Raw genomic sequence first — 113211 nt, forward strand, 5'->3', positions numbered from 1 at the left:
GCAGATCTTGTCCATGCCCTGGACGGCCTTGTCGTAGGCCGCCTTGTTGCCGGCCGCCGCCGCGCCCAGCGCGGTGGTCAGCTTGTCGAGGCAGTTGGCGATGACCTTCTTCTGCCGGGCCTGCTCGTCCCGGTCGTTGCGGGTGCCGGTGAGGTCCTGCTCGGTGTCGTCCAGCTTGTCCTTCACCGACTGGAGGTCGGCCTTGAGCTTCTCGATCTCCTTGCCGTTGGCCGCGATGGTGCCGTCGCGCTGGCTGACCTCGCTGGCCATCTTCTTCTCGGTGCGGTCCAGCTCACTGCTCGTGCTGACGAACAGGCCGGTCATCACCCCGCCGAGGACGAAGAGCAGCCCGGCCACCACGGCCAGGACCAGCACCTTGCGGCTCTTGCCGGCACCCGGCGCGGGGGCGCCGAAGGGCGGGGTGGAGCCGGGCGGGCCGGACATCGGCTGCCCGTACGCCGGCCCGGACGCGGGGGGCACGGACATCGGCTGTCCGAAGGCGGGCGGGACGGAGACCTGGCCGGCCTGGGGCGCGGCAGCCGGCGTGCCGGCCGGGGCGTAGCCGGACCCGGCCGGCGGCGCGGACTGCGGGTAACCGGAGGACCCGGCGGGCGGCGCGGACTGCGGATAACCGGCGGACCCGGCCGGCGGCGCGGACTGCGGGTAACCGGCGGACCCGGCGGGCGGCGCGGACTGCGGGTAGCCGGCGGACCCGGCGGGCTGGGTGCCGTACTGCTGCGGCACGGCCTGCTCGGGAGTGTGCTGGCGGGGGGTGCCGTAGGTGGTGCCGTGCGGGGCGCCGCCCGACGGCGGCTGCCCGGGCGCGGCCGGCGGCTGCGGCGGGTACGGCGGGTAGCCGCCCGGCCCGGTCGGTGGCTGGGACATGTCGTTCTTCCTCCACGTGAGCTGGTCCGGGTGGCATGGTCGCCGGACCGGGTGGGTACGGGTCGGGTGCTGACCGGGTCAGCAGATCTTGAAACCGTCGCAGGCGACCTTGATCGGCACGGCGAGGCCGATCCCCTCGGCGTCGCGGGCCTTGGCGGTGGCGATGCCGACCACCTGCTTGCTGCCGTTGATCACCGGGCCGCCGGAGTTGCCGGGGTTGATCGGGGCGTCGAACTGGATGACGGGACCCTGGCCGCCGCCCGCGTCGCGGAAGGCGCTCACCACGCCGGTGGTGACGCTGTCCTCGAGGCCGAGCGGCGCGCCGACGACGACGATCTGCTGCCCGGACTTCACGGCGGCCGGCGCGGCGACCAGGCCGGTGAACTTGCCGGTGGTCCGCAGGTGGGCGACGTCGTTCGCCTCGTCGACCCTGACGATGGTCGCCGGGAAACGCTGGTCGGTGCGCTCCAGGAAGACCTCCCGCTCGCCGGCCTCCCAGACCGACTCCACCACGTGGTAGTTCGTGAACAGGTTGGTGCCCCCGCCGGCGGCCGGCTTGCCGATGGCGAACGCCGTGCCGGTGGAGTTGCCGGCCCGGACCCGGAACACGCTGGGCAGCACCGCGCTGGCGACGGCCTCCGGGTTGAACGCGGCGCCCGCCTGCTTCTCCAGCGCCTCGGCCCGGCTCTCCAGCCCGTCGAGCCGGGTCCCGTCGGCCGCCTGCGCCGCGTCCAGCCGGCGGTCGGTGTCGCCGAGCCGGTCCGAGAGCCGGTGGATCTGGTACGCCTGCACGCCCGTCACCACAGCCAGCAGGCCGGCGAGCACGAGCGCGGTGACGGTCAGCCAGCGGCCCCGGGAGGCCGGCGCGGCGCCCACCTGGACGGGGCCGGCAGGATACGGCTGGGCCGGCCCGGCGGCCGGCGGCTGCCCGGGCACGGGCGGTTGCCCGGCGGCGCCCGGGGACGCCTGCCCGGCGGCGGGAGGCCAGCCGGCGCCCGGGGCGGCTCCGGCGGACGTCGGGCCGCCGGGGGCTGTCGGGGCGGCGGACGGCGCGCCACCCTGCCCCCAGCCGGCGGGGGCGACCGGGGCGGCGCCCCACTGGCCCTGTTGCTGCGGCGGTGACCAGGTCGTCCGCGGCGGCGCGGCGGGGGCCTGCCCCGGGACGTTCGGCGGGTACGCCGGCGCGGGCGGCTCGATCCGGGGCGGCAGCGGCCCCGGCCGGTAGCTCCCGTCGCCCGGCCCCGCCGGACCCGTGTCCGCCGACCCGTAGCCAGCAGTCATGATCGCCTTGCCCTCCCCGTAGCCGCCCCGCGGTGTCCCGGGGCCTGATGATGCCGTACCGGCGCAAACGGCTCGATGGACCGTACCTGCGCGAAAAGGGTTTGTCTTCCCCGATGTCCGGCTGGGGGGAGGACCCGGCCGACCGTCCGATCGACACGCACCGGACCGGCTGCACCCGCCGGATCGCGTCGCGCACTAGGGTTGTCAGGTGACCGACGAACCACCCCTGCGCCGTCGGGCCGCCGAAAGCCGTACGGGAAACGAAGCGCACCACCCGCCGTCGGCCCGGCCGGAGCCGGAGGACGCGGGGACCGAACCGAACGCCGACGGGCCCGTTCCGCTGACCGCCCCGCGCGAGGGCACACCCCAGCCGGCGGCCACGCCGGACGAGCTCGCCGAGGTCGTGGCCCGCTTCGCCGCCGGCACCGGCCCGGTCGCCCTGGACGCCGAGCGGGCCTCGGGCTACCGCTACAGCCAGCGGGCATACCTGGTGCAGCTGCGCCGGGCCGGCTCCGGCACGGCGTTGATCGACCCGCTGCCGCTGCCCGACCTGACCGCCCTCGACGAGGTGATCGGCGAGGCCGAGTGGGTGCTCCACGCGGCCAGCCAGGACCTGCCCTGCCTGGCCGAGGTGGGGCTGCGCCCGCGCCGGCTCTTCGACACCGAACTGGCCGCCCGGCTGGCCGGGTTCGAGCGGGTCGGCCTGGCCGCGCTGACCGAGCAGCTACTCGGCTACAGCCTGGAGAAGCACCACTCGGCCGCCGACTGGTCGAGCCGCCCACTCCCGGAGTCCTGGCTCACCTACGCCGCGCTGGACGTGGAGATGCTGGTCGACCTGCGCGACGCGCTCGACGAGGAGCTGACCCGGCAGGGCAAGTCCGCCTGGGCGGCGGAGGAGTTCGCCGCGCTGGTGCGCACCGGCGCCCGGCCGCCCCGGGTCCGCGCCGAGCCGTGGCGCCGCACCTCCGGCATCCACCGGGTGCGCGGGGCGCGCGCGCAGGCGCGCGTGCGCTCCCTCTGGTACGCCCGGGACCAGATCGCGGCCCGACGGGACGCCGCCCCGGGGCGGGTGCTGCCGGACTCGGCCATCGTCGCGGCGGCCGAGCTGGACCCGAAGGACGAGAAGACGCTGCTCACCCTTCCCGGATTCGGCGGCCGCTCGGTGCGGCGGCTGGCCCGTACCTGGCTGGCGGCGCTGGACGACGCCCGGCAACTGCCGGAGGACGCGCTGCCGGTCGCCCCGACGGTCGAGGGCCCCCCGCCGCCGCACCGCTGGGCCGAGCGGGACCCGGTGGCGGCGGCCCGGCTGGCCCGGTGCCGGGAGGTGGTGGTCCGGATCGCCGGGGCGCACCGCCTGCCCCCGGAGAACCTGATCACCCCCGACACGATCCGCCGCCTGGCCTGGGTCCCCCCGGAGGAGGTCACCGAGGAGACCGTGGCGGAGACGCTGCGCGGCTTCAACGCCCGCGAGTGGCAGATCGGCCTCCTCCTCACCGACCTCACCGAGGCCCTCACCGACCCACCCCCACCCGCCTGACCCTCCCCTCCCTCCCCCGGTTGCCCCTCGCCGTTGATCATGAAGTTGTTGTCGCCGCCCCCGGCGTGTCGAAACAACTCATGATCAACGCGCGCACCGGAGGGGGTGGGGGGCCCGGGAGGTGGGGGTGTGGGGTTGGCCACATGGGGGTGGGTGTCGACTATGGTTACTGGCGAGTAGCATCCGGGGGAACACGCCCGTGCCGGCGACCTTCATTCGGTCCGTCGTGCCGCCTGTCGGCGCGGAGGCCGAATCATGGTCGAAAAGGAGGCTCCAGTGCCCCGTGAAGTCCGGGATGTCGTCTTCGTCGACGGCGTCCGCACCCCCTTCGGCAAGGCGGGTGGCATGTACGCCAACACCCGCGCCGACGACCTGGTGATCCGCTGCATCCGCGAACTGCTGCGCCGCAACCCGCAGCTGCCGCCGGAGCGGGTCGAGGAGGTCGCCATCGCCGCCACCACCCAGATCGGCGACCAGGGCCTGACCATCGGCCGGACGGCCGCCCTGCTGGCCGGCCTGCCCAAGACCGTCCCCGGTTTCGCGATCGACCGGATGTGTGCCGGCGCGATGACCGCGGTGACCACCGTCGCCAGCGGCATCGCCATGGGCGCGTACGACGTCGCCATCGCCGGGGGCGTCGAGCACATGGGCCGCCACCCGATGGGCGAGGGCGTCGACCCCAACCCGCGGATCGTCGCCGAGAAGCTGGTCGACCCGTCCGCGCTGGTCATGGGTGCGACCGCGGAGAACCTGCACGACCGCGTCCCGCACGTCACCAAGGAGCGCACCGACGCCTTCGCGCTCGCCTCGCAGCAGAAGACCGCGAAGGCGTACGCCAACGGCAAGCTCCAGGACGACCTGGTGCCGATGGCGATCCGCGACGCCGACGGCGGCTGGGGCCTGGCCACGGTGGACGAGGCGCCCCGGGACACCTCGCTGGAGAAACTCGCCACCCTGAAGACCCCGTTCCGCCCGCACGGCAAGGTCACCGCGGGCAACGCGGCCGGCCTGAACGACGGCGCCACCGCCAGCCTGCTCGCCTCCGAGGACGTCGCCCGCGAGCTGGGCCTGCCGGTCGCCATGCGGCTGGTCTCGTTCGGCTTCGTCGGCGTCGAGCCCGAGGTGATGGGCGTCGGCCCGATCCCGTCGACCGAGAAGGCGCTGCGCCTCGCCGGCCTGACCATCGACGACATCGGCCTGTTCGAGCTGAACGAGGCGTTCGCCGTGCAGGTGCTCGCCTTCCTCGACCACTTCGGCATCGCCGACGACGACCCCCGGGTCAACCCGTGGGGCGGCGCGATCGCCATCGGTCACCCGCTCGCCTCCTCGGGCGTGCGGCTGATGACGCAGCTCGCCCGGCAGTTCGCCGAGCACCCTGAGGTCCGCTACGGCCTCACCGCCATGTGCATCGGCATCGGCATGGGCGGCACCGTGATCTGGGAGAACCCGCACTGGGAGGGTGGAGACAAGTGAGCCTCGCCGCACCGAACGAGGTTGTCACCAAGGCGCTGCTGCGCTCGGTGAACGTACCGGGGCTGGACCGGCCGGCCGCCCTGATCACCCTGGACAACGGCTTCGACCACACCAAGCCGAACAGCTTCGGCCCGGGCGGCCTGACCAGCCTGGACGAGGCGATCACCGCCGCCGTGGCGGCGAACCCGGCGTTCATCGCGGTCACCGGCAAGCCGTACGTCTTCTGCGTGGGCGCGGACCTCACCAGCCTCCCGCAGCTCGCCGACCGCGAGCAGGCCCTGGAGATCGGCCGGCTCGGCCACCGGGTCTTCGCCCGGCTCCGGGACAGCCAGATCCCGACCTTCGCCTTCGTCAACGGCGCGGCGATGGGCGGCGGCCTGGAGCTGGCCCTGCACTGCCACTACCGGACGCTCTCCGGCGGCGCCGCGGCGCTGGCCCTGCCCGAGGTCTCCCTCGGCCTGGTCCCCGGCTGGGGCGGCACCCAGCTGCTGCCGAACCTGATCGGCATCCCGGCGGCGACCCAGGTGGTCATCCAGAACCCGCTGATGCAGAACAAGATGCTCAAGCCGAAGCAGGCCGCCGAGATGGGCATCGCGGACGTGCTGCTGGAGCCGGCGGACTTCCTGGAGCGGTCCCTGGAGTGGGCCGCCGGCGTGGTCCGGGGCGAGGTCACCGTGACTCGGCCCGAGGTCGACAAGGACATGTGGGCGGGCGTGCTCTACTTCGCCCGGTCGACGCTGGACCAGCGGCTGCACGGCGCGGTCCCGGCCGCGTACAAGGCGCTGGACCTGCTGGAGACGGCGAAGGACGCCGACTTCGCGACCGGCACCGCCGCCGAGGACGAGGCCCTGGCGGACCTGGTCTTCTCGGAGGAGCTGCGCAGCGGCCTGTACGCCTTCGACCTGGTGCAGCGGCGGGCCAAGCGGCCGGCCGGCGCGCCGGACAAGGGCCTGGCCCGCCCGGTCACCAAGGTGGGCATCGTCGGCGCCGGCCTGATGGCCAGCCAGCTCGCCCTGCTCTTCGCCCGCCGCCTCCAGGTGCCGGTCGTGCTGACCGACCTGGACCAGGCCCGGGTCGACAAGGGCGTCGGCTACGTACACACCCAGATCGAGAAGGCCGTCAGCAAGGGCCGGATGGACAAGGGCACCGCCGCCAAGCTCTACGGCCTGGTCAGCGGATCGGTCGACAAGGGCGTCTTCGCGGACGCCGACTTCGTCATCGAGGCGGTCTTCGAGGACCTGAACGTCAAGAAGCAGGTCTGGGCCGAGCTGGAGAAGATCGTCAAGCCGGAGGCCGTGCTGGCGACGAACACCTCGTCGCTGTCGGTCACCGCGATGGCGGCCGAACTGGAGCACCCGGAGCGGGTGGTCGGCTTCCACTTCTTCAACCCGGTCGCCATGATGCCGCTGCTGGAGATCGTCCGGGGCGAGCGGACGGACGACGCCACCCTCGCCACCGCCTTCGCGGTCGGCAAGCAGCTCAAGAAGTCCTCGGTGCTGGTGAAGGACGCGCCGGCGTTCGTGGTCAACCGGCTGCTCACCCGCTTCCTGGGCACCGTCTTCGCGGCCGTCGACGCCGGCACCCCGCTGGACGTGGCGAACAGCGCGCTGGACCCGCTGGGCCTGCCGATGCGCCCGCTCGCCCTGCTCCAGCTCGTCGGGCCGGCCGTCGCGTACCACGTGGGCGGCACCCTGCACGCCGCGTTCCCGGACCGGTTCGGGGTCAGCGAGAACCTCAAGCGGATCGCCGACTCCGGTCAGCCGATCGTCGTCGACGACCAGGTCAACGACGAGGTGGCGAAGCTGCTGGTGGTCGGCGACCAGCCGCTCACCGCCGAGCAGGTGCGCCAGAACGCGCTCGACGCGCTGGCCCAGGAGATCCGGCTCATGCTCGACGAGGGCGTCGTCGCCGAGGCGCAGGACATCGACCTGTGCATGATCCTCGGCGCCGGCTGGCCGTTCCACCTGGGCGGCGTCACGCCGTACCTGGACCGGACCGGCACCTCGGAGCAGGTGACGGGCCAGCGGTTCCTGCCGCGCGGAGTCGCCAGCCTGCCCGCCTGAGTCCACCCGCTCTCCCGCGTTCGCGGTGGTCGCCCCGTCCAGCTTTGATGGTGGCGGCCACCGCGATCGTCATTGCGGCCCGCCCGGCCGGGAAGGAGACTGCGGGGCGGACCGGTGGCTGGCTACCGAGGTGCGGGCCAGTGCTCCGCCCTTCAGCCTCCAGGTCGGGGGTGAAGGCTCGCGCGGGGGCCGAGCGTGTCCGATGCCGGTCTGTTCTGCCGCTGGATGTACCGGTGCAGGATGGTCAGGGGTGCGCCGTCGACGGACCCGGCGAAGTACGAGGCTGACAAGAGTCGGTTGGTCTGGTAGTAGTGGGGCGCGAGGTCGGGGAATTCCTGGCGCATACGCCGCGACGATACGCCCTGAGGCTGTTGACCAGCTTTGACAGGGCGACTTTTGGTGGGAAGTTGACCAGTAGGTACACGTGCTCACTGTCGCCGTTGAACTCGACCAGTTCGCACTCGAAGTCGGCGCACACCGCCCGCATGATCTCTTCCAGGCGGGTCAGGTGCCGGTCGCTGAACACCGTGTGGTGGAACTGCGTCACGAAGACCGAGTGGGCGTGCAGTGCGAGACGCAGGGCCGGCCGGTTCTCTCGCTGTCCATGTTGGTCACAGGCCAGCGGTAGGTTGTCCCATGTGCAGCTCCGGTACAACTACCGCGTCTACCCGACGCCCAGCCAGCAGGAAGCGTTGGCTCGGGCGTTCGGGTGCGCGCGGGTGGTGTTCAACGACGGGCTGCACGCACGGCGGGCGGCGCGGGAGCAGGGACTGCCCTACCTGTCGGACGGGGACCTGTCCAAGCAGGTCATCACCGCAGCCAAACGAACCCCACAGCGGCAGTGGCTTGCCGAGGTGTCAGCGGTGGTGCTTCAGCAGGCCCTGGCCGACCTGAACACGGCGTACCGCAACTTCTTCTCCTCACTGTCTGGCAAGCGCACGGGCCGCAAGGTCGCCCCGCCGCGTTTCCGCTCACGCAAGGACAACCGGCAGACGATCCGGTTCACCGCCAATGCCCGATTCAAGGTCCTGGACAACGGCCAACTTCGCCTGCCGAAGATCGGCGACGTGCAGGTGCGCTGGTCGCGGCAACTGCCGGCCGAGCCCAGCTCGGTCACGGTGATCCGGGACGCGGCGGGCCGGTACTTCGCCTCGTTCGTGGTGGCCACCACCGACGAAGCATTGCCGTGCGCCGAGTCGGAGGTGGGCATCGATCTGGGCTTGACCCACTTCGCGGTGCTATCGGATGGCACGAAGGTGACCGCGCCGAGGTTCCTGCGCCGGGCGGCCCGCAAGCTGCGCCGGTTGCAGCAGGACGTGTCCCGCAAGCAGCGGGGCAGCCAGAACCGTAAGAAGGCCGTCGTCAAGGTCGCCAGGGCGCACGCTCGGGTGGCCGACATCCGCAGGGACTGGCAGCACAAGCTCTCGACACGAATCATCCGTGAGAATCAAGCGGTGTACGTCGAGGACCTGTGCGTCGCCGGTCTCGGCCGCACCCGACTGGCGAAGTCCGTCCACGACGCCGGGTGGGCCAGTTTTACCGCGATGTTGGAGTACAAGGCCGCCCGGTACGGACGAACCTTCGTCAAAATCGACCGGTTCGCGCCCACGTCGCAGACCTGCTCCACGTGCGGCCGGCTCGACGGCCCGAAGCCGCTGTCGGTCCGGTCGTGGACCTGCCCCTGCGGGACGATCCACGACCGGGACGTCAACGCGGCCAAGAACGTGTTGGCCCAGGGACGCTGGGACAACTCAAACGCCTGTGGAGCGCAGGTAAGACCGGCACCCGTGCCGGCACCACGCCGAGAAGCAGGAGTCCACCCGGACGCGGCGCGTTCCACGCGCAGCGTGGAGGGAATCCCCGTCCTCTAGGGCGGGGAGAACGTCAAGATCACGCGTTCGTAACGTCGCCTGGAGCTGATCCATGTCCTCACCGCCGGTCGATCCCTGGTCCGGGCAGCATGAGCACGACATCCACTACGACTTCCACCCGCCGCAGCCGGACAGCTATCCCGTGCCGCCGGCGGAGGGCTGGCCGCCGGCGGGCGGGCAGCCGCCGTACCACGGCGGCTGGTCCGCCGCGCCGGCCTCCGGCTCCCCCGCGGCCCCGTACCCCACCCAGCCGTACGGCGGATATCCCGTCACGCCGCAGGAGGGCTTCCCACCCGCCCCGCACGCCGGCTACCCGCCGCAGTACGCTGGCGCGCCCCAGCAGGGTGGCGGGCCCGCACGGTCGCATGTCAACCTGGTCCTGACCCTGGGCATCGTCGGCCTGCTGGTGCTCTGCCTCGGCGGGGGCGCCGTGGGCTACGTCGCCCTCTCCGACAACGACACCCCGGTCGTGAACCCGACGCCGACGGCGACCCCGGCGTCGAGCGCCACGCCGAGCGCCGCGCCGTCGTCGGAGGCCGCCCCGTCCCCGGAGACCAGTTCCACCACCCGGATCCGGGTCGTCACGCCGGAGACCCTCGCGGGCCGCCCGCAGAGCACCGAGCCGACGCTGAAGAAGCTGGCCGACGACATGGTGCGGGAACTGAAGACCTCGGTGCCCCAGGCGACGGGCGTGGCCGGCGCCTTCTACGGCAGCGCCGACGAGCGCGACATGGTCATGGTGGTCGCCGCCTCCACCTTCGTGCTCAACCCCGAGCGGGAACTCGACGACGCGGTCAAGGGGATCTCCAAGGAGCTGGAGGTCAAGAGGCTGACCAGCATCGCCCCGGGCCCGAACGGCGGCGAGGCCAGGTGCGGCGACGGTGAGTCCGCCGACGTGCCGCTGGGCGTCTGCGCGTGGGCCGACCACGGCAGCGTCGGGATCATCGTGATGTTCTTCTCGTCCTCGGCCGCCGCGGCGGCGGAGTTCGTCGAGATCCGCGGCCAGATCGAGCAGAAGTACTGACCGCCGGGCACGGAGGGCCCGTCACCACCGGTGACGGGCCCCTGCCGCGTCAGCCCGCCGCGGCCGCCCGCTCGGCGGCGCTGCGCAGCACGCAGAACTCGTTGCCCTCCGGGTCGGCGAGCACCACCCAGCCCGAACCGTCGGGGCGGCGGCAGTCGGCGACCTGGGTGGCGCCGATGCCCAGCAGCCGCGCCACCTCCTCGTCCCGGGTCCGGTCCGCGGGCTCCAGGTCGAGGTGCAGGCGGTTCTTCACCGCCTTGCCCTCGGGCACGGCCAGGAAGAGCACCTCCGGGCCACCCGGGGGCAGCAGCATGGCCTCCGGGTCACCGGGGAGGTCGTCCGGCTGCCGGGGGCAGTCGAAGACCTGCGCCCAGAAGCCGGCCAGGGCGTACGTGTCGCGGCAGTCGATGCCGATGTTGTGGATGGTCGCGCTCACTGGTGTTCCTCCTCTGTCGACGCACCCGCCCGCTCCGCCGCGCCGCGCAGGACGCAGAACTCGTTGCCCTCCGGGTCGGCGAGCACCACCCAGCCCGTACCGTCGGCGCGTCGCTGGTCGTCCACCAGGACCGCGCCGAGCCCGAGCACCCGCTCGACCTCCTGGTCGCGGGTCCGACCGGCCGGTTGCAGGCAGACGTGCACCCGGTTCTTGACCGTCTTGGCCTCGGGCACCTGCTGGAAGAACACGGTCGGGGTGGTGTCGCCGCCCGGCGGCAGCAGGACCGCCTCCGGGTCGCCCGGCGCGTCGTCGGCGTGCCGGGCGTAGCCGAGCACCGCCGACCAGAAGCCGGACAGGGCGTAGGTGTCGTGACAATCGAAACTGATGTTGTGGATCCGTGGATACACGGGTTCCTCCGCTAGGGATGGAGGCGCCCCGGATGCGTGAGGGTCAGCCGGCGAGACGGGGCGCGGAGACCATGACGGTGAACATTCGACGCACCCCCCTCCGGATGTCGGGCTGACACCATGATCCTTTCATCGAGCCGGCCCGCCCCGCAACCCCCGGTGCCGCGTCACCGCCCGGCGGCCGGTTCCTCGGCGGTCACCGCCGGGGCGGCCTCCGCTGCCGGCAGGGTCACCGTGACCTCCAGCCCGCCGCCGGGCTGGGCGATCACCCGGACCGTGCCGCCGTGCGCGTCGCAGACCGCCCGGACGATGGAGAGCCCGAGGCCCGAGCCGCGCGCGCCGGTGCGCTCCCGGCCGCCGCGCCGGAACGGCTCGAACAGGCCCGGCACGTCGGCCTGGTCCACCTCGAAGCCGGTGTTGCCCACCACCAGCCAGGACCGGCACCCGTCCGAGCCCGTACGCACCCAGAGCCGGCCGTGCAGGTGGTTGTAACGCACCGCGTTCTCGATCAGGTTGCCGGCCAGCCGGTCCAGCAGCCCGGGGTCGCCGACCACCGGCGCGGACTCCAGCGAGGTCTGCACCCGCAGCCCGATCCGCTCCACCTCCCGGCGTACGGCCGACAGGGCGTTGGCGGTCCCGGCGGCGAGGTCGCACTCGGTGCGGCGGCCGAGCCGGCGGCCCGCCTGCGCCTCGCTGCGGGCCAGCACCAGCAGGGCGTCGACCAGCCCGTTGGCCCGCTCGGAGGCGTCCCGCACGACGGTGGCCATCCGGCGGTACTCGGCGGCGTCCGCCTCGTCGTCGCTGAGCGTCACGTCGATCTCGGTACGCATCACGGCGAGGGGGGTACGCAGCTCGTGCGAGGCGTTGGCGACGAAGCGCTTCTGCGCCTCGAACGCGGCGGCGATCCGGTCCAGCATCGCGTCGAACGTCTTCGCCAGCTCGGCCACCTCGTCGTCGGCGCCGGAGTAGCCGATCCGCTGGTCCAGGGTGGTCTCGCCGAGCCGCCGGGCGGTGGCGGTGACCTGGTGCAGCGGGCGCAGCGCCCGCCCGGCCACCGCGTACGCCCCGGCCACCCCGACGACGCTGATCGCCAGCAGCGCCACCAGGCCCTTGACCAGCAGCTCCGTGCTGGCGGCGTCGACCAGTTGCCGCTGCCACTGCGCGGCGTCCAGCGACCGGCCGTCGGCCAGCACCACGGTCGTGCCGGGGAGCAACTCGTCGGTCGGGCGCAGCGCGTCGCGGACCAGCAGCCAGGCCAGCAGCACCAGGATCGCCCCGGCGCCGACCAGCAGCACGCCGTTGAGCAGGGTCAGCCGCAGCCGCAGGGTGGGCCGCAGGCGCCTCCGCACGGCCGGGTCCCTCGGTTTGGACCGCCGGGCTCGCAGAACCGGCTCACTCCTCGCGCTCACCGTGCCACCTCCGCTCGCGACTGCGGGGCTCGCAGAACCGGCTCACTCCTCGCGCTCACCGTGCCACCTTCGTTCGCGACTGCGGGGCTCGCAGAACCGGCTCACTCCTCGCGCTCACCGTGCCACCTCCGCCGTGCGGTAGCCGGCCCCGACCACCGTCTCGATCAGCGGGGGGTCGCCCAGCTTCTTTCGCAGCGTCATCACGGTGACCCGGACGATGGTGGTGAACGGGTCGGTGTTGGCGTCCCAGACCCGCTCCAACAGTTCCTCGCTGGAGACCACCGCGCCGCGCGCCTTGAGCAGCTCGCAGAGCACGCCGAACTCCTTGTTGGTCAGGTCGACCGGCTGCCCGCCCCGGGTGGCGACCCGGCGGGCCGGGTCGAGCACCAGATCGGCGAGTTCCAGCACCGGCGGCGCGGCCGGGGTGGCCCGCCGGCCGAGCGCCTGCACCCGGGCGACCAGCTCGTCGAAGGCGAACGGCTTGGGCAGGTAGTCGTCGGCGCCGAGCTGCAACCCCTCGACGCGGTCGGCGACGGTGCCGCTGGCGGTCAGCATCAACACGCGGGTGAGCGCGCCGGAGGCCGCCAGGTCCGCGCAGATCTGGTCGCCGTGCACGCCGGGCAGGTCCCGGTCCAGCACCACCACGTCGTAACGGGTGACGAACGCCATCTCGTGGCCGCTGTCACCGTCGTAGGCGACGTCCACCGCCATGCCCCGCTTGCGCAGCCCCCGCACGATCGCGTCGGCGAGGTTGCGCTCGTCCTCGACCACCAGTACCCGCATCCCGGCCTCCTCGCGCCCTGACCACCCGACAACCTAGTGCGGGCCGCCAACCCGGGCCGCACCCGCCGTCCGGACCGGCCACCGTTGCAGAAAACCTTCGTCGTACGCGATGCTTCCGGCATCAACCTTCGCGACGGACGGGGAGACGCATGACCGACGCGGCGCCGACGCCCGGGCGGGACGTCGCCTACCGGGGCTTCCGTCTGCCGGACGACGCGGACCGGGGCGTCCTGGCCGGGCTGCGCGCCGTCCCCGGGGGGCTCGAACTGGCCGACCCGGTCGACCGGCTCGACCACACCGACGCCGACGGCCGCACCCGCCGGTACGTCGCGGGCAGCTGGACCTCGCCGCCGGTGCCGGCCGGCTTCGCCGTCCGCGACGTGGTGCCCTCGTGGACCGGGCAGACCCCGGGCGGCTGCTGGCTGCGGGTGGAGCTGCGGGGCTGGCACGACGACGCCCCGGCCACCGGCTGGTACGTCCTCGCCGACTGGGCCGCCGACGACGGGACGTTCCGCCGCACCTCCGTCCCCGGGCAGCGCGACGCCGACGCCCGGGTGGACACGGACACCCTGCTGGTCACGGGCGCGACGGTCACCGGCTGGCAGGCCCGGGTGACCCTGCTCCGGCCGGCGGACGGCGAGACCGGCGGCACGCCGGTGCTGCGCACGGTCGGGGCCGTCGCCTCCGCACCGCGCGCGGAGGCCGCGGCGACCCGGCCGGCGGCCGAGGGCCCACCGTCCGCGGCGGCCCCGCCCGGCGCGGGCGCCCGACCCGCCGGAGTCGCCCCGGCCCCGGCCGCCGCACCCGGTGCCGCCCGGACGACGCCGGCCGCCTGGGGCACCGTGCTGGACGTGCCGCGCTACTCGCAGCGGCTGCACGCCGGCGCGCACCCGCAGTGGGGCGGCGGCGGGGACTCCTGGTGCAGCCCCACCTGCACGTCGATGGTGCTCGCCTTCTGGGACGCCGCCCCCGCCCCGGACCGGTACGCCTGGGTGACCCCGGCCGGCCCCCGCCCGGTGGTGGTGCACGCCGCCCGGCACTGCTACGACCACGCCTACGCCGGGGCCGGCAACTGGCCGTTCAACACCGCGTACGCCGGGCTGCACGGGGTGGACGCCTTCGTCACCCGGCTGCGATCGCTGGCCGAGGCGGAGGCGTTCGTGGCGGCCGGCATCCCGCTGATCGTCTCCGCCGCGTTCACCGCCGGCCAGGTGCCCGGCCTGGACTACGACACCGCCGGGCACCTGTTGGTGCTGGTGGGCTTCACGGACACCGGCGCGCCGGTGCTCAACGACCCGTACGCCCCGGACGACGACGGGGTGCGCCGGACCGTCGACCGGGACCGGTTCGAGGCCGCCTGGCAGGCCGGCAGCGGCGGGGTGGCGTACGTGCTCCGGCCGCCCGGCGTGCCGCTGCCCCCGGCGCCGGAGCAGCCCAACTGGTGACCCGGCACCCGGAGCAGCCCGACGGGTGACCCGGCGGCGCGGGCCGGACGACCATCCGGCGCGCCCGGGCTCAGCCCTCGAACCGCCAGACGCCGTACTCGCCGGTGCGCAGCCGGCACAGCACGGCCTCCGTGCCGCCCCGGCAGTCCCCGGAGGCGTCCCTGAGCAGGTCGACCACCCGGGACCGGCCGGCCACCACGTCCAGCTCGCCGACCACCAGTCCGCCGCCGGATGCGGCCGGCCGCACGGCGAGGAGCCGGTCGCCGTCCTGCCACGGCATCAGCTGCCACGTGCCCAGGTCGGCGACCTGCCGACCGGTCGCCGCGTCGAGCACGCTGAACCGCTCCCCGGTCGACCCCGGCGCGAGCGCCAGGAGCCGCCCGTCCCGCCCGGACAGCACCCCCAGCCACCCCTCCGCGGTCCAGCGGAGCGCGCCGGTGGCCGGGTCGAGCGCACGGAACCCCCCGGTCTGCCCGGCGGCGCAGAGCAACTCGCCGCAGTCGATGACGTGCTCGACCAGCGGCACGCGCGCTGCCCACCGCGGTCGCAGCCCGTCCAGCCCGTACGCGGTCACCACGCCGGCCCGAGCGACCAGCAACAGGTCGTCGATGACCGTCGGCTGACCGAACGAGGGCTGCCCGTCGAGGCGCAGGTCCGCCGCGTGCAGCAGGTCGCCCGAGCGGGGGTCGCGCACCTCCGCCCGCCCGTCGGCCGTGACCAGCACGAACCGCTCGACCAGCCCGTCGCGGACGCCGAAGCGCACCCCCTCGGGCGGCGTCGGCACCGACCAGAGCGCCCGCCCGGAGGCCGGGTCCACGGACCGCAGGGCGGCGGCGTCCTGCATCAGCAGCGTCCCGGCGACGTCCGCCCAGTGGTAGCCGGCCTGCCGCCAGCGCTCCCGGCCGCTGGCGGGGTCGAGGGCGATCGTCTGGCCGAGGCTCTGGTCCCCGGTGACCGAGAACAGCACCACCCCGGGCCCGGTCTGCACCTGCCAGAACCGGCCCGGCGCGAGGAGGCGGGCGCGCCACAGGGGAGCCGGCGCCCGCCCGTCGGCGGGGGTCCGGGCGGGCAGGGCGTAGGCGCGCACCTCGACGGTCCCCCCGGGCTCCCCCTCGGCCGGTTCGACCACGTAGAACCGGTCGCCGTCGAGGAACGCCTCGGACCCGACGCGGGCCGGCACGACGACCGAGACCCGCTCCGGAGCCGGCGCGGCGCCCGCCAGGGTGGCCACGAGCACCGCGAGCACCAGCGCGATCCGCAGCGGCCGCCCGACGGCGCGGGGCGGGCGGGGCAGCGGCGCCTCGCCGTCCGGCTCGTCGCGCAGCTCGCCGAGGTCGATCAGGGTCATGCCCGCCCCTCCCCGCCGGTCATCCGGGCAGCTCCCAGACCCCGTACGCGCCGCCCTCCCGGCGGCAGAGGACGAGCGGCCCGTACGCGCCGCACGCCCCGACCACACCGTGCAGGGCCGCCAGCACCCGGATGCCGTCCCCCCGCTCGTCGAGCCGGGCGACCAGGACCCGCCCGTCCCGCTGCCGACGGTGCAGGATCGCGCGGTCCTCCCACGGCGCCAGGTCACCCAACTGCCAGCGACCCAGCTCCCGCACCGGGCGACCGGTCGCCGCGTCGAGCAGCACGTGTTCCGCCGCACCGCCGCGCGGATAGCCAGCCGCCAGCAGCCGATCGCCCACGGGAGTCAGCAGCGGCCAGTCGTCGGCGCGCCAGCGGGCGCTGCCGGTGGCGGGGTCGAGCAGCCGCAAGCGCCCGCCGTCCCCGACGCAGATCACCACGCCGCAGCCGAAGGCGTACGGCCGGGCGGACGGGCCGCGCGGCACGCTCCACCGTCGACGCAGCGCGGCGGTGTCGTAGGCGGAGAGCACACCGGGCCCCTCGGACACCAGGACCAGGTCGTCGGTGACCCCGAGCACCTCGGGCGGCCCGGCCGCGGCGGGCAGGGCCGCCGCGTGCAGGACGTCGCCCGAGTCCGGGTCGCGCAGCTCCAGCCGCCCACCGTCGAGCACCGTCAGCAGCGTCACCCGGCCGTCCCGGGTCGACCAGCGCAGGGCCCCCGGGGGCAGCCGCCGCGTCCAGCGGACCGCACCGCTGGCGGCGTCGACCGACCGCAGCACCGGCGCCCCCGGCCCGGCGCCGGCGGACCCCCACACGAGCAGGTTTCCAGCCGGCGTGGCGCCGTCCAACTGCCCGTCGACGCGCCAGCGCACCGCGCCGTCGGCGGCGGCGAGCCCGACGACCTGCGGCCCCGCCGGCTCCTCCGGCATGCCGAGCACCACCACGTCGCCGACGCGCACGACGGGGAAGGGACTCACCAACCCGGTCAGCGGCAGCTGCCACAGTGGACGGCCCAAGGGCAGCTGATGAGCGGCCACCCGGGGCGCCGGGCCGGGGCCGGGCGCCACGCCGGGCCCGGTGCGGTCCACCACCAACAGCAGGTCGCCCGCGACGACGACGTCGGCGTCCGGGCGGGCCGGGATGACGGCGCCGGGCGGCGGCGCGGCCCGTGGCGCGGCGGCGGTCAGCACGGCCAGGCAGAGCAGGGCGAACAGGGCGGGAACCCAGCGGCGGACCGCCCGGCCCGGCCCGGGGTCGACCGGCGGCGGGACGTCCCGCCGCTCACCGAGGTCGATGACCGTCACGCGCCGTCCTCCCCGTCACACCCCCGCGCGGGCCGGCAAACCGGCCGGGGAGGCACCGGCCCGGCAAAAGCGACGCATCCGCGCCTGTACGATGGCGCGTCGTGGCTGTGCCGGTGATAGACCCCTCGCTGAACTCCGTCTCCGCGCCCGTCGCGGCCGAGCCGTCGCGGCGGCCCCGGCGGTGGCCGGCCCGCGCCGACGTACTGGCCATCGGAGCCTATGTCCTGCTCGGCGTTCTCGTGTGCCTGAACTACTGGGTGGACGTGCAGAACCGGGTGTCGTCGCACCTGCCCACCGACCACAGTTGGTTCGAGTGGCTCTTCTCGCACGGCGCGTACTCGGTGCGGCACCTGGAGAACCCGCTGTTCACCGCCCGCCAGAACGCCCCGGACGGGGTGAACATGATGGCGAACACCTCGCTGCTCGGGGTGACGCTCCCGCTGGCGCCGCTGACCATGCTCCTCGGCCCCCAGGTCATGTACGCGCTCTACCTGGGCGCCGCGCTGGCCGCGACGGCCGGCACGTCGTACTGGGTGCTGTCGCGGCACCTGGTGCGCTCCCGCGCGGCGGCCTTCGTCGGCGGCGCGTTCCTCGGCTTCGCGCCCGGCATCGTGCACCACGCCAACGGCCAGCCCAACTTCGTCTCGAACTTCCTGCTGCCGCTGATCGTGCTGCGGGTGTTCCGGCTCGGCGAGCCCGGCCGGTGGCGGCGCAACGGCGTCGTGCTCGGGCTGCTGGTGGCGTACCAGATCTTCATCAACGAGGAGATGCTGCTGCTGACCGCGCTGGCCTGCCTGGTCGCCGTGGTCGCGTACGCCGTGATGCGGCCGGCGCGGACGCGGGCGGTGGCCGGCACCTTCGCCGCCGCGCTCGGCGTGGGCGGCGGGTTGGCCCTGGTGCTGACGGCCTACCCGATCTGGTTCCAGTTCAACGGCCCGCAGTCCTACCGGGGCCTGCAGGGCGGGGTGTTCCACAACTGGGGCGAGGACCTGGCGGCCTTCGTCACCTTCGCCCGGGACACCGTCGCCGGGGACGAGGCGGTGGAGAAGACCATCGGGCTGACCGAGCAGAACACCTGGTTCGGCTGGCCGCTGGTGCTGCTGTCGCTGGTGGCGCTGGTGCTGCTGGTCCGCCGCTCGCTCGCGGCCCGGATCGTGGCGGTGCTGGTGGTGGTCTTCACCGTGGCCTCGATCGGCCCGAAGGTGCGCCTGAACGGGGTGGAGACCGAGACGGACGGCCCGTGGTCGTACATCCCCGACGACCTGCCGCTGGTCGAGATGATGATGCCGACCCGGCTGGCCCTGGTGGTGGGGGCGGCGGTCGGCGTGCTGCTCGCGCTGGCCTGGGACGCGGTGGCCCGCGACGGCCGCCCGCCGGTGCCGGCCCCCCGCGTCGGCGACGACACCACCGGTGGCGTCGGGCCGCGCCGCCGGTGGCTCCGGCCGGTCGGGTACGCGGCCGTCGCGCTCGCCGTGCTGCCGCTCGTCCCCCGCCCGCTGCCGGCGCAGCCCGTCGAGCCCCCGCCGCACTTCATCACCGCCGGCGGTTGGCGCCCGTACGTGCCGGCGGGCCGGACGCTGGTGCCGGTGCCGATCCCGAGCAACGTGCACGGCCTGCCCACGCTGCGCTGGAGCGCCCTGACGCAGCACGCGTTCCCCATCCCCGGCGGCTACTTCATCGGGCCGAACGAGCTGGGCGAGGGCGTCTTCGGCGCGCCGAACCGGCCGACCAGCACCCTGGTCTACACCACCATGGACTCCGGCGAGGTGCCCCCGCTCACCGACGAGAACCGCCGCCAGGCGGTCGAGGACCTGCGCTTCTGGAAGGCGTCCGTGGTCGTCCTCGGCGCACACCCGCGCGAGACGGTCCTCCGGGAGCTGATGACTGCGCTGATCGGCCCGCCGCAGCGCGTCGACGACGTCTGGCTGTGGGACGTGCGCCCGCTGGTCGGCTAACCCGTCACCCCACCAGCGGGCGCACGTCCCAGACGTAGGCGCCCGCGACCTCGCGGCCGGGGCCGAGGAGCGCCTCGACCGTACGCCGGACCGGGTCGCCGTGGTGCAGTCCACCCTGGACCACCACGGCGGCGCGCCAGTGGCGCAGGTCCTCCACCGCGCGCCGGCGGTCGGCGTCGGTGACCGCCGGCACCTCGCCGGTCTCCGCCGCCCGGCGCAGCAGCACGGCCGTGGGACGATCCGGCGCGCCCCAGCGGGCGGCCGGGTCGTCGGCGGCCCGGGGGCCGATGAAGTAGCCGCCCGGCGTCGGGAAGGCCAGCCCGGTGCGGGCCGACCAGAGCATCGCCGGGCTGATCCCGGCGCCGGTCACCGGCGGCACCGGCACCAGGGTCCGGCCCGGCGGCACGTACGCGCGCCAGCCGCCCTCGGCCACGAAGGCCGGCACCGGCCAGGCCGGCACGGTCCGGATCGGGGTGGGGAACAGCGGCAGCAGCGCCGCGGCCACCGCCCCGCCCCAGAGCAGCCGCACCGGCACCCCGCCCGCCCGCGGTTCGGCCCCTGCGGCGGCGCGGAGGCGGTCCAGGGAGAGGGCGAGCAGGATGCCCAGCACCGGGATGCAGACCAGCGGGAAGCGCGCCGGCACCGCGAGGTCGAGCAGCGGCAGCTCCGCGACCAGCCGGTACGGGCCGGGGATGCCGGTGGCCGTGCCGTCCAGGCGCACCTGCGCGCCGAGGGAGAGCAGCGCGAACAGCACCCCGCAGACGGCCAGCGCGCGGACCGACGGCCGGCGCCACAGCCAGATCACGATCACCACGGCGAGCACCAGCAGACCCGGCCCGAAGAAGGAGTTCTCCTCGGTCGGGTTCGGCGCGAGCAGGCCCGGCAGGTGGTCGTCGCCGAACACGGTCTGCCGGGCGGAGGCGGTGAACGACGCGGCGTCGAGCTGGTAGCCGTACGCGTGGAAGGGCATCCCCCGGTAGTGGCCCGGGCCGAAGAACTGGAACCACAGCGGGTACGCCAGCAGCGGCAGCGAGACCGCCACGCCGACCCCCAGCCGCACGAGCAGCGCGGGCGCCAGCCGGCGGGCCGCCGACCGGTCGGCCGCCGCGTACGCGAGCGCGAACGTCCCGGCCGCCAGCACCAGGAAGACCAGCACCTCCTCGCCGAGGAAGACCTGGTACGCCACCAGCAGCCCCAGCAGCGCCCCGTGCCGCACCGCCCGGCGCGGGTCGGGGTGGAACACCAGCGCCAGGATCGCCGGCACCAGGAACTGCGCGGCCATGTGCAGGTGCGCCCCGGCCTGCGCGACCATGCCCGGGGCGAAGCCGCAGAACAGGCCGCCGACGGCCGCGGCCACCCGGGAGTCGACCAACCGGCGGCGCAGCAGGACGTGCCAGGCGGTCGCGGTGCCGGCGAGGCAGCCGACCACCGCCACCAGGAACGCCGCCTGCGAGCCGAACAGCAGGGTGACCGGAGTCAGCGGCACGCCCAGGCCGAGCACCGACGTGTTGGCCATCAGGTTCACGCCGTCCGGCGCGTTCAGCGCCGAGCTGTACAGCGGGTTCTCCAGGCCCGTCACGGCCCGGGCCGCGCGGGCCAGCATCCACTCGAAGAGGATCTGGTCCCCCGCCTGGTGGAACAGCCGCCCCGGCCGCCCCCACTGGCCGACGGTCAGCAGCACCGCCAGGGCGAGGTAGCCGGCGACGACCAGCGCGTCGGCGGCGCGGGCCGGCAGCCGGCGCGGGCGCCGGGCCGGTGCCGCGTCGACGGTGCCGGCCGCCGCCGGGGCGGCCATCAGGCCGGTTGGTCGGTCAGCGCCCGGACGTCCCACACCCAGACGTCCAGCTCCCGACGGCCGGGGCCGACCAGCTGCTCGACGGTGCGCCGCAGCGGCTCGGCGTGGTGCTGGTCGACCGGGAGCACCAGGATGGCCGCCCGCCAGTGCCGCAGCTCGTCGAGCGACCGGCGGCGCTGCCGGTCGTCCAGTTCGGGGGTACGGCCGGTCGACGCGACCTCCTCCAGCAACTGCCCCACCCCGCTGGGCCGGCCACCGAAGCGGCCGGGGTCGCCGGTGTTGCCGTTGCGCGGGGCCAGGAAGTAGCCGCCGGGGATCTTGAAGTCGAGGTTGGTGGACGCGGCCCAGCGCATCCCGTGGGTGTGGCCCATGTTCGGCACCGGGATCGGCACCAGGGTCTGGTCCGGCCCGACGTAGCCGCGCCACCGGTCGGCGGTGATGAAGTCCGGCACCGGCGGGCGCGAGGTGACCTTCAGCGGCATCGGCGCGATCGGCAGCAGCGCGAGGACGAGCCCGGCGACGGTGAGCGTACGCAGCGTCCGCGGCTCGACCGGCAGCGCCCGGGAGCGCTCGACGGCCAGCGCCAGCAGGATGCCGACCACCACGCCGGTGATGAGGCCGAACCGGGTCGGCACCACCGCGTCGAGCAGCGGCAGCCGGACCAGCCACTCCCACGGCCCGGTGACCAGCTCGCGGTCCCACCAGGACACCCGCTCACCGAGCGAGAGCACGGCGAAGAAGACCCCGGTCACGGCGAGCGCCCGGACCAGCAGCTCCCGCCGCAGCCAGGCCACGATGCCGACGGCGATCAGGGAGAGGCTCCAGCCGAAGAAGGCGTTCTCCTCGGAGTAGTTCGGGGCGAGGTTGACGTTCGCGCGCTCGTTGCCGCCGAGCGTCGGCGAGCCGGGGGCGAAGAACGCGGCGATGTCGTTGCCGTAGTCGCGGACCGCGTCACTGAGCCCGTGGTACGCCATCGGCCCGGCGAACTGGATGTAGAGCGGGTACGCCAGCAGCGTCCCGGCGACGACGGCGCAGGTCGCCAGGGCCTTCGCCAGCGGTCGCCAGGCCGCCGACCAGAGCGCCGGACGCTGGGCGAGCACGGCGAGCAGGAACACCCCGCAGGCCAACGCCGTGAAGAGCAGGATCTCCTCGTTGATGAACGCCTGGACGGTGACCAGCAGGGCGAGCACCAGACCGTCGCGCCACGGCCGCCGGGACCGGGTGATGACCAGCACCCGCCAGACGATGAACGGCAGCAGGAACTGGGAGATGATGTTGGGGTGCCAGTTGGCGTGCGACAGCATCGCCGGCGAGAACCCGCAGAACCAGCCGCCGACCGCCGCCGCCAGCGGGCTGCGCACGACGTGCCGGGAGAGCACGAAGTACCAGGCCGAGGCGGTGCCGGCGAGGGCGAGGGTGACCAGCACCACGAACGTCACGGCCGGGCCGAAGAGCAGGGTCACCGGCACCATCGGGATGCCCAGCGCGAGGATGGCCGTGTTGGCCATCAGGTTGACCCCGTCGGGATAGTTGAACTGCTCGGTGAAGAACGGGAACTCGCCGTGCAGCACCACGCGTACCGAGTGGGCGAGGAAGAACTGCACCTGGGCCGGGTCGCTGCTGTAGAGCGAGGCCACCCGGCCGGCCGGGTCCACCCAGATCTGGCTGGTCACCCAGACCGCGGCGAGCAGGAACAGGCCGAAGACCACGAGGTCCTGCCGGCGTCGGGCCCAGCGCCGCGGCCGGGCGGGGGCCGCCCCGCCGTCCGCCGCCGGCGCCCCGGCCCCGCCGTCCGCCGCCGGCGCCCCGGCCCCGCCGTCCGCCGCCGGCGCCCCGGCCCCGCCGTCCGCCGCCGGCGAGGTGCCGGCGACGGTCTTCGACGGCGTTCCGGCGGCGGCGGCGACCTCGGCAGCGGCGCCCGACGGCCCGGTGGCCTCGGCCGGGGCGCGGGTGGCGGGGACGGGTGCGCCGCCGTTCGACGTACGGTCACCGGCGTCGCCGCCGTCGGGCCGGGCGGCGGGGTCGGACGCGGAGGCCGCGGCGGCGTCGGACGCGGAGGCCGCGGCGGCGTCGGATTCCGGCGAGGATTCGGCGCGGGTCTCGGCAGGCGTCACAGTCGGCGGAGTCTACCCGAGCGGGACATTCGCCCTGAAACCACGTCAGCGTCCGCTGTGGCGTGTGTCGGGCCGGCCGTGCGACCTGCGGCCGGTCGGCGGACGAGGCGCCGCGTCCGGGTGATCGGACATCTCGTACTATGGCGCTTTCCGTAGACCACGGCTGAGGCGATCGAGGGGGCGTACAGGTGGCTCCAGTCCGCCGGCGCGGCATCACGGCCACCGCACTGCTGACGCTGCTGCTCACCGCGACAGCCTGCGGTCCGGTCGCCGACCGGCAGCCGGGCGACCTGCGGGTCGGGTACGACAGCCTCGACGGCGACCTGGCGGTGTGGCCGCCGCGCGGCGCGCTCGCGGGCGACGCCACCGTGACCGCGGCGGTGACCGGGGCGGTCCGCGACTGGCGGTCGCCGGCCGAGGACCGGGTGCACCTGCCCACCTCCGGGATCCTCTGGTCCGGCGAGGTGGACGGCGCGCCGCTGGTGCTGGTGGCCGCCGACGTGCCCGGCGAGAGCGCGTCCTGGCTGCTCCAGGTCACCGCCGACGGCGGCCGGTACGCGGTCACCCGCGCCGCCGAGTACACCGACCCGGGCTACCTCGTCTACTCCGACGTGCTGCCCGTGCACACCGTCGCCGGCCGGCGCTACCTGACGTCGAGCCGGGTCGAGCGGCTACTCGGGCCGGACGGCCGCGCGCTGCGCAACGTCGACGGCCTCACCGAGCCGGTGGACGTGCCGGCCTGCCGGGCCGTCGGGGTGACCGCCACGCTGAAGGCGACCGAGTCGCTGCCCCGGGGCCGCTCCGCCGACCGGCTGCTCGACCTGGGCACCGGCACCACCGACCCGCGCTATCCGCTCGTGCGGGACGAGAGCGGCTCCGGCAAGCGGGCCCTCAAGGGCCTCGACACCTGCGTGCTCGCCGGCGAGGAGGGGCCGTTCGGCAGCGTCCCCCGCCGCATCGGCGACCGGGACGCCCCGCGCTCCACGCCGTCGTCCTGGCCGATGTCCAAGCTGGCGGTCCGCACCCTGGGCGAGGTCGCCCTCGGCGGCGGCGAGCCGGCGGAGCTGGAGCAGCTCAGCTGGGAGACCGCGGACGGGACGATGACCGCCGTGGTCTACCGCCCGTCCGACGGGGGCCCGCCGGTGCTCTCCCCCGCCGACCGGTCCAGCCCGCTGCAGGCGTACGCGCTGCCGGTGCCGGGGCAGCCGCTGGCGGTGCTGAGCTGGCGGTCCACCCGGGACAGTTCGCTGTCGACGCCGCCGGAGACCCCGCGCCTCGTGGACCGGCCCGGCCTGGTCGTCGTGCCGATGCCGGCCCGCTCGGAGACGTTCAGCCTGGCCAGCGCCGAGAAGACCCACTACCGCTCCCTCGGCGGGCGCTGACCCACCCTGCCCCACCCTGTCCGGGCATAACGGGCCATTGACGGCGCTCGGGAGGCTGGCGGGCGGGGTGTGCTGGTGCGTGGGGTGGGGTGGGGTGACGCGACGGCGGCGGGTGGCCCGGGAGGGCCGCCCGCCGCCGTCGTTCGGTACGTCAGTTCTGCGCGGTCGCGTCGTCGGCGGTGATGACCGGCTCGACCGGCTCGACGTCCAGCCGGGAGATCCAGCCGGTGACGTCGCGGGCCACGTCCTGGGCGGTCAGGCCGAGGTCGGCGAGGATCTGCGCGCGGGTGCCGTGCGGGTGCCAGTCCGCCGGCACGCCGAGGTCGCGCAGCGGCACCCGGATGTCGGCGTCCCGCATCGCCTGGGCGAGGGCGTCGCCGACGCCGCCGACCCGCACGCCGTCCTCGACGGTGACCACGAGGCGGTGCCCGGCGGCCAGCTCGACCAGCTCCGCCGGGACCGGCCGGACCCAGCGCGGGTCGACCACGGTGACGCCGTAGCCCTGCTCGGCGACGCGGGCGGCCACCTCCATGCCGAGGTGCCCGAAGGAGCCGACCGCGACCAGCAGCACGTCCGTACGCGCCGACTCGGCCAGCACGTCGACGGTGCCGACCCGGCGCACGGCCGGCAGGTCGGCGGCGACGGTGCCGGTCGGGAACCGGACGATGGTGGGGCCGTCGTCGACGGCCACCGCCTCGCGCAGCTCCTCGCGCAGGGTGGCGGCGTCGCGGGGCGCGGCGATCCGCAGGCCCGGCACGACCCCGAAGACGGACATGTCCCACATGCCGTAGTGGCTCGGCCCGTCGGGGCCGGTGATCCCGGCCCGGTCCAGCACGAAGGTCACCGGCAGCTTGTGCATCGCCACGTCCAGCAGGACCTGGTCGAAGGCGCGGTTGAGGAAGGTCGCGTAGACCGCCACCACCGGGTGCAGCCCGCCGAGCGCCAGGCCGGCGGCCGAGGTGGCCGCGTGCTGCTCGGCGATGCCCACGTCGTACACCCGGTTCGGGTGCTTGCGGGCCAGCTTGGCGATGCCGGTCGGCTCGGCCATCGCGGCGGTGATGCCCACCACGTCGGGCCGCTCGTCGGCGATCGCGACCAGCTCGTCGGCGAAGACGTGGGTCCACTTCACCGAGGGCCCGGCGAGCGACTTGCCGGTCTCGGCGTCGAAAGCTCCCGGGCCGTGCAGGCAGTCCGCCTCGTCCTCCTCGGCCGGGCGGTAGCCGTAGCCCTTGCGGGTGACGGCGTGCACGATCACCGGGCCGCCGAAGTGCTTCGCCGCGCGCAGCGCCGACTCGACCGCCACCACGTCGTGGCCGTCGACCGGGCCGACGTACTTGATGCCGAGGTCCTCGAACATCGCCTGCGGGGCGACCGCGTCCTTGATGCCCTTCTTGACCGCGTGCAGCACCTCGTACATCGGCTTGCCGACCAGCGGCGTCGAGCCGAGCGCGTCCTTCACGGTGTCGAGGACCTTCTCGTAGCCGGGGTTGAGCCGCAGCGAGGAGAGATGGTCGGCGAGCCCGCCGATGGTCGGCGCGTACGACCGGCCGTTGTCGTTGACCACGATCACGAGCGGGTTGCCGGCGGTCGCGATGTTGTTCAGCGCCTCCCAGCACATGCCGCCGGTGAGCGCGCCGTCGCCGACCACCGCGACGACGCTGCGCTGCTCGCCCCGCAGGGCGTACGCCTTGGCCAGCCCGTCGGCGTAGGACAGGGCGGTGGAGGCGTGCGAGTTCTCGACCAGGTCGTGCTCGCTCTCGGCCTGGCTCGGGTAGCCGGAGAGGCCGCCGCGCTGGCGCAGCTTGTCGAAGCCGACCTGCCGCCCGGTGAGGATCTTGTGCACGTACGCCTGGTGGCCGGTGTCGAACAGGAGCCGGTCGCGCGGCGAGTCGAAGACGCGGTGCATGGCCAGCGTCAGCTCGACCACGCCCAGGTTGGGGCCGACGTGCCCGCCGGTGCGGGAGACCTTGGCGATCAGGAAGTCACGGATCTCGGCGGCGAGGATGTCCAGCTCCTCGGCGGACATCCGCTTGACGTCCTGCGGACCCCGGACGGTGGCCAGCAGCCCGGCGTGGTGGACCGTGCCCTCTTCAACACTCATGACGGAAGAGTCTATCGGCCGCCGCACAGTCCGCAGCCTGGCCGGGATCATCGCCGCCCGGTCGGGGTGCTGAGCGCCCGGTCAGCCGCGGATCCGCCCGGCCCGCTCCACCCGGCCGGGCGGAGCCCCCGGTCCGCCCGCCGTCGTCAGGGGCGGATCCGCAGCCGGCGGGGCGCGGCGGCCGGCGTGTGCCGGCCCGCCGGCCCGGACGGGGTCCAGGAGCCGAGCACGGCTGCCCGGGTGGCGCCGGTCACCGAGGGCAGCGCCCCGGGCAGCCCGTGCCAGGAGAGCCAGCCCAGCAGCGCGAAGGCGTACGCCTCCTTGGCCTGCGCCGGGACGCCCAGTTCGTCGGTGGTGCGCAGCCGCCACCGCCCGGCCCCGAGCGCGGCCAGCCGGGCCATCAGGGTGGGGTTGCGCACCCCGCCGCCGGCCGCCACCACCTCCGCGACGCCGTGCCGGTCGCACTCGGCGGCCACCACCCGGGCGGTCAGCTCGGTCAGGGTGGCCAGCACGTCGTCGGCGGGCACCGGCTCGCCGAGGGCGGCCAGCCGCGCGTCCAGGTAGCCGGCGTGGAACAGCTCCTTGCCGGTCGACTTGGGCGGCGGCGCCGCGTAGTACGGCTCGGCGAGCAGCGCGTCGAGCAGGCCGGGGTGCACCCGGCCGGCCGCCGCCCGGGCGCCGTCGAGGTCGCAGGGCCGGCCCAGGAGGCGCCGGGCCGCCGCGTCGAGCAGCGCGTTGGCGGGCCCGACGTCGTACCCGAGCACCGGCGCGCCCGGCACGACCACGGTGAGGTTGGCGATGCCGCCCAGGTTGAGCGCGGCGCGCGGGGCCGCGCCGTCGGCAGGGTCGAGCAACAGCGCGTCGAACGCCGGGACCAGCGGCGCGCCCTGCCCGCCGGCCGCGACGTCCGCCGAGCGCAGGTCACTCAGCACGGGTACGCCGACCCGGGCGGCCACCCGCGCCACCGTGCCCAGTTGCAGGGTGCCCCGGGCCCGCCCGCCGTCGACCCAGTGGAAGACCGTCTGCCCGGGCGAGACCACGGCGTCGACCGCGCCGCCGGCCAGCTCGACGCCGATTGCCGCCGCCTCGGCGAAGACCTCGCCGAGGCGGTTGTCCAGCCGGCAGACCGCCTCGATCGTGGTGGCCTGCGGCGGCAGCAGCGCCCCGATCTCGGCGCGCAGCGCGTCGTCGTAGTCGAGGCCCCGGTGCCCGAGGGGGCGCAGCCACAGCGTGTCGCCCTCGACGGTGAACTCGGCGGCGGCCACGTCCACCCCGTCGTACGAGGTACCCGACATCAACCCGACGATCTTCATCGGGTCAGGCTAGCGGGCGGCTCAGCCGGGCGGCAGGAGCAGACCCACCAGCTCGACGTGCTGGGTCATCGGGAACAGGTCGAAGCCGCGCAGCGCGGCGAGCCGCCAGCCCGACCCGGCGAAGGTGCGCACGTCGCGGGCGAAGGCGGCCGGATCGCAGGCCACGTACGCGACCGCGCGCGGACCCGCGGCGACGACGTCCCGCACCACCCGGGCGCCCGCGCCGGAACGCGGCGGGTCCAGCACCACCACGTCGACCGGGCCGGTGATCCGGCGGCGCGCGAGCGCGGCCTCCACCCGGGCCGGCACGATCTCGACCCGGGGCAGGTCGCGCAGGTTCTCCCGGGCTGCGGCGACGCCCTGCTCGGCCGACTCCACGAGGGTGACCCGGCCGGCGTCGCCGACCCGGCCGGCCAGCGCGGCGGCGAAGAGGCCCGCCCCGCCGTAGAGGTCCCAGGCGGTCTCCCCCGGCCGGGGGTCGGCCAGCTCCAGCACGGCGTCGACCAGGGTGTCGGCGGCGGCCGGATGGACCTGCCAGAACGACGACGCGGGCAGGACCCACTCCCGGCCGGCGGCGACCTCCCGGACCCGCTCCGGGCCGCGCACCGGGCGCGGCGCCCCCTCGGCGACGGCGGTCACCGCCACGTCCCCGCCGGTGGAGGCCACCGTCTCGACCCCGTCCGCCGCCGGCCAGCGCGCTCCGCTCGGGGCCAGCACGGGCAGCTCCTGGATCGCCGGGTGCGCGATCAGGCAGCGGTCGATCGGCACCACCTCGTGCGAGCGGTGCTTGAGCAGCCCGGCCCGGCCGGCCCCGTCAACGGCGTAGCGGACGCGGGAGCGCCAGCCGAGCGGCCCGCCGGGCAGCGCCTCGACCCGGACGCCCAGGGCGTCCACCTCCGCGTCGGTCAGCCCGCCCAGGCGGGTGAGCTGCTCGCGCACCACCGCGGCCTTCCAGCCGAGCTGGGCGGCCGGGGCGACGTGCTGCAGGTCGCAGCCGCCGCACCGACCCGGCTTCGCGTACGGGCAGGGCGGCTCGACCCGGTCCGGGGCGGCCTCGAGCACGGTCACCGCGTCGGCCCGGACGAACCCCTTGTGCACCTCGGTGACCTCGGCGACCACCCGCTCGCCGGGCAGCGCGTGCCGGACGAAGACCACCTGGCCGTCCACCCGCGCCACGCAGTGCCCGCCCGGGGCGACCGCCCCGACGGTCAACTCGACCCGCTCGGCCTCCTCCAGCCCCCGGCCCTCCCGCGCCCCGGTCACCGCTCACCCCCACCGCTCGGGCCGCCCTCGCCGGGCGGCGCGGACACGACCGGCGGGACGCTCGGCGGCAGGGTGCCACGCGGCGCCACCCGGGGCCCGCGGGCCGGTCCCCGGCTCAGCGTGGCGTCCAGCCGGTCCAGGTCCTTGCTCGCCGTCGAGGCGAGCTGCCACGGCACACTGGTCACCATCACGCCCGGCTCGAACAGCAGCCGGCCCTTGAGGCGCAGCGCGCTCTGGTTGTGCAGCAGGTTCTCCCACCAGCGCCCGACCACGTACTCCGGGATGAAGACCGTGACCACGTCGCGGGGCGACTCGCGGCGGACGCCGGCCACGAAGTCCAGGATCGGGCGGGTGATCTCCCGGTACGGCGAGTCGACCACGGTCAGCGGGACGGGCAGGTCCCGCCGCTCCCACTCCGCCTGCAGTTCCCGGGTGTCCTTGTCGTCGACGTTGACGGTCACCGCGGTCAGCGTGTCCGGCCGGGTGGCCCGGGCGTACGCGATCGCCCGCAGCGTCGGCTTGTGCAGCTTGCTGACCAGCACGACGGCGTGGTTGCGGGCGGGCAGCACGGCGCGGCCCTCGTCCGGCGGGGTCAGCTCCGTGGCGACCCGGTCGTAGTGCCGGCGGATGGCCAGCATCAGCACGTAGATCATCGCCATGGCGGCGATGGCGATCCACGCGCCGAGCAGGAACTTCGTGACCAGCACGATGACCAGCACGGTGCCGGTCATCGCCATGCCGAAGGCGTTGATCGCCCGGGACCGGAGCATCCGCCGGCGCGCCTGCGGGTCCCGCACGGTCCGCAGGTGCCGGTTCCAGTGCCGGATCATGCCGGCCTGGGAGAGGGTGAAGGAGACGAACACGCCGACGATGTAGAGCTGGATGAGCCGGGTCACCTCGGCCTGGAAGCCGACGATCAGCACGATCGCGGCGACGGCCAGGAAGAGGATGCCGTTGGAGAAGGCCAGCCGGTCGCCGCGGGTGTGCAGCTGCCGGGGCAGGTAGCGGTCCTGGGCGAGGATCGAGCCGAGCACCGGGAAGCCGTTGAACGCGGTGTTCGCGGCCAGGAAGAGGATCAGCGCGGTGACCCCGGCGACCACGAAGAGCAGCACCGAGCCGGAGCCGAAGACCGTCTCCCCGAGCTGGGCGGTGACGGTCTTCTGCACGTACCCCTCGGGGCCGGAGACGATCTGCAGCTCCGGGTCCTCGACGAACTGCAGGCCGGTGAGCTTGGACAGCCAGATGATGCCGACCAGCATCGCCACCGAGATGGTGCCGAGCAGCAGCAGCGTGGTGGCCGCGTTGCGGCTCTTGGGCGCCTTGAACGCCGGCACCCCGTTGGAGATCGCCTCCACGCCGGTCAGCGCCGCGCAGCCCGAGGAGAAGGTGCGCAGCAGCAGGAAGACCAGGGCGAAGCCGGTGACGCTGTGCTCGGCCTGGATCTCCAGGCCGGCGCTGGGCGCCCGCAGGTCGTCACCGAGCACGAAGACCCGGACCAGCCCGGTGAGCAGCATCCCGACCATCACGATGATGAAGCCGTAGGTGGGGATCGCGAAGGCCGTGCCGGACTCCCGTAGGCCGCGCAGGTTGACCGCGGTGAGCAGCACCACCGCGGTGACCGCGATCAGCACCTTGTGGGTGGCCACGAACGGCACCACCGAGCCCAGGTTGGCCACCCCGGAGGAGACCGAGACGGCGACCGTGAGCACGTAGTCGACCAGCAGCGCGCTGGCCACCGCGACGCCCGCCCGGGGGCCGAGGTTCACCGTGGCCACCTCGTAGTCGCCGCCGCCGGAGGGGTAGGCGTGCACGTTCTGCCGGTAGCTGGCGACGACGGTGAGCATCACCACCACGACGGCCAGGGCGATCCACGGCGAGAAGAGGTACGCCGAGGCGCCGGCGATGGAGAGGGTCAGCAGGATCTCGTCCGGCGCGTACGCGACGCTGGAGAGCGCGTCGGACGCGAAGACGGGCAGCGCGATGCGCTTGGGCAGCAGCGTGTGCTTGAGCCGGTCGGACCGGAACGGTCGACCGAGGAGCAACCGCTTCAGCAGCGAGGTGGGTCTGGCCACAACCGCCAAGAGTACGACGACCCGGGCGGGCGGCGCGGGGTGGCCGAGCACGGGGCGGTGAACCGGCGGAGTACCGTCGGTCCCCGCCCCCGCCGGGAACGTGGCAGGCTCGCAGACGACACGCTCACCGGTCGGGCGGTTGCGCACCTTGAGGAGGGACGCGGTGCATGTCGTGATCATGGGTTGTGGCCGGGTCGGCTCGACCCTCGCCCACAGCCTGGAGTCCCGGGGCCACTCGGTCGCGGTCATCGACCAGGACTCCGACGCCTTCCGCCGGCTCGGCCCCGAGTTCGCCGGGATCACCGTCACCGGCGCCGGTTTCGACGGCGAGGTGCTCCGGCAGGCCGGCATCGAGCGCGCGGACGCCTTCGCGGCGGTCTCCAGCGGCGACAACTCCAACATCATCTCGGCCCGGCTGGCCCGCGAGACGTTCGGCGTCTCCCGGGTCGCGGCCCGGATCTACGACCAGCGCCGGGCGCAGGTCTACGAGCGGCTCGGCATCCCCACCGTGGCCACGGTCCGGTGGACCGCCGACCGGATGCTGCGGCACCTGGTGCCCGAGGGGAACGTGGAGATCTTCCGCGACCCGACGAGCACGGTGTCGATCGTCGAGGTGCCCGTGCACAAGGACTGGATCGGCCGGTCGGTGCTCGCCCTGGAGGAGGCGACGGGGGCCCGGGTGGCGTACCTGATCCGCTTCGGCATCGGCACGCTGCCGACCGTGTCCACCGTCGTCCAGGAGGGTGACCAGCTCTTCATGCTCGTCACCGACGACATCGCCGGGACGGTCACGTCGGTGGCGGCGGCGCCGCCGGAAGGAGGGCTCTGAGCCATGCGCATCGCCATCGCCGGCGCCGGCAACGTGGGCCGCTCGATCGCCCAGGAGCTGATCGACAACGGCCACCAGGTGATGTTGATCGAGCGCCAGCCCAAGATGCTCCGGCCCGACCGGGTGCCCGCCGCCGAGTGGGTGCTGGCCGACGCGTGCGAGCTGACCAGCCTGGAGGAGGCCAACGTCGCGGGCTGCGACGTGGTGGTCGCGGCCACCGGGGACGACAAGGTCAACCTGGTGGTCTCGCTGCTGGCCAAGACCGAGTTCGCGGTGCCCCGGGTGGTGGCCCGGGTGAACCGGGCCGAGAACGAGTGGCTCTTCACCGAGCAGTGGGGCGTCGACGTCGCGGTGAGCAAGCCGCGGGTGATGGCCGCCCTGGTCGAGGAGGCGGTCACCGTCGGCGACCTGGTCCGGCTGATGACCTTCCGGCAGGGCGAGGCGAACCTCGTCGAGATCACCCTGCCGCCGACCGCGCCGTACGTCGGGCAGCCGCTGCACGCGGTGCCGCTGCCGCGCGACTCCGCGCTGGTGGCGATCCTGCGCGGCAAGCGCGTGCTGGTGCCCAGCCCGGACGACCCGCTGGAGGCCGGCGACGAGCTGATCTTCGTCTGCACCGCCGAGGTCGAGGACGCGGTCCGCGCGGTGGTGCTCGGGCCGGACAGCGTGGAGCGGACCCGCGAGCAGCGCTGACGGCGCGGCGGCGAGCACCCGCTCGCGGGGCTCCTCCACCCGGGCCACCGTGCCGCACCGGGCCGTCGGCCACCGCACTCGGCCGCCGCGCCGCCGCGCCGCCTGGCGGGGGTGCGGGTGCGGACCGAGTGGGCGCGCCCGTCAGCCGGGCAGCGGGGCGGGCCGGGGCTCCCGGGTCACCCGGCGGACCGTCCAGACCGTGATGAGCAGCAGCAACGCGTACGGCGGGTAGCCGAGCGCCAGCCGGGCGACGCCGAGCGCCGTCTCCATGTTGGCCGCGGCGGCCTCGTTGCCGGCGTCGTCGAAGTGGCGGGCGGCGAGGTAGAGCGCCGCCTGCACGCCGACCTTGGCCAGCCAGACGACGCCCCAGAGCACGGTCAGCCCGGTGAACGTCCGCACCAGGCGCGGGTCGTCGCGCCACTCGGAGCGCCCCTTGGCCACCAGCACCGACCAGATCCACCCCACCAGGGGCTGCCGGACGGCCGCCGAGACCAGCAGGGCCAGCCCGTAGCCGATGCCGTAGAGGATGCCGGGGAGGTAGAAGTCGCGTTCGTCGCCGGTGCGCCAGGCGATCGCGGCGCCGATGGCGACGCCGAACAAGCCGTTGACCGCGTGCCGGACGGGCCGCCGCTGGGCCAGCCGGAGCCCGGCGATCACCAGCGCCACCGCCACCGAGGCGATCACGGCGGGCCGCAGCTCACCGATGACGTTGGCCACCACGAAGACGACCACCGGGATGCTGGACTCGACCAGGCCCCGCCAGCCGCCGAGTTGGTCGGCCATCTGCTCGGCGAGGGTCGGCAGCTGCTCCTCGTCCTCCGGACCGCTCTCCGGCTGCGCCGCCCGGTGCTGTCCCGTCGTCATCGCACGCCTTCCGTCCGCCGCCGCCACCGGGTCACTTCGGCGGTTCCAGCTCGTAGTACGGGTTGTAGATCACCTTGCGGTCGTCACGCACCGCCACCCGCCCACGGGCGGTCAGGTGCCGGCCCGGCTCGATGCCGGCGATGTGCCGCCGGCCCAGCCACACCAGGGTCACCACGTCGCTGCCGTCGTAGAGGTCCGCCTCCAGCGTGGGCAGGTTGGTCCGCGGGGTGTAGACCACCGTGCGGAGCCGGCCGGCGACCGACACCACCTGGCCACGCAGGCACTCCCCGACCGGCACACCGCCGTGCTCGGCGCACTCCCGGCGCAGCTCCTGCGCCTCGATCTCCGCCTCGCTCGCGGTGAGCCGTCGCAGCATGCGGCGCAGCGAGCCCCGGTCCTCGTCGGTCGACATGACCTCCGCGTCACCCTCTCCACGCTGGCCGGCGCTGCCGGCACGGGCCCGGCACCCGGCGACGCCGGGACCGTGCCGCCAGCGTACGCCGACGGGGCCCGGTCCTGGCGGCGCCGGTGACGGGCGGTCAGGCCTCGCGCGGCCCGGGAGCGGGGTTGCCGCCGGCCGGCGCCCCGGCACCGGCCTGGTCGGCGACGTCGCGGGGCAGCCGCAGCGGCAGCGGCTCGCGCACCGGCTTCGCCTCCTGCCCCCGGTCGACCACCAGGCCGTCGAGGCACTCGGCGAGCGGGCCGGCGGCGGCCGGGTTGGTCGCCGCCTCACCCTGGTAGACGCCGCGGACCATCCAGCGCGGCCCGTCGATGCCGACGAACCGCAGGTCGGTGATCCCGTCCTGGGTGCGCACCCGGGCGTGCAGCTCGGTGCCGAACTCGCCCTCGACCTCCTGAGCCGCCGCGCCGTCGTTGAACAGCGACTGGCGGATCTCCTCGCGCACCTCGTCCCAGATGCCCTCGGAGCGCGGCGCGGCGAAGACGCCGAGCTGGAGCGCGTTCTGGCCGTGCACCAGCACGACCTGCTGGATCACGCCCTCCGGGTCCGCCTGCACCCGCACCTCGACGTCGCGCACCGCGGGGATCTGCAGGCTGCCCAGGTCGAGCCGCTGCACCCCGGCGGGCGCCTCCGAGACGTCGTACGGGCCGCGTGCCAGGGCCGCCGGGGCCGACTCGGTGGAGTCGAGGACCTCGGTCGTCCGCTCGTCACGGGCGTTCCGTCGGGCATCGTCCCGTTTACGGGAGAAGATCACTGCGCCAACCCTCCGCTGTTCGCACTCACCCTGCCACCTCTTCCGTCCGTCCGCCTGCCCGGTCCCGCTCGTCCGGCCGCCCGGCCGGCCCGCCCGGCGCCCGGAGGGCCGCCGGGGACGGCACCAGGCCGGCGTGTCCGCCGGTGGAGCCGTGCCCGCCGGTCCCGCGCCGGGACGTGGGCAGCTCGGCCACCGGCTGGAAATCGGCCCGCGCCACCCGCTGGACAACGAGCTGGGCGATCCGATCGCCACGGGAGATCTTCGCCGGCGCCTCCCGATCATGATTGATCAGGTTGACCAGGATCTCACCCCGATAGCCGGCGTCGACCGTACCGGGCGCGTTGAGCACCGTCACGCCGAGTCTGGCCGCGAGCCCCGATCGGGGGTGGACCAGGCCCACGTACCCCTCGGGCAACGCGATCGCCATCCCGGTCGGGACCAGGGCCCGACCGCCGGGTGGCAGCTCGACGTCCGCGGCCGCCACCAGGTCGGCCCCGGCGTCACCGGGATGGGCGTACGCCGGCAGCGGCAGCTCCGGGTCGAGCTGCCGTACGGGCACGGGTACGACGTCGGTCACGGTTCCCCTCTTCCGTCCGGTTCGTGGGGTGACCCTGACATCCTGCCGGGTCCGCCGGCTGCCGTGCGCCGTACCCTGGCAGGAGTGAGCCTGTCGCCATCCTCGCCGTCCCCGGCGTCGCCCGCCGCGGCGCCCCCGGAACACACCGAGCGGCTCGGCCTGCCCTGGTGGCTGTGGCTGGGCGGGCTGGCCGCGGCCACGCTGCTGGCCGTGGAGCTGTGGATGGGCGCCCCCGGCGTGCGTGCGTGGCTGCCGTTCGCGGTGCTGCTGCCGGCGACCGCCGCCGGCCTGGCCTGGCTGGGCCGGATCCGGATCGCGGTACGCGACGGCGAGCTGCGGGTGGACGACGCCCGGCTGCCCGTCCGGTTCGTCGCCGACGTCGTCCCGCTGGACGCCGCCGGACGGCGTGAGGTGCTCGGGGTCGGGGCCGACCCGCTGGCGTTCGTGGTGCAGCGGCCGTGGGTCCCGGGCGCCGTCCAGGTGGTCCTCGACGACCCGGCCGACCCCACCCCGTTCTGGGTGGTCAGCACCCGCCACCCGGTCGAGCTGGCCGAGGCGGTCCTCGCCGCCCGCGACGCCGCTCGTTCCTGAGCCACCCGTCCCGCCGCCCGGCTGTCCCGCGCCCGTCTCCCGGCCTGGCCTTCGGCCCCCGGTCCTGGCCCTCCCACGTCCTTCCCCGCCCTGGCAGGGCGTCAGGCGGGGCCGGGCAGGGCCGACGGGCCGCCGGGGAGGGCGGGGCTCCTGCGGCGCAGGTCCCTGCGGAGCTCGTCGGCCATCGTCCGCGTGGCCCGGCGGTTGAGGTAGCTCGCCACCACCGCCCCGGTGAGGAAGGGGCCGAGCGTGGTCAGGTTGCGGCCGAAGCGCTTGAGCAGCATGTCCCGCAGCTCCTTGCGGGCGGCGGTGCCGAGCACCGCGCCCACCCCGACGCCGGGCATCATCGGGTTGATCCCGCGCTGGCCGGCCCAGGACTGCACCAGCGCGACCGCCCGCTGGGTGCCGCCGGGCGCCAGCGGCACCCCGTAGACCTCGTGCAGCTCGCCGATCAGCTTGAGCTCGACGGCCACCACGGCGACCGTCTCGGCGGCGAGCAGGACCGGCGCGGAGAGCAGGGTCGGGGTGACGGCCCACTCGACCGCGGCGACTCCGCCGCCGGCGGCGCCGATCCCCGCCGTCGTCCGCGCGGCGTTGCGCACCAGCCGCTCGGCCAGCGCCTCGCCGTCCAGGCCGTCGAAGTGGCGACGCAGGGTCGCCAGGTCCCGCACGGGCACGTGCGGGGCGATCTCGGCGACCGTGTCGACCATCCACCGGACGGCGGTCTTCGGCTTGAACAGGTCGCCCAGCCCGCGCGCCCGCGCCTGCCCGACGAGCCGGCCGAGCAGTTGCCGCCGGCGGGCCGGTGCGACGTCGTCGGCGGTCAGGGCCGCGACGGTCGCGCCCAGCTCGTCGTCCGAGCCGGGCAGGGTGTCCGCGCCGGGCAGGGCGTCCGAGCCGGGCAGGGCGTCCGCGCCGGGCACGGCGTCGCCCCGGCTCCCGTCCGGGTCGCCGTCGCGTGCGCCCTCGGCACGGGTCCGGTCCGCGCCGCGCGTGCCGCGGGGCTCGCTCCGCTCGCTCATGGGTCCGACCTCCCGAATGGACTGTCGCCGGCGTGGCGGCACCCGTCACGAGTGAAGCAGGTCCCCCGCCGCGTCGCACGGCAACTCGGGCAGCGGCGGCCCCACGAGGGAGCCGCCGCTGGTGGAGGCGCGTCGTGTCAGACGCACTCGCGGCAGATCAGCTCGCCGTTGCGCTCGACCGCCAACTGGCTGCGGTGGTGCACGAGGAAGCAGCGGGCGCAGCGGAACTCGTCCTGCTGCATCGGAAGCACCTTGACCGTGAGTTCCTCGTCGGCCAGGTCGGCGCCGGGCAGCTCGAAGCTCTCGGCCACCTCGGCCTCGTCGACGTCCACGGCGCCCGACTGTGAGTCGACGCGTCGGGCCTTGAGCTCTTCCAGGCTGTCCTCGCCGAGGTCGACCTCGTCGCGACGCGGAGCGTCGTAGTCGGTGGCCATCGGTTTCACTCTCCCATATCGATGTTGTCGCTTCCGGTTGTAACGCCGGACGACGCTGTTTCGGTTCCGCTGGCCGGCCACCACTTGTGTCGGTCACCCGACCCGAAGACAGCACGGGCGGAGACCTCCGGAGGAACCCCCAGCGAGCGCGGAACCTTACCCCCCCTTTGGGCGAGGCATGTATACCGCCCTCGTGGCTGAGATGTACGCCCCCGCACGCGAAGTTGTTCCCAATGTGACTCAGGCGACACGAAGATAGGGGTAGTAGTACCCGGTTCCCGGATGGCGCGCCGGCATGTCGGACTGTTTCCACGCGACGGCCGGACAACCGTTAACCTCAGCGGCGTACTCGACGGCCGGCGGGGCGGCCCGACCGCCGGCGGCCGCCGCCACCCACCTCTGTCCGGGGAGCGCCCTGATGAGCTTTGCGCGAGTGCGAGCACTCGTTGTCGTCGGCCTGCTGGCGGTGCTGGCCCTGGTCTTCGTGGTGGTCGCCATGGTCCGCGACACCCAGGGCGACGGCGGCCTCGCCGGCGGCTGCCCGGAGGGCTGGCCGATGGCCGACGTGACCCTGCGCGAGCCCAAGGATGTCAAGATCAACGTGCTGAACGGCACGGACCGGATCGGCCTGGCCAGCGCCATCGCCGACGACTTCCGCAACCGGAAGTTCCAGGTCAAGAAGACCGGCGACGAGAAGAAGCAGATCGACGACATCGCGGTGCTGCGCTACGGCCCGAAGGGCGTCGGCTCGGCGCACCTGCTGCGGGCGTACTTCCTCGACAACGCCGAGTACGAGTACGACGCCACGCGCACCGACGACGTCGTCGACGTGGTGCTGGGCAGCGGCTTCCAGCAGCTCGCCACCACCACCGAGGTCAACCAGTCCCTGGGCGACCTCGGCGCGCCGGTCGCCCCGGCGGGCTCCTGCCCGACGCGCGAGGACGACTGACGCACGGTGCCGCGCCCCGGCCCGGCCGGGGCGCTCACCACGCCCACACGACGCGGGAGCCGTACCGGCCACGTGAGGGCCGCACCCGGCCGTGTGAGGGCCGTACCCGGCACGTGGGGGCCATGCCGGCCAGCGTTGCCGCCGGAGCCGTGCCCGGCAAGCCGGAGGCGCGAGATTCGCAGGCGGGGATCCGACCGGCCCACGACGCGGATCGCCGGTCCCGGGCCGCCGGAGGCGTCCGTCACGGGCCGCCGGAGGCGTCCAGGTCGGCGAGGCGGTCGTGCAGGGGCTTGAACAGGGCCGACGGGGCGGCGATCACCAGGTCCGGACCGGCCGGCAGCCCGCCCAGTCCGGCCACCAGCAGCCCCGCCTCGGTGGCCACGAGGGCCCCGGCGGCCTGGTCCCAGGCGGCCAACCCCTTCTCGTAGTAGGCGTCCACCCGCCCCTCCGCCGCCAGGCAGAGGTCCAGCGCGGCGGCACCGAGCCGGCGGATGTCGCGGACGTGCGGGATCAGCTCGGCGACCACCCGGGCCTGGTGCGCCCGGCGCGCCGGGTCGTAGCCGAACCCCGTGGCGACCAGCGCCTGGCCGAGGTCGGTCTCGGTGGAGCAGCGCAGCCGCTCGCCGTCGCGCCAGGCGCCACCGCCGGCGGTGGCGGTCCACTCCTCGCCGGTGTTGACGTTGCGCACCACCCCGGCCACCACCTCGCCGTCGACCTCGGCGGCGAGCGAGACCGCGCAGTGCGGGATCCCGTACAGGTAGTTGACCGTGCCGTCGATCGGGTCGATGATCCAGCGCACCCCGCCGGGGCCGGTCGGGCCGGTCTCCCCCGCCCCGTACTCCTCGCCGAGCACGGCGTCACCCGGGCGCAGCCGGCGCAGCGCGTCGACCACCTGCCGCTCGACCGCCCGGTCGGCGGCGGTCACCACGTCGGTGACCGTGCTCTTGGTCGCGGCCACCGAGACGCCCTCGACCCGCATCCGGTACGCGGTCGCCGCCGCCTCGCGGGCCACCTCGATCGCGATCTCCAGCAGCTCCGCAGGCGCCGAGCGGTCCATCGTTTCGTCCCCTTCCCGCACGGCCGGGGTGTTCCGGGTCACGCGCGGTACCATCCTTACAAAGTCCACATCTGCGTCGAATCGGCGGTCCCCGCCGCCGGTCCACCGTGCGGCGACGGATGATCGCCGCAGACGGCGTTACAATTCACCCCTGCCCACGCTGCGACGGACCGCCAACGACCGGCCGGCCCGGGACACGGGGGTCCTTCAACCACATCGCCCGGCAAGGTGCACCGCTCTGCGTCGGACGACCCGGCCGTGCTCGCTCTTCGCCTCCGGAAGGTCATTCGTGACAGAACCCCGCCAGACCGGCGCCGACGTTCGCTCGCTCACCGACACCCTGATCGCCCACGCGCAGAGCGCCGGCGGCCAGCTCACGTCGGCCCAGCTCGCGCGCACCGTCGAGTCCGCCGAGGTGACTCCGGCCCAGGCCAAGAAGATCCTGCGGGCGCTCTCCGAGGCGGGAGTGACCGTGGTGGTCGACGGCTCGGCGAGCACCCGCCGCCGCGTCGCCGCCGCCCGCTCGGCCACCCCGGCGTCCCGGGCCACCACCGCCAAGACGACCAAGAAGGCCGCGGCGCCCGCCCCCAAGCAGGCGCCCGCCGCCGACGAGGCCCCCGCGCCCGCCCCGCGCAAGGTCGCCGCCCGCAAGGCCGCCGGCACCACCGCCGAGGTGGCCGCCAAGGCCGCGGCGCCCGCGAAGGCGACCCGGTCCACCCGGGCCACCAAGGCCACCGTCGCCGCGGCGGCCGGCGCCAAGCCGGCCAAGGCCGGCGGCAAGGCCAAGGGCGAGGGCGCCGATGGCGACATCGACCCGGAGGAGCTGGCCGCCGAGATCGAGGACGTGGTGGTCGAGGAGCCGGCCGAGCTGACCCAGGCCGCCGAGACCGACGCCGCCAACTCGGCCAGCGACAACGACTTCGAGTGGGACGACGAGGAGTCCGAGGCGCTCAAGCAGGCGCGCCGCGACGCCGAGCTGACCGCCTCGGCCGACTCGGTCCGGGCCTACCTGAAGCAGATCGGCAAGGTCCCGCTGCTCAACGCCGAGCAGGAGGTGGAGCTGGCCAAGCGGATCGAGGCCGGGCTCTACGCCGCCGAGCGGCTGCGCGCGGCCGAGGAGGGCGAGGAGAAGCTCACCCGCGACATGCAGCGGGACCTGCTCTGGATCTCCCGCGACGGCGAGCGCGCCAAGAACCACCTGCTGGAGGCCAACCTCCGGCTGGTCGTCTCGCTGGCCAAGCGCTACACGGGTCGCGGCATGGCCTTCCTCGACCTCATCCAGGAGGGCAACCTCGGCCTGATCCGCGCGGTCGAGAAGTTCGACTACACCAAGGGCTACAAGTTCTCCACCTACGCCACCTGGTGGATCCGGCAGGCGATCACCCGCGCTATGGCCGACCAGGCCCGCACCATCCGCATCCCGGTGCACATGGTCGAAGTGATCAACAAGCTCGGCCGCATCCAGCGCGAGCTGCTCCAGGACCTGGGCCGCGAGCCCACCCCGGAGGAGCTGGCCAAGGAGATGGACATCACACCGGAGAAGGTGCTGGAGATCCAGCAGTACGCCCGGGAGCCCATCTCGCTGGACCAGACGATCGGCGACGAGGGCGACAGCCAGCTCGGTGACTTCATCGAGGACTCCGAGGCCGTGGTCGCGGTCGACGCGGTGTCGTTCTCGCTGCTGCAGGATCAGCTCCAGCAGGTGCTGCAGACGTTGTCCGAGCGTGAGGCGGGTGTGGTACGCCTGCGCTTCGGCCTGACCGACGGCCAGCCGCGCACGCTCGACGAGATCGGCCAGGTCTACGGCGTGACCCGGGAGCGCATCCGGCAGATCGAGTCCAAGACCATGTCCAAGCTGCGTCACCCGTCGCGTTCGCAGGTACTGCGGGATTACCTGGACTGATCGCGATCGTCAACCGAACGTGTCGTTTTGATCACCTGGCGTGCAACGTCGGAAGGTGATCGTTCGGTTGCACGATTGTGATCGTTGACGTGGCACCCTTGGTGCACGGCACACTGTCCCTGCCATGTGTGACCTCGGTCCCCCGCGGGCACACAGGGAAGGCAGCGCCGGGACAGGGTGTTGCACGATAGGTGAGCAACGACCGAAGAGATTGTTCATCGGTGACGACCAGAGGAGGAAGGCGATGACCCCGACCCTCACGCCGCCGCCCGAGACGGTGGCTCCCCCAGCCGCCGATGAACGGTGCGACCGCTGCAATGCTGCCGGCAAGCTCCGGATCACTCTGGCGGGTGGGAGCGAGCTGGTGTTCTGTGGGCACCACGCGAACAAGTACGCGGAGGATCTCGTGAAGATCACCGTGCGGTACGCGACGGACCCGGAGTTCAGCTGGCGTGGCGCCGATCTGATGGCGAACTGAATCCGCAAACCCACGACATAGCCGGCCGGAGGCCCCCCACGGGGAGCCTCCGGCCGGCTTTTGCGTACCCCCACCCTGTCTGACCCACGGCCGCAACGGGCCGCGGCGGAACGGAACGCTCGGCCGGGCCACCGGGCCACCTGACGGGTGCGGCGGGGCGCGGAGCGCGCGGCCAGCCCACGAGCGCCCCGACGGGGGTCCAGGGGGCACGGGCGGGCGATCCCACAGCCGGCCCACGGACGGCCTGACGGGGCACAGCGGGCGCGGGCGGAGCCGCCCGCACACCGCCCGGCCCACGGGCGGCCTGACGGGCGCAGCGGGCGCGAACCGCGCGCCGGGTCCACGGGCCACCGCACGGGGCGTGAACGGCATCGTCTGACGTAGGGCCCGAGACCGGCCCGCACCGCGCTGTCGAGCTGCCCGTCGGGTGGGGCGCGGGTGGGGGGGTGCGGGGCCGTCCGCCGTCAGAGGGTCTGGACGGTGGCGATGCGCTCCTCGAGCTGCTCGATCGTGGCCTGGGCGCTCGGCGGGCCGCCGCAGAGGCGGCGCAGCTCGGCGTGGATCTTGCCGTGCGGCTGCCCCGTCCGGTGGTGCCGGGCGGCCACCAGAGCGTTGAGCTGCCGACGCAGGGCGACCCGGCGCTGGGCGGCACTCATCGGTGCCGGCGGCGCCGCGGACGGCTCAGCGGCCGGCTCAGCGGGCCGCGCGGCCCTCCGGCGCTGGGCGGCGAGCTGCTCCTGCTGCCGCTTGGTCAGCAGCATGGCGACCTGGTCGGCGGTCAGCAGCCCGGGCAGGCCCAGGTACTCCTCCTCCTCGGGGGTGCCGGCCTGGGCGGCGGTGCCGAACGAGGCGCCGTCGAAGATCACCTGGTCCAGCTCGGCTGTCGCGGAGAGTGCGGCGAAGCGCTTCTCCAGCTCGCCGCTGGCCTGGTCGTCGCGCTGGGCGCGTTCCAGCAGGTCGTCGTCGAAACCCTCGCGGTCCTTCGGCTTGCCGAGCACGTGGTCCCGCTCGGCCTCCATCTCGCTGGCCAGCCCGAGCAGGTGCGGCACGCTGGGCAGGAAGACCGAGGCGGTCTCTCCCTCGCGGCGGGCGCGGACGAACCGGCCGATCGCCTGCGCGAAGTAGAGCGGGGTGCTGGCGCTGGTCGCGTACACCCCGACCGCCAGGCGGGGGATGTCGACGCCCTCGGAGACCATCCGGACCGCCACCAGCCACCGCTGCTCGGACGCCGCGAACGTCGCGATCCGCGCGGAGGCCCCCACGTCGTCGGAGAGCACCACCGCCGCCCGTTCGCCGGTCAACTGCTCGATGAGCTTGGCGTACGAGCGGGCGGTCTGCTGGTCGCTGGCGATCACCAGCCCGCCGGCGTCGGGCATCCCCGCGTTGCGCAGCACGGTCAGCCGGGCGTCGGCGGCCCGCAGCACCTGCGGCATCCAGTCGCCCGCCGGATCCAGGGCGGTACGCCACGCCTGCGCGACGAGGTCCTGGGTCATCGGCTCGCCGAGCCGCGCCGCCAGCTCCTCCCCGGCGTTGGTGCGCCACCGGGTCTCCCCCGAGTACGCCAGGAAGAGCACCGGGCGGACCACGCCGTCGCGCAGCGCGTCGGCGTAGCCGTACACCGAGTCGGCGCGGGAGCGGAGCAGGCCGTCCCCGCCCCGCTCGTACGTGACGAACGGGATCGGGTTGTCGTCGGAGCGGAACGGGGTGCCGGTGAGCATCAACCGGCGCTCGGCGCCCTCGAAGGCCGCCTTCACCCCGTCGCCCCAGGAGCGGCTGTCCCCCGCGTGGTGGATCTCGTCGAGGATGACCAGCGTGCGCCGGGTCAGGGTGCGCCGCTTGTGCACCTGGGGTGCCACCCCCACCTGCGCGTACGTCACGACGGCGCCGTGGAAGTCGGCGGCGGAGTGCAGGTCGGCGTTGCGGAAGGCGGCGTCGAGCTGGATGCCGACCCGGGCCGCCGCCTGCGCCCACTGGGTCTTCAGGTGCTCGGTCGGGGCCACCACGGTGACCGCCTCGACGGTGCCGTCGGTGAGCAGCTCGGCCGCGATCCGCAGGGCGAAGGTGGTCTTGCCGGCGCCCGGGGTGGCGACCGCGGTGAAGTCGGGGTCGCGCCGGCGCAGGTACTCCACCAGTGCCTTGCGCTGCCACGCGCGCAGTGCCGGAAACGTCTCGATCGCCGGCAACCGGGCCGCCACGCGAAGCTCCTCTCCGACCGCCTGAAGGCGGACCCCGGCCGAGGGCCACGGGTGCCGCCGCCCATGAAAACGCCTCCGCGCCGATGGTGCCGCGAAGGCCGACTCAGCATAACCAGCGGGGCCCGCCCGACCCAGCCGACACCACGCGGCTCACACCCGCCGCACCCGCGACCCGACGGCATCGCCTCGGTGGACGACCCCCGCGATCTTGCACCTTCGGCCCCCGCTTCGCACCCTGAGCGCCGTTTGACCGGGCAGAAAGTGCAACGGAGGCGAGGGGGCCGGGGTCAGGGGTCAGGGGTGGGGGCCGGGGGCGTGGGTACGTGGGGGCCGGAGGGTGGCGATCGGAGCCGACCAGCGCCGGCGCAGGGCGACCAGGCGGAACAGGAAGACGAACACCGCCGCCGCGGTCAGCCAGGCGGCGTTGGCGTGCCCGAGCGCGTCCAGCAGCGCCACGGCGATCGAGCCGGCGAGCGCGGCGACCGCGTAGATCTCGCGCCGCAGCACCACCGGGATCTCGGCGGTGAGCAGGTCCCGCCCGAGGCCGCCGCCGATCGCGGTGAGCATGCCGATAACGCACGCCCCCACCGCCGGCACCTGGGCGTCGAGGGCCTTGACCGTGCCGGTGACGGTGAACAGCCCCAGCCCGGCCGCGTCCAGCACGAGCACGGTGGTGCGCAGCTTGGCGAGCTGGGGGTGCAGCCAGAAGATGGCGGCGGCGGTGACGGCGGCCGTGGCGGCGTACCGCCAGTCGGCGAAGGCCAGCGGCGGCACCTCGTCGATCGCCAGGTCCCGGAAGATCCCGCCGCCGAGCGCGGCGACGAAGCCGACGAAGACGACGCCGAAGAGGTCGAGCCGCTTGGCCACCGCCGCGGAGGCCCCGGAGGCGGCGAAGACCGCCACCCCGGTGAGGTCGGCGAGGAGCAGGGCGGTGGAGGTGGTCACCGCCGCAGGTTACGTGGGCGGCCGTCCCGGCCGCCCTGGTTCACTCGGCGTACGAGTCGTAGATCTCCTTGCACTTCGGGCAGACCGGCGAGCCGGGCTTGGCGGCCTTGGTCACCGGGAAGGTCTCCCCGCAGAGCGCGACGACGAAGGTGCCCATGACGGCACTCTCGGCGATCTTCTCTTTGCGCACGTAGTGGAACATCTCGGGACCGGTGTCGGCGTCCTTCAGCTCCGGACGCTCGAGAACCTGTGTGCTCACTTCTACACCTCCGACCGTCAAGTCTGGCAGGTCACCACGGCCCGGTCCACTTCAGGCCACCCCCGGCGGAGGCCGTACGGTGGTGACGTGACCGACTTTCACATCCACTACGGCACCGAGGTGGCCGAGGCGCTGCGCGCCGGACGCCCCGTCGTCGCCCTGGAGAGCACCATCGTCTCGCACGGCCTGCCCCGGCCGGACAACCTCCGGGTGGCCCGGGAGATCGAGCAGGCGGTCCGGGACGCGGGCGCGGTCCCGGCGACCATCGGCATGGTCGGCGGCCGGCTCGTGGCGGGCCTGGACGACGCGGAGCTGACCCGGCTCGCCACCGCCGACGGGGTCGCCAAGCTCTCCGTACGCGATCTGGCCGTGGCGGCGGCCACCGGCGCGGACGGCGCCACGACCGTGGCCGCGACCAGCGCGGTGGCGGCCGCCGCCGGCATCGGGGTGTTCGCCACCGGCGGCCTCGGCGGGGTGCACCGGGAGGCCGCGCAGACCTTCGACGAGTCCGCCGACCTGGTCACCCTGGCCCGGACCCCGATCGCGGTGGTCTGCGCCGGCGTCAAGTCGATCCTCGACGTGAGCGCCACCCTGGAGCGACTGGAGACCCTCGGCGTCGGCGTGGTGGGCTACCGGACCCGGCGGTTCCCCGGCTTCTTCATCACTGACGGCGGCTTCGACCTGGACTGGTCGCTGGACTCCGCGGAGCAGGTCGCCGACGCGCTGGCCGCCCGGGAGCAGCACGGCGTGCACCACGGCGGCCTGATCGTGGCCAACCCGCTGCCGGCCGACGAGCAGCTCGACCCGGAGCTGCACGACCGGACGCTCGCCGACGGGCTGGCGCTGCTGGAGCGCGACGGGGTGACCGGCAAGGCGGTGACGCCCTACCTGCTCGCCCACTTCCACTCGGCGACCGAGGGGGCGAGCCTGGCGGTGAACGTCCGGATCATCCTGCGCAACGCCGACCTCGCCGCCCGGATCGCGGTCGCCGCGGCCGCCCGTCGCGCCGACGCATGACCGCAGGCCGCGTCCTCGTCGTCGGTGACCTGATCACCGACGTGGTGGCGGTGCTGGACGGGCCGCCGGCCACCGGGTCCGACACGGCGGCGGCCATCCGGTTCAGCGGCGGCGGACAGGCCGCCAACACCGCGGCCTGGCTCGCCGCCCAGGGCGTGCCGGTGACGCTGGTGGGCGCGGTCGGCGACGACGGCCAGGGGCGGGAGCGGGTGGCCGAGCTGGAGCGGGCCGGGGTCGACTGCGCGGTGACGCGGCACCCGGAGCACGCCACCGGCACGGTCATCGTGCTGGCCACCGCAGGGGAACGGACGATGATCACCGAGCGGGGCGCCAACCTGCGGCTGGCCCCGGCGGACGTCGACGCGGCGCTGGCCGCCGCGCCGGACGCGCGGCACCTGCACCTGTCCGCGTACACCCTGCTGGACGCCGGGTCCCGCCCGGCCGGGCTGCGCGCGCTGGCCGCCGCCCGCGAGCGCGGGCTCACCACCAGCGTCGACGCGGCCTCCGCGGCGCCGCTGCGGCGGGTCGGCGCGGCGGCCTTCCTGTCCTGGGTACGCGGGGTCGACCTGCTCCTGGTCAACGCCGACGAGGCGACGGTGCTGGCCGGCGGACTCGACCCGGCGGCGCAGGGGCGGGCGCTGTCGGCCTCCGCCCGGCGGATCGTCGTCAAGCAGGGCGCGGCGGGAGCGGTCTGGGTGGACCGGGACGCCACGGTCGCCGTGGCGCCGGCCCGCCGCGTGGCGGTGGTGGACGTCACCGGGGCCGGGGACGCCTTCGCGGCCGGGCTGCTGGCCGCCTGGCTCGCCGGCGCGGATCCGGCGGTGGCGCTGCGCCGCGCGGGCGACCTAGGCGCCATGGCGGTCTCGCAGGTGGGCGCCCGCCCCACTCCCTGACCCGAACCCGCGCCCCGCCCCGCGGGGAACGGGTCGGTCAGGGCTCGGCGTCGATCACCTTGTGCGGCCGCTCCTCGGCGGTCAGGCTCATCGGCGGGGTCTCGTCGCGGTGCCGCGGCTGGAACCGGGACGCCAGCCGGTGCTGCTCCTTCGGCGGCCGGTCGTTCGCCAGCAGCACCGCCAGCCAGGGGATGAGCACCATGCCGAGGGCCACCAACGGCAGCCAGAGCCAGAGCAGCGGGGCCTGCACGCCGACCAGGACGGCACCGACGATCACGCACGCCACCCGGATCCCCATCATCAGCACGTAGCGCCGCTGACGGCTGGTGAGCTGGTCGTCCTGGCTGCGCGAGGCGTCGGTGATCAGGATCGGCTGGTACGCCTGACGCTTCACCACGGACCTCCTCGAGGGGGTTACGCCCCATCCTGTCACCTCGAACGCGTGATCAGCGAAAATCGGCACAGCCGGGTTCGTGTTACATCCGTGGTACGCTCGCGCCGTGGGCAGCAGGTTCAGCTTCACCGACGAGGCGTTGGCCAACCTGAGGGTCTACGACGTCACGCCCGGGGAAGTCTGGGAGGCGCTGCACAGCACCCGCCGGGTGATCCGTCACCTGGGCGACGACGTGATGGTCGTCTACGCCGCCGCCCGCCGGGGGCGCCGGCTGGCCGTGCTGCTCGCCGAGGCCGACGGCACCGACAACGACTGGGACATCCTCTCCGCCCGCGAGCTCAGCGACGCCGAGGCGAAGCGCTACGACGAGGCCGTGCGGAGATCTCGCCGATGAGGAGGCGGTGACGATGAACCGTAACGACGCGACCAAGCAGTTCCACAGCGGCGGTGACCGGCTCGCGGAGCTGATCGACGAGACTCAGCCGGTGGAGCTGCCCACCCCCGACACCGACACCCCCATGGTCAGCCGCTCGGTGCGCCTGCCCCTGGAGACGTACGAGCGGGTCCGCGCGGCCGCCGACGCCCGCGGCATCGGGGTCACCACTCTGATGCGGCAGTGGATCGAGGCCGGCCTGGCCGACCTGGACGACTCGGCGACGGTCTCCCTCGCCGACGTCCGGCGGGCGCTGGCCGCCCTGTCCCGCCCGACGGCCGCCTGACGTCGCGGCGCGCCGAGGCACACCCACGACCGCCGCCTGACGTCACGGCGCGCGGAGGCACACCCACGACCGCCGTCTGACCTCGGCCCGCACGGGGCCGCCCCGGAACTCCCGTCCAACCGGCCTCGCCGCGCGGCAGCGGCGTCAGCCCTGGGCGGCCTTCGCCTTCGCCGCCGCCTTCACCTGCTGCTTGTAGTCACGCACCCGGCGCAGCGATTCCGTGTCGACGACGTCCGCCACCGACCGGTGGGCGTCCAGGTCGCCGTACCCGCCGGCCGCCTCCCGCCAGCCCTCCGGCGTGACCCCGAACCGCTTGCCGAGCAGGGCGAGGAAGATCTGCGCCTTCTGCCTGCCGAAGCCGGGCAGCTCGGCGATGCGGCGGAACAGTTCCCGGCCGTCGGCGACGTCGGACCAGAGCCGGGCGGCGTCGCCGTCGTACCGGTCGACGAGGACCCGGCACACCTCCTGCACCCGGGCCGCCATCGCCTTCGGGAACCGGTGCAGTGCCGGCGGCTGGGCGAACAGGGCCACCAGTGCCTCGGGATCGTGGTCGGCGATCTCCCGGGCGTCCAGGTCCCGTCCGAGGCGCTGGGTCAGCACGTACGGCGAGGAGAAGGCCTTCTCCATCGTCACCTGTTGGTCGAGGACCATCCCCAGCAGCAGGGCCAGCGGGCTGCGCTCCAGCAGCCGGCTGGCCTCGGGGTCGATGGGCAGCGCGAGCGTCATGGGACCATCCTGCCCAATGGCGGAGCCCGGGCGGAGGGGCCACGCCGATCCGTCCGGGCCTTCCCCGCCGGCAGCCACCGACGCCGGGCAGGGCGTCGCCGCCCCGACCCCGGGGTGTGCCCGGCCGGCGGCCCTACGCGGGTGACCGCCGGGTGCCGGGCCGGACGAGCCCGAGGTCGTAGGCGCGGATCGTCGCCTGCACCCGGTCCCGCGCACCCAGCTTGCCCAGCAGGGCGTTGACGTGCGCCTTCACCGTGCCGGTCGCGACGCCCAACTGGGCGCCGATCTCCGCGTTGGTCAGCCCGGCCGCGAGCCGGACGAAGACCTCGCGCTCCCGTGCGGTGAGCGCGGCCAGCTCGGCGGGCTCCGCCGGCGGGGTGAGTGCCCCGGTGGCGAAGGCGTCGATCAGCCGGCGGGTGACGGTGGGTGCGAGCAGCCCGTCGCCGGCGGCCACCACCCGGATCGCGTGCAGCAGGTCGACCGGTTGGGCGTCCTTGAGCAGGAAGCCCGAGGCGCCCACCCGTAGCGCCTCGAACACGTGGGCGTCCAGGTCGAAGGTGGTCAGGACCAGCACCCGGGGGCCGGCCGGGTCGGCGGTCAGCCGGGCGGTGGCGGTGAGGCCGTCCATCCCCGGCATCCGGATGTCCATCAACACCACGTCCGGTCGGCTCCGGGCGGCCTGGTCGAGCGCGTCGGCGCCGTCGGCGGCCTCCCCGACCACCGTCAGGTCCGGTTCGGCGTCGACGATCGCCGCGAACCCGGCCCGGACCACCGGCTGGTCGTCCACCACCAGCACCCTGATCATCGCGCCCCCTCCGGAACTCGTTCTCCCCGCTGCCCGGGCCCGGCGGCGACCACGGGGACCGGCGGCAGCGGCAGCCGCGCCCGCAGCTCGCCGCGGCGCAGCGCGAGCCGGCCGCCGAGCGCGTCGACCCGGGCCCGCAGCCCGGCGACGACCAGCGGGTCCGACGCGGTGGGCAGGCCCGTGACCGACACCCGCAGCTCACCGCCGGCCAGCCGCAGCACCACCCGGGCCGGCCCGACGCCCGCGTCCAACGCGGCCTCCACCAGCCGGTACGCCGACACGTCCACGTCGGTCGGCAGGGCCGGCACGGTCGCCGGCGCGTCCAGCAGGACGTCACGGCCGTGCGCCTGCCGCGACGCGCAGAGCCCGCCCACGTCGGCGAGGGTCGGTTGCGGACCGTGCGGCACCGGCCGGTCGTCGGCGCGCAGGTCGTCCAGCAGGCCGCGCATCGCGGCCAACGTGGCCCGTGCCTCGACCAGGATCTCGGCGAGCCGGCCCTGGTCGGCGACGACCACCAGGCGGCCGGCCCGGTCCAGCACCGCCGAGCGCAGTCCGACACCGACCCGCTCCCGCTCGGCCTGGGCCGCCGCCACGGCCCGGGCGGTCGCCGCGGCCAGCGCGTCGCCCTCCCGGCTGAGCACCCGCCGCCGCCGGCCCCGGACCAGCGCGCCGCCGCCCCAGGTCAGCAGCATCGGCGCCAGCAGCAGCCCGGCGACGAAGACGGCCATGAAGACGGTCACGGGCACGTGCACGGGCTCCCCGGCGATCGAGCCGTCCGCCGCCGCCGTACCGACCAGGCCCACGGCGAGCACCGTGGCCGCCACCGGCGCGGCCAGCCACGTCGGGCCGGCCCGTCGGGCGTACGCGGCCACGGCCCAGACGGCGGCCAGGTCGGCGAAGCCGGCGGTCAGCAGCACGAACTCCGCACCCCGGGGCAGCCCGACCAGCAGCGCGGTGACCGGCCAGAGCAGCACGGTCCCGGCGACGCCCGCGAACGCGGCCCACGGCCGGCGGCACCGCCACGCCAGCGGCGCGGCGTGCGCCACGGAGAGCAGCAGGAGTTGGAGCAGGACGATCGGGTCGCGCAGCCCCGCCAGTTCGGCGTCGGTCTCCACCGAGACGAGGGCCGCGGCCACCGGAAGCACCAGCGCGTTGCCGACCAGCGCGGCGGTCACCAGGGACCGGCCGTTCTCCGACCGGACCGGCGACGGCAGGCTGCCGGGATCCGCCCCGACGGGCAGGCGTGCCTCGACCCGCCAGCCGTCGCCGTCCGGGCCGGCTCGCAGGGTGCCGCCCCGGGCGGCGACGCGCTCCCGCAGGCCGCTGATCCCCCGCCCGGCGCCCAGCGTGAAGGCGGCCGCCGGCCCCGGTACGCCGGTGTCGGCGACCGTGACCGTGACGGTCCCGGCGTCGACCGCGACCCGGACCGAGACGTCGGCTCCGGCGGCGTGCCGCACCACGTTGGTCAGGGACTCGCGGACGACGGCGTGGACGACCCCGGCCAGGGCGGCCGGCGGTTCCGGACCGGTGCGGTCGAGGCGCACCGGCTGGCCGAGCCGGTGGAAGCCGGCGACCAGGTCGTCGAGCCGCCGCCGCAGCGGCCGGTGCGCCTCGGTGTCGTCGCTCATCACCGCGACCAGGCGGCGCAGCGCGACCAGGGTCTCCCGCCCCGTACGCGCCGCGAACCCCACCGCCTCCGCGACCAGCTCCGGACGCCGGGCCGCGAGGCGCTCGGCCGCTCCCACCGTCACCACGATGGAGGTGAGGTGGTGGGCGCTGACGTCGTGCAGCTCCCGGGCGAGCCGATGGCGTTCGGTCTCCGCCGCCTGACGGGCCTCCGCCTCGACGGCGACGAGCCGGCCGGCCACCGCCGCCCGCCCGGTCATCCAGTGCCGGCGGCTGCGCCCGAGGCCCGCGGCCAGCAGGTAGCCGAGCACGGCGACGACGACCTCCCCCAGGTAGGCCGCGGCGGTGTCGAAGCGGGGGAGGTTGACCGACGCCACCCACAGGGCGCTCACGGTCAGTGCCACGCGCACCACCCGTCCGGGCGCCCGGACGGCCACGGACCAGATGGCGACCAGCTCGGCGAGGCTGAGCACCAGCAGGTCGTCGGGAGAGGCGCCCAGCCGGCCGACGGTCTGCGCGGCCAGGACCACGGCCAGCGCCGGGAGCGGCCGATGCTGCCGCCAGCCCAGCGCCAGGAGGGTGACCACCGCGGCGACCAGACCCGCCGAGGTCACCGTGACGTCCGGTGCGTCGCCCCGCAGCAGCGGCAGGCCGGGCCAGAGCAGGAGCTGGGCGCCGACCAGCGCCGACGGCAGCAACCAGGTCCGCAGGAGAGTCATGATGAGGCAACCCTACGGAGGCCCGCCGACCGGTCACGTCGCCCGCGGGCACGAGGTGGCCTATACCCCAGGGTGGGTGCCGAATTCGGTCCGCACGTCGACCCGCCGGCCCGTCGGCGGCGGCAGGCTTGCTCCCATGATCAGTAGTACTCCCCCGGGCGCCCCGTACCACCGGCTGGCCCGGACCGGCCGGCAGCGATGGTGGCGGTCGCTCGTCGGCGTCCTCGCCCTGCTCGGCGGCGCGCTGCTCGTCGGCTGCGCGCTCTTCGGCGTCGCCACCGTCGTGGCGGAGATCACCGGTACGCCGACGGACGCCGACGGGCTGCCCGTCTTCGGTCCCGTCGTGGACACCGCCCTCCTGGTGCTGTCGGTGGCGGTGGCCCTGCCGGTGACGATGGCCGTCACCCGCGGGGTGGAACGCCGGCCGGCCGGCAGCCTCTCCTCCGTGCTCGGCCGGGTCCGGTGGCGCTGGCTGGGCACCTGCCTGCTCACGGCCACCCCGGCGATCACGGTCATGCTGCTCGGCACCCACCTGCTCCTGCGGGCCACCGGGGACGAGATGGTCCTCCTCGGCCCGCTCGACGCCTGGGTCGGCTGGCCCGCTTTCGTCGCCGCCCTGCTGATGGTCGTCGCGCTGGTCCCGTTCCAGGCCGCCGCCGAGGAGTACCTGTTCCGCGGCTGGCTGCTCCAGGCCTTCGGGACGTGGCTGCGCTCACCCTGGCCGGGAATGGTGGTGCAGGCGGTGCTCTTCGCCGCGGCGCACGGCTGGGGCACCGTCTGGGGCTTCGCCGACCTGGTCGTGATGGGCCTGCTCTGCGGTTGGCTCACGGTGCGTACCGGCGGCCTGGAGGCGGCCGTCGCGTTGCACGTGGTCAACAACGTGGGCGCGTTCGGTCTGGCCGCGGCGTTCGGCGGGCTGGCCGTGGACGAGACGATGGCCGACGCGCCGTGGCAGCTGGTGCTGGTCGACGTGCTCGTGCTGCTGGCGTACACCTGGCTGGTGGCACGGGCGGCCGACCGGCGCGCGCTGGCGACGGTGGCGCCGATCTCCCGGGTGGTCGAACACCGGCACGCGGCGCCAGGCAGGATGACGGCGTGGACGGACACGACATGTTGCTCTCCCCCGCCGGCGTCGAGGCGCTGCGGACCGCGCTGACCAGGGCCGGGTTCACCTCGAACGGCATCGCCACCCGGCTCGGCCCGCAGGCCACCGGCGGGGTGGCCCGCAACGACTTCCGGGCCGCGCTGCGCGCCACCGAGGACCGCGACCCGCTCGGCACGCTGATCCGGGTGTTCGTCTGCGAGCAGACCGAGCCGGAGGCCGCCGTGGCCGCCGCGCTCGCGCCGTTGTCGCTGGACGAGGCGCTCGCCGGGGGCCTGGTCGAACGGCACGGCGACGGGCTGCGGATGGGCCTGGACCTGGAGCCGTACGGGGACGACTGGTGGGTGCTGGCCGACGTGCCCGCCAGCGCCCGCCCGGGCCGCCCGTTGCACGCCCACCACGTCCTCGGCATCGGCGGGGCGACCCAGACGCTGATCGGCGCGACCGTCCGCCGGCCGGTGGAGACCGCGCTGGACCTGGGCACCGGTTCCGGCGTGCAGGCGCTGCACCTGGCCACCCACGCCCGGCGGGTGACCGCCACCGACGTCTCCGAGCGGGCGCTGCGCTTCGCCGCCACCACCGCCGCGCTCAACGGCCAGGACTGGGAGCTGCTCCGCGGCGACATGGTCGCCCCCGTCGCCGGGCGCCGCTTCGACCTGGTGGTGAGCAACCCGCCGTTCGTGGTCGGGCCGGGCACCACCACGCACGTCTACCGCGACTCCGGCCGGGTCGGCGACGCGATCGGCGCGGAGCTGGCCGCCGCCGCGCCCGGTCTGCTCACCGAGGGCGGCACCATGCAGTACCTGGCCAACTGGGTGCACGTCGCGGGCGAGGACTGGGCCGAGCGGGTGACCGGCTGGTTCGCCGGCACCGGGCTGGACGCCTGGGTCGTCCAGCGCGAGGTGGCGGACCCGATGGCGTACGTCAACCTGTGGCTCACCGACGTCGGCGAGGCCGCCGACCCGCAGCGGATGGCGGACTGGCTGGACTGGTTCGACGCGCACAAGGTGGAGGCGGTCGGCTTCGGCATCGTCTCGCTGCGCCGCTCCGGCCACGACGACCCGGTGATCCGGGTGGAGGAACTGCGGCAGCGGGTGGAGGCGCCGCTGGGTGACCGGATCGGCGCCTGGTTCGACCGCCAGGACTGGCTGCGCGCCCACGACGCCGACGGGTTGCTCGCCGCGCGCTACCGGGCGGCTGACGGCCTCCAGCTCCGGCAGGAGGCCACGATGGGCGACGAGGGCTGGGCGGTGGACCGGCAGGTGCTGGCCATGCCGCACGGGCTGCGCTGGACGGAGGAGATCGACCCCCTGGTGCTCGCCCTGGTGGGCGGGGCCGACGGGCGGCTGCCGCTGCGCGACCAGCTCGCCCTGCTCGCGGCCGCGCACGACGTCGCCCCCGAGGAGCTGGCCGACGCCGCCGGCCCGATCGTGGCGCACCTCGTCGAGCGCGGCTTCATCGAGCCGGTGACCGGCTGATGCGGGCCGTGGTGCAGACCGTCGGCCGGGCGGGCGTGACGGTCGACGGCGAGGTGGTCGGCGCGATCGACGACGGGCTGCTGGTGCTGCTCGGGGTGACCCACACCGACACCGTCGAGACCGCCCGCACGATGGCCCGCAAGGTGCACGAGCTGCGCATCCTCGACGACGAGCGGTCCGCCGCCGACACCGGCGCGCCGATCCTGGTGGTCAGCCAGTTCACGCTCTACGGCGACGCCCGCAAGGGGCGCCGTCCGACCTGGACGGCGGCGGCCCCGGCCGAGGTGGCGGAGCCGCTGGTGGCGGCGGTCGTGGAGGCGCTGCGTGCCCGGGGCGCGAAGGTCGAGACCGGCCGCTTCCGCGCCCACATGCTGGTCGAGAGCGTCAACGTCGGTCCGTGTACGGTCCTGCTCGACCTGTAGGCCCTGGCCTGTCCGTCGACCGTGAGGTCGGCGGCGTCGTCGGTCTCCTCTGACGCCGCCGACCTCGTGATCCACCCGTCGTCGCCCCGGCGGGTGGGCGGGTCAGGAGAAGAGCCCGCGGCGCTGGAGCGACTGGCGGATCCAGGCGTCCAGCTGGGCCGTCCAGTCGGTGCGCTCGGCGGTGGCGTGGTCGATGGTGAAGCGGCCGAAGGCGTCCCGGCCCTCGGTGAACAGGCCGCCGCGCTTGTCGAGCTCCAGCACCACCTGGATCTGCTGCGGGTCGGTGACGAAGGTGACCTCGAGCTGGTTGATCGCGCCGGCGTACTGCGGGGCGGGGCCGAACTCGATCTCCTGGTAGAAGGGCAGGCTCTGCCGCACGCCGTAGATATGGCCGCGCTCCACGTCGGCCCGGGCGAACCGGAAGCCCAGCCGCAGGAACGCCTCCAGGATCCGCTGCTGGGACGGCAGCGGGTGCACCGCCACCGCGTCCAGGTCGCCCTTGTCGACGGCGCGGGCCACCTCCAGCTCCGTACGCAGCCCCATCGTCATCCCGTGCAGGTGCTGCCCGTACAGCTCGGTGAGCGGCGTCTCCCACGGCACGGCGAAGCGGAACGGGATGTCGTGGCGCTGGCCGGGCTCCAGCCGGAACGCGCCGGTCGCCGCCTGCCGGTGGAACTCCTGCGTGGTCTCGTAGTCGTTGTCGCCGCTCTCCACCTCGACCCGGGTGACCAGGCCCAGGGACACGTAGGAGATGTCGACGGGGTGCTCGCCGCCGGCCACGTGGACGACGCCCTCCAACTGGCCGCCGGGGCGGCAGTTCGGGTTCGCCAGGACCGTTTCCACCGACGGGCCACCCACGCCCATCGCCTGCATGAGCCGCTTGAAGACCACGACACCCTCCAAAACCCGTTCCGGTGCGCCGACGTCGCCGGCGGCGCCGGCCCCACTGGCCGACCGCTGGCACGGTAACCGCACGCCACAAGGAACCGTCGGCGACGACACGCGCACGGTGCGCAGGACCGGGACCGGATTCGTGTCGGGTCCCCGATCGCCTCACTCCCGTTTCACGCCCCGCCCGCCAAGCTGTGTGTCACACCGGCACCACTGGGCCGGAACGAGCGGCACAGACGTGGACACGGGGAGAAGACGAGATGGCCCTGCAGATGATGGAGCACCGGATGCGCCCGGCCGGCACCACCGAGGCCGACCACGCCACCGACACCCTGACCGACCTCGACGCCATGGACGAGCGCGGCGTCTCCACGGACCTGGTCCGGGCATACCTGAACGGGATCGGGCGGACGAAGCTGCTGACCGCCGCGCAGGAGGTCGACCTGGCCAAGCGGATCGAGGCCGGGCTGTTCGCCGAGGAGAAGCTGGCGACCTGCACCCCGGTCTCCGTCGAGCTGCGGGCCGACCTGGAGCTGATCGTCGCGCAGGGCCGGGCGGCGAAGAACCACCTGCTGGAGGCGAATCTCCGCCTTGTGGTCAGCATCGCCAAGCGCTACACCGGTCGCGGCATGCCGTTCCTCGACCTCATCCAGGAGGGCAACCTCGGCCTGATCCGCGCGGTCGAGAAGTTCGACTACGCCAAGGGCTACAAGTTCTCCACCTACGCCACCTGGTGGATCCGGCAGGCGATCACCCGCGCGATGGCCGACCAGGCCCGCACCATCCGCATCCCGGTGCACATGGTCGAGCAGGTCAACCGCATGGTCCGGGCCCGCCGCGAGCTGTCCGTCTTGCTGGGCCGCGAGCCCACGGTCGCCGAGGTCGCCCGGGCCATGGACATCCCGGAGTTCCAGGTGATCGAGCTGATCTCGTACGACCGGGAGCCGGTGAGCCTGGACCAGGCGGTCGGCGAGGACGGCGAGAGCGCGCTCGGTGACTTCGTGGCCGCGGTGGACCCGAGCGCCGAGCCGGGCGACGCCGCCGCGCAGGGCGAGCTGCGCAACGAGGTGAGCATCGTGCTGGCCACCCTCTCCCAGCGGGAGCAGGCGGTGATCCGGCTGCGGTTCGGTCTCGACGACGGCCGGCAGCGCACGCTCGACGAGGTCGGCCGGGAGTTCGGCCTGTCCCGGGAGCGGATCCGGCAAATCGAGAAGGTGACCCTGCTGAAGCTGCGCGACCCGGAGCGGGCGCAGCGCCTGGAGGCGTACGCCTGCTGACGTTCCCTGAGCCACGCGAGGCCCCGGCGGTTCGCCGGGGCCTCGCGTACGTCCGGGCCGGGGTCCTTGACGTGGCCCGTCGGACGGGCTACCAACGGGTGTGAACTGGACTTTGGAAGTGGTGGTCGTACCGGTCTCCGACGTGGACCGGGCCAAGGCGTTCTACGCCGACCAGCTCGGCTTCGCCGTGGACCACGACACGGTGGTCGGTGCCGGCGCGCGGGTCGTGCAGCTCACCCCGCCCGGCTCCGGCTGCTCGATCGTGATCGGCGAGGGCGTGCTGCCGGACATGCCGCCGGGCTCCCTGAAGGGCCTCCAACTGGTCGTGCCCGACCTGCGCAGGGCCCGGGCCCAGCTGGTCGAACGCGGCGTGGCGGTCAGCGAGATCCAGGTGGTGGGCGAGAACCCCCGCCCCGTGCCGGACCCGCTGGACAACGTCGGCTTCGTCTTCTTCACCGACCCGGACGGCAACGCCTGGGCGGTGCAGCAGATCTCCTCCCGGGCCTGACGCCCTTTACAGGCGGCGGGGGCCGGTGTCGGGGCGGGCGACGGCGGAGCCGATGCGTACGGTGGCGTGCAGCACCGAGATGCCGTCGGGGCGGGCGAGCACCGGGTTGAGGGTGAGCGCGCGCACCCGGGGCTGCTCGTCGGCGAGCCGGCCGACGCGCAGCAGCAGGTCGGCCAGGGCCGCCCGGTCCACCGGCGCCGCGCCCCGGTGCCCGCGCAGCAGCGGCGCCGCCCGTGGCTCGTCGACCAGCTCGGCCGCGTCCAGGTCGGTCAGCGGCACCGCGCGCCAGGCCCGGTCGCCGAGCAGCTCGGTGGCGACGCCGCCCAGCCCGAAGCCGACCACCGGGCCGAACGCCGGGTCCTCGACCAGCTCGACCACGCAGGCCACGCCGGGCGGCACCATCGGCTGCACCAGGACGTCCGCGCCGAAGACCGCCGACATCTCCGCGTACGCGCGGTGGACCGTGGCGGCGTCGGGCAGGTCGAGCCGGACCGCGCCGAGGTCGAGCCGGTGCCGCAGGCCCGGGGCGGCGGCCTTGAGGGCCACCGGGAACCCGAGCCGGGTCGCCGCGTCGACGGCCTCCCCGGCGGACCGCACCGGCGCCGACTCGACCACGTCGATCCCGTACGCGGCGAGCAGCCCCACCGGGTCGAGGGCCTCGGGTCGCAGGGCCGCGTGCGCCGCCACCCGGTCGACCCGGGGCAGCTCCGGCAGCAGGCCGGCCGGGCGGCGCAGCCAGTCGGCGTACGTGGCGACCCGGGCGAGGGCGCGAACGGCCTCCTCCACGCTCGGGTACGCGGGCACCCCGGCCGGCGCCCGGCCGACCAGGAACGTCGCCACGGTCGGCTTGCCGGCGGCGAGCGCGGCCGGCAGGGCGGCGGTGAAGTCCGCCTCGGTGTCGGTGAGCTGGCCGGGCAGCGGCGGGGCGAAGACCACCACCAGCGCGTCCACGTCCTCGTCGGCGGCGGTGTCGGCGAGCGCGGCGGCGAACTCGGCCGCGCCGGCCCGGGGCCCGACGTCGTGGGGGTAGCCGCGGGCGACGGTGAGCCCCTGCGCGGCGCAGGCGGTGGCCGCGAGCCCGGTCAGCGCCGAGGAGTTGCCGACCACGCCGACCCGCGGCCCGGCGGGCAGCGGCTGGTTGGCCAGCAGCACCCCGACGTCGAGCAGCTCGGCGACGGTGTCCACCCGGATCACCCCGGAGTGGGCGAACAGCGCGCCGACGGCGACCTCGTCCGGCCCGGCGGAGTCGCCCACACCCGGCGGGCGGGCCGGGGAGGCGAGCGCCACGACCGGCTTGTCCCGGCCGATCCGGCGGGCCAGCCGGGCGAACTTGCGCGGGTTGCCGAAGGTCTCCAGGTACAACATGATCACGTCGGTGCCGGGGTCGTCCTGCCAGTACTGGAGCAGGTCGTTGCCGGAGACGTCGGCCCGGTTGCCGGCCGAGACGAAGCTGGACAGGCCCAGCCCGCGCCGGTCCGCCTCGGCCAGCAGCGCCACCCCGAAGGCGCCGGACTGGCTGAAGATGCCCACCCGGCCGGGCACCGGCAGCCGCGGGGCGAGGGTGGCGTTGAGGCGTATGGTCGGGTCGGTGTTGGCCACCCCCAGGCAGTTCGGGCCGACGACGCGCATGCCCGCCGCGTGCGCCGCGCGGACCAGCGCGCGCTGCGCGGCCGCGCCGTCCGGGCCGGCCTCGGCGAAGCCCGCGGAGATCACCACCAGGGCGTGCGCGCCCGCGGCGGCGGCGTCGTCGACCGCCTCCCGCGCCGTCTCCGGCGGCACCGCCACCACGGCCAGGTCGACCGGCACGCCCGCGTCGGCCGCCGACGGGTACGCGGGCAGCCCGGCGACCGTCGCCGCGCTCGGGTGCACCGGCACCACCGAGCCGGTGTAGCCGCCGTCCCGCAGGTGCCCGAGCACCGCCGCGCCGACGCCCTGCCCGGTGGCGCTGGCGCCGTAGACGGCGACGCCGCGCGGGGCGAGCAGCCGGGCGACGGAGCGGGCCTCGGTGCGGTGCTCGCGGCCGCGCTGCACCTCGAGCGTGGCGTCGGTGGGCGCGATCGGGAAGGTCAGGTGCACCACGCCGTCGGCGAACTGGCGCTGAAGCTGGTAGCCGAAGTCGGAGAAGACCCGCAGCATCGCGCCGTTGGCCGGAAGCACCTCGGCCACGAAATTCGCGATGCCGGTCCGGCGGGCCGCGTCGGCCAGGTGCTCCAGCAGCACCGAGCCGATGCCCCGGCCCTGGTAGGCGTCCTCGACCACGAACGCCACCTCGGCCTCGGGCGCGTCGGGGCCGAGCCGCTCGTAGCGACCGACGGCGACGATCCGGTCGCCGGCCAACACCACGAACGCCTCCCGGTCGCGGTGGTCGACGTTGACGAAGCGGCGCAGGTCCCGCTCTGGGATGCGCGGGTACGGCGAGAAGTACCGCAGGTAGCGGGTGCGCTCGGAGAAGCGCGAGTGCATCGCCACGATCCCCGGCCCGTCCGACGGGCGGATCGGTCGCAACTGGACGGTGGTGCCGTCGCTGAGCAGCACGTCCACCGGTTGTTCCACCGCGGTCACCTGTTCGGCCCTCCCCGGCCGGCTCAGTCGCGCGGGTCGTGCGGGTCGAGCCCGAACAGCGGGAAGGCCGTCTTGCGGGCCGCCGCGATCGCCCGATCCACCGCGTTCGGCTCGCCGGTCGGCTGCCACGGCTCGTACGACGGGTCGACGTCGTCGGTCATCCGCAGCGGGATCTCCCGGCCCGGCCGGCGCGCGGCGGCCAGCTCCCGCCAGGCCGGCGGGGTCAGCGTGGCCGGCGCGATCGGCTCGCCCGTGGCCACGGCGAGCAGGTGCGTCCAGGCCCGCGGCACCACCTCGACCAGCGCGTACCCGCCGCCGCCGGTGGCCACCCAGCGGCCCTCGCACAGCTCGTCGGCGAGCGCCCGCAGGGCCAGGTAGGTGGCGCGCTGACCGTCGACGGAGAGGTGCAGGTCGGCGAGCGGGTCGAGCCGGTGCCCGTCGGCCCCGCACTGGGTCACCAGCACCTGCGGCCGGAACGCGCGCAGCACCGACGGCACGACCGCGTGGAAGGCGCGCTGCCAGCCGGCGTCGTCCACGCCGGGCGGCAGCGGGACGTTGACGGCGCTGCCCACCGCGCCCGGCCCGCCGGTCTCGTCGGGGAAGCCGGTGCCCGGGAAGAGCGCCAGCGGCGTCTCGTGCAGGCTCACCGTCAGCACCCGGGGATCGTTCCAGAAGATCTGCTGCACCCCGTCGCCGTGGTGCACGTCCACGTCCACGTACGCGACCCGCTCGGCGCCGAGGTCGAGCAGGCGGGCGATGGCCACCGCCGGGTCGTTGTAGACGCAGAAGCCGGCGGCCCGGGCGGGCATCGCGTGGTGCAGCCCGCCCGCCACGTTGACCGCCCGCCGGGCCTCGCCCCGCCAGACCGCCTCGGCCGCGGCCACACTCGCCCCGGCGACCAGCGCGCTCGACTCGTGCATCCCCGCGAAGACCGGGTTGTCCGAGGTGCCCAGCCCGAAGCCGGCGAAGAGCGGGTCACGCGGGGCGACCCGCACCGCGTCGAGGTAGCGCGGGTCGTGCACCCGGGTCAGCAGCGCGTCGTCGGCCGGCTCGGGCTTGACCAGCCGCACCCCGGGACGCTCCAGCACGCCGAGCTCGCGGGCCAGCGCGACGGTCAGCTCCACCCGCACCGGGTCGAGGGGGTGATCCCCCATGTCGTAGGCGAGCAGGGACTCGTCCCACACCACCACCGTGTCCTCGGACATGGCCTCATCGTCGCACGCGCGCCCGCACGCCCCGAGCGCAGGCGCTGGGGGCGTTCCCCGGTCTCGGCCTGCCCACGTGCCCTCGTGTCGCCCGGCGCACGGGCCGCTCGGCCGGCCGGCGTCGCCGGGGCGGGCGTGCCCCTCAGCCCTCCCCGGTGGCGACCGGTCGGGACGGGTCGGCGACCCAGTTGCTCCACGACCCGACGTAGAGCGCCGCGTCGGGCCGACCCGCCAGGTGCAGGGCGAGCACGGCCTGCGCGGCGGTCACCCCCGACCCGCAGTACGCCCCGACGGCGGCGCCCCCGACCACCCCGGCGGCGGCGAACCGCGCGCGCAGCGCGTCGGCGGCCGGGAACCGGCCCTCGGCGACGTACTCACCGGCGGGCAGGTTCACCGCGCCCGGGACGTGCCCGGCGACCGGGTCGATCGGCTCGGTCTCGCCCCGGTAGCGGGGCGCGGCGCGCAGGTCCAGCAGGACGCCCTCGTCGGCGGCGGCCAGCCGGGCGGCGTCGCCCGCGTCGAGCACCGGCAGCGCGCCGGGGCGCACGTCGACGTCGCCCGGCGCCGGGGTCGGCTCCGCCGTGCTGGTGGGCAGTCCGGCGGCCCGCCACGCCGGGAAGCCGCCGTGCAGCAGGCGTACCGGCCGGTGGCCCGCCCAGCGCAGCGTCCACCAGGCGCGGGCGGCGGCCATGCCGTCGCCGCCGTCGTACACCACCACGGGGTGACCGGCGCGGACGCCGGCGGCCCGCAGCGCGGCCTGGAGCGCGGCCGGGTCGGGCAGCGGGTGTCGGCCGGCCGGGCCGGGCGGGCCGCAGAGCGCGGTGTCGAGGTCGACGAAGACCGCGCCGGGCAGGTGACCGGCGGCATAGTCGTCCCGGCCGGGCGGGCCCGTCAGGCGCCAGCGGACGTCGAGCAGGGTGGGCGGGTCGGCGTGGTCGAGCTCGGTCGCGAGCCGGTCGGCCTCGACCAGCAGCTCCTCGGTTCCGGACATGAGGTCAAGTCAACACCATGCGGGCCCGTGCCTCGCGGTTCGTCAAGGGTCGTTCGGCCTGCGTCGGGGTACCATCGTGGGCCGGAGGGCCGCTGATGTGAGGCATGATCTGGTCGGCACGACCGAGCCTGAAGTTACCTCCGCGGCAGGGAGGGATGAAGGTGTCTAAAACGGATCTGGTCGACACGACCGAGATGTACCTCAAGACCATCCTCGAACTGGAGGAGGAGGGCGTGCCGCCCCTGCGCGCCCGGATCGCCGAGCGGCTGGGGCAGAGCGGGCCCACCGTCAGTCAGACCGTCGCCCGGATGGAGCGCGACGGCCTGCTCACCGTGGAGGGCGACCGGCACCTGGCGCTCACCCCGCACGGTCGCAGCACCGCCGTGTCGGTGATGCGCAAGCACCGGCTCGCCGAGCTGCTGCTGGTCAACGTGATCGGGATGCCCTACGAGGAGGCCCACGAGGAGGCCTGCCGGTGGGAGCACGTGATGAGCGACGCCGTCGAGAAGCGGGTCTACGACCTGCTCAACCGGCCGACCCGCTCGCCCTACGGCAACCCGATCCCGGGGCTGGAGGCGCTGGGCACCCCCGGGCCGGAGACCCCCGACGCCGTCGAGGGTGAGCGCAACCTGGCGTTCCCCGGCCTCTCCGGGCCGGTCGTGGTCCGGCGGATCTGCGAGAGCGTGCAGACCGACGCGGACGTGCTGCGGCAGTTGCACGCGGCCGGCGTCGACCCGGGCGCGACGGTGATGGTGGCGCAGGAGCGCGACGGGGTGTCGATCGACCGCTCCGGCGACCGCGTCCGCCTCCCCCGCGAGGTCGCCTCCCGCGTCTTCGTCGCCGCCCACTGACCCACCCCACCCCCACACCCTCCGCGCGAAGGGTGTGGGGTCAGATGGCGCCGGTGTCGAGTTGCTTGGCCAGGGCGATGAGCGCGTCCGTGAGCTTGTCGGCGTCCGCCTTGGCCGTGTCGGCCGGGGTGGTGTAGCGGAGGGTGGCGAGGCGGCCCTCGGTGGCCAGCCAGCCCACCTCCGCGACCGGGCCGAAGGCACCCTTGGCCGAAAGGGTGCGCCGGTACGCCTTCTGGCCCAGCCCGGTGACCTTGCCCGCCTTCTCCGGCACCACGTCCGCGGTGAAGGTGGCCGCGTCGATCGACGCCTCGGTGACGATCAGCGTCAACTCCGGCAGGGTAGCCTGCTCGGCGCGGACCACGCAGGTGTGGCTGTCGCCCGTCTCGCTGGCGGCGGCGATGTCGAAGCGGACCCCCGCGTGCTGCTCGATCACGCCGAAGTCCAGCAGCCGGCACGCCCCGCCCGACGAGGCGGCCGCCACGTCGACCGCGATCGGTGCGGGAGGCGGCACCGCCACCGGTTCGGCCGCCTCCGCGCCGCAGCCCGTCGTCAGCAGTACGGCCACCCCGGCGCCCACGATCCGCCCCCGCACGACCACTCCTCCACAGTCCACCCCGACGTGTCCGCCGGACACCGTACGGCCTGCCCCGCCCCTCGCGGTAGCCCTCGATCAGCCGGTCGCCGTCAGTCGTCGACGTACGGGCAGTGCCGACAGCCGCGACCGCAGCAGGTGCCGCGCCGGGCCAGGAACCCCGCGCTCAGCACGAACAGGCCGGTGGCCGGGTCGAGGTAGCCGGCCTCACCGGCAGCCAGCGCGGCGGCGTGTGCGGCCAGGATCCGCTCCCGATCCGGATGCTCCGGCGGCAGCCGGGACGGGTGTGGCTCGGTCAGCGGCCGGTCCGCCAGCGGTCGTCGCTCTCCGGTCACCGGCGCAGTCTAGAGAGCGGTCAGCCGTGCCGGGCCAGGGCGGCGGCGACCTCCTCGCGGCCCGCGCCGCCCGCGAGCAGCAGCCGCAGCAGCACCTTCGCCTTGTACGGGTCGAGCAGCCCACCGTCCAGCAGGCCCCGGCGGCGCAGGTCCGTCTCGGAGCCGACCGCGCCATAGGTGTGCCGCAGCACCGAGCCGGCACCGGTGCGGGAGGTGAGCACCACTGGGATCCGTTCGGCCAGCGCGCCGAGCACCGGGGCCAGGACGGCCGGGACGTGCCCGACCCCGAAGGCGGCGACGACGAGCCCGTGGTGGGTGTCGGCGACCCGGTCGAGCAGCCCGCCGTCGTCGTCGAGCGTCACGGTGTGCAGCGCGACCCGGGTGGCGTCGAGCCGCGCCGGGTCGACCGGCGGCAGCGGCTCCCGCCGGGACGGGCGGGCCAGCACGCGTACGCGCCCCTCGACCACGTGCCCGACCGGGCCGGCGTTCGGCGAGGCGAACGTGCCGGTGCTGGTGCTGTGCGTCTTGCGTACCCAGCGGGCGGCGTGGATCTCGTCGGCGAACGCGACCAGCGCCCCCAGGTCGCGGGCGGCGGGGGCGGCGGCCACGCGGGCCGCCGCGAGCAGGTTCGCCGGGCCGTCCGGGCCGGCGAGGGTCGGGTTGCGCATCGCGCCGGTGAGGACCAGTGGCGCGGCGTGCGGCCAGACCAGGTCGGCCAGGAACGCCGACTCCTCCAGCGTGTCCGTGCCCTGGGTGACCACCACACCGGTCGCCCCGTCGGTCACCGCCCGCGAGGCGGCGTCGACCACGTCGAGCAGTTGGCGGTACGTCAGGTGCGCGCTCGGCACCGCGTGGGTGTCGCGGACCTCCAGCGGCAGGCCCAGCTCGTCGAGGCCCGGCACGGCGGCGGTGAGGTCGGCGCCGGTCAGCCGGGTGACCACCCCGGCCCGGCCGGGGTCCACCCCGCCCATCGCGATCGTGCCGCCGAGGGTGAACAGGGCGATGGACACGCCGGGGCCTCCCGTCCGCCGCCATGGCAAGGCGGCCCGCAAGAACGTACCCTCCGGGTCGGATAACCGGTGGCGTCGGTCTGCGGGCGGCCCCGCCGGCGCTGGTGGTTCCGACGGCGGCGGGGGCGTCCTGCTCCGCCACCAGCGCGTCCACCACTGGCGGGCCGCCCGGTCGGGTGAGGCCGGATTCCGGGCGGACGGAAGCACGTTGGTTTTCCGTTCCGCCCGGCCTATGGTGGCTCCATGTGTTCGTTCGGTCAGCAGAGGAGCACCGCCGTCGTGGTGACGGCGGCGTCGGCTGCTGCCCGTCGGCGTGCCCTGTCGGTGACCGTCGAGACCCGGGTGGTGCGATCCGCGGTCGCGCCGTCGCCTGCCGGCGCGGTGGCCTCCGGACTGCCGAGCCCCGTCCCCGCCGGACGTAGCCCTCCGTGAACCGCTTGCAACTGTGCGAACGGCCACCAGGGCGAAGCTTCTCAGCTTCGGCCCTTTTCTTTTTTCAGAGGGAGCTACGCCATGACCACGCACACCCAGCCGGACCAGCAGTGGCTCGATGAGCTGCGGGCGACACTGACGACCGACTTCGAGGCGCAGACTGTCCGGCTCACGCAGCTGACGGCCGACACCGGCGACCCGGGCGAGGCGCACACCCAGAGCGCGATGATCGCCGCGACCCGGCAGAGCCTGGACCAGATCACCGGGGCGCTGCGGCGCATCGCCGACGGCCGCTACGGCATCTGCGAGAAGTGCGAGGCGCCGATCCCGCGGGAACGCCTGGAGGTGCTGCCGCACGCCCGCTTCTGCGTGCCTTGCCAGCAGAAGCAGTACTGACGGACGGGGCCAGGGCTGCCTCGTCGGCGGAGGCAGCCCTGGCAGCCGGGGTCAACCCCACCAGGTCATCGCCTGGCCGTGCGTGCGGGTCCAGGCGAGGGGCACGCCGTCGAGCGACAGCACGTTGTGCAGCGCCTCGCCCGGTTCCTCGGGCAGCGCGTCGTGGGGCAGCACGCCCGGCGTCTCGTTCGCGATCCAGTGGCCGGGCAGTCCGCGTACCACCTCCGCGAACGCCGCCCGGCGCGGCGCCGGCACCTGGTAGAGCACGGAGGTGTGGAACACCACCAGCGTCGCGCCGGGCGGCGCCTGCGCGGCCAGTGCGGGCAGGTCGTCCACCAGGTCGCCGCGCGCGAGCAGCGGCGGGTCGGTCGCGGCGACGGCCGCGGCGGCCCGCAGCCGGGCGCGGCGGTGCGCCTGCTCCGGCCAGACGAGGGCGTCGAGCCAGGCCACGTCCGCGGGGTCGGTCACCCGCAGCGGGTTCAGGTCCAGGCCGGCCCGCCACACCACCGCGGGTAGCCGGTCCGGCGGCGCGGTGCCGGTGAGCGCGCATTCGAGGACCGGCTGGCCCGCACCGAGCAGGTGTTCGCCGTAGCGGTAGGCGTACCGGTCGGGGTAGAGGCAGAGCCCGGCGGACGCGCCGACCTCCAGCAGCGCCAGCGGCTGCGGCAGCGCGGCGAGCACCGGCAGCAGGACGGCACACCGCCCCGGCTCGTTCGTCTGGACGGCCCGGGCGCGCAGTTCGGCCTCGATCGTCGGCCAGTTCGCCAGCGTGAAGTCATGGAACGCGGCCGGGTCGTCGACGGGCCCGCCGAGCAGTCGTACGACACCGAACAGCAGGTTCGGCTGCCGCTTGGCCGGCGGGAGCATTTCGACCAGCGCGAGAAGTTCCTCGTCACGGGAGGCCGCGAGAGAGAGGCGCTCGTACGTCGGCGACACGCCGCGCGCCTCACGGGTGCCGAACTCGACGTAGCTCTCGGCGGTTGTCATGTCGATGATCGCCAACTAGGTCACCGGCTCCCGCTTGACCCACTGATCCAGGGCCCGCGTGAATTCGATCACCGCAGCCTTGGCGGAGGGCGGCATCGACGTCCGGGACGCTTGGCGGTACTTCAGGCACACCGCGAGGTTGTTGACGCGAAAGTAGACACGCACGTCGCGGTCGTGCCAGCCGTGCTCGTCGAGGTCCCCCTCTTCGGAGATGTACGCCTCCTCGCCGATGCCGGGAAGCCGCTCGCCCTCGGTAGGACAGCCACCCAGGTTGGCGGGGAGTAGGGGGGCCTCCACGTCGAGCTGGGTGAGTTCCCCGTCGTCGGGATCCTGGCCGGGCTCCCATTTGCAGCTGTTCGTGGCCTGGTGTGCGGACCAGAGCTTGGCCTTGGGAATCAACGGCGCAATGACCTCGGGGTGGTCGGCCAGGTACAGGCACACGCTCGGTGGAGTCGTGAACCGTCTGGCCGACGGCGATGCGGACGAGGCTGCGGGCGTGGTGGCCGACGGGCTGCCGGACTGTTGGTCCCCACCCCGGCCGGTCTCCCGATTCGGCGTCCCGTCCGGCGCGAGCGCGTAGCCGGTCGCCAGTGCGCCGGCCGTCAGGGCTATGGCGAAGATGATTGCGGCAATGCGCGTGGGCGCGACACGCCGGGCACGCGGGCCGTTCCCCTCGGACAGCAGCGGCTCGGTCAGCTTCTTGGTCGCCCCTGCGGCCTGCTCATTGGCTGGCATGGTGACGCGAACCGTCGGGTGGTCGCCGGCCGGGACGCCGACGGCGACCTCCCGCAGACGCTCCGCGGCCACATCGGCAGACAGCCGTTCGTCCGGGCGACGCGCCATCAGGCCGAGCAGCGTCGGACTCAGCAGACCAGCACGTTCAGCCGGCCCGGGGTCGCGGCTCAACACGGCAGCGACCAGTTCTGCTGGATCGTCCGAGTCGTACGCGGGCCGACCTTCGACTGCGAAGTACAGCGTCGCACCGAGCGACCACAGATCGGATGCCGGATCGGCACCCTGCCCGGTCAGCCGCTCGGGCGCCACATAGCCCAGCGTGCCCATGACCGAGCCAGTCCCGGTGAGACCCCGGGTGGCGCCGATGACCGCGGCGATCCCGAAGTCCGTGAGTACGGCGCGCCCGTCCCGGCCCAACAGGACGTTCTGCGGCTTGACGTCGCGATGCAGGATGCCGGCAGCGTGAGCGACCCGCAGTGCCGCAAGCAGTTCCTCGCCGATCTCCGCGGTCCGCCGCGGACTCAGCGGTCCGTCCTCGCGCACCACCGAGTAGAGAGACGACCCCTCGACCACGCCCATCACGATCCACGGGTGGCCATCCTCGATCAGAACATCGTGAATGGTCACGATGCCGGGGTGGTTCAACCGCCCGGCCGCCCGTGCCTCGGTTATCGCGCGCTCTCGGAGCGCCTCATGTTCAGATTCGCTCAGGCCCTCGGGCAGTCGTAACTCCTTCACTGCCACGTCGCGGTCCAGCAGGGTGTCTACAGCTCGCCAGACCACCCCCATGCCCCCGCTGCCGATCGGCTTGGCCTGCAAGACATACCGGCCCCCGGCCAGGGTCCGCCGCTCCTCCGCCATGTTCGGAAGGATAGCCAGCGTCAGCCGGCGAGAAAGCCATCGAGGGTTGTTGCTCCCGCAGCCCCAACTCGACACCTACCTGCTGCCCGGTGCGGTCGGAGATGCCCGGCGGCGACGCCTCATATTGTCCGCTTCTGGTGACGCGGCTCCCTGCGCCGCGAGATCTCCGCCAGGTGCTGGCGCTGATGCTGCCGCACCATCTCGTCCCAGACCTCCTGGTCGTAGTCGGGGTCGGGCGGGATCCACTTGTGGGAGCCGTCGCTGTAGTGGAAGCGCTCGTCGCCCCGCCGGATCACGCTCACCGCACCCACCCGAGGAAGCGCCGGTGCAGCAGCCCGGCCGGCACCCAGGTCAGGTCCTCGGCCGCCCAGACCAGGTAGGACCCCATGTAGAGGGCGAGCAACACCGGCGCGCCCTCGAACTCGGCGTGCAGTTCCCTGCGCCGGGTCTGACACGGCCAGGGCGCGTCGCAGCCGCCGCAGGTCCACAACGGAAGGACCGGGCCGTGGGCGGTCACGACAAGCCGTCCAGGAACAGCCGGGTGGCGACGCGGGCACGCCAGCGGGCGGCCCATTCCGCCTGATAGCAGGGGTACGGCGCCAGCCGCGCCCACCACCAACGGCACCCGGCGCACAGGCCGTCGACGCCGGGCAGATGCACCGACAGGATCTGCCCGACCTGATCCTCCGTCACTGCTGCTCCTCCCCCGGCCAGTGACCTCGACGTATCGGCGTGCGGTGGCGGACTCGGCAGGGCAACTCCGACCCGCACCGGCAGACCCGACGCCACCGCCGCCAAGACCAGACCGGCCGGTGCCGACGGGCCAGAGTGAGCGCCACCGCCAGCAGGTAGTCGTCGTACGACACACGCCTTGGCATCCGAACTCCTGGCGACCTGTCCCGCCGTCAAAGGCGAGCCCTGCTTGCCCACACGTGAGCTCGTATGAGTTGTCAATCTGTAAGTGACAATAGCAAAGACGGGACCACACTTACCTTCAGGCCGTGAAGCGACCGCGCTTGTACGGGCCCGGCGAGTTGGCCGCCCTGTTCGGCGTGTCACGACAGCGGGTCCTACAGATCACCCGCAGGCCCGGCTTTCCTGAGCCTGTCGCCCGCCTGATCGGGACGACCATCTGGGACGCGGACGAGGTGGACGAGTGGGCCAGGCACAATCGCCCGCCCCGCCCGACCGAGGGCGACGAGGACCGTTGATAACGCGCTGCCGCTGAGTCTGGCTCGCCGATGGCGGCCTTCAATCGCGCCCGGGCGCACAGACCAGATCGAGACATCAGCTCGTCCGTGCTGATGTCCCACGCCTGCGCAGACAGCCGGCCTAGCGGAGATCGACCTCGATCCCGTCCTCGGCGAACCACCGGAGAAGCTGGTCGAAAGTGGGGGCAGATGCTGCTCTCCGCCCAGAGTCAGGGGCCAGATGGGTTCGCGCCACTTCGGCGTCATGCCAGATCAGGCGGAACGGCCACTCGGCGCCCCATCCTCCGGTCGTGCAGTCATGCAGGGCGTCGGCGTTCCAACCGAAGTAGCCACCCGGGCCATTGATCGCCTCGCCGACGGCGCAGTAGAAACCCTCCAGGTCGGTGATGTGGCGTCCATCTAGGTGGTACGTCGCTCCGGCCGGCTTGTCGGCTCCTTCCGGCCGGTGATGGGCCAGTGCCGCGCCCGCCCACTGGTGCCGCAGTACGGAGTCGTAGCGCGCCCACAGGCCGACCTCTGCCGGGCGACCGGCATGCCAGAGATCCCAGATCTGCCGGGCCCCGGTGGGCATGGGGTCGGCGATGGCGCTGTCGAGCGTGACGTCGAACAGTCCGTTCCCAAGAATCGAGGGCCGGACGCCAGTCACTTCGGCGTTGATCCAGGCCCCGAGCACGCGAGCCGCGACGCCGTCTGCGGCGACGCCGTAGAACGAGGCGCTGATCCGGCGGCGGCGGAGAGCACCACCAGGGTTGCCGGCCCCTCGGGACAGCGCGTCCAGAGCGGCTCGCAATGTCGGCTGCGGCTGGCATCCGACCAGCGTCGCTCCCGGCCAGCCGGACGGCGTTTCCACGAAGAGTCCGTCGATGTCGGCACAGACCGCGAGTGCCGGTTCCCCTTCGGTGGATTCGTCCACCAACAGCCATCGAAGCGGAACTGCCCTGTTCCAGCGCCATCGCACGACCAACGGATCCGCCTGCTCATCGGTCACGCCGCGACTGTACCGTCCCCTCGGTGACGCGCCGCCACATTGCTGCTGTGCCCCCGTCGACGACTCCAGGCGAGCGCCACCGGCTGCCCGTACACCCGCGCGACGCACGCCGCCCCACGACGCGGATGCCTCCCACCCAGGTCGGGTGGGAGGCATCCGTTCTAGTTGCTCACTCGATCCGTCGACTGCCTGCGTCTCACGGGATTGACGGAGACGAGCGTCAACTCATCGACGTCAGCTGCAGCCGCTGGTGGAGCCGCAGCCCTCGCAGACGTAGCAGCTACCGGCCGGGCGCATCTTCGTACCGCAGGTGAAGCAGAGCGGCGCGTCGGCGGCCTTGCCGATCACGGCCTCCAGCAGCTCCGTGCTGGAACCCACGGACGGTGCCGGCTTGACGGCGGCGACGTCCGCGACCTCCTGCGCCGGCTGCGCGATCGGCCCGGTCTTGGGCTCGGTCGGCGCTTCGACCGGGGCGGAGGCGGCCATCGCGGTGAGGTCCGCACCGTTCGCCTCCGCCTCCGCCTCGGCCGCGAGCTGGGCGGCCCGCTCCTTGGCGGTGAAGATGCCCAGCTCCGCGCGGCGCTCGTACGGCAGGAAGTCCAGCGCCAGGCGACGGAAGATGTAGTCCATCACCGAGGCGGCCATCCGCACGTCCGGGTCGTCGGTCATGCCGGCCGGCTCGAAGCGCATGTTGGTGAACTTGCTGACGTACGTCTCCAGCGGGACGCCGTACTGGAGACCGATGGAGATGGCCACCGAGAAGGCGTCCATCACGCCGGCCAGGGTCGAGCCCTGCTTCGACATCTTGAGGAAGACCTCGCCGAGGCCGTCGTCCGGGTAGGACGACGCGGTGAGGTAGCCCTCGGCGCCGCCGACCGAGAAGGAGATCGTCTCCGACGGGCGCTTCTTCGGCAGCCGCTTGCGCACCGGGCGGTACTCGACGACCTTCTCGACGACCTTCTCCACCTCGGCGGGGGCGGCCTCGGTGGCCTTGTTGGACTTCGCCACCGAGAGCGGCTGGCCGACCTTGCAGTTGTCCCGGTAGATCGCCAGCGCCTTGAGGCCGAGCTTCCAGCCCTCGAAGTAGATCTTCTCGACGTCCTCGACGGTGGCCGCCTCCGGCATGTTGACCGTCTTGGAGATGGCGCCGGAGACGAACGGCTGGATGGCCGCCATCATCCGCACGTGACCCATCGGGGCGATGGACCGCTCGCCCATCGCGCAGTCGAAGACCGGGTAGTGCTCCGGCTTGAGGCCGGGGGCGTCCACCACGTGGCCGTGGTCGGCGATGTGCTCGATGATCGCCTCGACCTGCTCCTCCGGGTAGCCGAGGCTGCGCAGGGCGCGCGGCACGGTCTGGTTGACGATCTGCATCGAGCCGCCGCCGACCAGCTTCTTGAACTTGACCAGCGCCAGGTCCGGCTCCACACCGGTCGTGTCGCAGTCCATCATGAAGCCGATGGTGCCGGTCGGCGCGAGGACGCTGGCCTGCGAGTTGCGCCAGCCGTTCTTGTCACCGATCTTGTTGCCCTGGGTCCACTGCTTCGTGGCCTCCCGCTGGATCGCGGTGGCAACAGTGCCGGCCGGCTTGATCGCGTCGTTGGCGGCGGCGTGCTTGCGCATGACCCGCTTGTGCGGCTCGGCGTTGCGGGCGTAGCCGTCGTACGGGCCGACGACACCGGCCAGCTCGGCCGAGCGGCGGTAGGCGGTGCCCGTCATCAGCGAGGTGATCGCCGCGGCGACCGAGCGGCCCTGCTCCGAGTCGTACGGCAGGCCCGACGCCATCAGCAGGGCGCCGAGGTTGGCGTAGCCGATGCCGAGCTGCCGGTAGGCGCGGGACGTCTCGCCGATCTTCTCGGTCGGGAAGTCGGCGAAGCAGATCGAGATGTCCATCGCGGTGATGACGAACTCGACCGACTTGACGAACTTCTCCACCTCGAAGCCGCCGTCGGCGCGGAGGAACTTCATCAGGTTCAGCGAGGCCAGGTTGCACGAGGAGTTGTCCAGGTGCAGGTACTCCGAGCACGGGTTCGACGCGGTGATCCGCCCGGTCTCCGGGCAGGTGTGCCAGTCGTTGATGGTGTCGTCGTACTGGAGGCCGGGGTCGGCGCACTCCCAGGCGGCCTGGGAGATGGAGCGGAACAGGTTCTTGGCGTCGATGGTCTCGATCACCGCGCCGTCGAGCCGGCCGCGCAGGTCGAAGCCGCCGCCGTTCTCCACGGCGGTCATGAACTCGTCGGAGACGCGGACCGAGTTGTTGGCGTTCTGGTACTGCACGCTGACGATGTCGGCGCCGCCCAGGTCCATGTCGAACCCGGCGTCGCGCAGCGCGCGGATCTTGTCCTCCTCGCGCGCCTTGGTGACCACGAACTCCTGGATGTCCGGGTGGTCCACGTCGAGGATGACCATCTTCGCCGCGCGCCGCGTGGCGCCGCCGGACTTGATGGTGCCGGCGGAGGCGTCCGCGCCGCGCATGAAGCTGACCGGGCCGGAGGCGTTGCCGCCGGAGGAGAGCAGCTCGCGGGAGGAGCGGATCCGGGACAGGTTGACGCCGGAGCCGGAGCCGCCCTTGAAGATCAGCCCCTCCTCCTTGTACCAGTCGAGGATGGAGTCCATCGAGTCGTCGACGGCCAGGATGAAGCAGGCGCTGACCTGCTGCGGCGAGGGCGTGCCGACGTTGAACCAGACCGGCGAGTTGAAGCTGAACACCTGGTGCAGCAGCATCCAGGTCAGCTCGTGGGCGAAGACCTCGGCGTCGGCCTGGCTGGCGAAGTAGCCGTACTCCTCACCGGCGGTGCGGTAGGTGGTGACCACCCGGTCGATCAGCTGCTTGAGCGACCACTCCCGCTCCGGGGTGCCCACCGCGCCCCGGAAGTACTTGGTGGTCACGATGTTCGCCGCGTTGACGCTCCACGACTCCGGGAACTCGACCCCGCGCTGCTCGAAGTTGACCGAGCCGTCGCGCCAGTTCGTCATCACGACGTCGCGGCGCTCCCAGGCGACCTCGTCGTAGGGGTGCACCCCCTCGGTTGTCCAGACCCGCTCGACCTTGAGCCCCGCGCCGGCCTTGCTCCGTGCCCTGCTCGTCGTCACACCATCCCCCGACATCTCATCCGCCCCCTCGTCCGCGCGGCCAACTCGCCACGCGATCCGACTGTCATCAACTGCGAAAACTTCAACTGGTACGGCCGGCGGCCTCGGCCGCGTCGGCCCCGGCGCCCTCCCGGGCGCGTGCGGCGGCCCGCAGCGTCTCGATCTCCCGCTCGAAGTCGGCGAGCGAGTCGAACGACCGGTAGACGCTGGCGAACCGCATGTAGGCGACCTCGTCCAGGTCCCGCAGCGGGCCCAGGATGGCCAGCCCCACCTCGTGGCTGGGGATCTCGGCGGCCCCCTTGGCCCGGACGGTCTCCTCGACCTTCTGCGCGAGCAGCGCGATCGAGTCGTCGTCCACCGGCCGGCCCTGGCACGCCTTGCGCACCCCGCCGATGATCTTCGTGCGGCTGAACGGCTCGGTGACCCCGCTGCGCTTGACGACCGCGAGGACCGCCTCCTCCACCGTGGTGAACCGCTTCCCGCACTCCGGGCAGGACCGCCGCCGGCGGATCAACTGGCCGTCGTCGGCCTCCCGCGAGTCGACCACCCGGGAGTCCGCGTGCCGGCAGTACGGACACCGCATCGGCCCGACCTCCTTCATCGACTGCGGGCACGCCGACCGCTCTCCGGGCACGCGTCAGCGCGACGGAGCCATCTGTCGATGGTCTTCGCCGTGTCGACGGTACGGGAGTGCGGTCGGTAGTCGGACCCAACCTGTAGGCGACTTACGCCCGTGTGACTACTACATCTAGGGGTCGACCGTATGCCGCCGACGATCCGCGGTCAAGTTGAGCGGCGTGTCCGGCGCGTCACCGCCATCCGGAGTCGACCGGCCGGCGTCGCCCGCCGCAGAACCAACTGTCCGGCGCCCCCCGGGGTTATTCGTCCGGTCGCGGCGAAACGCCGCCGATCGGGCAGGCGTCGAACACCCGTTCGACCCGACGTACCATTTATCAGAACGCGAGCACGAGCAGGGGCGCTTTTCACCCCGACACGCCGAGGTGATGTCGTACAGACGTTTGAAAATGACCGATCTCACCTATACGGTCATGAACAACCGGGCGCGGATCGTTCCGCCACCGGTCACCACGCACCGCCGCACGCACCACGAGCCGCCAAGGCACCCAGCGCCGACCAGGGAGGACGGACGTGACCGAGGACCGGGCCAGCCGGCCGAAGAGCCCGCAGCAGATCACCGAGGCGGGCCCGCCGGCCACCCGACCCCGGAGCGCCGCGCGCAGCCGGGCCGGGCAGCCCGCCGTGCGCCCGGTCACCCCGGTGGTGAGCGCCTTCCCCGACCCGGCGACGGTGGATCTCACCGCCCGGCAGCGGCGGATCCTGGAGTTCATCCGCACCTGGGTGGACCGGCACGGCTATCCGCCGAGCGTGCGCGAGATCGGCGAGGCGGTCGGCCTGGTGTCGCCGTCCAGCGTCGCCTACCAGCTCAAGGAGCTGGAGAAGAAGGGCTTCCTGCGCCGCGACCCCAACCGGCCGCGCGCCGTGGACGTCCGGGCCCCCAACGACGTCGACGACGAGCTGACCCGCTCGCAGCGCCCCGCCCCGGCGTACGTGCCGATGCTGGGCCGGATCGCGGCCGGTGGCCCGATCCTGGCCGAGCAGGCCGTGGAGGACATCTTCCCCCTTCCCCGCGAGCTGGTGGGTGAGGGCGAGGTCTTCATGCTCCAGGTCAAGGGCGACTCGATGCTCGACGCGGCGATCTGCGACGGCGACTGGGTCGTGGTCCGGCAGCAGCCGACCGCCGAGTCCGGCGACATCGTCGCCGCGATGCTCGACGGCGAGGCGACGGTCAAGACCTACCGCCGCCGTGACGGGCACGTCTGGCTGATGCCGCAGAACCCGGCCTTCGACCCGATTCCCGGCGACGACGCGACCATCATGGGCCGGGTCGTCGCGGTGCTGCGCCGCATCTGACCCCGTGACGCCTCCGGAGCGGTCGCCGACGGCGGCCGCCCGGGGACGTCAGTAGCGGTCGCCCCGGTAGCCGCGGCCGCCGCCCGGCGCGTGGCCGTTGGGGCCGCCGCGGCCGTCGTCGTAGCCCTGGTCGCGCCGGCGGGCCGGCCGCTGGCCGCGAGGATCCTGCTCGCCGCCGCGACGGGGCGGCTCCGCCCGGCCACCGCCGCCGTAGACGCCGGGGCCCGGTTGGCCCCCGCCGCCGTAGACGCCACCACCGGGACGGCCGCCGCCACCCTGCCGGCCACCGCCGCCACCGCCTGCCGGACCACCGGGGCCCGGCGGCCGGCCGCCACCGTAGGCGCCACCACCGCCACCGGCCGGGCGGCCGCCACCGTAGACCGGGCCGCCGGCCGGGCGGCCACCGCCGTAGACCCCGCCGCCGGCCGGCGCGGCCCCGCCGCGACCACCGCCGGCCGGGACCGCCCCGCCCCGCCCGCCACCGGGCGCACCGCCGTAGACGCCACCGGAGGGCGCGCCACCGTAGACGCCGCCCCGCGCCCGGTCGCCCGGCGGCAGGAAGTCGTCGTCCGCCGGGCCCCGCGGGCCGTCGGCGAGGTCGTCGCGGTCCGGCTCGTCGGCGTCCCGGCGCGGGGTGGCCGGTCTGCGCCGGGCCCGCAGGATGCCGAATACGCCGGCGGCCACCATCAGCGCGCCGATCACGCCGACCGCGGCGATGATGTACGTGATGTCGCTCAGGCTCAGGCCGTCGAGCCACGACTGCCCGGCCGCCTTCTTCGGCCCGTCGCCCTCGCCGGCGATCGGCTTCGCGCCCTCGGCGGACGGGGTGTAGCTGAGGATCTCCACCGGCTCGGCCTCGTCGAGCTGGCCGCCGTCGGAGACGGTGAGGAACGTCTTGCCGTCCGGGGTGTAGGCGATCGCCTCACCGAACGGATCGGTCAGCGCCGTCACCCGGGGTTTGGTGGAGGTCAGGGCCGCCACGATGTCGCCGCCGGACACGTCGTACTCGAAGGCGTCGGCGTAGGTGCGCACCACCACCCGGGACCCGTCGGGGGAACGGGCGGCTCCGGTGATCGCCACGCGGCCCGGAGCGCCGAGCCGGTTGTCCGTGTCCGTCCTCGGCAGGGCGATCTCGCCGACCTTCTTCATCGGCACCGCCTCGGTGTCCCCGCTCTTCATCTTCGCGGCGGGGGTGAAGATCTGCGCCTTGCCCGACATCACCTTGGTGATGATCAGCGGGTTGCCGTCGTCGCCGATGAGCAACGCCTCGGCGTCGTGCGGCTTGCCCTCGGGGTAGGAGAGCCGGTGCAGCACCGGCCGCTTGGACCCGTTGACCGGCATGCTCCACAGCGCCACCCGCTCGCGGCGCTCGCGGCTGGTGACGTTGTCACCGGTGTCGGCGATCCACAGGGTCTGACCGTTCGGCGAGAGCGCCAGGTCCTCCGTGTCGAACGGCCCCTGCCCCGAATAGCGGACCGGCTCCTTCGAGATCTCGCACTTGGCGTCGAGGAAGAAGACCCGCTTGCGGCTCTCCACCTCGGTGCCGTCGTTGATCACGATGTAGCCGCTCTTGGTGGCCACCAGGCCGGACAGCTCGCGCAGCCGCTCGTCGGTCACCGTGCACCGCTTCTTGCCGGCGGCGGCCGTGAGCGGGGAGGAGGCCGAGGCGGGCGCCGCCAGGGCGACCCCCGCACACGCCACGGTCGCCCCCAGCAAGCCGAGGGCGACCGTGACCGAAGAAACAGTGCGGCGCATTGAATCAGTGTCGCATGCCGCAGGTTTCCGCCGGGTGACGCCGGAACGCCGTTACCGTGCGGACGCGACCGCCTGGCTCTCCGCCGCCGCTCGGAACGGGGCCAGCTCGGCGGCGAGCGCGTCGCCCACCCGGACGTGCACCAGCGTCCCCTCGGGCAGGTGGGCGGTGCTCAGCACCTCACCCTGCCGGTGCACCCGCGCCACCAGGTCGCCCCGGTCGTACGGGAGCACCGCGCGGACCTCCACCGCCGGGCGGGGCAGCCGCTCCTCGACGGCCTCGCGCAGCCCGTCGATTCCGCGCCCGGTGTGCGCGGAGGCGAAGACCGCCTCCGGCCAGAGCCGCTTGAGCCGCAGCAGCGTCTCCTCGTCGGCCGCGTCGGTCTTGTTGACCACCAGCAGCTCGGGCAGCCGGTCGGCGCCCACCTCGGCGAGCACCTCACGGACCGCGCGGACCTGCTCCTCCGGATCCGGGTGGGTGCCGTCGACGACGTGCACCACCAGGTCGGCCTCGGCCACCTCCTCCAGCGTCGAGCGGAACGCCTCGACGATCTGGTGCGGCAGGTGCCGGACGAAGCCGACGGTGTCGGAGAGGGTGTAGAGCCGCCCGTCGGAGGTAGTGGCCTTGCGGGTGGTCGGGTCGAGGGTGGCGAAGAGCGCGTTCTCGACCAGCACACCCGCGCCGGTCAACCGGTTGAGCAGGCTGGACTTGCCGGCGTTGGTGTAGCCGGCGATGGCGACGGCGGGAACGGCGTTGCGGGACCGGCGGGCGCGCTTGGTCTGGCGTACGGTCCGCATGGCCTTGATCTCCCGGCGCAGCCGGGCGATGCGGTGGCGGATCCGGCGCCGGTCGGTCTCCAGCTTGGTCTCACCGGGACCACGCAGTCCCACGCCGCCGCCGGCGCCCCCGCCGCGACCGCTACCACCGGTCTGCCGGGAGAGCGTCTCACCCCAACCGCGCAGGCGGGGCAGCAGGTATTCGAGCTGGGCCAGCTCGACCTGCGCCTTGCCCTCCTTGCTCTTGGCGTGCTGGGCGAAGATGTCGAGGATCAGCGCGGTGCGGTCCACCACCTTGACCTTGATGCGCTGCTCCAGGTTGCGCAGCTGGGACGGCGACAGCTCGCCGTCGCAGATCACCGTGTCGGCGCCGCTGGAGAGCACGACCGAGCCGAGGTCGTCGACCTTTCCCCGGCCGATGTAGGTGGCCGGGTCGGGGCGGTTGCGCCGCTGGATCAGCCCTTCGAGCACCTGCGAGCCGGCGGTCTCCGCCAGCGCGGCCAGCTCGGTGAGGCTGTTCTCGGCGTCGTTCTGGGTGCCCTCGGTCCAGACCCCCACCAGGACCACGCGCTCCAGGCGCAGCTGGCGGTATTCGACCTCGGTGATGTCGGCGAGCTCGGTGGAGAGGCCAGGGACCCGCCGCAGCGCCTGCCGCTCGGACAGCTCGAACTCGCCGGTGGTGGCGTCGAGCTCGTCGTCGGTGTAGGGGAGGTAGGTCTCCTGGTTGGTCAAGCCGGTCTCCTGTCCGTTCTGTCACGTACCGAGCAATCCTGACATGTGTCAACGCCGGACGCACCCGCTATATGCCCGCGTGAAACGCCACAAAAGCGGGGGCGGCCGGTGGGCCGGCCCGGGTGGGCGAGTAGAAATGCGGTGCGAGCCGCTCAGCGTCGACGGAGGGATCCTGTGTCAATCACCCGACTTCCGAGTGCCGGATTCTCGATCACCATCCGGATCGCCGTGCCCGCGGACGCGTCCTCCATCGGCCGGCTGACCACCTCCGTCGGCGAGGCCGGCGCGATCGTCACCGCGCTCGACGTGGTCGACTCCGACCCGACGCACGTGATCGTCGACCTGACCTGCGACACCGCCGACGCCGCCCACGCCGACCAGGTGGTCGACGCGCTGACCGCGCTCGACGGCGTGGACGTGCGCAAGGTCTCCGACCGGACGTTCCTGCTGCACCTCGGCGGCAAGATCGAGGTCAGCTCGAAGGTGGCGCTGCGCACCCGCGACGAGCTGTCCCGCGCGTACACCCCGGGGGTGGCGCGGGTCTGCCAGGCGATCGCGGAGAACCCGGCCGACGCCCGACGGCTCACCATCAAGCGCAACACCGTGGCCGTGGTCAGCGACGGCTCGGCCGTGCTTGGCCTGGGCAACCTCGGGCCGGCGGCGTCCCTGCCGGTGATGGAGGGCAAGGCGGCGCTGTTCAAGCGCTTCGGCGGGGTGGACGCCTGGCCGGTGGTCCTGGACACCCAGGACACCGACGAGATCGTGCAGATCGTCAAGGCCATCGCGCCCGCGTACGGCGGGATCAACCTGGAGGACATCGCCGCGCCGCGCTGCTTCGAGATCGAGGCCCGGCTGCGCGAGGCGCTGGACATCCCGGTCTTCCACGACGACCAGCATGGCACCGCGATCTGCGTGCTGGCCGCGCTGACCAACGCGCTGCGCGTCGTGGGCAAGCAGCTCGCGGACGTCCGGGTCGTGGTCTCCGGCGCCGGCGCGGCCGGCACCGCGATCATGAAGCTGCTGCTGCGCCAGGGCGTGGGCGACATCATCGCGTACGACCGGCAGGGTGCCCTGCACCGCGGCCTGACCGGGCTCAACCCGGCCTGGCAGTGGCTGGCCGACCACACCAACAAGGACAACTACGCCGGTGACCTGCCCGGGGCGGTACGCGACGCGGACGTCTTCATCGGCGTCAGCGCGCCGAACCTGCTCACCGGCGACGACATCGCCATGATGGCCAAGGACTCCATCGTCTTCGCGCTGGCGAACCCGGACCCGGAGGTCGACCCGCGCGAGGCGCGCAAGCACGCCGCCGTGGTCGCCACCGGCCGTTCCGACCAGCCGAACCAGATCAACAACGTGCTCGCCTTCCCGGGTGTCTTCCGCGGCATGCTCGACGCGCACGCCGAGGAGTTCACCGAGGAGATGGCGATCGCCGCCGCCCGGGCCATCGCGGACGTGGTCGGCGAGGACAAGATCAACCCGACGGTGATCGTGCCCAGCGTCTTCGACTCCCGGGTGGCCCCGGCGGTCGCCGCGGCGGTGCGCGCCGCCGCCCAGAACCCGGCCCCGGCCCCGGCCGCGGACCCCGGCCCGGCCGACCTCCCCGAGATCGCCGCCGAGGCCAGCGCCACCCCCTGACGCCCCACACCCCGCCCTGCCCCGTCCCGCCCCGGCGATCTCGCACCGCGTGGGGCGGGAGGGCAGGAGGGGCTGGGGTCAGGCGGGCGTGGTCAGGGCGGCGGGGTCGACCTCGCCGACCGCGACCAGGACGGCGGGGCCGGCCAGCCAGCAGGAGTCCTCGGTGACCGTGACCGTGAGGCGGCCGCCGGGGACGTCCACGGCGATCACCCCGGTGTCCCGGCCGGCGTCGCGCAGGGCCACGGCGGCCACCGCGCACGCGCCCGTGCCGCAGGAGAGCGTCTCGGCGGAGCCGCGCTCGTACACCCGCATCAGCACGTGCCCGTCGGCGCCGTCGACCGGCTCGCCGGGCGCGGTGAACTCGACGTTCACTCCGGCCGGGAAGGCAGCCGGGTCGAACTCCGGCGCGCGGGTGAGGTCGAGGCCGGTCAGGTCCAGCCCGGTCGGGAGCGCGCAGACCAGATGCGGGTTGCCGACGTCCACCGCCGCACCCGGCAGGGTCAAACCGCCCAGGGTGGCGGTCGAGGCGTCGTACACCCGGGGGCGGCGCATCTCGACGGCGACGGCGTCCCCCTCGACGCGCGCGCGCACGAGGCCGGCCCGGGTGGCCACCGGCACCGCCGCGCCGACCGGCGTGGCCAGCCCGGACGTGACCAGGTAGCGGACGAAGACCCGAGCACCGTTGCCGCACATCTCGGCGAACGAGCCGTCGGAGTTCCAGTAGTCCATGAACCACTCGGCCTCGCCGGCCAGGGCGACGCCCTCGGGGTGTTTCGCCGCCCGCACCACCCGCAGCACGCCGTCGCCGCCGAGGCCGCGCCGCCGGTCGCAGATCGCGGCGACCAGCCCGGGTGTCAGGTCGAGCGCCCCGTCCGGGTCGGGCAGGATGACGAAGTCGTTGCCGGTGCCGTGGCCCTTGGTGAACTCCACGCCCCCATCATCGCGCAGCGGCCGGCAGCAGGCGCAGGGCGGCCGGGATCAGGTCCGGCGCGGCCGAGTCCAGCCAGTGGATCCGCTGGTCACGGCGGAACCAGGAGCGCTGCCGGCGGACGAACCGCCGGGTGGCCCGGACCGTCTCGTCGTGCGCCTCGCCCTCGGTGATCTCCCCGGCCAGGAAGCGCAGCACCTGCTGGTACCCGAGCGCCCGGCTGGCCGTCCGCCCCTGCGGCAGGCCGTGACCGACCAGCTCGCGGGTCTCGGCGACCAGGCCCTCGGCCCACATCCGGTCCACCCGCAGCGCGATCCGCTCGTCCAGCAGCGCCGTGTCCAGGTCCACCCCGAGCTGCACGGACGGGTAGTACGGCGTCGGGCCGGGCAGCGACGCGGTGAACGGCGCCCCGGTCAGCTCGATGACCTCCAGCGCCCGGACGATCCGCCGGCCGTTGGTGGGCAGGATCCCCGCCGCGGCGGCCGGGTCGGCCTCCCGCAGCCGGGCGTACAGCGGGGCCGGGCCAGTCTCGGCCAGCTCCCGTTCGAGCCGCTCGCGGGCCGCCGGGTCGGTGCCGGGGAACTCGAACCGCTCCAGCACCGCCCGCACGTAGAGGCCGGAGCCGCCGACCAGCAGCGGCACCCGGCCCCGGGCCAGGATGTCGTCGACCGCCGCGCGGGCGAGCCGCTGGTATTCCGCCACGCTCGCCGGCTCGGTGACGTCCCAGATGTCCAGCAGGTGGTGCGGCACCCCCTCGCGCTCGGCCGGGGTGAGCTTCGCGGTGCCGATGTCCATGCCCCGGTAGAGCTGCATCGAGTCGGCGTTGACCACCTCGCCGTCGAGGGCGTGCGCGAGCGCGATGCTCAGTGCGGACTTCCCGGCCGCCGTCGGCCCGACCACCGCGACCACCGTCCCGACCGGCGGGTGGCCGCCGCCGGCGTCGGCCGGCCCGGTCACGCCGGCTCCCAGGTGGCCACGAAGTAGGCCACGCCGTAGGGCGCCGCGTCGTAGGTCAGTTCACCGTGCCAGCGTCCGCCCGCCACGCCCGCCGCGCCGGCGAGCACCTGCCAGGCCGCCCGACCGGCGACCTTCAGCTCGGCCGACAGCACCGGGTCCAGGCCGTGCAGGGCGGCGGCGTCCGCGTCGGCCAGGGCCCGGGCGACCCCCTCGTCGTACGCCTGCGCGCGCGGGTCGTCGTAGCCGGGCGCCTTCTCGCCCCGGCAGGCGGACCCGTCCCCCGTCACCAGCAGCGCGACCCTGCCCTCGGCGCGGCGCACCAACTCCGCCCCGAGCGCGGCGCACTCGCCGGGGGCGGCGTCGGCGGCGACCGACGTGGCGAACCGGGGCAGGTCGGTCCCCGCCCTGCCGAGCAGCCACGCGCCGACGGTCAGGCTCAGCGGCAGCCGCTCCCCGCCGCCGCAGTTGGTCTTCCACAGCCGGACGTGGCGGTCGACACCGTAGGCGCGCAGGGAGCCGTAGTCGGCGGCTCGGAAGCGGACGGTCTCCGGCCCGGCGCCGACCAGCACGATCTGGTCGGGCGAGGCGGAGAGCAGCCGGCCGACGGCCGCGTCGCAGGCCGTGCGGAGTTCGTCCAGCTCAGCGGCGGCGGCACCGGCCACCTCGGGCACGAGCAGGGGCGGATGCGGGCAGACTGCGGCGGCGACCAGGGGCACCCGTTCACCGTAGCGGGACCCCCCGGTGCGTCCCCGCGCCGATCCGGTCATTCGGGGGCTAGGACACCGTATGGTCACGGTCGGCGATAGGCGCTCGACGCGGACGGGGTCGGACCTGTGACAATGCCGGGAGTAACTTTGCTGCGCCGTGGCGGCGATCGTGGGACCGGTCCCCGACGCCGGGAGAACGAGGATGGGCACATGAGCGACTGGACGGCCTTCGGACGGGTGGACGCGGACGGCACCGTGTACGTCAAGACCGCCGACGGCGAGCGGGTGGTCGGATCCTGGCAGGCGGGAGCGCCCGAGGAGGGGCTTGCCCACTTCGCCCGCCGCTTCGACGACCTGGTGACCGAGGTCAACCTGACGGAGGCGCGGCTCAACTCGGGTGCGGCGGACGCCGGCCACTCGCTGACGACGATCCGCCGGATCCGCGCCTCGCTCGCCGAGGCGCACGTCGTCGGCGACATCGACGCGTTGGCCGCACGGCTGGACCGGCTCGCCGCCGTCGCCGAGGAGAAGGCCGGCGAGGCCAAGGCCGCCCGGGACGCCGCCCGGGGCGAGGCGCTCGCCCGCAAGCAGGCGCTGGTGGAGGAGGCGGAGAAGCTGGCCGCCGAGTCGACCGGCTGGAAGACCGCCGGCGACCGGCTCAAGGAGATCCTCGAGGAGTGGAAGACCATCCGCGGGGTCGACAAGAAGACCGACGGTGAGCTGTGGAAGCGGTTCGCCGCGGCCCGGGACGGCTTCACCCGCCGCCGGGGCGCCCACTTCGCCTCCCTGGACTCCCAGCGCAAGCAGGCGCAGTCGGTCAAGGAGGAGCTGGTCGCCGAGGCCGAGAAGCTGAAGGACTCCACGGACTGGGCGGCGACCGCCAACCAGCTCAAGGACCTGATGAACCAGTGGAAGGCCGCCCCGCGCGCCTCCAAGGAGGCGGAGCAGAAGCTCTGGGAGAGGTTCCGGGCCGCGCAGGACGAGTTCTTCACCCGGCGCAGCGAGGTCTTCTCGGCCCGCGACAACGAGCAGCGGGCCAACCTGGAGCGCAAGCAGGCGCTGCTCGCCGAGGCCGAGGCGCTGGACGTCGACGGCGACCCGAAGGGCGCGCAGGCCAAGCTGCGGGAGATCCAGGCGCAGTGGCACGAGGCCGGCCGGGTGCCCCGCGAGGCGGCGGCCGGGCTGGAGCGCCGGCTGCGGGCGATCGACGACAAGGTCCGCGAGGTGATGGACTCCGCGTGGCGACGCACCACCAAGGAGGACAACCCGCTGCTGGCCCAGATGCGGACGCAGGTCGCCGAGGCCGAGGAGCGGCTGGCCCGGGCCCAGGCGGCCGGGGACGCCCGGCGGATCAAGGAGGCCGAGCAGGCGCTCGCCTCGAAGCGGCAGTTCCTCCAGCTCGCCGAGCAGGCCGGCTGAGCTGAGCCACGCGAAAGCCCCCGGTCCGCACGGACCGGGGGCTTTCGCGTGTCCGGGTGTCCGGGCTGCCGCCGACGACGGTGGGATCGGCCGGCCCGTCGTGGGTCAGTGGGCGGCGCAGCCCGTCGTCGGCGCGGGCGCCGCGGCCGGCGCGCCGATCGTGGGCAGCCCGAGCAGCACCCCGGGCGTACGCGGGGAGCGCCCCGCCTCGGCCGCGTCGCCGGCCCGGGTGCGCCGGTGCGACAGCGGCTCACCGTCGGCGTTGAGGTGGTGCGGGGCCGCGTACGTGACGGTGGTGTGCACGATGTCGCCGGGGCGGATCTGCCCGGCGAGGGAACCCGCGTCGAAGTGGACGAGGCGGCCGTCACGGGCGCGGCCGGACATCCGGCCGGTGCGCTCGTCCTTGCGCCCCTCGCCGACGGCGACCAGCACCTCGGCGGTCTCCCCCACGAGCCGCTTGTTCTCCGCCCACGTGATCTCCTCCACGCAGGCGACCAGCCGCTCGTAGCGTTCCTGGACGACCTGCTTGGGGAGCTGGCCCTCCATCGTGGCGGCGGGGGTGCCGGGGCGCTTCGAGTACTGGAAGGTGAACGCGGAGGAGAACCGGGCCTCGCGGACCACGTCGAGGGTGCGCTCGAAGTCGGCGTCGGTCTCGCCGGGGAAGCCGACGATGATGTCCGTGGTGATCGCCGCGTCCGGCATCGCCGCCCGGACCTTCTCGATGATGCCGAGGTAGCGGTCGGCCCGGTACGAGCGGCGCATGGCGCGCAGCACGTCGTCCGAGCCGGACTGCAGCGGCATGTGCAGCGAGTGGCAGACGTTCGGCGTCTCGGCCATCGCGGCGATCACGTCGTCGGTGAAGTCCTTCGGGTGCGGGCTGGTGAACCGGACCCGCTCCAGCCCGTCGACGTCGCCGCAGGCGCGCAGCAGCTTGCCGAAGGCGAGCCGGTCGCCGAACTCCACGCCGTAGGAGTTGACGTTCTGCCCGAGCAGGGTCACCTCCAGCACGCCCTCGTCGACCAGGGCGCGCACCTCGGAGAGGATGTCGCCGGGGCGGCGGTCCTTCTCCTTGCCGCGCAGGGAGGGCACGATGCAGAACGTGCAGGTGTTGTTGCAGCCGACGGAGATCGACACCCAGCCGGCGTACGTGGACTCGCGCCGGGTGGGCAGCGTCGAGGGGAAGACGTCGAGGGACTCGATGATCTCCACCTCGGCGGCGGCGTTGTGCCGGGCCCGCTCCAGCAGCACCGGCAACGACCCGATGTTGTGCGTGCCGAAGACCACGTCCACCCAGGGCGCCTTGCGGACGATCTCGCCGCGGTCCTTCTGGGCGAGGCAGCCGCCGACGGCGATCTGCATCCCCGGGTGCCTGTCCTTGACGGGGCGCAGGTGACCGAGGTTGCCGTAGAGCCGGTTGTCGGCGTTCTCCCGGACCGCGCAGGTGTTGAACACCACCACGTCCGGGTTGTCGTCGGCCTCGGCGGCGCGCACGTAGCCCGCCTGCTCCAGCAGCCCGGAGATGCGCTCGGAGTCGTGCACGTTCATCTGGCAGCCGTACGTGCGCACCTGGTAGGTGCGCGGGCTGCTCGCCGCTGCGGTAGTCATGACCCGGACAGCGTATCCGGGCGAGAATCCCGAACCGAACGAGGAGGAGCCGTGTGCCGGAGCATCAAGACCCTTCGTGAGCCGTACGTCGCCGAGGTGAGCCCGGCCGACGTCGAGGCCGCCGCCCTGCAGTACGTCCGGAAGATCTCGGGCTTCCGCAGGCCCGCCGCGCACAACGCCGCGGCCTTCGACGCGGCGGTCGCCGCGGTCGCCGCGGCCACCGCGACCCTGCTGAGCGAGTTGGAGGTACGCGGCGGCCGCTCCGCCCGCCCGGCGAGCTGACCTCGCCGCCCGCCGGGCCGACGCGGGGAGGCCCCGCGTGCTGGCGCGGCGGGCCTCAGGCGGCGGCGAGCGCGGGCAGCACGGAGTCGGGGGCCCAGCGTGAGCGGTGGCACTGCGACCAGCCGCGGCAGCGGGGATCGGCCTCGGTGCAGAGCCGCTGGTTGCCGAGCACCTCGCCGTCGTCGGTCTCGCGGACGTCGAAGTGCACCGGCCGGATCGTGCCGTCGGGGGCCACGAGCAGGTGCCGGCCGGCGTCGAGGGTGTCGTCGCGCAGCAGGCAGTTGCGGTCCAGCAGCCGCGCCAGCGCGGCGATGCTGGCGTGCTCGGGGAGCCCGTCGGGCACGCCGTAGCAGTCAACGATGGTGGCGAACTCCCCCGGCGCCTGCCATACGTCGCAGATCACCGCGTGCGCCGGCAGCCGGGCCGGGTCGGCCGCCGCCAGGGGCATCACCACCCGGCCGAGTGCCTCGGCCAGTGCCGGGTAGACCTCCACCGGCCGCACCTGGTCGATTCTCCAGTTCCACAGCTCGGTCATGCCGCCTCCTCGCTGTGCTCGTCCCACCGGCCTCCGGATCGGGCCTTACTGACGATGGTGGGGGGCATATGACCTCAGCCGGGGGCAAGTTACCGGTCTGTGACCATTCCGGGCAAAATTTCCTCGGGCGTCATTGCTCCGAGTGGCCGGAAGGTGACAGTTTATCGGGTACGGTGCCCCGCCCGGAACTTCCCCGCTCCGTAGCGCGCCCGTTTCGACCGGGTCGGTCAGCGCACGACGACCCGGTGCTCGCCGGGGGGCAGCAGCTCGCCGACCACGGTGGCGCCCGGCAGTTCGCCGGCGACCAGCAGGCCGCCCGACGTCTGCGCGTCGGCCAGCAGCAGCCGTTCGTCCTCGGCGGTCCCGCCGAAGTCCGTCCACCCGGCGACCCACTCCAGGTTGCGGCGGCTGCCGCCGCTGACGTACCCGTCGCGCACCGCCTCCCGGGCGCCGGCCAGGTAGGGCACCCGGGCCGCGTCGATCGCCACCGTCAGCCGGCTCGCCCGGGCCAGCTTGGACGCGTGCCCGAGCAGACCGAAGCCGGTCACGTCGGTGCCGCAGCGCACACCGGCCGCCACCGCGGCCCGCGCGGCGTCCCGGTTGAGGGTGGTCATGGCGGCGACCGCCTCGGGGAAGCTCTCGCCGGTGGCCTTGTGCCTGGTGTTGAGCACCCCGACGCCCAGCGGCTTGGTCAGCGACAGCGGCAGCCCCGCCCGGCCCGCGTCCAGGGTGATCAGCTCCTCGGGCCGGACCACCCCGGTGACGGCCAGCCCGTACTTGGGGCCCTCGTCGTCGACGCTGTGCCCGCCGGCGAGGTGGCACCCCGCGTCCCGGGCCACGTCCTGCCCGCCGCGCAGCACCTCCCGGGCCAGTTCCAGCGGCAGCACGTCGCGCGGCCAGCAGAGCAGGTTGAGCGCGACGAGCGGGGTGCCACCCATCGCGTACACGTCGGAGAGCGCGTTGGTCGCGGCGATCCGCCCCCAGTCGTACGCGTCGTCGACGACGGGGGTGAAGAAGTCGGCGGTGGTGACCAGGCCGGTCCGCTCGTCGAGCCGGACCACCGCGGCGTCGTCGCCGTGGTCGAGGCCGACGAGCAGGTCCGCGGCGCCGGTGGCCGGGCCGAGGCCGGCGACCATGGCCTCCAGCTCGCCCGGCGGGATCTTGCAGGCGCAGCCGCCGCCGCGGGCGTACTCGGTCAGCCGCACCCGTTCCGTCACCCCCACATGATCTTCCACGCGTCCCGATGCCGCCACCGGGTGGACCGGTTTCGGAGTCAAAATCCGACTCCCGGGCCCGAGCGGAAATGGTGTTACCGCTCCGTGACCAACTGACTTGCGTTCCGCCACATCCCCCCGCCTACAGTTGCCCAACCGGGGGTCAACGGACCCCGCGCGCGACGACAGGGACGGTGGACGACGTGGCGACGGGCGAACCGCTCATCGTGCTGGATTCGGTCAACAAGTGGTTCGGGCCGCTGCACGTGCTGGACGACGTCTCGCTGTCGGTCGGGCGCGGCGAGGTGGTCGTGGTCATCGGGCCGTCCGGCTCCGGCAAGTCGACGCTCTGCCGCACCATCAACCGACTCGAGCCGATCACCTCCGGCACCATCACCTTCGACGGGCAGCCGCTGCCGGCCGAGGGCAAGGCGCTGGCGAAGCTGCGCAGCGAGGTCGGCATGGTGTTCCAGTCGTTCAACCTCTTCGCGCACAAGACGATCCTCGAGAACGTCACCCTCGGGCCGGTCAAGGTCCGCAAGGAGAAGCCGGCGGCGGCCCGCGAGCGCGGCCTGGCCCTGCTGGACCGGGTCGGCATCGCCAACCAGGCCGACAAGTTCCCCGCCCAGCTCTCCGGCGGCCAGCAGCAGCGCGCCGCGATCGCGCGGGCGCTGGCCATGCAGCCCAAGGCGATGCTCTTCGACGAGCCGACCAGCGCGCTCGACCCGGAGATGGTCGGCGAGGTGCTGGACGTGATGACGTCGCTGGCCCGCGAGGGCATGACGATGGTCGTGGTCACCCACGAGATGGGCTTCGCCCGGCACGCGGCGAACCGCGTCATCTTCATGGCCGACGGGCAGTTGGTCGAGGACGCCCCGCCCACCGAGTTCTTCGCCAACCCGCGCAGCGAGCGGGCCAAGGACTTCCTCTCCAAGATCCTCACGCACTAGGCGTCCGTACCTGGAGCGCGCCGTCCCCCGGCGGTTCCGTCGAAGAAGGAGATGAGTATGCGTATCACGCGCGTAGCGGCGCTCGCCGCGGCCGCCACCCTGGCGCTCGGCATGACCGCCTGCGGTGGCGACGACGCCGAGGAGGGCACCGGCGCCGGCAGCAAGTCCTTCGCCGCCGGCAGCACGATGGAGCGCCTGAACAAGGCCCAGTCCATCAAGATCGGCACGAAGTTCGACCAGCCCGGCTTCGGCCAGAAGGGCCTGTCGGGCAAGCCGGAGGGCTTCGACGTCGAGGTCGCGAAGATCATCGTCAAGGAGCTCGGCATCCCCGAGGACAAGATCGAGTGGGTCGAGGCCCCCTCGAAGGTCCGCGAGGACGTCATCGTGAACGGCACGGTCGACCTGGTCGCCGCGACCTACACGATCAACCCCAAGCGCAAGGAGCGCATCGCGTTCGCCGGGCCGTACTACGAGGCCGGCCAGAACATCATGGTGAAGAAGGACGACGCCACGATCACCGGGCCGGACTCCTTTAAGGACGGCACCAAGAAGGTCTGCTCGGTCACCGGCTCCACCCCGGCCGAGGAGATCAAGAAGCACGTCAAGGACGTCGCCACCCAGCTGGTGCTGTTCGACACCTACGACAAGTGCCGCGACGCCCTGAAGGGCGGCCAGGTCGACGCCGTCACCACGGACAACGTGATCCTGCTCGGCTACATCGCCAAGGACGAGGCGTCCTTCAAGCTGGCCGGCGACAACTTCACCAAGGAGCCGTACGGCATCGGGGTGAAGAAGGAGGACACCGACTTCCGCAACTTCATCAACGACACGCTGGAGAAGGCGTTCGCCGACGGTAGCTGGCAGAAGGCCTGGGACGGCACCGCCGGCAAGTTCGGCGCCCAGCTGGGCTCCGCCCCGACCGTCGACCGCTACTGATCTAATTCCTTCGATCTGGAGGGTGGGGAGGAAGACCGACCCGTGAGTGTGCTCATCGACAAGTTCGACGTCTTCGCGGGTGGTTTCTGGCTCACCCTCCAGATCTGCGTACTCGCCGCGATCGGTGCCCTGATCCTGGGCGCCGTCGTGGCGGTACTGCGGATCTCCCCGGTGCCGCCGCTGCGGGCGGTCGGCACCGCGTACGTCAACATCTTCCGGAACATGCCGCTGACCGTGGTGATGTTCTTCGCCGCGTTCGGCCTGCCGGCGCTCGGCTCCAACGCGGACTTCCTGCGCATCCCCGGCCTGGACGCGGTGTTCAGCCGGCTCGACACGGACCTGCCGTACTTCCGATTCGCGCTGATCGCGCTGGTGCTCTACACCGCCGCGTTCGTCTGCGAGGCGCTGCGGTCCGGCGTGAACGCGGTCCCCGCCGGCCAGGCGGAGGCCGCCCGGTCGCTCGGCCTCACCTTCGGCCAGAACCTGCGGTACGTGGTGCTGCCGCAATCCTGGAAGGCCTCGGTGGTGCCCCTCGGTTCGGTCATCATCGCGATGATCAAGAACTCGGCCCTGATCGGCTTCTTCGGCGTCGTCGGCGACCTCTCGCAGACCGCCGACCAGCTCACCTCGGCCGAGGGCTACGCCTTCGTCCCCGTCGCCATCGGCATCTCGATCGGATACCTGATCATGACCGTCCCCCTCGGCGCGCTCCTCGACCGGATCGAGAAGCGGCAGGCGGTGGCCCGATGAGCCAGCAGAACGCCGTCCTCTACGACGTCCCCGGCCCCCGGCAGCGCCGGATCACCCTCGTCAGCAGTCTGGTGGCGACGGTGCTGCTGCTCGCGGGCGCGTACTTCCTGATCTACAAGCCGCTGGACGCCAAGGGCCAGTTCTCGATGGAACTCTGGGGGCCCCTGCTCGACCCCTCCAACGAGAACTTCTCGCAGGTGTGGGAGCGGATCGGCCTCGGCTTCAAGAACACGCTGACCGCCGCCGCCCTGGCGATCGTCGCCTCGCTGGTGGTCGGCACCCTGCTCGCGGTGCTGCGGATCCAGCTCAAGAGCCTGACCCGCCGCCGGTTCACCGGGCTCGCCGCGCCGCTGGCCTACCTGCTGCGCGGGCTGAGCGTGCTGCTGTCGGCGGTCACCCGGGTCTGCGTCGAGGTGTTCCGGGGCCTGCCCGTGGTCATCACGATCTTCTTCGTGGCGCGCGGCTTCCCCGAGTTCGGCGTCTCGTTCGAGACGCTGTGGTACCTGGTCATCGGCCTGACCATCTACAACTCGGTGGTCATCGCCGAGATCCTCCGCTCCGGCATGGAGGGCCTGCCCGGCGGGCAGGCGGAGGCGGCGGCCGCGATCGGGCTCTCCCCGATGCAGACCACCCGGATGATCCTGCTGCCGCAGGCCTTCCGGATCATGCTGCCGGCGCTGATCAGCCAGCTCGTCGTGGTGCTCAAGGACACCTCGCTGGGCTTCATCATCAGCTACGAGGAGACCCTGAACATCGGCAAGCAGCTCATCGGCGTGCTGGACAACCCGATCCAGGTCTACGTCGTGATCGCGGTGATGTTCATCCTGGTGAACTACTCGCTGTCGAAGCTGGCCCAGTACGTCCAGCGGCGGCTCTCCCGGGGCCGCAAGACCGCCGGCACCCCGGCGCAGCAGCCTCCGGCCACCGCCCTCATCTCGCAGGCCGAGGGCGGCGGCGGGGGCGGCGGCGCGGGCGGCAACTGACCCGAACCCACGACACCGAAAGGGCCGGCCCGGTTTCCCGGGCCGGCCCTTTCGCAGTCCCTCGGCCTGGTGGCCGCCTCCCCCGGGTGCCCGGGGGCCGATGGTCAGCGGGCGATCTCGGTGACCCTGGACTCGCGGACCACGGTCACCCGGATCTGCCCCGGGTACGTCAACTCCTCCTCGATCTGCTTCGCCACGTCCCGGGCCAACACGGCGGCGCCGATGTCGTCCACGTCGTCCGGCTTGACCATCACCCGGATCTCGCGGCCGGCCTGCATGGCGAAGACCTTCTCCACGCCGAGCTTGCCGGCCGCGATCTCCTCGATCCGCTCCAGCCGCTTGACGTACGCCTCCAGGCTCTCCCGCCGCGCCCCGGGCCGCCCGCCGGAGCAGGCGTCGGACGCCTGGGTGAGGACGGCCTCGATGGTCTGCGGCGGCACCTCGTTGTGGTGCGCCTCGATGGCGTGGACGACGTCCTCGCTCTCGCCGTATTTGCGGGCGAGATCTGCGCCGATGATGGCGTGGCTGCCCTCCACCTCGTGGGTGAGCGCCTTGCCGATGTCGTGCAGGAACGCCGAGCGCTTGATGGTCGGCACGTCGAGCCGCAGCTCGGCCGCCATGATCCCGGCGATGTGCGCGGTCTCCACCAGGTGCTTGAGCACGTTCTGCCCGTACGACGTCCGGTAGCGCAGCCGGCCGAGCAGGGTCACCAGCTCCGGGTGGATCTCGGTGATGCCGACCTCGACCAGGGCGTCCTCGGCGGCCCGCTGGCACAGCTCCTCCACCTCGTGCCGGGCCAGGTCGTAGACCTCCTCGATCCGGTGCGGGTGGATCCGCCCGTCCAGGACCAGCTTCTCCAGGGTGAGCCGGCCGACCTCCCGGCGCACCGGGTCGAAGCAGGAGAGCAGCACCGCCTCGGGGGTGTCGTCGATGATCAGGTTGACCCCGGTGACCGACTCGAAGGCGCGGATGTTACGGCCCTCCCGGCCGATGATCCGTCCCTTCATCTCGTCGCCGGGCAGGTGCAGGACGCTGACCACGCTCTCCGCGGTCTGCTCGCTGGCGACCCGCTGGATCGCGTCGACGACGATGTGCCGGGCGCGCTGCTCGGCGGTGTTGCGCGCGTCGGATTCGATGTCCCGGACCAGCAGCGCGGCCTCCCGCTTGGCCTGGCCCTCGATCGCCTCGATCAGCTCCGCCCGGGCCGTGTCGGCGGTGAGCCCGGCGACCCGCTCCAACTCCCGGCGCCGCTGCTCCTCCGCCTCGGCCAGTTCCGCCTCCCGCTGGTCGAGCGCGGCGCCGCGGGCGGCCAGGGCCGCGCTGGCGGCCGTGAGCTGGCGCTCCCGCTCGGCGAGCCGCTCCACCTCCTCGGTGTGCAGCCGCTCGCGCTCGTCCATCCGGGCCGCCCGCCGCTCCACCTCGGCGGCCTGCTCCCGGGTGGTGGCGGCGAGCACCGCGACCTCGCGTTCGCCGCTGCGCCGGGCTGTGCTCCGTAGCTGCTCCGCGTCCGCCTCGGCCTGCTTGTGGGCCCGCTCCAGGATGGTGTCGGCCTCCGCCCGGGCGTCGTCGAGCACCCGGCGCGCCTCGGCGCGGGCCGCCTTCGCCTCGGCCTTCGCGGCAGCCGCCTCGGCCCGGGCCGCCGCGGCGGCGGACTTCGCCACGTCGATCGTGCTGTTGGCCTCGTCGGCGGCGCTGCGCAGCGCGGCCAGGGACTGTTCCTGCCGGTCCTTCTCGGCGATGAAGGCGGGATCCTCGGGCGCCGGCGCCGCGCCGAGCCGACGCAGCGTCCGTACGCCCAGCAGCACCGCCCCCAGCACGACCACGGTCAGGACCAGCACCACCGCGAGGATCACGACGTCGAAGCCGCTCATGCCGGCGCCCCGTTCCGCACGGCCACCACGCGGTCGGCCACACCCCGGTCGACCCGCGATCGGTGCGGGCCCGGCCCGACGTTCAGCCCGCTCATGTCGGCACCCCAGTGGACCTGCGCCGCCTCGCCATGGCCGCCTCCCCTGAACGTCGGAACCGCAGCGACGGTGCCGGTGGGCACGCACCCTGCGGCTGTGGACGCCCGACCGGAGCGACTGGCCGTGGGTAGGCGCCGTCGGCGGTGCCCACGCGGGGCATCGCCGGCGGCCGGGTGCAGTTGTCGCGCCAGCCCCGGACCGGCCTGTCCGAAGCTGCCGCCAGTGGCCGACGAATCGGCCAAAGTGATGCTGTTCCGTTACGAGATCTATGTTGTGCGCTTAGCCTGCGCTGGTCGGGCAATGTGAGCCTGTATGGCGAGGCTAGGTCTCCCGGGGCCGTCTGGTCAAGAACTCATGATCAAACCCCCCGAACGGAGAGAAGTTGCCGCGTTACGCAACGCCCACACCAGCCCGGACACCGGAGGACAAACGAGGCGAGTTGGCGGGAGGTCCGCCGGCCGGTCCGCCCAGCCGTACGGCCCGCCACGCAGCCGCCTAACCTATCCGGGTGCTGCTCCCCCTGCCGCCCGGCGAGTTCCGGGCCTACCTCTTCGACTGCGACGGCACCATCGCCGACTCGATGCCGCTGCACCACCTCGCCTGGGTCGAGACGCTCAAGGAGTGGGACTGCGACTTCTCGGAGGACCTCTTCTACGCCTGGGGCGGCCGCCCGGTAGCCGACATCATCGTCGAACTCAACGAGCGCCACGGCCTGGCCATGCCGGTCGAGGCGGTCGCCGCCCGTCAGGAGACGCTCTATCAGGAGTCCCTGCCGAGGCTCACCGCCGTGCCCGGCGTCCTGCGGCACATCGAGGACGCCCACGGACGGGTTCCCTTCGCCGTGGTCTCCGGCAGCACCCGGGAGTCGGTCACGGCCTCCCTGGACGCCCTTGGCCTCACCGGGAAGTTCGACGCGCTGGTTTGCGCGGGCGACTACGCCAGGGCCAAGCCCGACCCGGAGGGGTTCCTGCTCGCCGCCCGGCTCCTCGGCGTCCCACCGGAGTCCTGCCTGGTCTTCGAGGACACCGACCTGGGCGTCGCGGCGGCCACGGCTGCGGGCATGGCCGCCGTGCGCGTCCCGTCGCCCAGGCAGCGGTAGCTGCCACCCCGCGACCGGCCTCCGGCCACGTCGGTCAGGCCCCCGGCAGGTGGCTCGCCGTCGGCTGCGCTCAGTCGACGGAGCGGCTGTCGCGGTCGAGCTCGCCCTCGGCGTCGGCGAGCGCGTCGGCGTCGATCTGCTCGGCGAACTCGGCCGCCTCGGCGCTCTGCGCGGCGAGCGCGTCCTTCACCGCCCGGATCGCCACGCCGGGCGGGTAGCCCTTGCGGGCCAGCATCGCCACCAGCCGCCGGAAGACCGCGTCCGGCTCGCCGCGGGCGGACCGCAGCCTCCGCTCCACCAGGGCGCGGGCGGTCTCGGCCTCGGTCTCCTCGTCCAGCTCGCCGAGGGCCTCGCTGGCGACCTCGCCGTCGACACCGCGCTGACGCAGCTCGTTGGCGAGCGCCCGGCGGGCCAGGCCCCGGCCGGCGTGCCGGCTGGACACCCAGGCCCGCGCGAAGGCGGCGTCGTCGATGATGCCGACCTCGTCGTAGCGGTCGAGCACCGCCGCGGAGACCTCCTCGGAGATCCCCCGCTTCGCCAGTGCCCCGGCCAGCTCGGCCCGGGTGCGCGGCCGGACGGCGAGCTGGCGCAGGCAGATCTCCCGCGCCACCTCCGCCTCGTCGGGCGGCGGGGCGGGGGGCGCCTCGGGGTCGGTCTCCTCGGCACGGCCGCGGCGACCCCGGCGGGGTCGGGGCGTCGTGGTGCCGTCACCCGCGCGGGGCGGACTGGCATCCCAGCCCCGCCCCGTGCGGGCGCGTCGTCCTGCCACCGGTCACTGACCGGTCAGAAGTCGACCGGCGGCAGCTCCGGGCCACCGGCGGCGTCGCCCGCACCGACCCCGACGCCGAGCTTCTCCAGGATCTTCTTCTCGATCTCGGCGGCCACGTCCGGGTTCTCCCGGAGGAACTCGCGGGCCTTCTCCTTGCCCTGGCCCAGCTGGTCGCCGTCGTAGGTGTACCAGGCGCCGGACTTGCGGATGATCGCCTGCTCGACGCCGACGTCGATCAGCGAGCCCTCGCGGGAGATGCCCTTGCCGTACATGATGTCGAACTCGGCCTGCTTGAACGGCGCGGCGACCTTGTTCTTCACGACCTTGACCCGGGTGCGGTTACCGACCACGTCGGTGCCGTCCTTGAGGCTCTCGATGCGGCGCACGTCGAGCCGGACCGAGGCGTAGAACTTCAGCGCCCGGCCACCCGTGGTGGTCTCGGGGCTGCCGAACATCACGCCGATCTTCTCGCGGAGCTGGTTGATGAAGATCGCGGTGGTGCCGGTGTTGTTGAGCACACCGGTGATCTTCCGCAGCGCCTGGCTCATCAGCCGGGCCTGCAGACCCACGTGGCTGTCGCCCATCTCGCCCTCGATCTCGGCGCGCGGCACCAGCGCGGCCACCGAGTCGATCACGATGATGTCGAGCGCGCCGGAGCGGACCAGCATGTCCGCGATCTCCAGCGCCTGCTCACCGGTGTCGGGCTGGGAGACCAGCAGGGCGTCGGTGTCGACGCCGAGGGCCTTCGCGTATTCCGGGTCGAGCGCGTGCTCGGCGTCGACGAAGGCGGCGATGCCGCCGGCCCGCTGTGCGTTGGCCACGGCGTGCAGCGCGACGGTGGTCTTACCGCTGGACTCCGGACCGTAGATCTCGACGACCCGGCCGCGGGGCAGGCCGCCCACGCCGAGCGCCACGTCGAGGGCGATCGACCCGGTGGGGATGACCGCGGTCTGGATGACCGGCCGCTCCCCGAGCCGCATCACCGAGCCCTTGCCGAACTGCTTGTCGATCTGAGCGAGAGCAAGGTCGAGTGCCTTCTCCCGGTCAGGCCCTGCTGCCATCGTTGCCACCCCTGCCTTCGCCGGCGTCTTTCCTGAGCTTCGCGTCACGCGGACACGCTAGGCGCTGGGTCCGACAGAAAACCAGCCGACGGGCCGTGAGCTGTGGACGAGCACCCCGCTGTGGACAATAGCCGAACAGGTGTACGAGTCGGCAAGCGACACGCGGAAGCGACGAAATGGCTGCTCAGCGTAGTCGCGCGGGCACCCGGTCGGGATAGGCGGCGCAGACCGCCCGCCACACGACGTGCGCCTGCTCACCCGATGCCAGCGCCTGCTCGACGGTCCGGCCGCCGAGCTGGGAGAGCACCTGGTCGCGGGCGATGCTGGCCGCGTAGGCGGGGCCGAACGCCTCCTCCAACCGCGACCAGAAGTCGGTCAGCCGCACGTGATCAGTCCTCCTCGTCCGGTGCGCCCGCCGGCACCGGACGCAACGCTAGCGCCACCAGGGGCACCGCCGCGACCGCCGCGAGCAGGGCGAGCACCGGATAACCCGCCACCTCCATGACAAACCCGCTGACCGCCCCGGCGGCGGCGCCGGCCAGTCCCATGGTCAGGTCGGAGAGCCCCTGGACGCTCGGCCGGATCCCCACCGGCACCGACTCCGACAGCAGGGTGGAACCGGCCACCATGGTCCCCGACCAGCCCAGGCCGAGCAGGAACAGCCCGATCGAGAGCCGGGCCGTGTGGTGCCCGGCGGTGCCGGCGACCGCGCACGCCACGAGCAGTAGCCCGACGCCGCCGAGGATCACCGCCCGGCGGCCGAGGCGGTCCGTGAGCCAGCCGGCCACCGGGGCGAGGGCGTACATGCCGGCGATGTGCAGACTCAGCACGAGACCGACCACCCGCAGCACGTCGGCGTCGGCGTGCCACTCGTGCAGGCGCACCGGGGTCATCACCATCACCGCGACCATGACCAGGTGCCCGACCGCCACCGCGGCGATGCCGAGCCGGGCGGCCGGGCGCGCGCGTACGACCGACCAGGCGGCCCGCATACCCACGCCGCGCCGGCCGGTCGGTGCCGGCGCGACGACGGCGTCCGGCGGCGGGGTGACGGCGGGAACGGCGTCCGGCGACGGGGCGGCCGGGACGACGGCGTCCGGCGGCGGGGTGACCGGCGGGACGACGACCGCCGCCAGCCGGCGCGCGGTCAGCAGCGGGTCGGGCCGCAGCAGCGCCAGGATCACGCCGGCGGCCAGCGCCAGCGCGACGGCACTGAACGCGAACGGACCGGCCAGCGCCGGCAGCCCCCAGCCGCTGGTGGTGCGGTCCGCGAACGCGGCGAAGTTCGGCGCGGCGACCGCGCCGATGGTGGTGGCCCAGACGATCAGGGCGAGCTGACGGCCCCGCCGCGCCGGCTCGGCCAGGTCCACCGCGGCGTAGCGGGCCTGGAGGTTGGCCGCGCTGCCGCCGCCGAAGAGGAGCATGCCGAGGAAGAGCAGCGGGACCCAGCGGGTGACGGCGGCGAACACCACCAGGGCGCCGCCGGCCGCGCCGGCGAGATAGGCCACGACCAGGCCGGGCCGCCGGCCGTGGCCGTTCATGATCCGGGTGACCGGCACCGCGAGCAGGGCCCCGCCCACCACGGCGGCGCTGCTCACCAGCCCGGCCACGGCGGTGCCGGCGATGTCCGCGGCGAGCAGCGCCCCGACGGCGACGCCGACCGTCACCCCGATCCCGCCGACGATCTGGGTGACGAAGAGCAGCCGCAGGGTACGCCGCTGGATCGGCGTGACGTCGGGCGCGGCGAGTGGCGCGGCGAGGTCGGTGGCCATCGGCGGCTCCTTCGGCGGTAAGGGGCGGGGTGCCCGTCTCATCCTTGCGCAACCGGCACGCCGCCCCGCAGCCGGTCCGCCCCGGCCGCACCCCTCCCCCGCCTGTTCTACAGGCCCAGGCCGCGGCCGATGATCTCCTTCATGATCTCGGTGGTGCCGCCGTAGATCGTCTGCACCCGCCCGTCCAGCCACGCCTTCGCCACCGGGTACTCCAGCATGTAGCCGTAGCCGCCGTGCAGTTGCACGCAGCGGTCGGCGACCTTGTTCTGCAGCTCGGTGGTCCACCACTTCGCCTTGGCCGCGTCGGTGACCGAGAGCCGGCCGGCGTTGTACTCCGCGACGCAGTGGTTGACGAAGGTGCGCGCGATGGTGACCTCGGTGTCCAGCTCGGCCAGGAGGAAGCGGTTGTGCTGGAACGCGCCGATCGGCCGGCCGAACGCCTGCCGGGAGCGGGCATAGTCGAGGGTGACGGCGAGCAGCCGCTCGGCGGCGGCCACCGCGGCGACCGCGATGCTGAGCCGCTCCCGGGGCAGGTTGGCCATCAGGTGGTAGAAGCCGTGGTTCTCGGTGCCGATCAGGTTCTCCGCCGGCACCCGGCAGTCCGCGAAGAACAGCTCGGCGGTGTCGTTGGCCTTCAGCCCGACCTTGGCCAGCCGTCGGCCGCGGGAGAAGCCGGGGGTGCCGTCCTCCACGGCGACCAGGCTCACCCCGTGCGCGCCCTGGTCCGGCGCGGTGCGGACGACCACGACCACCAGGTCGGCCATCTCCCCGTTGGTGATGAAGGTCTTCTGGCCGTTGAGCACCCAACTGTCGCCGTCGCGGACCGCGCTCGTGCGGATCCCGGCGAGGTCGGAGCCGGCGCCGGGCTCGCTCATCGCGATCGCCGTGACGAGGTCGCCGGAGCAGAACCCGGGCAGCCAGCGCTTGCGCTGGTCCTCCGTGGTCAGCTCGGTCAGGTACGGCGCCACCACGTCGTTGTGCAGGCCGAGGCCGAGGCCGGTGCAGCCGGCGGCGACGATCTCCTCGGCCAGCACCGCGTTGAACCGGAAGTCCCGCTGCCCGCCGCCGCCGTACTCCGGGTCGACGTCCGTGCCCAGCAGACCGGCCGCCCCGGCCCGACGCCACACCTCGCGGTCGACGATCCCGGCGGCCTCCCAACGCTCGTGGTGGGGCACGGCCTCCCGGTCCAGGAACTCGCGGCACAGCTCGCGGAAGTCCTCGTGGTCGCGCTCGTAGAGATGCTGCTCCATGGCCGCCAGTGTGGCACCGCGCACCCGCCCTGCCCAGGGGCCGACGGGTGGCTCGGTGACGGCTCAGCCGGCGAGGGCGCGGGCGGCCACGGCAAGGTCGGCGACCAGCCCCTCGTACGCCTTGTCCTGGTTGTCGGCGCGGAGCACGGCGGACGGGTGGATGGTGGCCAGCAGCCGGGCCGGCGGGGCGTCGGCGACGGTGCCCTTCGCGTCCACCGGCACCCGCTTGAAGTCCTCCGGGTGCTGGGCCGACGCCGGCCAGGGCAGCAGCTCGCCGCGCTGCCGGGTGACCCGGAACGTGGGGCCGAGCAGCGCCTTGGCCGCGGTGGCGCCGAGCACCACCACGATCTCCGGGCGCAACTGGGCGAACTCGGCCACCAGCCAGGGCCGGCAGGCCGTGACGTGCACCCGGTCCGGGGTCTGGTGGATGCGCCGTTTGCCGCGCAGCTCGAACCTGAAGTGCTTCACGGCGTTCGTCAGGTAGATGTGCCCGGGATCGAGCCCGGCGTCGTCGACCGCCTTGCGGAGCAGCCGACCGGCGGGGCCGACGAACGGCAGCCCCTTCTGGTCCTCCATGTCACCGGGCTGCTCGCCGACGAAGACCACCCGCGCGCCGGCGTCGCCGCGACCGAACACGGTCTGCGACGCGTCCCGGTACAGCTCGCAGCCCCGGCAGCCGGCGGCGGCGGCGCGCAGGTCGTCGAGGGTGTCGGCCTGCGGCGGGATGAACTTCTGCGCGCCCGGCGCGGTCTCGGTCTGCTCGGCCATGTCGACTGTTATATACCCGTTCGGGCCGCGATGCCGGTCCGCCCTGCCTCCGCACGACGTCCCACCGCGGCCACCCGTCAGTATCCGCCGCCGCCGTCGCCGCCGCCGGACGCCAGCGCGATCACCACGATCACGAGCACGATCACCGCCACCACGACGGCGATCCAGACGCCCCTCCTCGATCCCGACGAAGCCATGGTCGTCCACCTCCGGCACCGCGCTTACCCACCCGGCGTCCGGTCACGCCCGCGCCCGGCACACCGGCACGTCGCCGGCCCGGGCGCGGGGTCATGCGGTGAAACCGGATGACACGGCGGGCCGGACGGCGCGGGCGACGGCGTCGGCGAGCGGTGCGACCTCGCCGTCGTCCAGCGAGCTGACGGTGATTCGCAGCCCCGGCGGGCCGGCGATCCGGTAGAGCGCGCCGGGCGCGACCGCCCAACCGGCGTCGCGCAGTGCGGTCAGCGCGCTGGTCTCGTCCGCCACCGGCAGCCACACGTTGATGCCGCTGCGCCCGTGGGCGGCGAGGCCGTGGCCGGCGAGCGCGTCGACCAGCGCCCCGCGCCGCCGCTCGTAGCTGGCGGCGGCCCGGTCCACCAGCCCGGCCACCGCCGGGTCGCGCCACAGCGACAGGACCAGCCGTTGCAGCACGGTGGAGACCCAGCCGGCGCCGACCCGGGCCCGGCCGGCCACCCGGGCCACCGTGGTCTCGTCCCCCACCAGCACGGCCAGCCGCAGGTCGGGACCGAACGGCTTGCTCACCGAGCGGACGAAGGCCCACGTCGGGGTCGCCCCGGCGAGCGGGTGCAGCGGTACGCGGGCCAGCTCGGCGGCGTGGTCGTCCTCGATCAGCAGCAGGTCGGACCGGCCGGCGAGCAGCGTACGCAGCTCCGCGGCCCGCCCGGCGGAGACCGCCGCGCCGGTGGGGTTCTGCGCCCGGCTGGTCACGATCAGCGCCCGGGCCCCGGCGGCGAGCACGGCCCGGACGCCCTCGGCGAGCGGGCCGTCGTCGTCGACCGGCACCCCGATCGGCCGCAGCCCGAGCGCGGCGACCAGGTCGAGCAGGTTGGCCCAGCCCGGGTCCTCGACGGCGACCGCGTCGCCGGGGCGCAGGTGCGCGCCGAGCAGCCGCTCGATGCCGTCCAGGGCGCCGCCGGTGAGGGTCAGCTCCGCCGCCGGCACGCCGTCGGCGGCCAGCCGCTCCCGGGCCGCCTCGGCCAGTTCGGGCAGCACCCCGGCGGCCGAGTAACCGACGGGCGGCCCGGCGTCGGCCGCGAGCCCGGCCAGGTGCGCCCCCAGCGGCGGCAGCAGCCGCGGGTCGGGCTCGCCCAGGGAGAGGTCACGCAGGCCGGGGGCGGGTGGCGGGCGCAGCGCGGAGCGGCGGGCCGCCACCGGCGGGCGGGGCCGGACCCGGGTGCCGTGCCGGCCGGCGGTGACCACCAGGCCCCGCTGGCGCAGCTCCTGGTAGGCCCGGGCCACGGTGGCCGGGCTGACCGCGAGCTGGGCGGCGAGCGCGCGCACCGCCGGGAGGGCGGCGCCGGGGGCGAGGGCGGCGGAACGGATGCCCGACTCGATGCTGGCCGAAATCTCGACGGCCGTCGCTCCGGTGACCTGATAGCGTGCTGACACAAATCGGAGATTGTACTAGAACAAAGGCGGGCGCATGTACGCACGCACCGACCGGACCACCGCCAGCCGCTCCCGGGACCGGATGAGCTACGACGCCGCCGCCGCGCACGCGATCCTCGACGAGGCGTACCACTGCGCGCTCGGGTTCACCGTCGACGGCGAGCCCCGGGTGCTGCCCACCCTGCACGTCCGCATCGACGACACCCTCTACCTGCACGGCTCCACCGGCAGCCGGCCACTGCTCGCCGCCCGGGGCGACGGGCTGCCGGCCTGCGTCACGGTGACCCTGCTCGACGGCCTGGTCTACGCGCGCTCCCAGTTCAACCACAGCGCCAACTACCGGTCGGTCGTCGCGTACGGCACCGCGCACCTGGTCACCGACGAGCGGGAGAAGGCGCGGGTGCTCACCGCGCTGGTGGAGAAGGTCGGCGCCGGGCGCAGCGCCGACAGCCGACCGCCGTCGCGCCGGGAGCTGGCCGAGACCGCCGTGCTGGCCCTCCCGCTGCGGGAGGTCTCCGTCCGCTCCCGCACCGGCGGGGTACGCGACGACGAGGCCGACCTCGCCCTGCCGCACTGGGCCGGGGTGGTGCCGCTGCGGCTCACCGCCGGGCTGCCCGAGCCGGACGCCGGGGTGACCGCGCCGGTGCCGGCGTACCTGCGGCCGGCCCTCACGCCGTGGCGGGAAGCCGCAGTGCTGCGCGGGGAACACGTGGTGCTGGAACCCCTCGACCTCGCGCACGCCGACGAGCTGCACGCGGCGACCGCCGATCCGGAGGTCTGGCAGCACCTGGGCAGCCCGCTGCCGGCCGACCCCGCCGGCACCGCCGAGGTGGTCGCCGCCGCGCTGGCCGCCCACCACCGGGGCGAGCGGGTGCCGTGGGTGCAGCGCTGCGCCGTCACCGGCGCGGTGGTCGGCACCACCTCCTACTACGAGGTGGACCCGGAGCGCCGGTCGGTGGCGATCGGCTACACCTTCCTGGGCCGGCCGTGGTGGCGTACGGGGATCAACACCGAGGCGAAGCTGCTGCTGCTCACCCGCGCCTTCGAGGAGCTGGGCGCGGTGCGGGTGGTCTGGCACACCGACATCCGCAACGAGCGCTCCCAGCGGGCGATCGAGCGCCTCGGCGCGTCCCGCGAGGGGGTGCTGCGGATGCACAAGCTCCGCCCGGACGGCTCGTGGCGGGACACCGTGCAGTATTCGATGACCGTCGACGAGTGGCCAAACGCACAGGTCGCGCTGCGGGAAAGGCTTCGCCGGACGGCACCCGTGGCCTGATGATGTCGGGCGTGCTGGGCATCACCGACATCTGGACGTACGTGCTGGGCACCGTGGCGATCGTGCTGTTGCCCGGGCCCAACTCCCTCTTCGTGCTCTCCACCGCCGCGCAGCGCGGTGTGGCCGCCGGCTACCGGGCCGCCGGCGGGGTCTTCGTCGGCGACGGGGTGCTGATGTTCCTCTCCGCCGCCGGGGTGGCCTCGCTGCTCAAGGCGTACCCGCCGCTCTTCCTGGTGATCAAGTACGCCGGCGCCGCGTACCTCGGCTACGTGGGGTTGACGATGCTGCGCGGCGCGTGGCGGCGCTGGCGCGACCGCAACGACCCGGCCACGCCGCGGCTGATCGACGCCGCGGAGCCGGTGGCGATGCGCAGCCCGTTCCGCAAGGCGCTCGTGGTCAGCCTGCTCAACCCGAAGGCGATCCTGTTCTTCGTCTCGTTCTTCATCCAGTTCGTCGACCCGGGCTACGCGTGGCCGGCGCTGTCGTTCCTCCTGCTCGGGCTGATCGCCCAGGTCACCAGCGCGCTCTACCTGACCGCGCTGATCTTCGCCGGGACGTTCCTGGCGGCCCAGTTCCGCCAGCGCCGCCGCCTCGCCGCCGGCGCCACCACCGGCGTCGCCGCCCTCTTCCTCGGCTTCAGCCTGAAACTCGCCACCGCCACCGTCTGACCTTCCTCCTCCCCGCTATCCCCGCCCGGCCTCCCCGCGATCCTGCACGTTCGGCCCCCGTTATGGGCGGTAGGTCCGATGTGCCGGGGCGCAAAGGGCAAGATCGGCGGGAGCGAGGGTGAGGGTGGGGGTGGGTGGTCAGGTGCCATCGCCGGAGCCGCCGATGCCGGCTCCGCCGGCGGTGCCGCCTAGCCCGAAGCCGGGGCGGGTGGGCTCGTCCGGCGGGCGGCTGACGTGCGCCGACTCCGCGATGGTCGCGGACCAGTCGGCGTGCGCGGCGGCCGCGGCGTGCCGGTTGATCGCCGCGCGCAGCCAGCCGTCCACCGTCGCCACCCAGTCCCGCCGGTCGGCGCCGACGTGCCAGATCCGGAAGCGACTGATGCTCTGGTGGGTGATCCCGGCCAGGGCCAGCCGCCGGTCCAGCCAGAAGATGACCTCCAGGCCGGCCGGGTTGGCGATGAAGATCAGCTCCAGCTCGGTGATCGGCCCGGCGTAGAGCGGCGCCACCCAGAATCCCAGCCGCTGGTGCAGCGGCAGGGTCTGTTCCACCCCCGGCAGTCGGGCGTCGACCAGGCCGGCCTGGCGCATGCTGAAGCCCAGCGTGTCGAGGGCGGCCAGGATGTGCGCCTGGGTGGGCAGCGGGTGCACGAAAACCGGCACCATCGCGCCCTGGTCGAGCTGCGGCTCGACCGCCACCTCGGTGCGCAGCCCCATCCGCAGGCTGAGCAGGGGCACCCCGCCGAAGATGGTCACCGGGGTCTCCCAGGGCAGCGGGAACTCGAACGGGATCGTGCGGCCCCGCCCGGCCCGCAGCACGAAGCCGTCGGCGAGGGTCGCCTGGTGGAACTGCACCAGGCGGCGGGGCGCCTCCGGGTCGTCCGGCTCCGCCGTGGTGACCAGGCCGAGCCGGACGTGCAGCACCGGCACGTCGGTCGAGCCGGCGATGACCGTGACCCGCCCGGGCAGCCGCAGGCCGGGGCGGGTGCTCGGGTTGGCCAGGGCGGTGCGGACGGAGAGCCCGGTCCACCCGGACTCCGGCGACACCCCGGTCAACCGCACCCGCACTCCCCCGTCCGCATCCCGCGCCCCGGCGGACCCGCCGGGACCGGCCTCGCCGCGGTCGGGCGCGCGGGGTCACCCCGTGCAGTCCGGGCGCCGCCGGGCCGGGGCCCTGCGCCACCCATTACCGGCCCGTGCGCCACCCGGTATCGGCCCGTGCGCCACCCGGTATCGGTCGGTGCGCCAACCCGGCCCGGTCCCTCCAGCCTCGCGGACCTGGCGGGCGTCCGTGCGGTCTTCGCCGAAGACCGCACGGTCCCGACGGGCCGGACCACGCCGGGCCGCCCCCACGCCTCACCGGGGGCGGCCCGCGGGTCTCACCTCATCCGTCGGCCGCGCGGCACCGGGTCGGTCTCGTCGTCGAACTCGCCGATGACCTCCTCCAGGAGGTCCTCCAGCGCGACGAACCCGATCGGCCGGGTGGGGCCGCCGCCGTTGCGCACGAGCGCGAGCTGGGACTGCCGGGCCCGCATCGCCGCCACCGCGTCGGTCACCGTGGCCGCGGCGGGCAGGGTGAACGCGCTGGTCATCAGGTCGCCGGCGGTGACCCTGCGGCCCGTGGTGGTGGCCCGCACCGCCTCCCGGACGTGGACGAGGCCGCAGACGTCGCCGTTCGCGTCCAGCACGGCCAGCCGCGACCGGCCGCTGTCGCGGCTGACCTGCTCGATCCGGGCGGCGTCCTCGTCCCGGCGGACCGTCACCATCTGGTGGAACGGCTCCATCACCTGGGCCACCGTGGTGCCCTGCAACTCCAGCATGCTGGTCAGCAACTGGTGCTGCTCGACGCCGAGCAGCCCGTGCTCGCGGGACTGCTCCAGCAGGATGCGCAGCTCGTCGGGGCCGTGCACCTGGGCGAGCTGGTCCTGCGGGTTGACCTTGGCGAGCCGCAGCATCGCGTTGGCCAGGGCGTTCATCACCGACAGCACCGGCCGGGCGACCCGCGCGAAGGCGCGGAACGGCAACGCCAGCAGCATCGCCGAGCGCTCGGCGTCGGTGATCGCCCAGGACTTCGGCGCCATCTCGCCGACCACCAGGTGCAGGAAGGTGACCAGGCTGAGGGCGAAGACCAGCGCGACCGCGTGGCTCGCGGCGTCCGGCAGCCCGACCGCGTGCAGCAGCGGGCTGAGCAGGTGCTCGATCGCCGGCTCGGCGAGCGCACCGAGCCCCAGGGTGCACAGCGTGATGCCGAGCTGCGCGCCGGCGAGCATCAGCGACAGCTCGCGTACGCCCTCCAGGGCGGCCCGGGCGGCCCGGCCGCCCCCGGCCGCCGCCTGCTCGAGGCGGTAGCGCTTGCTGGCCACCAGGGCGAACTCGGCGGCCACGAAGAAGCCGTTCAGCGCCAGCAGGATCACCGACGTGAACAGTGCGATGCCCGGGCTCACTCGGACACCTCCCCGGACTCGGCGAGCCGCAGCCGGACCGAGTCGGCCACGTGCCGGTCGACGGCCAGCACCTCGACCAGGGCGCGCGGCTCGACCGCGCCGTCCTCGCCGTCGGCGGGCAGGCTGATCTCCAGCCGGTCACCGACCTCGGGCACCCGGCCCAGCTCCCGCATGACCAGGCCGGAGAGGGTGTCGTACTCCGGGGCCTCGGGCAGCTCGATGCCGGTGCTGTCGGCGACCTCGTCGATGCGCCAGCGCGCGGGCACCACCCAGGAGCCGTCCTCCTGCCGGGCCGGGGCCCGCTCGGGCGGGTCGTCCTCGTCCCGGATCGGGCCGACCAGCTCCTCGGCGATGTCCTCCAGCGTGATCACGCCGGCGAAGCCGCCGTACTCGTCGACCACGCAGGCGAGCTGCCGGTGGCCGGAGCGGAGCCGGTCCAGCACGGTCGGCAGCGGCAGCGTCTCCGGCACCAGCAACGGCGGGCCGGCGACCGCGCTGACCGGGGTGGTCCCGCGCCGCTCGGGGGGCACCCCGAGCACGTCGGCGATGCCGATGACGCCGATCAGGTCGTCGACGCCCTCCGCGCCGCGCACGGGGAAGCGGGACTTGCCGGTGTCCAGCAGCTCCACCACCCGGCTGACCGGCTCGTGCGCGCGTACGGTGTGCACGTCGACGCGGGGCACCATGGCCTCGCCCGCAGTCAGCTCGCGGAAGTCGAGCCCCCGGTCGAGCAGCGTGGACATCTCGGCGGTCAGGTGCCCCTCCTGGCGGGACTCGGCGATGATCTGCTCCAGGTCCTCCGGGGTGGCGCCGCTGGGCAGCTCCTCGATCGGCTCGATGCCGACGCGGCGGAGCAGCCGCACCGCGGCGCGGTCGAAGAGCTTGATCAGCGGACCGGCCACCTTGAGGTACATCAGGGTGGAGCGGCTCAGGGCCTTGGCCAGGGGCTCGGCCCGGGCGATGGCGAGGTTCTTCGGGGCCAGCTCGCCCAGGACCATCTGCACCACGGTCGCGATGACCAGGGCCAGGACGACCGAGAGCGGCAGGCTGACCGCCGTGGAGACGCCGGCCACCCCGAGGAGTTCGGCCAGCCCGGCGCCGAGGAACGGCTCGGCGACGTAACCGACCAGCAGGGCCGTGACGGTGATGCCGAGCTGCGCGCCGGAGAGCATGAACGACAGCCGTCCGGTCACCTCCAGGGCCCGGGCGGCGGCCTTGTCGCCGTCGTCGGCGAGCTGCTTGAGCCTGCCCCGGTCGACGGCGACGTAACCGAACTCCTGGGCCACGAAGTAACCGGTGGCGGCGGTGAGCACGATGATGAAGAGGAGACCAACGACGATCAACACGGGTCGCTCAGGGCTCCCGGGGACGTCGGGGTCGGGATACGCCGGGCAGGACCCGGCTGGCTACTGCTGCCCTCCTGGGCAGAGGAGTCGATCATGCGGCCATTTTATCTGCGCCGGCTGTACGCCCGCTGAAGGTGCGTCGAAGGCCCCCTGTCGTCCGGTTACCCGGCGTGGACAGGGGGCCGTTGCCCGGCGGACAGGGGGCCGTTACCCGGCGTGGACAGGGGCCGTGCCGGCTCAGCTCTGGGTGATCCTCACGTCGTCCACGGCCGCCTCGACGAGGCTGGCGCCGCTCGCGTCGGCCGCGTCGACCACGATCCGTACGGTCTGTCCCCGCAGGGCCGAGACGTCGACGCCGGCGCTCTGCCAGGCCGCCGCCCGGTTGGTCGCGGCCCCGGTCGCGTTCAGCGCCGTGACGGTGCCGCTGCCCACCACCCGTACGCGCAGGTAGTCGGCGCTGCTGGCGTTGTTCAGGTGGGCCAGGTACCAGGAGAACGAGAGGGTCAGCGTGCCGGTCGACGGCAGCGTGATCGCCGGCGACTGGATGGTGCTCACCCCGCCGTCGAGGTCGTACGCCCCGGCGCTGCTGCCGGCGAGCGGCCCGGTGACCAGGTCGTAGCTGCCGCTGACGGTCGTGCCGAGCTGAGTGGCCACGCCGGAGCTGGTGGCCGCGGGGTCGCCGCGCTCCCACCGGCCGAGGGTGGCGGTGTCGGTGCCGGCCGGGTTCGCGGTCCAACCGGTCGCGGTCTCGAAGGTGTCGCTCCAGACCGTGCTGCCCGGCGGGGCCCCGGCCAGCGCCCACACCGTGTACGCGATCGCGTCGGCGTTGCGGTCCAGAGCGGTGTCGTTGATGTTGGCGGTGGTGTCGCAGGAGCGGTGGTAGCACGGGTCGAACGCCTGGCCGGCCGTGCCGCCCCAGAGCGAGGCGTGGGTGCTGGACTTGATCCCTTCCGCCCCGGTGAAGGTGCCGCCGGCCGGGATGCCGACGCTGATGAACGGCCCGTAGTCGCTGCGGCCGTCGAAGTCGGTGCCCCGGGTGGGCACGCCGATCGAGGTGAAGTACGCCTGGATGGTCTGCTCGATCTGCGCCGAGCCGGCCGGGCCCGGCCCGGAGCCCACCCCGTCGGAGTTGTCGCCGTCGTAGACGAAGTAGCCGGCGTTGGGCGAGCCGACCATGTCGAAGTTGAGGTACTGCTTGATCTTGGTGCGCTCGGTCGACGGCAGGTTGTTCACGTAGTACTGCGAGCCGCGCAGCCCGAGCTCCTCGGCGCCCCACCAACCGAAGCGCAGGTGCTTCGTGGGGGTGAAGCCGCTGCGCGCCACCGCGAGGGCGGTCTCCAGGATCGCCGCCGAGCCGGAGCCGTTGTCGTTGATGCCCGGGCCCGCGGTGACGCCGTCCAGGTGCGCCCCGGTCATCACCACCTGGTTCGGGTCGCCGCCGGGCCAGTCGGCGATCAGGTTGTAGCCGGTGGCGCCGTTGTAGGTGAACGACTGCACCACGGTGCTGAACCCGGCCGCGTCGAGCTGGCCCCTGACGTAGTTGACGGAGGCGAGGTAGCCGGGGCGGCCGTGCGCCCGGTTGCCGCCGTTGGCGGTGGCGATGGACTGGAACTGGGACAGGTGTGCCTTCACGTTGGCCAGCGGGACGTCGGGCGCGGCCAGCGCCGCCGGCCCGCCGGCGGGGGCGGCCGGTGCGGCCGGTGCGGCGGGGGCGGCGGGGGCGGCGGGGGCGGCACCGGTGGGCGCGGCGGTCGCCGCGGAGGCGGTCACGACCGCCGCCGCCACGGCCACCGCGGCCAGCCAGGCGGAGCGGGGGGTACGAGGTCTCATGGGTCCTCCGGAGGGGGCGGGGTCCGGCTCCCGCCGGGTGGACGGTCACCGGGGACGGCCATTGATCGATAGCCATCATTGCGAAGCGTGCAGCGGGACCGGCCCCCCGGCAAGACGCAAGACTCAGAATCGCCGCATTCCCCGAATTGGGACGCCCGCGGGCCCGGCGGTGCGGACGGCGCGCGTCAGCGGTCGGCGAGCTCGTCGGCGTCGAGGAGGTCGGGGTCCACCCGGCCGGTGCGGTAGGCGGCCCGGCCGATCATCTGCGCGGCCACCGGAGCGGTCGCCAGCTGGAAGATCCCGACCAGGGCCAACATGCCCAGGTCGGCCGGGGCGCGCAGCCGCAGGGCCACGCCGAGCAGCAGGAGCAGCACCCCGAGCACCTGCGGCTTGGTGGCCGCGTGCATCCGGTCCAGCGTGGCCGGGAAGCGCAGCACCCCGATGCCGGCGGCGAGACTCAGCAGCGCGCCGGCCACCAGGCAGCCGGCGCCGAGCCAGTCGGCGACGGTGCCGACCATCACCCCTCCTCCTTCTCGCGGGCGGCGAAGCGGACCAGCGACACCGAGCCGATGAAGCCGAGCAGGGAGAGCACCACCAGCACCGGCAGGGTGGTGGCGTGGCGGTTCACCGCCGCCTCGGCGCCGACGGCGCCGACCATGGTGGCGAGCAGCATGTCGGCGGCGACCACGCGGTCGATCAGGGACGGCCCCCGGTAGAGCCGGGCCAGCGCGAGCAGCGCGGTCACCGAGAACAGGACGGTGAGGACGACGACGAGGAACGCGGTCACGGTTCGGGACCCCTCTCGACGGGATCGGTGGCCACCTGGCGCAGCTCCGCGGCGGAGCCGACCGCCCGGACGATCCGCCGCTCGACGGCGAGGATCCGCTCCCGGCTGTCGGTCAGGTCCTGCGGGCCGTGGACGTCGAGCACGTGCACGTAGAGGACCCCGGCGTCCCGGTCCACCTCGATGATCAGGGTGCCCGGCACCAACGAGACCGCCTCGGCGGTGAGCGCCAGATTCAGGTCGGTACGCACGCGCAGCCGGACCGCGATGATCGCGCCCCGCGGCCGGTAGCCCGGCTGCACCGCGATCCGGGCGACGTGCAGGCTGGCGCTGACCAGCTCGCCGACGAAACGCGCCAGGAAGACCAGCAGCGGCCCGGGGCGCAGCCGCCCGCCGAAGGTGACCGGCGGCAGCGGGAAGAACAGCAGCACCGCCGCGGCCACCAGCACCCCGCCGACCAGGTTGCCCCAGGAGAACTCGCCCCAGAGCAGGCTCCAGACCAGCACCAGCCAGCCGAGGGCGATCAGCTGGTCCCGCCACCGCGCCGCCCGCTCCCGCGGCGGCGCGCCGGACTCCGGGTTCACGGGGCACCGCCGGGCAGCACGGAACTGATGTACGGGGTGCGCTCGCGCAGGTCGACGGCCGCGTCGGCGGTGACGTCGAAGAGCGGCCCGGCGACGACGGTCAGCACCAGCCCCAGCGCGACCAGCGCGACCGTCGCGCCGACCATCAGCCGGGGCAGCCGGACCGCCGGCTCGGCGGTGGCCAGCCGGGGGGCGCGCCAGAAGGCGATGTTCCACACCCGCGAGGCCACGTAGAGGGTGAGCAGGCTGGTCACGGCCCCGGCCGCGACCAGCGCGCCGGGCAGCGGCCCGCCGGCCGCCACCCCGGCCTGGAGCAGGCCGAGCTTGCCGAGGAACCCGGAGAACGGCGGCACGCCGGCGAGGTTCATGGCCGGCACGAAGAAGAGCATCCCGAGCAGCGGCGCCACCCGGGCCAGCCCGCCGAGGCGGCGTAGGTCGGTGCTGCCCGCCCGCTCCTCGACCAGCCCGGCGACCAGGAACAGCGTGGTCTGGATGGTGATGTGGTGCACCACGTAGAAGATCGCGCCGGACAGCCCGGCCACGGTGCTCAGCGCCACCCCGAAGATCATGTAGCCGATGTGGCTGACCAGGGTGAACGAGAAGAGCCGCTTCATGTCGGACTGGGCCACCGCGCCGAGGATGCCGACCACCATGGTCAGCCCGGCCACCACCATCAGCAGCCCGGCCACCTGACCGTCGGGGAAGAGCAGCGTCTCGGTCCGGATGATCGCGTAGACGCCGACCTTGGTGAGCAGGCCGGCGAAGACCGCCGTGACCGGGGCCGGCGCGGTCGGGTAGCTGTCCGGCAGCCAGGCCGAGAGCGGGAAGACCGCCGCCTTGACCCCGAAGGCGAGCAGCAGCATCAGCTGCAGACTGAGCCGTACGCCGTCCGGCAGGGCGTCCAGCCGGTGGGCGAGCTGGGCCATGTTCAGCGTGCCGGTGGCCGCGTACACGAGGCCCACCGCGGTGAGGAACAGCATCGAGGAGAGGATGCTGACCACCACGTACGTCGAGCCGGTGCGGATCCGCGTCTCGGTGCCGCCGAGGGTGATCAGCACGAAGCTCGCGGCCAGCAGGATCTCGAACCCGACGAAGAGGTTGAACAGGTCGCCCGCGAGGAACGCGTTCGTCACGCCGGCGGTCAGCACCAGGTAGGTGGGGTGGTAGATGGTCACGGGAACGGTCTCGCCGAAGTCCCCCTGGCCCTGCCCGACGGAGTAGAGCAGCACGCACAGCGTCACCGCCGACGAGACCACCAGCATCAGCGCGGCCAACTGGTCGGCGACCAGCACGATGCCCACCGGCGCCGGCCACCCGCCGACCTGCACCACCACCGGCCCGTGCCGGTACGCCTGCACCAGCAGCAGCGCCGCCACCACCAGCGTGCCGGCGAGGCAGGCCACGCTGACCACCCGTTGCAGCCCCGGCCACCGGGCCAGCAGCAGGGTCAGCGCCGCGCCCAGCAGCGGCACCACCACCGGCAGCGGCACGAGGGCGCTCACGGGGCGGCCCCTCGCGCGTACCCGGTCATCCGGGACCGTCCCCGGGCCGGAGCCGGCGCGGCAGCTCGGGGTCGACCTGCTCGGGGTCGGCGTCCGGGCCCTCGCCGCCGAGGTCGGCGGTGGCCACCTCGTTGCGCTCCGCCGCCCGCCTGATCTGCCGGTCCTCGATGTCGTCGGGGACCTCGTCGTCGCCGGTCAGGTACCAGCTGCGGTAGCTCACGGCCAGCAGGAACGCGGTCAGCCCGAAGGTGATCACGATCGCGGTGAGG

General features: G+C 74.1%; 105 protein-coding genes and 1 pseudogene (2 of these 106 only partly in view). 37 read left to right on the forward strand and 69 right to left on the reverse strand.

The window, feature by feature from the left end:
* Together ABZ793_RS08445 and ABZ793_RS08450 are read right to left on the reverse strand one after the other, a co-directional pair.
* On the reverse strand, positions 1-885 hold the 5' portion of the coding sequence (locus tag ABZ793_RS08445) for a hypothetical protein (protein WP_357453908.1). It extends 24 nt beyond the left edge of the window; 885 of the gene's 909 nt are visible here — the first part of the coding sequence; it begins with the start codon at positions 883-885; the stop codon falls past the left edge of the window.
* A gap of 78 nt (positions 886-963) precedes the next feature.
* Positions 964-2166, reverse strand: coding sequence for a trypsin-like peptidase domain-containing protein (locus tag ABZ793_RS08450; protein WP_357453911.1), 1203 nt, complete (start codon positions 2164-2166; stop codon positions 964-966).
* A gap of 208 nt (positions 2167-2374) precedes the next feature.
* Between ABZ793_RS08450 and ABZ793_RS08455 the strand changes: the two genes are divergently transcribed.
* The 3 genes from ABZ793_RS08455 (at position 2375) to ABZ793_RS08465 (ending at position 7239) form a co-directional block, all read left to right on the forward strand.
* Positions 2375-3703, forward strand: coding sequence for a ribonuclease D (locus ABZ793_RS08455; protein ID WP_357453914.1), 1329 nt, complete (start codon positions 2375-2377; stop codon positions 3701-3703).
* 276 nt (positions 3704-3979) lie between these two features.
* Positions 3980-5176: a thiolase family protein gene (locus ABZ793_RS08460; protein WP_350711030.1), complete on the forward strand. Its 1197-nt coding sequence runs from the start codon at positions 3980-3982 to the stop codon at positions 5174-5176.
* Positions 5173-7239 (forward strand): 3-hydroxyacyl-CoA dehydrogenase NAD-binding domain-containing protein, encoded by a 2067-nt coding sequence (locus tag ABZ793_RS08465; protein ID WP_357453917.1) that lies wholly within the window; start codon positions 5173-5175, stop codon positions 7237-7239. The genes ABZ793_RS08460 and ABZ793_RS08465 overlap by 4 nt, the downstream gene beginning before the upstream one ends.
* 152 nt (positions 7240-7391) lie before the next feature.
* On the opposite strand, the pseudogene tnpA reads toward ABZ793_RS08465, so the two are convergent.
* Positions 7392-7845, reverse strand: a pseudogene (gene tnpA, locus ABZ793_RS08470) (IS200/IS605 family transposase).
* A 32-nt stretch (positions 7846-7877) separates the two neighbouring features.
* Between tnpA and ABZ793_RS08475 the strand changes: the two are divergent.
* A complete protein-coding gene (locus tag ABZ793_RS08475) occupies positions 7878-9110 on the forward strand; it encodes a transposase (RefSeq protein WP_357453920.1) in 1233 nt (410 codons plus the stop codon).
* Between the two features lie 52 nt (positions 9111-9162).
* A complete protein-coding gene (locus ABZ793_RS08480) occupies positions 9163-10134 on the forward strand; it encodes a hypothetical protein (RefSeq protein ID WP_357453922.1) in 972 nt (323 codons plus the stop codon).
* 49 nt (positions 10135-10183) lie between these two features.
* Here ABZ793_RS08480 and ABZ793_RS08485 read toward each other — a convergent pair whose 3' ends face one another.
* The 4 genes from ABZ793_RS08485 to ABZ793_RS08500 form a co-directional block, all read right to left on the reverse strand.
* Positions 10184-10570 (reverse strand): VOC family protein, encoded by a 387-nt coding sequence (locus tag ABZ793_RS08485; protein ID WP_357453925.1) that lies wholly within the window; start codon positions 10568-10570, stop codon positions 10184-10186.
* A complete protein-coding gene (locus ABZ793_RS08490; RefSeq protein ID WP_357453928.1) occupies positions 10567-10977 on the reverse strand; it encodes a VOC family protein in 411 nt (136 codons plus the stop codon). The genes ABZ793_RS08485 and ABZ793_RS08490 overlap by 4 nt, the downstream gene beginning before the upstream one ends.
* A gap of 167 nt (positions 10978-11144) precedes the next feature.
* A complete protein-coding gene (locus tag ABZ793_RS08495) occupies positions 11145-12326 on the reverse strand; it encodes a HAMP domain-containing sensor histidine kinase (RefSeq protein ID WP_350711021.1) in 1182 nt (393 codons plus the stop codon).
* 174 nt (positions 12327-12500) lie between these two features.
* Positions 12501-13169 carry a response regulator transcription factor gene (locus ABZ793_RS08500; protein ID WP_350711019.1) on the reverse strand — a complete coding sequence of 223 codons (669 nt, stop codon included), beginning with the start codon at positions 13167-13169 and terminating at the stop codon, positions 12501-12503.
* Positions 13170-13318: 149 nt separating this feature from the next.
* Here ABZ793_RS08500 and ABZ793_RS08505 point away from each other — a divergent pair, with 149 nt between their 5' ends.
* On the forward strand, positions 13319-14614 hold the full coding sequence (locus ABZ793_RS08505) for a peptidase C39 family protein (protein WP_357453932.1): 1296 nt from the start codon (positions 13319-13321) through the stop codon (positions 14612-14614).
* A 70-nt stretch (positions 14615-14684) separates the two neighbouring features.
* Here the strand turns inward: ABZ793_RS08505 and ABZ793_RS08510 are convergent, their stop codons facing one another.
* Entirely contained in the window at positions 14685-15962 is a 1278-nt protein-coding gene (locus ABZ793_RS08510) for a PQQ-binding-like beta-propeller repeat protein (protein ID WP_357453935.1), read from the reverse strand.
* Positions 15963-15981: 19 nt separating this feature from the next.
* A complete protein-coding gene (locus tag ABZ793_RS08515; protein WP_357453938.1) occupies positions 15982-17265 on the reverse strand; it encodes a PQQ-binding-like beta-propeller repeat protein in 1284 nt (427 codons plus the stop codon).
* A 113-nt stretch (positions 17266-17378) separates the two neighbouring features.
* Between ABZ793_RS08515 and ABZ793_RS08520 the strand changes: the two genes are divergently transcribed.
* Positions 17379-19220 carry a hypothetical protein gene (locus ABZ793_RS08520; protein ID WP_357454265.1) on the forward strand — a complete coding sequence of 614 codons (1842 nt, stop codon included), beginning with the start codon at positions 17379-17381 and terminating at the stop codon, positions 19218-19220.
* A gap of 4 nt (positions 19221-19224) precedes the next feature.
* Here ABZ793_RS08520 and ABZ793_RS08525 read toward each other — a convergent pair whose 3' ends face one another.
* On the reverse strand, positions 19225-21015 hold the full coding sequence (locus tag ABZ793_RS08525) for a hypothetical protein (RefSeq protein WP_357453941.1): 1791 nt from the start codon (positions 21013-21015) through the stop codon (positions 19225-19227).
* The gene (locus ABZ793_RS08530; RefSeq protein WP_357453944.1) at positions 21015-23129 is read right to left on the reverse strand and encodes a hypothetical protein; all 2115 of its coding nucleotides are present in this window, start codon (positions 23127-23129) and stop codon (positions 21015-21017) included. The genes ABZ793_RS08525 and ABZ793_RS08530 overlap by 1 nt, the downstream gene beginning before the upstream one ends.
* Positions 23130-23317: 188 nt before the next feature.
* On the opposite strand from ABZ793_RS08530, the gene ABZ793_RS08535 reads away from it, so the two are divergent.
* Positions 23318-24511, forward strand: coding sequence for a hypothetical protein (locus ABZ793_RS08535; RefSeq protein ID WP_357453947.1), 1194 nt, complete (start codon positions 23318-23320; stop codon positions 24509-24511).
* Positions 24512-24662: 151 nt separating this feature from the next.
* Here the strand turns inward: ABZ793_RS08535 and dxs are convergent, their stop codons facing one another.
* The 4 genes from dxs to ABZ793_RS08555 all read right to left on the reverse strand — a co-directional run bounded on the left by dxs (position 24663) and on the right by ABZ793_RS08555 (position 31260).
* The gene (gene dxs, locus ABZ793_RS08540) at positions 24663-26612 is read right to left on the reverse strand and encodes a 1-deoxy-D-xylulose-5-phosphate synthase (protein ID WP_357453950.1); all 1950 of its coding nucleotides are present in this window, start codon (positions 26610-26612) and stop codon (positions 24663-24665) included.
* A gap of 146 nt (positions 26613-26758) precedes the next feature.
* Positions 26759-27925 carry an anhydro-N-acetylmuramic acid kinase gene (locus ABZ793_RS08545; protein WP_357453953.1) on the reverse strand — a complete coding sequence of 389 codons (1167 nt, stop codon included), beginning with the start codon at positions 27923-27925 and terminating at the stop codon, positions 26759-26761.
* A 21-nt stretch (positions 27926-27946) separates the two neighbouring features.
* A complete protein-coding gene (locus tag ABZ793_RS08550) occupies positions 27947-29188 on the reverse strand; it encodes a TRAM domain-containing protein (RefSeq protein WP_357453956.1) in 1242 nt (413 codons plus the stop codon).
* Positions 29185-31260, reverse strand: coding sequence for an APC family permease (locus tag ABZ793_RS08555; protein ID WP_350710999.1), 2076 nt, complete (start codon positions 31258-31260; stop codon positions 29185-29187). Before ABZ793_RS08555 ends, ABZ793_RS08550 begins: the two co-directional genes overlap by 4 nt.
* Before the next feature lie 163 nt (positions 31261-31423).
* Between ABZ793_RS08555 and ABZ793_RS08560 the strand changes: the two genes are divergently transcribed.
* On the forward strand, positions 31424-32089 hold the full coding sequence (locus ABZ793_RS08560; RefSeq protein ID WP_350710997.1) for a TrkA family potassium uptake protein: 666 nt from the start codon (positions 31424-31426) through the stop codon (positions 32087-32089).
* A gap of 3 nt (positions 32090-32092) precedes the next feature.
* On the forward strand, positions 32093-32782 hold the full coding sequence (locus ABZ793_RS08565) for a TrkA family potassium uptake protein (RefSeq protein WP_350681297.1): 690 nt from the start codon (positions 32093-32095) through the stop codon (positions 32780-32782).
* Between the two features lie 141 nt (positions 32783-32923).
* Here the strand turns inward: ABZ793_RS08565 and ABZ793_RS08570 are convergent, their stop codons facing one another.
* From ABZ793_RS08570 to dut, 4 genes are all read right to left on the reverse strand, one after another.
* On the reverse strand, positions 32924-33646 hold the full coding sequence (locus tag ABZ793_RS08570) for a DUF3159 domain-containing protein (protein WP_357453961.1): 723 nt from the start codon (positions 33644-33646) through the stop codon (positions 32924-32926).
* 31 nt (positions 33647-33677) lie between these two features.
* The gene (locus tag ABZ793_RS08575; protein ID WP_350710993.1) at positions 33678-34058 is read right to left on the reverse strand and encodes an OB-fold nucleic acid binding domain-containing protein; all 381 of its coding nucleotides are present in this window, start codon (positions 34056-34058) and stop codon (positions 33678-33680) included.
* Between the two features lie 127 nt (positions 34059-34185).
* Positions 34186-34860 (reverse strand): DUF3710 domain-containing protein, encoded by a 675-nt coding sequence (locus tag ABZ793_RS08580; RefSeq protein ID WP_357453964.1) that lies wholly within the window; start codon positions 34858-34860, stop codon positions 34186-34188.
* A gap of 25 nt (positions 34861-34885) precedes the next feature.
* Positions 34886-35437, reverse strand: a complete 552-nt coding sequence (gene dut, locus ABZ793_RS08585) for a dUTP diphosphatase (RefSeq protein ID WP_357453967.1) — start codon at positions 35435-35437, stop codon at positions 34886-34888.
* A 90-nt stretch (positions 35438-35527) separates the two neighbouring features.
* Between dut and ABZ793_RS08590 the strand changes: the two genes are divergently transcribed.
* Positions 35528-36028 (forward strand): DUF3093 domain-containing protein, encoded by a 501-nt coding sequence (locus ABZ793_RS08590; RefSeq protein WP_357454268.1) that lies wholly within the window; start codon positions 35528-35530, stop codon positions 36026-36028.
* Between the two features lie 101 nt (positions 36029-36129).
* Here ABZ793_RS08590 and ABZ793_RS08595 read toward each other — a convergent pair whose 3' ends face one another.
* Together ABZ793_RS08595 and ABZ793_RS08600 are read right to left on the reverse strand one after the other, a co-directional pair.
* Positions 36130-37050 (reverse strand): hypothetical protein, encoded by a 921-nt coding sequence (locus ABZ793_RS08595; protein ID WP_357453970.1) that lies wholly within the window; start codon positions 37048-37050, stop codon positions 36130-36132.
* A gap of 137 nt (positions 37051-37187) precedes the next feature.
* The gene (locus tag ABZ793_RS08600; protein ID WP_007075406.1) at positions 37188-37484 is read right to left on the reverse strand and encodes a DUF4193 domain-containing protein; all 297 of its coding nucleotides are present in this window, start codon (positions 37482-37484) and stop codon (positions 37188-37190) included.
* A 433-nt stretch (positions 37485-37917) separates the two neighbouring features.
* On the opposite strand from ABZ793_RS08600, the gene ABZ793_RS08605 reads away from it, so the two are divergent.
* Positions 37918-38433, forward strand: a complete 516-nt coding sequence (locus tag ABZ793_RS08605; protein WP_357454271.1) for a LytR C-terminal domain-containing protein — start codon at positions 37918-37920, stop codon at positions 38431-38433.
* Positions 38434-38674: 241 nt separating this feature from the next.
* Here the strand turns inward: ABZ793_RS08605 and ABZ793_RS08610 are convergent, their stop codons facing one another.
* A complete protein-coding gene (locus tag ABZ793_RS08610) occupies positions 38675-39490 on the reverse strand; it encodes an inositol monophosphatase family protein (protein ID WP_357454274.1) in 816 nt (271 codons plus the stop codon).
* A gap of 289 nt (positions 39491-39779) precedes the next feature.
* On the opposite strand from ABZ793_RS08610, the gene ABZ793_RS08615 reads away from it, so the two are divergent.
* Both ABZ793_RS08615 and ABZ793_RS08620 read left to right on the forward strand, forming a co-directional pair.
* On the forward strand, positions 39780-41393 hold the full coding sequence (locus tag ABZ793_RS08615) for an RNA polymerase sigma factor (protein ID WP_357453972.1): 1614 nt from the start codon (positions 39780-39782) through the stop codon (positions 41391-41393).
* Positions 41394-41637: 244 nt separating this feature from the next.
* A complete protein-coding gene (locus ABZ793_RS08620) occupies positions 41638-41871 on the forward strand; it encodes a hypothetical protein (protein ID WP_036374862.1) in 234 nt (77 codons plus the stop codon).
* Positions 41872-42335: 464 nt separating this feature from the next.
* On the opposite strand, the gene ABZ793_RS08625 is transcribed toward ABZ793_RS08620, so the two are convergent.
* From ABZ793_RS08625 to ABZ793_RS08635, 3 genes are all read right to left on the reverse strand, one after another.
* On the reverse strand, positions 42336-44066 hold the full coding sequence (locus ABZ793_RS08625) for a DEAD/DEAH box helicase (RefSeq protein WP_357453975.1): 1731 nt from the start codon (positions 44064-44066) through the stop codon (positions 42336-42338).
* A 294-nt stretch (positions 44067-44360) separates the two neighbouring features.
* Positions 44361-45011, reverse strand: coding sequence for a trimeric intracellular cation channel family protein (locus ABZ793_RS08630; RefSeq protein WP_357453978.1), 651 nt, complete (start codon positions 45009-45011; stop codon positions 44361-44363).
* Between the two features lie 40 nt (positions 45012-45051).
* On the reverse strand, positions 45052-45270 hold the full coding sequence (locus ABZ793_RS08635) for a DUF3039 domain-containing protein (RefSeq protein ID WP_091096469.1): 219 nt from the start codon (positions 45268-45270) through the stop codon (positions 45052-45054).
* Between the two features lie 87 nt (positions 45271-45357).
* On the opposite strand from ABZ793_RS08635, the gene ABZ793_RS08640 reads away from it, so the two are divergent.
* Entirely contained in the window at positions 45358-46287 is a 930-nt protein-coding gene (locus ABZ793_RS08640) for a pseudouridine-5'-phosphate glycosidase (RefSeq protein ID WP_357453982.1), read from the forward strand.
* The gene (locus ABZ793_RS08645; RefSeq protein ID WP_357453985.1) at positions 46284-47180 is read left to right on the forward strand and encodes a PfkB family carbohydrate kinase; all 897 of its coding nucleotides are present in this window, start codon (positions 46284-46286) and stop codon (positions 47178-47180) included. The genes ABZ793_RS08640 and ABZ793_RS08645 overlap by 4 nt, the downstream gene beginning before the upstream one ends.
* Before the next feature lie 37 nt (positions 47181-47217).
* Here the strand turns inward: ABZ793_RS08645 and ABZ793_RS08650 are convergent, their stop codons facing one another.
* Positions 47218-47574: a DUF3099 domain-containing protein gene (locus ABZ793_RS08650; RefSeq protein ID WP_350711071.1), complete on the reverse strand. Its 357-nt coding sequence runs from the start codon at positions 47572-47574 to the stop codon at positions 47218-47220.
* A gap of 106 nt (positions 47575-47680) precedes the next feature.
* Here ABZ793_RS08650 and ABZ793_RS08655 point away from each other — a divergent pair, with 106 nt between their 5' ends.
* Both ABZ793_RS08655 and ABZ793_RS08660 read left to right on the forward strand, forming a co-directional pair.
* Positions 47681-47968: a hypothetical protein gene (locus ABZ793_RS08655; RefSeq protein ID WP_245724613.1), complete on the forward strand. Its 288-nt coding sequence runs from the start codon at positions 47681-47683 to the stop codon at positions 47966-47968.
* Between the two features lie 13 nt (positions 47969-47981).
* On the forward strand, positions 47982-48293 hold the full coding sequence (locus tag ABZ793_RS08660; RefSeq protein WP_357453988.1) for a hypothetical protein: 312 nt from the start codon (positions 47982-47984) through the stop codon (positions 48291-48293).
* A 144-nt stretch (positions 48294-48437) separates the two neighbouring features.
* On the opposite strand, the gene ABZ793_RS08665 is transcribed toward ABZ793_RS08660, so the two are convergent.
* The 3 genes from ABZ793_RS08665 to ABZ793_RS08675 all read right to left on the reverse strand — a co-directional run bounded on the left by ABZ793_RS08665 (position 48438) and on the right by ABZ793_RS08675 (position 52169).
* Entirely contained in the window at positions 48438-49019 is a 582-nt protein-coding gene (locus ABZ793_RS08665) for an HhH-GPD-type base excision DNA repair protein (protein WP_357453991.1), read from the reverse strand.
* A 133-nt stretch (positions 49020-49152) separates the two neighbouring features.
* The gene (locus tag ABZ793_RS08670; protein ID WP_350710969.1) at positions 49153-49824 is read right to left on the reverse strand and encodes a response regulator transcription factor; all 672 of its coding nucleotides are present in this window, start codon (positions 49822-49824) and stop codon (positions 49153-49155) included.
* Positions 49821-52169 carry a histidine kinase gene (locus ABZ793_RS08675; RefSeq protein WP_357453994.1) on the reverse strand — a complete coding sequence of 783 codons (2349 nt, stop codon included), beginning with the start codon at positions 52167-52169 and terminating at the stop codon, positions 49821-49823. Before ABZ793_RS08675 ends, ABZ793_RS08670 begins: the two co-directional genes overlap by 4 nt.
* Before the next feature lie 136 nt (positions 52170-52305).
* Here ABZ793_RS08675 and ABZ793_RS08680 point away from each other — a divergent pair, with 136 nt between their 5' ends.
* From ABZ793_RS08680 to dtd, 3 genes are read left to right on the forward strand one after another with little or no spacing between them, the layout of a single operon-like run.
* Entirely contained in the window at positions 52306-53325 is a 1020-nt protein-coding gene (locus ABZ793_RS08680) for a CPBP family intramembrane glutamic endopeptidase (RefSeq protein ID WP_357453997.1), read from the forward strand.
* The gene (locus ABZ793_RS08685; protein ID WP_357454000.1) at positions 53265-54749 is read left to right on the forward strand and encodes a methyltransferase; all 1485 of its coding nucleotides are present in this window, start codon (positions 53265-53267) and stop codon (positions 54747-54749) included. The genes ABZ793_RS08680 and ABZ793_RS08685 overlap by 61 nt, the downstream gene beginning before the upstream one ends.
* Positions 54749-55171, forward strand: a complete 423-nt coding sequence (gene dtd / locus ABZ793_RS08690) for a D-aminoacyl-tRNA deacylase (RefSeq protein ID WP_357454003.1) — start codon at positions 54749-54751, stop codon at positions 55169-55171. Before ABZ793_RS08685 ends, dtd begins: the two co-directional genes overlap by 1 nt.
* 102 nt (positions 55172-55273) lie before the next feature.
* Here dtd and ABZ793_RS08695 read toward each other — a convergent pair whose 3' ends face one another.
* Positions 55274-56062, reverse strand: coding sequence for a sporulation protein (locus tag ABZ793_RS08695; protein ID WP_357454006.1), 789 nt, complete (start codon positions 56060-56062; stop codon positions 55274-55276).
* A 287-nt stretch (positions 56063-56349) separates the two neighbouring features.
* On the opposite strand from ABZ793_RS08695, the gene sigB reads away from it, so the two are divergent.
* Positions 56350-57339, forward strand: coding sequence for an RNA polymerase sigma factor SigB (gene sigB / locus ABZ793_RS08700; RefSeq protein WP_357454277.1), 990 nt, complete (start codon positions 56350-56352; stop codon positions 57337-57339).
* Positions 57340-57439: 100 nt separating this feature from the next.
* Entirely contained in the window at positions 57440-57847 is a 408-nt protein-coding gene (locus tag ABZ793_RS08705; protein ID WP_357454009.1) for a VOC family protein, read from the forward strand.
* 6 nt (positions 57848-57853) lie between these two features.
* Here the strand turns inward: ABZ793_RS08705 and ABZ793_RS08710 are convergent, their stop codons facing one another.
* The 3 genes from ABZ793_RS08710 to ABZ793_RS08720 all read right to left on the reverse strand — a co-directional run bounded on the left by ABZ793_RS08710 (position 57854) and on the right by ABZ793_RS08720 (position 62605).
* Positions 57854-60409, reverse strand: a complete 2556-nt coding sequence (locus ABZ793_RS08710) for a GNAT family N-acetyltransferase (RefSeq protein ID WP_357454012.1) — start codon at positions 60407-60409, stop codon at positions 57854-57856.
* 23 nt (positions 60410-60432) lie between these two features.
* Positions 60433-61614, reverse strand: a complete 1182-nt coding sequence (locus ABZ793_RS08715; protein WP_357454015.1) for an acetoin utilization protein AcuC — start codon at positions 61612-61614, stop codon at positions 60433-60435.
* A 142-nt stretch (positions 61615-61756) separates the two neighbouring features.
* Positions 61757-62605, reverse strand: a complete 849-nt coding sequence (locus ABZ793_RS08720) for a sulfurtransferase (RefSeq protein WP_357454018.1) — start codon at positions 62603-62605, stop codon at positions 61757-61759.
* Between the two features lie 155 nt (positions 62606-62760).
* On the opposite strand from ABZ793_RS08720, the gene ABZ793_RS08725 reads away from it, so the two are divergent.
* Positions 62761-63456, forward strand: coding sequence for a metal-dependent transcriptional regulator (locus ABZ793_RS08725; protein ID WP_357454021.1), 696 nt, complete (start codon positions 62761-62763; stop codon positions 63454-63456).
* 40 nt (positions 63457-63496) lie between these two features.
* On the opposite strand, the gene ABZ793_RS08730 is transcribed toward ABZ793_RS08725, so the two are convergent.
* From ABZ793_RS08730 to ABZ793_RS08740, 3 genes are all read right to left on the reverse strand, one after another.
* On the reverse strand, positions 63497-64048 hold the full coding sequence (locus tag ABZ793_RS08730) for a hypothetical protein (protein ID WP_357454024.1): 552 nt from the start codon (positions 64046-64048) through the stop codon (positions 63497-63499).
* A gap of 92 nt (positions 64049-64140) precedes the next feature.
* Complete coding sequence (locus tag ABZ793_RS08735; RefSeq protein WP_357454027.1) at positions 64141-64383, reverse strand: DUF5522 domain-containing protein; 243 nt, start codon at positions 64381-64383, stop codon at positions 64141-64143.
* Positions 64384-64403: 20 nt separating this feature from the next.
* A complete protein-coding gene (locus ABZ793_RS08740) occupies positions 64404-65393 on the reverse strand; it encodes an asparaginase (RefSeq protein WP_357454030.1) in 990 nt (329 codons plus the stop codon).
* A 513-nt stretch (positions 65394-65906) separates the two neighbouring features.
* On the opposite strand from ABZ793_RS08740, the gene ABZ793_RS08745 reads away from it, so the two are divergent.
* On the forward strand, positions 65907-66221 hold the full coding sequence (locus ABZ793_RS08745) for a TraR/DksA C4-type zinc finger protein (RefSeq protein WP_350710945.1): 315 nt from the start codon (positions 65907-65909) through the stop codon (positions 66219-66221).
* Positions 66222-66272: 51 nt separating this feature from the next.
* On the opposite strand, the gene ABZ793_RS08750 is transcribed toward ABZ793_RS08745, so the two are convergent.
* From ABZ793_RS08750 to ABZ793_RS08770, 5 genes are all read right to left on the reverse strand, one after another.
* Positions 66273-67208 (reverse strand): DUF2332 domain-containing protein, encoded by a 936-nt coding sequence (locus ABZ793_RS08750; protein WP_357454034.1) that lies wholly within the window; start codon positions 67206-67208, stop codon positions 66273-66275.
* Between the two features lie 15 nt (positions 67209-67223).
* Positions 67224-68804: a serine/threonine-protein kinase gene (locus tag ABZ793_RS08755; protein WP_357454037.1), complete on the reverse strand. Its 1581-nt coding sequence runs from the start codon at positions 68802-68804 to the stop codon at positions 67224-67226.
* Between the two features lie 119 nt (positions 68805-68923).
* Positions 68924-69106 (reverse strand): hypothetical protein, encoded by a 183-nt coding sequence (locus tag ABZ793_RS08760; protein WP_357454040.1) that lies wholly within the window; start codon positions 69104-69106, stop codon positions 68924-68926.
* Positions 69103-69321, reverse strand: coding sequence for a hypothetical protein (locus ABZ793_RS08765; RefSeq protein WP_357454043.1), 219 nt, complete (start codon positions 69319-69321; stop codon positions 69103-69105). Before ABZ793_RS08765 ends, ABZ793_RS08760 begins: the two co-directional genes overlap by 4 nt.
* Positions 69318-69497 (reverse strand): hypothetical protein, encoded by a 180-nt coding sequence (locus ABZ793_RS08770; RefSeq protein ID WP_357454046.1) that lies wholly within the window; start codon positions 69495-69497, stop codon positions 69318-69320. Before ABZ793_RS08770 ends, ABZ793_RS08765 begins: the two co-directional genes overlap by 4 nt.
* 308 nt (positions 69498-69805) lie before the next feature.
* Here ABZ793_RS08770 and ABZ793_RS08775 point away from each other — a divergent pair, with 308 nt between their 5' ends.
* Entirely contained in the window at positions 69806-70015 is a 210-nt protein-coding gene (locus ABZ793_RS08775; RefSeq protein ID WP_350710933.1) for a DNA-binding protein, read from the forward strand.
* Between the two features lie 121 nt (positions 70016-70136).
* On the opposite strand, the gene ABZ793_RS08780 is transcribed toward ABZ793_RS08775, so the two are convergent.
* The 3 genes from ABZ793_RS08780 to nrdR all read right to left on the reverse strand — a co-directional run bounded on the left by ABZ793_RS08780 (position 70137) and on the right by nrdR (position 74679).
* Positions 70137-71003, reverse strand: coding sequence for a barstar family protein (locus ABZ793_RS08780; RefSeq protein WP_357454049.1), 867 nt, complete (start codon positions 71001-71003; stop codon positions 70137-70139).
* Positions 71004-71237: 234 nt separating this feature from the next.
* Entirely contained in the window at positions 71238-74111 is a 2874-nt protein-coding gene (locus ABZ793_RS08785) for a vitamin B12-dependent ribonucleotide reductase (protein WP_357454052.1), read from the reverse strand.
* A 67-nt stretch (positions 74112-74178) separates the two neighbouring features.
* Positions 74179-74679, reverse strand: coding sequence for a transcriptional regulator NrdR (nrdR, locus tag ABZ793_RS08790; protein WP_121395973.1), 501 nt, complete (start codon positions 74677-74679; stop codon positions 74179-74181).
* Between the two features lie 566 nt (positions 74680-75245).
* Here nrdR and lexA point away from each other — a divergent pair.
* The gene (gene lexA / locus ABZ793_RS08795) at positions 75246-76028 is read left to right on the forward strand and encodes a transcriptional repressor LexA (RefSeq protein WP_357454056.1); all 783 of its coding nucleotides are present in this window, start codon (positions 75246-75248) and stop codon (positions 76026-76028) included.
* A 48-nt stretch (positions 76029-76076) separates the two neighbouring features.
* Here lexA and ABZ793_RS08800 read toward each other — a convergent pair whose 3' ends face one another.
* Both ABZ793_RS08800 and hflX read right to left on the reverse strand, forming a co-directional pair.
* A complete protein-coding gene (locus tag ABZ793_RS08800; RefSeq protein WP_357454059.1) occupies positions 76077-77783 on the reverse strand; it encodes a hypothetical protein in 1707 nt (568 codons plus the stop codon).
* A 51-nt stretch (positions 77784-77834) separates the two neighbouring features.
* Positions 77835-79289 carry a GTPase HflX gene (hflX, locus tag ABZ793_RS08805; RefSeq protein WP_357454062.1) on the reverse strand — a complete coding sequence of 485 codons (1455 nt, stop codon included), beginning with the start codon at positions 79287-79289 and terminating at the stop codon, positions 77835-77837.
* A 174-nt stretch (positions 79290-79463) separates the two neighbouring features.
* Here hflX and ABZ793_RS08810 point away from each other — a divergent pair, with 174 nt between their 5' ends.
* A complete protein-coding gene (locus ABZ793_RS08810; protein WP_357454065.1) occupies positions 79464-80930 on the forward strand; it encodes an NAD-dependent malic enzyme in 1467 nt (488 codons plus the stop codon).
* Positions 80931-81008: 78 nt separating this feature from the next.
* On the opposite strand, the gene dapF is transcribed toward ABZ793_RS08810, so the two are convergent.
* The 3 genes from dapF to ABZ793_RS08825 are packed head-to-tail and all read right to left on the reverse strand — an operon-like array spanning position 81009 to position 83582.
* Positions 81009-81860: a diaminopimelate epimerase gene (gene dapF, locus ABZ793_RS08815; protein ID WP_357454068.1), complete on the reverse strand. Its 852-nt coding sequence runs from the start codon at positions 81858-81860 to the stop codon at positions 81009-81011.
* Positions 81861-81867: 7 nt separating this feature from the next.
* The gene (gene miaA, locus ABZ793_RS08820; protein ID WP_357454071.1) at positions 81868-82815 is read right to left on the reverse strand and encodes a tRNA (adenosine(37)-N6)-dimethylallyltransferase MiaA; all 948 of its coding nucleotides are present in this window, start codon (positions 82813-82815) and stop codon (positions 81868-81870) included.
* Entirely contained in the window at positions 82812-83582 is a 771-nt protein-coding gene (locus ABZ793_RS08825) for a class III extradiol dioxygenase subunit B-like domain-containing protein (RefSeq protein ID WP_357454074.1), read from the reverse strand. Before ABZ793_RS08825 ends, miaA begins: the two co-directional genes overlap by 4 nt.
* A gap of 150 nt (positions 83583-83732) precedes the next feature.
* Between ABZ793_RS08825 and ABZ793_RS08830 the strand changes: the two genes are divergently transcribed.
* Positions 83733-84941: a DUF349 domain-containing protein gene (locus tag ABZ793_RS08830; RefSeq protein ID WP_357454077.1), complete on the forward strand. Its 1209-nt coding sequence runs from the start codon at positions 83733-83735 to the stop codon at positions 84939-84941.
* Positions 84942-85046: 105 nt separating this feature from the next.
* On the opposite strand, the gene miaB is transcribed toward ABZ793_RS08830, so the two are convergent.
* Complete coding sequence (miaB, locus tag ABZ793_RS08835; protein WP_357454080.1) at positions 85047-86546, reverse strand: tRNA (N6-isopentenyl adenosine(37)-C2)-methylthiotransferase MiaB; 1500 nt, start codon at positions 86544-86546, stop codon at positions 85047-85049.
* A 51-nt stretch (positions 86547-86597) separates the two neighbouring features.
* Between miaB and ABZ793_RS08840 the strand changes: the two genes are divergently transcribed.
* On the forward strand, positions 86598-86828 hold the full coding sequence (locus ABZ793_RS08840) for a DUF2277 family protein (protein ID WP_357454083.1): 231 nt from the start codon (positions 86598-86600) through the stop codon (positions 86826-86828).
* Between the two features lie 55 nt (positions 86829-86883).
* Here the strand turns inward: ABZ793_RS08840 and ABZ793_RS08845 are convergent, their stop codons facing one another.
* Both ABZ793_RS08845 and selD read right to left on the reverse strand, forming a co-directional pair.
* Positions 86884-87363, reverse strand: coding sequence for a hypothetical protein (locus ABZ793_RS08845; RefSeq protein WP_350705108.1), 480 nt, complete (start codon positions 87361-87363; stop codon positions 86884-86886).
* Between the two features lie 227 nt (positions 87364-87590).
* Positions 87591-88580: a selenide, water dikinase SelD gene (gene selD / locus ABZ793_RS08850; RefSeq protein WP_357454086.1), complete on the reverse strand. Its 990-nt coding sequence runs from the start codon at positions 88578-88580 to the stop codon at positions 87591-87593.
* Between the two features lie 191 nt (positions 88581-88771).
* Here selD and ABZ793_RS08855 point away from each other — a divergent pair, with 191 nt between their 5' ends.
* The 4 genes from ABZ793_RS08855 to ABZ793_RS08870 are packed head-to-tail and all read left to right on the forward strand — an operon-like array spanning position 88772 to position 92196.
* On the forward strand, positions 88772-89527 hold the full coding sequence (locus ABZ793_RS08855; protein WP_357454089.1) for an amino acid ABC transporter ATP-binding protein: 756 nt from the start codon (positions 88772-88774) through the stop codon (positions 89525-89527).
* A 57-nt stretch (positions 89528-89584) separates the two neighbouring features.
* A complete protein-coding gene (locus ABZ793_RS08860) occupies positions 89585-90463 on the forward strand; it encodes a glutamate ABC transporter substrate-binding protein (protein WP_357454092.1) in 879 nt (292 codons plus the stop codon).
* A 42-nt stretch (positions 90464-90505) separates the two neighbouring features.
* Entirely contained in the window at positions 90506-91213 is a 708-nt protein-coding gene (locus ABZ793_RS08865) for an amino acid ABC transporter permease (protein ID WP_357454096.1), read from the forward strand.
* The gene (locus tag ABZ793_RS08870; RefSeq protein ID WP_357454099.1) at positions 91210-92196 is read left to right on the forward strand and encodes an amino acid ABC transporter permease; all 987 of its coding nucleotides are present in this window, start codon (positions 91210-91212) and stop codon (positions 92194-92196) included. Before ABZ793_RS08865 ends, ABZ793_RS08870 begins: the two co-directional genes overlap by 4 nt.
* A 104-nt stretch (positions 92197-92300) precedes the next feature.
* On the opposite strand, the gene rny is transcribed toward ABZ793_RS08870, so the two are convergent.
* Entirely contained in the window at positions 92301-94067 is a 1767-nt protein-coding gene (rny, locus tag ABZ793_RS08875) for a ribonuclease Y (protein WP_357454102.1), read from the reverse strand.
* A 604-nt stretch (positions 94068-94671) separates the two neighbouring features.
* Here rny and ABZ793_RS08880 point away from each other — a divergent pair.
* The gene (locus ABZ793_RS08880; RefSeq protein ID WP_357454105.1) at positions 94672-95262 is read left to right on the forward strand and encodes an HAD-IA family hydrolase; all 591 of its coding nucleotides are present in this window, start codon (positions 94672-94674) and stop codon (positions 95260-95262) included.
* Between the two features lie 70 nt (positions 95263-95332).
* Here the strand turns inward: ABZ793_RS08880 and ABZ793_RS08885 are convergent, their stop codons facing one another.
* From ABZ793_RS08885 to ABZ793_RS08915, 7 genes are all read right to left on the reverse strand, one after another.
* Complete coding sequence (locus tag ABZ793_RS08885) at positions 95333-96031, reverse strand: regulatory protein RecX (RefSeq protein WP_357454108.1); 699 nt, start codon at positions 96029-96031, stop codon at positions 95333-95335.
* Between the two features lie 14 nt (positions 96032-96045).
* Complete coding sequence (recA, locus tag ABZ793_RS08890) at positions 96046-97092, reverse strand: recombinase RecA (RefSeq protein WP_088995380.1); 1047 nt, start codon at positions 97090-97092, stop codon at positions 96046-96048.
* A gap of 184 nt (positions 97093-97276) precedes the next feature.
* On the reverse strand, positions 97277-97477 hold the full coding sequence (locus ABZ793_RS08895; protein WP_350705093.1) for a DUF3046 domain-containing protein: 201 nt from the start codon (positions 97475-97477) through the stop codon (positions 97277-97279).
* 4 nt (positions 97478-97481) lie between these two features.
* On the reverse strand, positions 97482-98864 hold the full coding sequence (locus tag ABZ793_RS08900) for an MFS transporter (protein WP_357454111.1): 1383 nt from the start codon (positions 98862-98864) through the stop codon (positions 97482-97484).
* Positions 98865-98971: 107 nt separating this feature from the next.
* Positions 98972-100114 (reverse strand): acyl-CoA dehydrogenase family protein, encoded by a 1143-nt coding sequence (locus tag ABZ793_RS08905; protein ID WP_357454114.1) that lies wholly within the window; start codon positions 100112-100114, stop codon positions 98972-98974.
* 63 nt (positions 100115-100177) lie between these two features.
* Positions 100178-100882, reverse strand: a complete 705-nt coding sequence (locus ABZ793_RS08910) for a UdgX family uracil-DNA binding protein (protein WP_357454116.1) — start codon at positions 100880-100882, stop codon at positions 100178-100180.
* A gap of 288 nt (positions 100883-101170) precedes the next feature.
* Positions 101171-102511 (reverse strand): aminotransferase class I/II-fold pyridoxal phosphate-dependent enzyme, encoded by a 1341-nt coding sequence (locus tag ABZ793_RS08915; protein WP_357454119.1) that lies wholly within the window; start codon positions 102509-102511, stop codon positions 101171-101173.
* A 34-nt stretch (positions 102512-102545) separates the two neighbouring features.
* Between ABZ793_RS08915 and ABZ793_RS08920 the strand changes: the two genes are divergently transcribed.
* The gene (locus ABZ793_RS08920) at positions 102546-103787 is read left to right on the forward strand and encodes a bifunctional pyridoxamine 5'-phosphate oxidase family protein/GNAT family N-acetyltransferase (protein ID WP_357454122.1); all 1242 of its coding nucleotides are present in this window, start codon (positions 102546-102548) and stop codon (positions 103785-103787) included.
* Positions 103787-104455 carry a leucine efflux protein LeuE gene (gene leuE / locus ABZ793_RS08925; protein WP_350705081.1) on the forward strand — a complete coding sequence of 223 codons (669 nt, stop codon included), beginning with the start codon at positions 103787-103789 and terminating at the stop codon, positions 104453-104455. The genes ABZ793_RS08920 and leuE overlap by 1 nt, the downstream gene beginning before the upstream one ends.
* Positions 104456-104593: 138 nt before the next feature.
* Here the strand turns inward: leuE and ABZ793_RS08930 are convergent, their stop codons facing one another.
* The 9 genes from ABZ793_RS08930 to ABZ793_RS08970 all read right to left on the reverse strand — a co-directional run.
* The gene (locus tag ABZ793_RS08930; RefSeq protein ID WP_357454126.1) at positions 104594-105514 is read right to left on the reverse strand and encodes a sporulation protein; all 921 of its coding nucleotides are present in this window, start codon (positions 105512-105514) and stop codon (positions 104594-104596) included.
* A gap of 317 nt (positions 105515-105831) precedes the next feature.
* A complete protein-coding gene (locus ABZ793_RS08935) occupies positions 105832-106896 on the reverse strand; it encodes a hemolysin family protein (protein WP_357454129.1) in 1065 nt (354 codons plus the stop codon).
* Positions 106893-108242, reverse strand: a complete 1350-nt coding sequence (locus ABZ793_RS08940) for a hemolysin family protein (RefSeq protein WP_357454132.1) — start codon at positions 108240-108242, stop codon at positions 106893-106895. The genes ABZ793_RS08935 and ABZ793_RS08940 overlap by 4 nt, the downstream gene beginning before the upstream one ends.
* A gap of 237 nt (positions 108243-108479) precedes the next feature.
* Positions 108480-110072 (reverse strand): M20/M25/M40 family metallo-hydrolase, encoded by a 1593-nt coding sequence (locus ABZ793_RS08945; RefSeq protein WP_357454135.1) that lies wholly within the window; start codon positions 110070-110072, stop codon positions 108480-108482.
* A gap of 185 nt (positions 110073-110257) precedes the next feature.
* Positions 110258-110590 carry a monovalent cation/H(+) antiporter subunit G gene (mnhG, locus tag ABZ793_RS08950; RefSeq protein WP_357454139.1) on the reverse strand — a complete coding sequence of 111 codons (333 nt, stop codon included), beginning with the start codon at positions 110588-110590 and terminating at the stop codon, positions 110258-110260.
* A complete protein-coding gene (locus ABZ793_RS08955) occupies positions 110590-110859 on the reverse strand; it encodes a monovalent cation/H+ antiporter complex subunit F (RefSeq protein WP_357454142.1) in 270 nt (89 codons plus the stop codon). The genes mnhG and ABZ793_RS08955 overlap by 1 nt, the downstream gene beginning before the upstream one ends.
* A complete protein-coding gene (locus ABZ793_RS08960; RefSeq protein WP_357454145.1) occupies positions 110856-111440 on the reverse strand; it encodes a Na+/H+ antiporter subunit E in 585 nt (194 codons plus the stop codon). The genes ABZ793_RS08955 and ABZ793_RS08960 overlap by 4 nt, the downstream gene beginning before the upstream one ends.
* A complete protein-coding gene (locus ABZ793_RS08965; RefSeq protein WP_357454148.1) occupies positions 111437-112942 on the reverse strand; it encodes a Na+/H+ antiporter subunit D in 1506 nt (501 codons plus the stop codon). The genes ABZ793_RS08960 and ABZ793_RS08965 overlap by 4 nt, the downstream gene beginning before the upstream one ends.
* A 25-nt stretch (positions 112943-112967) precedes the next feature.
* On the reverse strand, positions 112968-113211 hold the 3' portion of the coding sequence (locus ABZ793_RS08970; protein WP_350705066.1) for a Na(+)/H(+) antiporter subunit C. The gene runs 236 nt beyond the window's last position; only the last 244 of its 480 coding nucleotides appear in the window; its start codon lies beyond the right edge, outside the window — the gene reads right to left on this strand; the stop codon is at positions 112968-112970.

The sequence above is a fragment of the Micromonospora sp. NPDC047465 genome, assembly GCF_040643125.1.
GTDB lineage: Bacteria > Actinomycetota > Actinomycetes > Mycobacteriales > Micromonosporaceae > Micromonospora.

What these genes read in the sequence shown, in the direction of transcription:
- ABZ793_RS08670 (WP_350710969.1), bottom strand. Translation starts at nt 49,824, where the DNA reads ATGATCAGGGTGCTGGTGGTGGACGACCAGCCGGTGGTCCGGGCCGGG.
- dtd (WP_357454003.1), top strand. Translation starts at nt 54,749, where the DNA reads ATGCGGGCCGTGGTGCAGACCGTCGGCCGGGCGGGCGTGACGGTCGAC.
- ABZ793_RS08870 (WP_357454099.1), top strand. Translation starts at nt 91,210, where the DNA reads ATGAGCCAGCAGAACGCCGTCCTCTACGACGTCCCCGGCCCCCGGCAG.
- ABZ793_RS08575 (WP_350710993.1), bottom strand. Translation starts at nt 34,058, where the DNA reads ATGTCGACCGACGAGGACCGGGGCTCGCTGCGCCGCATGCTGCGACGG.
- ABZ793_RS08745 (WP_350710945.1), top strand. Translation starts at nt 65,907, where the DNA reads ATGACCACGCACACCCAGCCGGACCAGCAGTGGCTCGATGAGCTGCGG.
- dxs (WP_357453950.1), bottom strand. Translation starts at nt 26,612, where the DNA reads ATGAGTGTTGAAGAGGGCACGGTCCACCACGCCGGGCTGCTGGCCACC.
- miaB (WP_357454080.1), bottom strand. Translation starts at nt 86,546, where the DNA reads ATGACTACCGCAGCGGCGAGCAGCCCGCGCACCTACCAGGTGCGCACG.
- ABZ793_RS08945 (WP_357454135.1), bottom strand. Translation starts at nt 110,072, where the DNA reads ATGAGACCTCGTACCCCCCGCTCCGCCTGGCTGGCCGCGGTGGCCGTG.
- ABZ793_RS08860 (WP_357454092.1), top strand. Translation starts at nt 89,585, where the DNA reads ATGCGTATCACGCGCGTAGCGGCGCTCGCCGCGGCCGCCACCCTGGCG.
- ABZ793_RS08910 (WP_357454116.1), bottom strand. Translation starts at nt 100,882, where the DNA reads ATGGCCGAGCAGACCGAGACCGCGCCGGGCGCGCAGAAGTTCATCCCG.
- ABZ793_RS08785 (WP_357454052.1), bottom strand. Translation starts at nt 74,111, where the DNA reads ATGTCGGGGGATGGTGTGACGACGAGCAGGGCACGGAGCAAGGCCGGC.
- ABZ793_RS08750 (WP_357454034.1), bottom strand. Translation starts at nt 67,208, where the DNA reads ATGACAACCGCCGAGAGCTACGTCGAGTTCGGCACCCGTGAGGCGCGC.
- ABZ793_RS08755 (WP_357454037.1), bottom strand. Translation starts at nt 68,804, where the DNA reads ATGGCGGAGGAGCGGCGGACCCTGGCCGGGGGCCGGTATGTCTTGCAG.
- leuE (WP_350705081.1), top strand. Translation starts at nt 103,787, where the DNA reads ATGATGTCGGGCGTGCTGGGCATCACCGACATCTGGACGTACGTGCTG.
- mnhG (WP_357454139.1), bottom strand. Translation starts at nt 110,590, where the DNA reads ATGGTCGGCACCGTCGCCGACTGGCTCGGCGCCGGCTGCCTGGTGGCC.
- ABZ793_RS08720 (WP_357454018.1), bottom strand. Translation starts at nt 62,605, where the DNA reads ATGTCCGGAACCGAGGAGCTGCTGGTCGAGGCCGACCGGCTCGCGACC.
- sigB (WP_357454277.1), top strand. Translation starts at nt 56,350, where the DNA reads ATGCGCCCGGCCGGCACCACCGAGGCCGACCACGCCACCGACACCCTG.
- ABZ793_RS08675 (WP_357453994.1), bottom strand. Translation starts at nt 52,169, where the DNA reads ATGACTCTCCTGCGGACCTGGTTGCTGCCGTCGGCGCTGGTCGGCGCC.
- nrdR (WP_121395973.1), bottom strand. Translation starts at nt 74,679, where the DNA reads ATGCGGTGTCCGTACTGCCGGCACGCGGACTCCCGGGTGGTCGACTCG.
- ABZ793_RS08665 (WP_357453991.1), bottom strand. Translation starts at nt 49,019, where the DNA reads ATGACGCTCGCGCTGCCCATCGACCCCGAGGCCAGCCGGCTGCTGGAG.
- ABZ793_RS08680 (WP_357453997.1), top strand. Translation starts at nt 52,306, where the DNA reads ATGATCAGTAGTACTCCCCCGGGCGCCCCGTACCACCGGCTGGCCCGG.
- ABZ793_RS08800 (WP_357454059.1), bottom strand. Translation starts at nt 77,783, where the DNA reads ATGCGCCGCACTGTTTCTTCGGTCACGGTCGCCCTCGGCTTGCTGGGG.
- ABZ793_RS08725 (WP_357454021.1), top strand. Translation starts at nt 62,761, where the DNA reads ATGAAGGTGTCTAAAACGGATCTGGTCGACACGACCGAGATGTACCTC.
- ABZ793_RS08545 (WP_357453953.1), bottom strand. Translation starts at nt 27,925, where the DNA reads ATGAAGATCGTCGGGTTGATGTCGGGTACCTCGTACGACGGGGTGGAC.
- ABZ793_RS08505 (WP_357453932.1), top strand. Translation starts at nt 13,319, where the DNA reads ATGACCGACGCGGCGCCGACGCCCGGGCGGGACGTCGCCTACCGGGGC.
- ABZ793_RS08600 (WP_007075406.1), bottom strand. Translation starts at nt 37,484, where the DNA reads ATGGCCACCGACTACGACGCTCCGCGTCGCGACGAGGTCGACCTCGGC.
- ABZ793_RS08510 (WP_357453935.1), bottom strand. Translation starts at nt 15,962, where the DNA reads ATGACCCTGATCGACCTCGGCGAGCTGCGCGACGAGCCGGACGGCGAG.
- ABZ793_RS08660 (WP_357453988.1), top strand. Translation starts at nt 47,982, where the DNA reads ATGAACCGTAACGACGCGACCAAGCAGTTCCACAGCGGCGGTGACCGG.
- ABZ793_RS08845 (WP_350705108.1), bottom strand. Translation starts at nt 87,363, where the DNA reads ATGACCGAGCTGTGGAACTGGAGAATCGACCAGGTGCGGCCGGTGGAG.
- ABZ793_RS08525 (WP_357453941.1), bottom strand. Translation starts at nt 21,015, where the DNA reads ATGGCCGCCCCGGCGGCGGCCGGCACCGTCGACGCGGCACCGGCCCGG.
- ABZ793_RS08900 (WP_357454111.1), bottom strand. Translation starts at nt 98,864, where the DNA reads ATGGCCACCGACCTCGCCGCGCCACTCGCCGCGCCCGACGTCACGCCG.
- ABZ793_RS08595 (WP_357453970.1), bottom strand. Translation starts at nt 37,050, where the DNA reads ATGAGCGAGCGGAGCGAGCCCCGCGGCACGCGCGGCGCGGACCGGACC.
- ABZ793_RS08565 (WP_350681297.1), top strand. Translation starts at nt 32,093, where the DNA reads ATGCGCATCGCCATCGCCGGCGCCGGCAACGTGGGCCGCTCGATCGCC.
- ABZ793_RS08920 (WP_357454122.1), top strand. Translation starts at nt 102,546, where the DNA reads ATGTACGCACGCACCGACCGGACCACCGCCAGCCGCTCCCGGGACCGG.
- ABZ793_RS08610 (WP_357454274.1), bottom strand. Translation starts at nt 39,490, where the DNA reads ATGGACCGCTCGGCGCCTGCGGAGCTGCTGGAGATCGCGATCGAGGTG.
- ABZ793_RS08645 (WP_357453985.1), top strand. Translation starts at nt 46,284, where the DNA reads ATGACCGCAGGCCGCGTCCTCGTCGTCGGTGACCTGATCACCGACGTG.
- rny (WP_357454102.1), bottom strand. Translation starts at nt 94,067, where the DNA reads ATGAGCGGCTTCGACGTCGTGATCCTCGCGGTGGTGCTGGTCCTGACC.
- ABZ793_RS08480 (WP_357453922.1), top strand. Translation starts at nt 9,163, where the DNA reads ATGTCCTCACCGCCGGTCGATCCCTGGTCCGGGCAGCATGAGCACGAC.
- ABZ793_RS08570 (WP_357453961.1), bottom strand. Translation starts at nt 33,646, where the DNA reads ATGACGACGGGACAGCACCGGGCGGCGCAGCCGGAGAGCGGTCCGGAG.
- recA (WP_088995380.1), bottom strand. Translation starts at nt 97,092, where the DNA reads ATGGCAGCAGGGCCTGACCGGGAGAAGGCACTCGACCTTGCTCTCGCT.
- ABZ793_RS08825 (WP_357454074.1), bottom strand. Translation starts at nt 83,582, where the DNA reads ATGACCGGATCGGCGCGGGGACGCACCGGGGGGTCCCGCTACGGTGAA.
- ABZ793_RS08905 (WP_357454114.1), bottom strand. Translation starts at nt 100,114, where the DNA reads ATGGAGCAGCATCTCTACGAGCGCGACCACGAGGACTTCCGCGAGCTG.
- ABZ793_RS08500 (WP_350711019.1), bottom strand. Translation starts at nt 13,169, where the DNA reads ATGCGGGTACTGGTGGTCGAGGACGAGCGCAACCTCGCCGACGCGATC.
- ABZ793_RS08450 (WP_357453911.1), bottom strand. Translation starts at nt 2,166, where the DNA reads ATGACTGCTGGCTACGGGTCGGCGGACACGGGTCCGGCGGGGCCGGGC.
- ABZ793_RS08715 (WP_357454015.1), bottom strand. Translation starts at nt 61,614, where the DNA reads ATGTCCGAGGACACGGTGGTGGTGTGGGACGAGTCCCTGCTCGCCTAC.
- ABZ793_RS08830 (WP_357454077.1), top strand. Translation starts at nt 83,733, where the DNA reads ATGAGCGACTGGACGGCCTTCGGACGGGTGGACGCGGACGGCACCGTG.
- ABZ793_RS08620 (WP_036374862.1), top strand. Translation starts at nt 41,638, where the DNA reads ATGACCCCGACCCTCACGCCGCCGCCCGAGACGGTGGCTCCCCCAGCC.